The organism is Streptomyces sp. NPDC002309, from assembly GCF_053593375.1.
In genome coordinates, this window is record NZ_JBSFCI010000023.1 from 56,248 (window position 1) to 141,020 (window position 84,773).

The following is an 84,773-nucleotide window of genomic DNA, read 5'->3' on the forward strand; positions in this document are numbered from 1 at the left end:
CCGAACGCGACGTGTACGTCTGCGGCCCGCCCCCCATGACCACGGCAGTGCTCGCCGGCCTGAGAGACCTGAGGGTCCCCGCACATCAGGTACACGCCGAGAAGTTCGGCCTGGCCTGACCGGGAAGAGGGCCCGACCTCGGACCTGCGCATACAGATCCACGCCAGGCCGGGCAGTACCCGTCGCTCACACAGAACGGCCCCGGACGAGGAGTCCGAGGTGGGACCGATGCGCCTTCCTGGGAGAGAAACCACAGGGAGGCGGCGTAACGCGTCGTGCCCCAGCGGGATTCGAACCTGCGACGCCCGATTCAGGAGTCCGATCGACGCCCGTACTTGGGGCCGTCGACGGCCGGTCCCACGGTCACCCAGGGGCGCTGTTGTCCGCCGCCCGCTCTCGTCGATGCCGGCCGTGGGTGTCAGACCGCTCTGGCATCCTGCGCCGGTGAGAATGACATGGGCCGCCTTCTGGGCGCTGGTAGCCACCCTGAACGGCGAGGCCACGCCGGCGAGTTGCCGACGCCTGGCCGAGGAGCTGAGCCGCCGTTCCGTCCCCGACATCATCGGCTTCGCGGAACGGCATGCCGAGGCTCTCCACCGCCTGGACCAGGAGAAGTTCGGGATGCTTCCCGTTGTCGACATGACAGGCGGGAACGGCGAGCCCTTCCCGCAGTCCGGCGACGGGTTCCTGTACGCCCGGTGCGCTGTCGTCGCCGCGGGACAAGCCGTATGGGAAGCCGTCTTCTTCGACGTCGACCGGTTTGCCCCGTACACCTCCACCGAGTGTGACGGCGAATGGCTGCTGTATGTGCCGGATCAGGCATACGAACTCGCTACCGGGAAGGAGTGGGACCGCTCGACCCGGTACTGCTTCGAGAGCTACTCCAACAGGGACGGATGGCCGAACCTGGGGAGCTGAGGCGGACCCCCGCTCGGGGACCGCACAGGTCGGTCCTCCTGGCGCCGGGTCGTTGTCAGTGCTTCTTGCTAGTTTGCCCAGTGGAGTGAGACCGGTCAGAGAACCTTCGAGGTCCGCGGTCAAGGGGGGTGGGCACAAAGGTCCCTGGGAGCCACCTCGGGACTATGTTGCAGGCCGTGGATCCCCACCCCCCTCATCCTCCGCGAGGGAAGTGGCCGGCGCCGCTTGAGATCCCCACACGCTTTCCAATTGTGTTGGCGGGGAGCTGGGCGGTGTGCAGGGGCGTTCACCAGCCTTCATGGGGGATCGTCACCAGGCTGGGATCAGCTTCCGGTCTCGGCTGAACGCCGGTGAACCGGGCTGAATGAGACGGAAACTGAGAGGTTGCGTCCTTGGAAGTGGTGTACCGGTTCCCACCTGATCCGGGTGTTTGTCCCGGCGTCGGAGTGAGGGTCCGGATATGAGAACGGCCACCGGCTGATCTTCGAGGTGTCGAAGCCCGAAGGAGACCAGCACGATGACCGCACCCGACAGTCTGCCCCTGCACGCCCTCGCCGAGGACAACCTCGCCGCGGCGAGTCCCGATCTGCTGCGCGCGATGGTCAAGACCTTCGCCGACGCCCTCATGTCCGCCGAAGCGGACGCCCTCTGCAACGCCGAATACGGCCAGGTCAGCGACGAACGCATCAACCACCGCAACGGCTACCGCCCACGCGAGTGGGACACCCGGGCCGGAACCGTCGAACTCGCCGTCCCCAAGCTGCGCCACGGCAGCTACTTCCCGCACTGGCTCCTCGAGCGACGCCGACGGGCCGAGCAGGCCCTCATCTCGGTGGTCGCCACCGCCTACCTCCTGGGTGTCAGCACCCGCCGGGTCGAGAAGCTCGCCGAGTCCCTCGGCGTCACCCAGCTGTCGAAGTCCCAGGTCAGCGCGATGGCCAAGCACCTGGACGAGCAGGTCACCGCGTTCCGCAACCGGCCCCTGGACGCCGGGCCGTCTGCGTTCGTCTGGGTGGACGCACTCACGCAGAAAGTCCGCGAGGGTGGCCGCATCATCAACGTCCTCGCCCTGGTCGCGGTCGGTGTCAACGCTGACGGACACCGCGAGATCCTCGGCATCGACGTCGCCACCGCCGAGGACGGCGCCGGCTGGCTCGCCTTCCTGCGCTCACTGACCGCCCGCGGCCTGTCCGGCGTCCAACTGGTCGTCTCCGACGCCCACACCGGCCTGGTCAACGCGATCGGAGCCGTCCTGCCGGGCGCATCCTGGCAGCGATGCCGCACTCATTACGCCCGAAATCTGCTGAGCCAGGTTCCGAAGTCGGCTCAGCCGTGGGTGGCCACCTTGCTGCGGACCGTTTTCGAACAGCCCGACACCGACGCCGTCCGGGCCCAGATGCGCCACGTCCTCGACGCGTTGGAGGCCAAGTTCCCCAAGGCGGCAGCCCACTTGGACACTGCCCAGCACGACCTGCTGGCCTTCACCGCGTTCCCACGGGAGATCTGGCGGCAGATCTGGTCGAACAATCCCCAGGAGCGGCTGAACAAGGAGATCCGCCGCCGCACCGACGTGGTCGGCATCTTCCCCGACGGCACCGCCCTGATCCGCCTCGTCGGCGCGGTCCTGGCCGAGCAGAACGACGAATGGACCGAGGCCCGCCGCTACATGGGCCGCGAACTCCTCGCCAGGACCCGCCTCCACCCGATCGAGTCAGAAACCGACGACACCGCCCTGCCCACCGAACTCACCGCATAGCCTCAAAACGAGATCACCGAGTGGCCGTCGATACACCACTCCCGCGGACGTGACCAACTGAGACGGTCCGTCCGGCGGTCGTTGTCAGCGGCCACACCTAGTCTCCGACCATGAGCATGATCGGTGAGTACCTGCGTGTCACGGCTACTGAGCTTGATCGAGCGATCCGAGATCCCGACTGGGCTCTGGACTTCGTCGAAGAGGTCCAGGACGCCGAAGAGGAGACGGAGCCTGCGCCGGCCCAGGCGCGCCACTTCACTACGTACAAGACCTGGGACATGCTCCGCTTCCTACTGGCGCGCGCAGAGTTCCCCGTGAACGTGATCCACGGTGAGGAGCCGTTCGCCGAGGATGAGGATTGGGGCTACGGGCCTCCCAGGTACCTGCGGCCTGAGCGGGTCCGGCTCGCGGCGGAAGCTCTGCGGGCTACCAGCTATGACCAGCTCGTCAGTGGTGTGGATCCTGCCGAACTGACCAGCGCCGAGGTGTACCCCCTCGGATGGAGCGAGCCTGGGGCACTGGAGTGGGGTCGTCACTGGTACGACGGCCTCACTCAGTTCTTGGAGGCTGCTGCCGGAACGGACGATGCGGTGCTCGTCTGGTTGGACTGATAGGCAGATACAGCGGTGAGACCTCAGCTTGGGACGCTGCGACCATTTGGGGCGGGTAAGAGTGCTGAACTGGGAGTTCGCCTGGCATCGGGTCTCATCGCCCTTGGTCGCCTTCACCGTTGTTCCCCGCTGTTCCCCGCTCTATCTGGTGTGCTTGTGGTGCGTCGGTCGTGTCCTGGCCTCGTACCGGCGACTCGCCAGCTTCGCCGTACAGATCGGCGCGGAGACGCTCCTTGGTCGCTCCAAGGCACGGGCCAGGACCAACGTGTCGAGCCTCGACGGGGATCAGACAGCGTGGCGCGGGGCTATCCGAGACGCGAGCCCCGGGTAGTAACAGTGCTGGGGCTCCGTGGTCTTCAGAGGGCGGACTCAGGTCCTCCGCCTTCAATGAGTACGCGGGCGGCTACAAGGACTTCTTCCTTGAGCTGCTCCAGCGGAGGGCTCCAGTTGGCGTTCCAGCCGTCCAGATGCACGGCACATTCGACGATCGGTTGCAGGCGGTTGGGATAGCCGAGCCTTTTGGCTGGTGCCCCGGGCAGGATTCGAACCTGCGACACCCGCTTTAGGAGTGGGATCGCATCCTTGCCAGGTGGTGCCTGGCGCTGCCGCGCGATGCTGTTTGCCCTGGTCAGAAGCGTACGGCGAGCTACTTGATCCGGCTCGTGCCGCCCTGTATCGGGCAGTCCGCTCACGCATCGCTCACGCGCTGCCGACTACTGAGCCGCGGACGGGTCAGATCTGGCCGAGGCCGATCTCCACCCGGTAGCTCCTCCGCGCACTCTGTCCTGGACCCCTGACAACTGCTTCCCTGGAACAGCTGATCTGCACGGACGAGAAACAGATCGAAGTGAACGTCCTGCTGAGCCACCTCGGTCAGAACCGTGCCACCGTCGCGAAGCCGCCGGCACGGTTACAGGGGCTCACACGAAGTCGCCCTTGGCCACCGAGTAGTGCACGACGGCGGCCGGTGTGCCGTCGGCGAGAACACCGGTGATCCGGAAGTACGACGTCTCGCCGAACGGCAAGCGCACGGCGGCGCGGTAGTGACGGTTCGGGGCCACCACGACGGAGGTGACCGGTTCGTACGTCTTGGTGGCCACGTTCCAGCGCTCCACGCGGTACTCGGTGATGCCGGCGCAGGCCGTCTCGTCGGAGCAGGCCCACTCCAAGCGGCCGGTTCCCGGCACGTCGTCGGGGTTGAGGACGGTGAGCGCGCCGGAGTCGTCGCCGCGGGCGTCGTCGGGCCTGTTGTCGAGTTCGGTGGTGGTGACGGTGGGAGCCTGGTCGACGGGGATGTAGTTGCGCCACTCGTCGATCACCAGGACGAGGAAGGTCACCGTCTCGCCGTCCGCCGGTCCGGCGCACAGCATCGCGTTCGGACGGGAGTTGGGATTGCGGGGGTCGACGGCGTCGGAGCACCCGTCGCTGTCGTAGCCGGTGCTGCCGTCCGGCCGCCGGACGACGCGGGTGGCGGCGTAGCGCAGGCCGCTCTCGGCGGGGGCGTCCCAGCTCAGCAGGACGCCGTCGGCGCGGGGCGTGGCGGTCAATCCGGTGAGCGGGGCCGGGGGGACGCTGTCGGGGGTCGCCGAATCCGGTGCGGACATCGGGGAAGCGTTGCCGGCGGCGTCGGTCACCACCGCGGCGTAGGTGTAGGTGGTGCCGTCGAACGCCGGCAGTTCGTCCACGTACCTGTATACCGACGTCTCCATCGACGTTGTGCCGATGAGCTCGGGGTTGTCGCCGATAGTGTCGCCGGTGGAGCGGTAGACGCTGACGGTGCCGCCGTTCCTCATCTCCTCCGCGGTCTTGGCGTCCCAGTTGATCTGCAGAGAGCTGGGGGTGTTCTCCATGTGGGACACGGTGATGACGGGCGCCGTCGGAGCGACGGTGTCGACCGGGGTGACCGTCATGATGGCTGTGTGCTCGGACTCGTTCCCGGCGCGATCGGTGACGTGGATGTAGTAGCGGATGGGCTTGCCGTCGCGGGGCAGGTTGGTGTGGGTCCAGGTGGTCTTGTCGGTCAGGGCCAATGGGACCCAGCCACCCGCCGCGTGCTCCCGGTAGACCCAGTAGTCGCTGAGGTCCATCTCCTTGTTGGGCGCCCAGGAGAAGACGGCGGAGTCGGTGTTTTTGTCGTACACCACCTTCGCGCCGGTGGGCGTGAGCGGGGCAACACGGTCCACGGTGGCGCCAGTTCTCGGGGTATAGCCGAACTTGACGGCGGCGGCACCGGTCCAGTTGACGTAGTCGATCCGGAGGGTGTGGGTGCCGCGCGGGATGGTCAGGTTGACGGTCCGGGAGACGGTGCTGGACCCGTTCTTCCACAGGTCGATCTCGCGTACGCCGTCGAGGTAGACACGGATGCCGTCCTGGCCGGAGGCGGTGAACGCGAAGGGACCGCCGGAGCCGAAGTCGCGGGCCACGGTCCAGCGGACACCGAAGTTGTCCTGGGCGATGCCGGAGACGCCGGGAGAGTTGGTGCCCCAGTTCTCGCTGACCGCGGTGTCGGTGTCCGTGCGCTTCGGCGTGCCCGAGAAGGAGGTGTTCGCGAAGAACTGGCGCAGGAAGACGGGGTTCCCGGTGACCGAGACGTCGGACGTCCCGGCTGACGGGTTGCCGGACTTGTCGACGGCGCGGACCTCGTAGAGGTGGGTGGTTCCCCCGGCGGTGGTGTCGGTGAAGGATGTGCCGGTGACCGTGGCGACGGCGACGCCGAAGGACGTCTGGTCGGGGGTACGGCGGTAGACGCGGTAACCGGCGATGTCCATCTCCTTGTTCGCCGACCAGCGCAGGACGTTCCGTCGGGTGCCGCCGTCACGGGCTATCGACAGCCCGGTGGGCGTGAGCGGGGCAACACGGTCCACGGTGGCGCCAGTTCTCGGGGTGTAGCCGAACTTGACGGCGGCGGCACCGGTCCAGTTGACGTAGTCGATCCGGAGGGTGTGGGTGCCGCGGGGGATGGTCAGGTTGACGGTCCGGGAGACGGTGCTGGACCCGTTCTTCCACAGGTCGATCTCGCGTACGCCGTCGAGGTAGACACGGATGCCGTCCTGGCCGGAGGCGGTGAACGCGAAGGGACCGCCGGAGCCGAAGTCGCGGGCCACGGTCCAGCGGACACCGAAGTTGTCCTGGGCGATGCCCGAGACGTCGGGCGCGTTGGTGCCCCAGTTCTCGCTGACCGCGGTGTCGCAGTCCGTGCGCTTCGGTGGGCCAGAGAGGCCTGTGTTCGCGAAGAACTGCCGGGTGTAGGTGTTTGTCGTGCAGGCCGCCGCCGACGCCGGCGAGGTGGTGACCGCGACAAGACAGCCCGTCATCGCGACCACCACTGCGGTCGCGGCAGCCAGACGGGTTCTTGCGACACTGCTCACAGAGTCCCCTTACGAATGCGTGACCGTCCATCGGACAGCCGTACGAGAAGTGGGATACATGAGAGCGGCCTGTGGTTGTACGGCCAAGCGATTTCCGGTCGCCACCGGTGACGAGTCACCAGGCGGAGGGTATCGATTCGTGCCGGTTCGGGTCGTCCGAGACGCCGCCGGGAGGCCATGGGTCACATGGACCGGCTGCTCAAGAAGCGGCGTCCCGGTCGCCCTGATCGTGAGTGACCGCCCCCGTTGATGTCAGAAGTAGATGTCAAAGGCCCCGGACCATCTTCGGATGCCGTTGGCGAATTGGGGGTCTTGGCTACTTCGCCCCGTCGATCGTTTGGTCGGCGGGGCGAAGTGCTGCGAAGTGGCGGGTGCGGGTGCGGGCTCGGGGCGTGCCGGTGAGGTGGGCGTCGATGCGGGCGAGGTTGATCGCGGCGCCGGTGAGCTGGTGTTGGAGGCTGGTCCTCGCAGACGACGAGCCGTACGTTCTCCGGGAAGTGCAGCTCACCCAGTGTTCACATCACCTCCCAGATCGGCCCCGGCGCGTGATGCCACTTGGAGGAGGTTCCGCAAGGTCAGGCACTCCACCTCTCCGTCCGCTCACGCAAACGGCCCCGGACGAGGAGTCCGAGGCCGATTAGAGCGCCTCCCTGGGGAGGAAACCCCAGGTCAGCGGCGTACTACATGGTGCCCCCGGCAGGATTCGAACCTGCGACACCCGCTTTAGGAGCGAGGGTGGGTGATCCGGCCGCTGACCTGCGCTAGGACCAATCCAACCGACTTGGGGTGCATGCACCGCCGATGTCTGCGGTTCCCCGTGGCTCCCCGCTCGTTCTGGCACGGTTGTGGCACGGCCGTGCGGGGGATCAGGACGCGGGCTTGACGGTGTGGCCAAGGGCGACCAATCCGAGCCCGATCACGAACAGTGTGCCGCTGCCGAAGCCGAGACAGGAGACGAGCACCGCGCCGACTCCCCAGAGTCTGGGCTGTCGGACCCACCTTGCGAGGCGTCGGCCCGGCAGGCGTCCGAGTAGAAGGGCGTGGATGCCGAGAACAGTGCCCGTGAGGCAGAGCCCACCGACGATCACAATCAGTGGCAGCAGCATGGTTGCGGCCGACGACGACATGGCTCCCTCTCTGTACCTCCCGGTTCTGTTGGTCAGCTTAGAACTGGGGGGCCAGCGGGATGAGGCCAACCTGGCCTCATCCTTATCAGGTCGATCACGGGGATGCTGCGGCCCCCCATAACCCGCTTCGAGCCCCTGCTGGCCAGTCGCCGAGGTTCGGCGATGACCGTCGGGGTTCGCGCTTGTTGGTGTCAGCCGCTGATGTCAGGAACTCAAGCCCCCTTGACAGGCGCCCGGTTCATCACAGTCGAAGTGCTGCTTCTGTGATCACGATGGCGCCGAGAACGCCGCACGTGATCCTTACGGTCGTGGGGGTGATGAGACGGCTCACCCCGATGTGATTCGCCGCGTAGCTGTGTATGCGCCACGCAGAGTCGCGAAGGTTGCATGCCACGATCACGCAGACGGCTGCGAAGACCAAGTCCCACGCCACCCGTACCCAAGTCACGAATACCCCTCCCTCTAGCCTCATTGTGCAGGGCGATGGACGTCACGAGCAGGAACAACCAGGTCGGCGGAGTCTTAATGGGTGAGTCAAGCGCCGCTGGGTGCGCTCAGTAGCCGAAGAAGTGCCGGGCCGGGTCTCTGACCTGCGGCCACGTAATCGATCAACGCTGCGACCTGCGACTTAGCTGTCGGTGGTTGTCAGCGTTGGTCGTCGTTGAGCGCCCTGGGACGGCCCAGAGACGGCCCCGCTCAGCTCGAAGACTGCGGTGGCTTCAGCAGGTTCTTGTCAGCGAAAGCGTTCATAAAGTCCACCGCGAACGCTCGTGTCTCCGGCCGGACGGTCTCTTCCGGATCTCCCCCGTACCAGAGGAACGTCTCCAGATTCTTCTCTGCCCCGTCCAACCACCAGGCCAGTCGGTTCAGCTTCCCCTTACTCAGATGGATCGCGACCCGGTGTACTCGATCAGCCTGCTCACCGTCGTAGGTCTCCAGGGTGCGAAGGGCGAGATCAAGCGACTCCGGAGCGAACGTTGCCCGGCACAGTTTGAGGACTTCAGCGGGAAGCGGCATACCCCGAGGATGGACGCTGCGGGCTTCGAACGGCAGAGGTCGGCCGGAATCTCAATGGCTGAGTCAGGCCGGCGGAGTGCGCCCATCGGTCATGGGCGGGGCCCCGCCTGGGACAGATTCGAGCCTCATCCTTATCAGGTCGATCATGGGGGTGCCCCAACGTCGATCTACCGGCCGGAGTCCTCGGCTCGTCGGTCGTTGACGTTCGTTGTTGATCGCAGCTGTCCGCGCCTGTTGGTGTCAGTCGCTGGTGTCAGGCACCAGATGCCCTCTTGACAGAACAGCCCATCGTATCCGCAGCTTCTTACCCGGGTAGACAGTCATGGGCCGTTGCCGTGATCCGGTAGTTCCTGCTCGATCAGACTCGGCCGGGGCAGAGCGCAGAGGGGGAAGCTTGTCAGGTGGTGTGACGATTGCAGTGATCTCCGCTAGTTCTGCGCTGGCAGCGAGTGTGATCACTGGGACAGTGACGTGGCTGGTCATGCGGACGCAGTTGGCGTATCAGGCTCGTGAGCACCGCGCTGCGCGACGTGAACAACTACTGAGGGACATATGTGCTCAGTGCCTTGAAGCGATCAGCGCAGCCCGTCTGGAGCTGGCTGCCCTTGGTAAGGCGGCCGTAGCTCGGTCCAATGAGGAGATGACTGCGGCACAAAAGGACTTGGACCTTGCTGTAAGAGCCCTCTTCAAGCACAGGACGCACCTCACGCTCATCGCAGACACCAAGCTGCAACGGCTTGCAGCAGATATGGCTGATGCGTTTGAGGCCCTCTGGTACGCGCAGGAACGAATTCTCATTGCAGGTACGCCAGCTTCAGTGGAGGACCTTGAGTCGGCGCAATCTCAGGAAGCGGAGAAGCTGGAGGACACCATGGCGCTGTTCGTGGCTAGGGCTAGTGAAGTCTTGCGCTCTATGTAAGTGGCTCCTTGCGGATTGCCGACGAACAACCTCACCCACCACTTCCCCAGCTCCCATCCCGTCCGCCGTCGACCCACACGCATGTGGAGCGGGCGTGGTTCATGGCGTCCAGGTGGAGCGCGCCACTGTACGAACGACCTGGACGCCATGGGCCGCGTCTGCTCGGCTTCGCCTGGGTCGGCGGTGGACGGGATGGGAGCACCCCGCGCACGCCACAACGGACCCGCGGGCGGAAACGGCGTCCCCTCCATCCCGGTGCCGGCCGATCCCCCGCCGGAGGCATCGTCTTGACCGAAGGCCGCTCTATGCGGTGATCGACTCATGCCTACCGGCCTATCCACATGTGGGCGCGCGTCGGCGGCGGCAGCGCCGAGCGGGCCGAAGGCAGGAGCGCGGGCGCAGCCAGAGCCGGGAAGCGCGCCCGGCGGAGCGGAGCGCAGCCGGGGCTTGATGAGGTAGAGAAACCCGTAACTCACGCCTACCGGGGGCAGGTTCGCGCGGCCACTGTCACTTTTACTGACAGCGCCACGGTTCGGGATGGGTACCTTCGAAGTGTCGAAGGGACTCATGATGACGGCAGAGCTGACTACGGGGCAGCGTGTAGCGAGGGCACGGCGTCGCCTGGGCTGGGACCAGGGGCAGCTTGCTGCCTCCATTGATCGCTCCGTGAGCTGGGTTTCTAAGATCGAGACCGGTCGCCTCGCCCTGGACCGAATGAGCGTCCTTGGTCAGCTTGCCGAAGTGCTCGGCGTCGAGGTCATCGAACTGACGGGCCAGCCCTACCGCCACGAAACAGCGGAACTCGACTCCGGTCACTCCGCCATTCCTGGCCTTCGTCTCGCCCTGCAACAGGCCACCATGCCCGGTGGTGCGGCGCTGATTGCTGCGACCAAACTCCCGACGCTTGCTGACCTCACCACCCGTGTTGAGGCGGCTGAGCGGCTTCGCCAGGATGCGAAGTTCACGGCCCTGGGGGACATCCTCCCGCAAATCCTTCGCGACTTGATCGTGCTGTGCGACGTGGCCGGCGGTGATGACGTGCCTCGGGCTGAGGGCCTGATGCTCAGGGCCAGCCACATGGCACGCGTCTCGTCCAACCTTCTCGGGCATCATGACCTCGGCTGGAGCGCTGTTCAGCGGGAGTTGGTTGCGGCTGAGCGGGCTGAGTCACCGGTTCTCCAGGCTGCTGCCCGTTGGGATCTCTGCGGTGTCTGGCTGCATGAGGGCGAACTGGGTGCAGTGCGCGACATGGCTCGCAAGGCTCTCGATGACCTTGAGCCGCATCTGGCGCACTCCGATCAGGTGATCCGTGCCCTGTGGGGTGCGATGCACCTTCGCGCGGCGGTCGCCTGGTCGCGGCTGTGGGACCGGGCAGAGGCTGAGATGCACTTGGATGAGGCCCGGCAGGCTGCGGCTGGACTTCCGGACGACGGCAATGCCTTCCAGACCCAGTTCAACGCGGTGAACGCTGCGATCCATTCGGTTGAGGTAAGCCTGGAGCTGGGGCACCCGCGCGACGTCCTGTCACGGGCTGACTTGGTGGACATCACACGCATCGCGTCGGGGGAGCGGCAATCCCATTTCTGGGTCTGCGCCGCTGTCGGTCAGATGATGAACGGCAAGACAGAACCGGCGGCTGACGCGATCCTGCGCGCCGATGCCATTGCTCCACAGCACGTACGCAACCGGCCCATCGCTCGGAACCTTGTTGACGACCTGAGGTCGACAGACAGGCACTCGCGATCGGCCGACATCAGGCGTCTCGCCACGAACATGAAGCTGGGTTGATCAGTTACTGAGAGGGGGAAGCGGCGGTGAAGGTCGCAGATCGGGCGCGCTTATTAGTGGAGCTTCACGAGATCAGGAGGAAGCTGGCCGAGGCCAGCCAGCGCGTTGACCGACTGTCCTCCGCGGTCAAGAACGCTCGCGAACCTGCGATTCGAGACGATCGAGCCGCGAGTTGATCAGGTCAAGAGCGGCCTTGATCTGTCCGAGTTCGCCGGCCATGGTGCTGACGTCATCCGTCGAATCGGTGGTCACCGGATCGCTGGCGACGAACGTCCCTCGCCCCTGCTGGCTCACGATGAGTCCTTCGCTTCGAAGGATGTCGAGAGCGTGACGAATGGTCATGGCTGCAACGCCGTAGCGTTCGGCCATCTTGGCGTTGCCATCTAGCCTCTGACCAGCTTTGAGTCCTCCGGAAGCAATCTTCCTTCGGAGGTCATCCGCCACCTGCTCGTAGGCGTTGCGAGGGTCATCGGAGTTCACGGCCACGCCCCTAGGTTACCTAAGTGACCTAAAGAAATCTGCCCCCAGGTCTTGCGCATCGGCATGAGGCAACTAATCTAGGTAACATAAGAGAAGTTAGAGAGGTTGATCGCCTCTCAAACCCGGGGGCGGCGCTCCTACCGCCAAGCAGACTCGCCGCCCCCTTGTCCCCTGAGGGAGCTTCCATCATGCCTGCAACCTTGGTTGCCGAGAACGCCACGCCGTTCACGCCTGCCGTGTCGGTGGAGGAGCTGTCGAACGTTGAGCGCGCGGTCGCGCTGTACGCGTCGGACATGCCCACCCGCTACCGGAGCAGTCGGGGAGACCTCGACCTGCTGACCTTCTGGGTTCTCCAGGGCGTCATGCGTCTGGGCCTGGATGAGCTGTACCGCTCGGCCGCGTACGCCTACGGCTACCGGCTGCTGTGGGCGGCTGGCTCGGCCACCCCGGAGCAGGACGCGGCGCACGCTCACCGGTTCCCGTCCACTGCTCGGCTGGACCGAGCCGAGCGCGTCGCCGCCCTGGTCACCTTCCGTTCCGAGATGACCCCGGAAGCCAGGAAGCGCGGCGGTCGCCCACGGGTCGAAGGCGCCTGCCACTGCGCCGGTACCGGCTGGATCCCCTTCGACATGGGGGACGGCACCGAAGCGCATCAGGCGTGCCCCGGTCACAACCCTGAGGGGCGCATGCCGTTGTACGCGGGGGTGTCCGCGTGACGGTGTTCCCCGTCCCTCCGGAGGCCGTGGCCGGTGCTGCGGCCTCCATGGGCACTGACCCGATCACCCTCGCCGACCTGCTCCGGGTCGCCAACACGCCCGGCTTCGAGCGCTGGCAGGAGCAGGTCCGCCGTACCGGCGGCTGCGCTCACCCGATCCGCCTCCAGGGCCAGACCGTCACCCGCGACGCGAAGACCGGTGATGTCCTGTACTCCTACAGCACCGAGCAGGAGCCTGGCGGCACGCTCCGCGTCGCCTGCGGAAACCGGCGGGCCTCGCGCTGCCCGGCCTGCGCCTGGACCTACGCGGGCGACACCTACCACCTGATCCGGGCCGGGATCACCGGCGACGAACGCAAAGACGTGCCCGCGACAGTGCGGGATCACCCTCGCGTGTTCGCCACCCTGACCGCGCCCTCGTTCGGCCCGGTCCACAACCGGCCCACCTCGGGCCGCTGCCGGTGCGGCGCTCAGCACGCCGAGGATGACCCGGCGCTTGGTACGGCCCTCGACCCCGGCCGGTACGACTACGCCGGTGCGGTGCTGTGGAACAACTTCGCCGGAGACTTGTGGCGCCGGTTCACGATCTACCTGCGCAGGGAGATCGCCGCCCGCGCCGGCCTGACCCAGTCGGCCATGACAGAGGTGTGCCGGGTCTCCTTCGGCAAGGTCGCCGAATTCCAGAAACGCGGCTCCGTGCACTTCCACGCCGTGGTGCGCCTCGACGGACCGGACGGGCCGGACACCTCCCCGCCCGCATGGGCCACGGTCGCCCTCCTGGACGATGCGATCAAGGCGGCTGCCGGACGGGTGTCGGTGCCGGTGTCTGAGTCCGGCGACTTCCCCGCGCGCACACTGCGGTGGGGCTCTCAGGTCGACGTGCAGCCGATCGGCGCCCTCGGCCATGAGGAGTTGACCGAACAGGCGGTGGCCTCCTACGTCGCCAAGTACGCCACCAAGGCGGCCGAGACCACCGGCACCGTGGACCGCCGCATCGGGGAGCTGGCCGAACTCGACAAGCTGCCGCTGCCCGCGCACACGCGACGACTGATCGAAGCCTGCTGGGACCTTGACGACGCCTACCCGGAGCGCATGCTGGCCCGCTGGGCTCACATGCTCGGCTTCCGCGGGCACTTCTCGACCAAGTCCCGCCGCTACTCCACCACCCTGGGCGCCCTGCGCCAGGTGCGCGCCGACTACCGCGCACGCCAGGAACGCCGCGAACGGGGACTCTCCGAAGACCTCGACGACTCGGAGGGCTCCACGCTCGTGCTCGCCCACTGGACCTACGCCGGACAAGGCCACACGCCGGGAGAGTCCTGGCTGGCCGCAACGATCGCCAAGGAGATCCGCCTGAACCGAGAGACTGCCCGCGAAGCGCTCGCCGCTCTGCCCGACCCTGAGATCGAGGGGGAGTGGTGACCATGGATCGGCTTCTGACTGTGCAGCAAGTCGCCGAAGCGCTCGGGACAGGCGTCCGCTTCCCCCGGCGCCTGATCGAGGAACGCCGGATCACCTTCGTCAAGGTAGGGCGGCATGTCCGCATCCCCGAGAGCGCGGTGTCTGCCTACGTCGCTGAACACACCGTGCAGCCGGTGACCAGTCAGCGTGGTCTGCTCCGGAGTGTTGCCTGATGGCGAACAGTCAGGGCAAGCGCCGCCGCTTCGGTTCGGTCCGGCAGCTCAAGTCCGGCCGCTGGCAAGCCCGCTACCGTGATCCGAACACGGGGCAGCTTCGGAGCGCTGAGGAGACGTACGCCAGTAAGACCGATGCTGACGTGGCGCTGACTCACATTGAGGCGGACATCACCCGAGGTCAGTGGCATGACCCCGATGCGGGCAAGGTCCAGTTCGGCGAGTACGCGACGGCGTGGCTCAAGGACCGCAAGCTGGCCGCTCGTTCGCGCGAGCGTAATGAGTCGGTGATTCGGCTCCACTTGCTGCCGACCTTCGGTGAACGGCCCCTGTCCTCGATCACGACGGCTCGTGTCCGGGCCTGGCGGACGGAATGCCTGACTCAAACCGGTGAGCCCACGGTGGTGAAGGCATACCAGATCCTGCGGGCGATCCTGAACACGGCCGTTGATGATGAGCTGATCCGGCGCAACCCGTGCCGTGTCAAGGGCGCCGACAGCTACGACGTGCCGGAACGTCCCGTCCTCACGGTGGCCGAAGTCTTCGCCGTGGCCGACTCGATCGCCCCGCGCTACCGGCTGCTCGTCCTCCTGGCAGCCTTCACGGGCCTCCGGTTCGGGGAGCTTGCATCGCTCCGCCGGCGCGACGTCGACACGGACAACGCGGTCCTCATGGTCCGGCGCTCACAGGCGGAAATGCAGACGGGAGCCCTCTTCGACAAGGCGCCGAAGTCCCATGCCGGAGTCCGACCGGTGGCCTTCCCGACTGAGCTCCTGCCGGACGTGAAGCGGCATCTCGACGCCTACGCCGGCCGTGGTCGTGACGGACATGTTTTCCTCGGGCCTCAGGGCGGCCAGCTACGGCGCAGCAACTTCCGGGACGACTGGATCAAGGCCAGGAAGGACGCGGGGGTCACGGTCGACGCACACTTCCACGACCTTCGGCACACGGGCAACACCCTCGCCGCGTCCGGTGCGAGCCTGCGTGAGCTGATGACCAGGATGGGACACAGCACGCCTCGCGCGGCCCTGATCTATCAGCACATGGTCAACGGCCGTGACCGCGAGATCGCCGACCGACTCGGCTCGATGATCCGCGAAGAGCGGGGCGATGTGGATTCGTAGTGGACTTTGTGGCACGTGCGTGGCACGGCCGTAATCATGGCAAAGGGCCAGTTCGAGGGGATCATGCCCCTGAACTGGCCCTTAGTCGCGTGCCCCCGGCAGGATTCGAACCTGCGACACCCGCTTTAGGAGAGCGGTGCTCTATCCCCTGAGCTACGAAGGCGTGGCTGGCCCTGAGGTGAGTCAGGGTGCACGGTCCACAGGGTACCGGATCAGGGGTTGGCCGGGGGTGTGGGGCTCGGGGCCGCCGGCTTTCCCCAGTTCCTCGTCGATCAGTGCCGAGCCCCGGCGCTGCGCCTCGTCCGAGACGCCGGGGCTGGGCGTAGGGCGGGAGGGGCGAGGGTCGGCGGGTTCGCCGTCCTGCGGTCACGCGGGCGATTTCGGTTCTCGTCCTCGTCCGTCCACTCCGTGGCGAACAGCGGTCCCGGCGCGGTGTGTTCGGCGGGCTGTACGGCGTCGACGCGGACGTTCTCCGGTACGGCGATCGTGGCAGGGCTGCCGTGGCGGCGGAGCTCCTTCGCGCCTTCGGTCGGTAGCGGGGCGAGCCCGCTACCGTCGCGTCACCCGGACCGTGTGGTTTCCCTCCACGTCCGCCCCCGCGACCACGATCCGTACGCCCCGCTCCCGGTCCTCGAAGGACTCGCCCGGGGTGAAGGTGGCGTCCGACAGTTCGGCGTGGACGTTGGGGCTGCGTGTGCAGCCGCCGCTCTCACGGCGGGAGTCGTACACCTGTATGGGGCCGTGACCGGTGTCCACCTCGGCGTCGACCTTGTAGATCAGCAGGCCCGGCCGGCACACCGTCTCGTCGTTGCCGCCGCGGGTGCGCAGCTCCACGGCGTATCCCGAGCGACGGTCGATGGGTATGAAGATCAGCTTGGCTCCGCCGCCGGTGAGGGCCAGTGGTGTCAGGGTGTGCTCGGTGGTGCCGGGAGAGGACGCGCAGTGCACCTGGGCCGCGTCCAGCCAGCCCAGCTTCCACTTGTGCCAGCCGAGGAGGTCGTTGTTGGCGCCCCAGTCCTCACTCATGATGTCCCAGTGGCCGACCGTGCCGCCGCCTTCCTGGGTGTACAGGTCCGGGAGGCCGAAGACGTGGCCGTTCTCGTGCGGAAGGACGCGGTAGCCGGTGTCGGTGAAGGTGCCGGAGCCGTCGTCCTGGCGGGAGTAGACGAACGAGGCGTTGGCTACGGGCACCCCGTCCGCCGTGGGTGCCTCGTCGTTGCCCGCGAAGGTCACCGAGAGGACCGTGTCGAGCGCCGAGGGGCCCGCGTTCGGCGTCACCAGCACGTTCAGCAGGTCGTACTCGCCGAAGTCGACCTTGGGGTCGGCCGCGGCCACTATGTCGCGCACCAGCTGCCGGTAGCCGGGGTCGAAGGGGGCGCCGCGTTCTATGCCGTACGCCTGGAATGACTTCGGCATCCGCAGCCAGTCGGCGATCGGGGTCTGCGGGCGGTAGTCCAGGCGGCCGTAGGAGCTGGTGCGGAACCACTCCTGGGTCTGCGGGAAGAACTCGTCGAACCGGTCGAGCGCCTTGCCCTTGCCGGGCGCGTCCGAGAAGTCGACCATCACCGTGAGGGCGCGGACGGTGCCGGTGGAGCGGGAGTAGCCGTCGGGGGTGGGTATGCCCTCCGACATCTGCACGTCGGTCTTGCCGCTGATCATGCACGGCCCGTGGGTGGAGGATCGGGCCAGGGCGGTGGTCGGTCTCGCTCCCGCCGTCGACGAGTCCACCGTGTGGTGACCCGTGCCGGCCGAGGTGCTCACCGCGAGGGTCACCGCGGTCACTGCGCCGAGCGCGGCCGCTCGGCGCGGGCGTATCCGACGGCGGGACGGCTGCATGCTTGGACCTTTCGCTCCAGGCAGCCACCCGTCTCCGGCTGCACCCTTGCGATTCACCCTGTGCCGGGTACGGCGCGGGCGCGCGCTGGAGCAGACCGATCGTGGGTTCGCGGTGAGTAAGCGCAGGTCGACGGGGTGTCGTCGTGGAGTTGAAGGGCTGTGACGCGGGTCACAGGAAATCGTTCGGCGGGCGGGAAATAACCGGGGATCGATTCCCCGTTTAACCACGCGTACGAGCGAAACGGGGGATCACTCCCCGGAACGCACCCCGACCAGCGTCACATCTGAGCCGTTCATCGGGTCAGTCAGCAGTCAGCAGTCAGCAGTCAGCAGTCAGCAGTCAGCAGTCAGCGACCGTCAGCCGTCAGCCGTCAGCCGTCAGCCGTCAGCCGTCAGCCGTCAGTCTCAGCCGTCAGTCAGTCACTCATCCAGGGAGTACGCCGTGCAGACCGCCACCCCCGAAGGCCGCAAGGCGCCCCGGCCGCGCGCCGACGCCCTGCGCAACCGGGAGCGGATCATCGCCGCCGCCCGCGAGATGTTCGTCGAGCACGGTCCGGACGTGCCCCTCGACGAGATCGCCCGCCGGGCCGGCGTCGGCAACGCCACGGTGTACCGCAACTTCCCGGACCGCGACGCCCTGGTCCGCGAGGTCGTCTGCTCGGTCATGGACCGTACGGCCCTGGCCGCCGAGCAGGCCCTCGCCGAGAACGGCGACGCCTTCGCCGCGCTGGAGCGCTTCGTGCACGCCTCCGCCGACGAACGGGTCAGCGCGCTGTGCCCGATGATCGCCAACACCTTCGACGAGCACCACCCCGACCTGGTGGCCGCGCGCAGCCGCGTCGAGCGGCTCGTCGGAGAGGTCATGGCCCGCGCCAAGGCGGCCGGGCAGCTCCGCACCGATGTGGGGGTCGGCGATCTGATGGTCGGCGTTGCGCAGCTCAGCCGGCCTCCGGCCGGTGCCGCGTGTCTCAGTGTCGACCGGTTCGTGCACCGGCATCTGCAGATGTTCCTGGACGGTCTGCGGGCACAGGCCCGCTCGGGCAGCCTGCCGGGCACGACCGTGACCATGGAGGACCTGCGCCAGGGCTGACAGTCGATCCTTTCCCAGCTGATGCCTCCCGGCTGATCCCTCCTAGCCGATCCCCTCCCTGCCGATTCCTTCCCGGCTGGTTCCTTCCCCGCCGATTCCTTCCCTGTCTTTCGCTTCTCCGTCTTCCCTTCCCTTACCGCCGTCATGGGCCCGTGGCCCCCTTCGGCAATGCGGCCCCGCGGCAACGTGGCCCGGTGGCATCCCGACGTCCCTTTTTTCCCTCCCGAAGTCCCGAAGTGGGTAGACCCATGTCTGAAACAGCCGTCAAGGCTCCCGGCGTCCCCGACGCCAACCGCTGGAAAGCGCTGGTCTTCATCGCGCTCGCCCAGCTGATGGTCGTCCTCGACGCCACCATCGTGAACATCGCCCTGCCCTCCGCCCAGCAGGATCTCGGCATCTCCGACGGCAACCGGCAGTGGGTCGTCACCGCCTACGCCCTCGCCTTCGGCGGGCTGCTGCTGTTCGGCGGCCGGATAGCCGACCTGTGGGGCCGCAAGCGCGCCTTCGTCCTCGGCCTGGCCGGCTTCGCCCTCGCCTCCGCGCTGGGCGGTGCCGCCACCAACGAGGCGATGATGTTCGGCGCCCGCGCCCTCCAGGGTGTCTTCGGCGCCCTGCTGGCTCCCGCCGCGCTCTCCCTGCTCGCCGTGATGTTCACCGACGCCAAGGAGCGCGCCAAGGCGTTCGGCATCTACGGCGCCATCGCCGGTGGTGGCGGTGCCGTCGGTCTGATCCTCGGCGGCTTCCTCACCGAGTACCTCGACTGGCGCTGGACGTTCTACGTCAACATCCCGTTCGCGGTGGTCGCCGCGGCCGGTGCCTGGTTCGTCATCCGTGAGCCCGAGGGCGGCCGCAACCGCTCCCCGCTCGACATCCCCGGTGTCTTCCTGTCCACCCTCGGTCTGGTCGCGCTGGTCTACGGCTTCACCCGCGCCGAGTCCGAGGGCTGGAGCGACGCCGTGACCATCACGATGTTCGTCGCGTCGGTCGTGCTGCTCGCCACGTTCGTGTTCGTCGAGGCCAAGGTCAAGGCCCCGCTGCTGCCGCTGCGCGTGCTCACCGAGCGCAACCGCGGTGGCGTCTACCTCTCGCTCGGCCTCGCGATCATCGCGATGTTCGGCCTGTTCCTCTTCCTGACCTACTACCTCCAGGTCGTGAAGGGCTACTCGCCGGTCAGGACGGGCTTCGCGTTCCTGCCGATGATCGCGGGCATGATCACCGGCTCCACCCAGATCGGCACCCGTCTGATGACCCGGGTCGCCCCGCGTCTGCTGATGGGCCCCGGCTTCCTGGTCGCCGCGCTCGGCATGCTGCTGCTGACCCAGCTGGAGATCGGCTCGTCGTACGCCGCCCTGCTGCTGCCGGCCATGCTGCTGCTGGGCCTCGGCATGGGTACGGCCTTCATGCCGGCGATGTCCCTGTCCACGCAGGGCGTCGAGCCGCGGGACGCCGGTGTCGCCTCCGCGATGGTCAACACCTCGCAGCAGGTGGGCGGCGCGATCGGCACGGCCCTGCTGAACACCATCGCCGCCTCGGCGACCACCTCGTACATCGCCGACCACATCGGTTCGGCGACGACCCGCTCGCAGCAGCAGCTCGTCCAGCTTGAGGGCCAGGTCCAGGGCTACACCAGTGCCATCTGGTTCGCCGTCGGCATCCTGGTCGCCGCCGCGGCGATCGCCCTGACGCTCGTGAACGCCGGCCGCCCGGACATGGGCGCGGTCACGGGCGGCGGCAAGGGCGCCGAGGGCGAGGTGCCGGTTCCGGTGGTCGCGCACTGACCCCCTGACGGCCGGCCCCGTCCCGTCGTACCCCTCGGGATGGACTCTTCGGGCGATCCGTACGACCTCAGCGAAGCCAGGGCAGGTCCGCCCCGGCCTCGCTGGGCTGAAGTCCCTCGGCGACGATCCGCATGATCTCGCCGAGGGACTTCTGCTGTTCCGGGGTGAGCCGCTCGAACAGCGACTGCCGCACGGCGGCCACATGGCCCGGTGCCGAGCGCTTCAGCACGTCCATGCCCCCCTCGGTGAGCACCGCGAACTGGCCCCTCTTGTCGGCGGGGCAGTCCTCGCGGCGGACCCAGCCGTTCTTCTCCAGCCGGGCGACGGCGTGCGACAGACGTGAGCGGGTGATCTTCGCGGACATCGCCAGCTCGGTCATCCGCAGCCGGTGCTGCGGGGACTCGGCGAGCTTGACGAGCAGGCCGTAGTAGATGTGCGGCATGCCGGCGTCGCGCTGGAGCTGGCGGTCGAGGTGGTCCTCCAGGAGCGTGGCGGCCTCGATGTACGAGCGCCACACGAACTGCTCCTCGTCGGAGAGCCAGTTCGGCTCGTCTCCGGGCGCGGACGCGGGTGCGGAAGTGGATGCCGTCTTCATGGGGCCCACTGTACGAGACTCTCCTTGAAACTTAAACAAATACTCGGTAGGGTCTGGCTCTGCGGAGAGATTGAGAGTTCAAGTATATTCGTCAAGTCCAGTCGGAGGGAGCCGCCGTCATGACCGCCGCCGCTCAGGAACGCCTGCCCGCCCTGTATCTCAGTCACGGCGCACCCCCGCTCGCGGACGACCCGGTATGGCCGGACGAGCTCGCCGCGTGGTCCGCCGGACTGCCCCGTCCGCGCGCGGTCCTCATCGTCTCCGCCCACTGGGAGGAGGCCCCGCTGGCCCTCGGAGCGACCCGTACCCTCCCCTTGGTCTACGACTTCTGGGGCTTCCCCGAGCACTACTACCAGGTCCGCTACGAGGCGCCGGGCGCCCCCGAACTCGCCGAGTCCGTACGCAAACTGCTGCGCGCGCCCGGCATGCCCGTGCAGGACGTGCCGGACCGGGGCCTGGACCACGGCGCGTACGTCCCGCTGGTCGAGATGTACCCCGAGGCCGACCTCCCCGTTCTCCAGGTCTCCCTGCCGACCCTCGACCCGGTGCGGCTGATGGAGATCGGCCGGCGGCTCGCCCCGCTGCGCGACGAGGGCGTGCTCATCGTCGGCTCCGGCTTCTTCACCCACAACCTTGCCGCGCTGCGCCACACCGGCGGGGGAGTGCCGGGCTGGTCGGCCGAGTTCGACGCGTGGGGCCGGGAGGCGCTGGAGGCCGGTGACGTCGACGCGCTGCTCGACTTCACCCACTCCTCCCCGGCCGGGCGGCTCGCCCACCCGCGCACCGAGCACTTCGCCCCGCTGTTCGTGACGATGGGCGCGGCGGACGCGGTGGGGGAGCTCGGGGAACAGAAGTCCGTGATCGACGGGTTCTGGAGGGGACTGGCGAAACGGTCGGTGCAGTTCGGCTGAGCCGTCGCCGTCGCCGTCGTCACGGCCGTCGTCGCGGCTGTCGCTACAGGGGCTTCTCGTACCAGGCGACGTCCCAGTAGCGGCCGAACTTGCGGCCGACCTCGCGGTAGGTGCCGACGTGCCGGAAGCCGAAGCGCTCGTGCAGTCGTGTGGAAGCCACGTTCGGCTGCGCGATGCCGGCGTAGGCGCGATGCAGGTCCTCGCCGGACAGGGCCTCGAAGAGGGCCCCGTACAGCAGCGTGCCGACGCCGCGGCCGGCGGCGTGCGGGGCGACGTAGACCGTGACCTCCACGGAGGTGCCGTAGGCGGGCTTGGCTCGATAAGGACTGGACGTGGCGTATCCCAGGATTTCCTGTGTGGCCGCGTCCGTGGCAACCATCAGGCGGTGCGGCCCGTCTGCCGGGTGGGAGAGCAACCAGGGTCGGCGCTCCTCCGGAGTGAAGATCGTCGTGTCGAATGTGATGGGCGTCTCACGTACGTAGTGGTTGTAGAGGTCGGTGAGGGCCGCGAGGTCACCCTCGACTCCCGGTCTGACCTGCACCTCTGTGCGCTCCGGTGGCACCGCGCCTCCTCATGTGGCCGGACAGGGTACTGCATGATCAGAAAAATCGAGGGGCGGGTTGGGAATTCTGTCCTGATTCCAGTCGTTGTTTCCATCGGATGCAGGGCACCCGAGGACTGACCGGCAGGGTGTCGAGCATACGAAGGACCACCCGCTGACCTCACCATCTCAAGGGAGCACGCATGGCAACCCGTGCCGTCGCCCGTCGCCCGTCCGCCTCCGGCGAGACCGTCGACGCGGCACGCAGTGTTCGCGCCCATGGCGGCGAGATCGCGGACCGCGATCTGGTCGGTATGTATCTGGACGAGATAGCGCGTACACCACTGCTCGACGCCGCCAAGGAGGTCGAGCTGTCCCAGACCATCGAGGCGGGTGTGTTCGCGCGGCAGGTGCTCGACGGGTGCGAGGAGTCGAAGGCCGACGCCACCCGCGAGGAGCTGGAGGCACTGGTCGCCGCGGGCGAGCGGGCCAAGGACGTCTTCATCCGGTCCAACCTCCGTCTGGTCGTCGCGGTCGCCCGTCGCTACCCGCGCAGCGGTCTGCCCCTGCTGGACCTGGTCCAGGAGGGCAACGCGGGCCTGGTGCGCGCCGTCGAGAAGTTCGACTACCGCAAGGGCTTCAAGTTCTCGACGTACGCCACCTGGTGGATCCGTCAGGCGATCACCCGCTCCATAGCGGACCAGTCGCGCACCATCCGGCTCCCCGTCCACCTGGTGGAGGAGCTGGGCCGGATCCGGCGCATCCAGCGCGAGTTCAACCGCGATCACGGCCGCGAGCCCGAGCCCGCCGAGATCGCCGGGGAGCTCGGATCCACGCCGGAGCGCGTCACGGACGTCCTGGACTGGGCGCGTGACCCCGTCTCGCTGAACATGGCGGTGGACGACGAGGGCGAGACCCAGTTCGGCGACCTGCTGGAGGACACGTCGGCGGTCAGCCCGGAGCAGTCCGTGATGACCCTGCTGCGCAGCGAGGAGCTGGACGACCTGATCGGCCGCCTCGACCAGCGCACGGCGTCCATCATCAAGATGCGGTACGGCATCGAGGACGGCCGGGAGCGGACCCTCACCGAGGTCGGCAAGGAGCATGGGCTGACGCGCGAGCGCATCCGCCAGATCGAGAAGCACGCGCTTCTGGAACTGAAGAAGCTGGCACGTCAGACCGGCTTCGACGCGGCGGCGTGAAGGCCGGGAGACCTGGCCGACGTGCCGCGCGGAGAACGTCGCGGGGGCGTACGCGGGGGCGTGAAGGTCCGCGCGAACATGGCTGTGTAACGCCGCTTCAAAAAACCCCGTCCCGGGAACAAGACTTCAGGGCGCGGGAGTTCGGGCCCGAGGGTGAGACCCCCGGGCGTCGGCGGCCTCCACGGTCCCCCGCACGGCAGCGCCCGTGAACGGCAACTGCCCCACGCCCCACCGAGAACCACGTCCCGACGCACTCCCCCCGGCGCCGGGACCTCCCTGAGCCGGGCTTCGGCGCCTTCCCCCGGGCGTCGGGGCCCGGCTCTCTTCTGTCGTGCGCGGCTACCGGGGGGGGCGGTCTTCGGGCCGGTTGTGGGGGCCTTCGGGCCGGTGGTGGGCGGTCTTCGGTTCGGCCGCGCGGTATCCGGTTCGCAGAGTGCGGTCTTCGGTTCGGCCGCGCGGTATCCGGTTCGCGGAGTACGGTCTCCGGTTCGGCTGTGGGCGGTCTCCGGTTCGGCGGCTGCGGTCTCCGGTTCGCGCGTGCGGCTGTCCGGCCGGTCGGGGGCGTGTCTGAGCGGCGGGGCACCCCGTACCTGAACCACGGGGTGGCCCGCCAGGATGGCAGATTGTGTCACATGGGCATAGCCTGCCGACGTGAGCAGGACCACCCCAGCAGAGCACTCCCGGGCGTCGGCGCCGTCCTCCTCCCTGACCGAACGGCGCAAGGCGGAGACTCGGTTGGAGATCGCCCGGACGGCGGCGGAGCTCTTCGCGCGGCACGGACTGCGGGCCACGCGTGCCGAGGACATCGCCCGGGCGGCGGGGATCGCGCCGCGCACTTTCTACCGCTACTTCGCCTCCAAGGAGGAGTCCGTCGCCCCCCTCTACGCGGCCGGCGCCCAGCGCTGGGTGGAGGCGGTACGCCGGGCCCCCGCCGGGCTGTCCCACCCGGAGGCCCTGAAGCACGCCGTGCGGCACACGCTGACGCCGGGCGCGGGGGTGTCGGCGGCGTCGTGGGACTGGGTGCGCACCCTGATCCGGATGGCCGAGGCGAACCCGGCGTTGCGGAGGGTGTGGGCCGAGGTGTGCCGGGCCTCCGAGGACGCGATGGCGGCGGCGTTGGCGGAGCGGGTGCCCGGAGCCGGCGGGGACGACCCGGCGGAGATCGCCGAGGGTGACGACAACGTTGCCTCACGGGTGTCACCGGAACTGCGCTTCACCGCGGCGGTCGCGAGCGCGGCCGTCCGGGTGGCGATGGAGACCTGGGCGTCCGGGGACGCTTCCCCGACGGGCCCCGAGGGGCCGGCGTCGCTGGCACTGCGAAACCTGGGGGCGCTACGGGATTTTCCGTGGGCGTGAGCGGGCGTGAGTGGGTCGGGGTGGGCGTGAGTGGGCGCCCTGCGGGGCGACTTCGGCGGGCGTGGGGCGGTGTTGCGGGGTTTTCGGCGCGTGTGCACGGGGAGGTGTTGCGGCGTCCTCGGTGACCGCGGGTGAGGGCGACGTCGCCGGGCGCTACGTGGACGTCAGTGGCGTACCGCGGGGCTTCCGGTGGGCGTCAGGGGCGTACCGCTGCGGGGCTGCCGGCGGGTGCGAGGCGGTCGGCGCGGCTCTCCTACCCGGCTGCTGCCCGGCTCAGCCGGCCCCCCAGTTCCCGCACGTGCTCCACGAGCGCGGCGGGCTCACGCACGGTGAACTCGCACCCCACCATCGCCAGGCGCGCCGCCACCCACTCCAGCGGGTCCGCCGTGCCGCCCCGCAGCCGGCACCGGGACTCGTCCAGCGCTTCGGGCGCGCCGAGCCACCCCCGCAACCGGGCCGCGACGACCTCGGCGGGCGCGTCGAACGTGACGGTGACCTCGTACGTCTCCTGGCGCCGTCGGATCGACTGCCGCAGGTACTCCGCCGCACTCCCCGTGGGCAGCTCCCGCGGGGTGAACCGCGCGCCGGTCGCGAAGGGCTCGCTCACCCGGTCGACGCGGAAGGTGCGCCAGTCCTCGCGCCCGAGGTCGTAGGCGACCAGATACCAGCGCAGCCCGGTCGACACGAGCCGGTACGGCTCCGCCAGGCGACGCGACTCGGTGCCGTCCCCGGCCCGGTACGCGAACCGCAGGCGCTCCCGGCCGGCCACCGCGGACGCCATCACGATCAGCGTCTCCGGTGCGATCGAGGGGCCGTCACCGCTGGTCAGGGCCGTGGTGGCGGTCTGCAAGGTCGCCACCCGGTGCCGTAGCCGGGTCGGCAGCACCTGCTCCAGTTTGGCCAGCGCCCGCACGGACGCCTCGTCGACGCCCTCCAGCGCGTGCCCCGCCCCGGCCCGCAGGCCCACGGCGATCGCCACCGCCTCCTCGTCGTCGAGGACGAGAGGTGGCATGGCCTTGCCCGCGACGAGCCGGTAGCCGCCGTCCGCGCCCTTGGACGCCCGCACGGGATAGCCCAGCTCCCGCAGCCGGTCGACGTCCCGCCGCACCGTGCGCCGCGAGACCCCGAGCCGGTCGGCGAGCTCACTGCCGGGCCATTCGCGGGGCGTCTGGAGGAGGGAGAGCAACTGGAGGAGCCGAGCGGGAGTGTCCGTCGTCATGAGTCCGAGGATGGCGCACAACTAGGACACGATCTGACCTAATGCCGACCTGGTGTGAGTCCGTTCACGCTCGGCCGGCCTCCGTGCTGCGTCGTGCTGTGCCGTGCCGTGCCGCGGAACGCGCGCCCGTAAGTCCGTTCATGCCCGATCGAGGCCCGCACGTGTTTACTTTCCCGCTATCCGGGGCGTAGTCTTCGCCTGAAACCACACGTTCGGGCATGGGTTGGAGGCGAACGGGCATGTACGCACCGGAGCGGCAACAGGAGATCCTCCGGATCGCCCGCGACGGCGGCCGGGTGGACGTCGTGTCGCTGGCCGAGGAGTTCCAGGTCACGGCCGAGACCATCCGCCGTGACCTGAAGGCCCTCGACCGCGCCGGCCTCCTGCGCCGGGTGCACGGCGGCGCCATCCCCGTCGGCCGCCTCGACTTCGAGCCGGATCTCGCCGAGCGCGAGTCGACGTCCGCCGACGAGAAGGACCGCATCGCCAGGGCGGCCCTCGCCGAACTGCCCACCGAGGGCACGATGATCCTCGACGCCGGCACGACGACGGCCCGCCTCGCCGCGGCCATTCCGCTGGACGCGTCGCTCACCGTCGTCACCCACAGCCTGCCGATCGCCGCCCGTCTCGCCGACCACCCCGGCATCCAGCTCCACCTCGTCGGCGGACGCGTCCGGCACCGCACCCGTGCCGCCGTGGACGCCTGGGCGCTGCGGGCGTACGGCGAGATCCGGGCCGACGTCTCCTTCGTGGCGGCCAACGGCTTCTCCGCCGAGCACGGCCTGACCACCCCCGACCTCGCCGAGGCCGCCGTCAAGCGCGCGGCCCTCGCCGCCGCCCGCCGCGTGGTGCTGCTCGCCGACTCCTCCAAGCACGGCCAGGAGCACTTCGCCCGCTTCGGCGACCTGGGCGACGTGGACCTGCTGATCACCGACGACGAGCTCAGCCCCGAGGACGCCACCGCCATCGAGCGCGGCGGCACGGAAGTGGTGCGCGCATGATCCTCACCGTCACCCCCAACCCTTCCCTCGACCGCACCTACGAGGTCCCCGCCCTGGAGCGTGGCGAGGTCGTCCGCGCCACCGTCGAGCGCGTGGACCCCGGCGGCAAGGGCGTGAACGTCTCACGGGCCGTCGCCGCCGCGGGCCGGCGCACGGTGGCGGTACTGCCCTTGGGCGGCGCCCCGGGTGCGGTCGTCGCCGAACTCCTCGACGCGCAGGGCATCGAGGTCGCGCCGGTCCCGGTCGCGGGTGCCACGCGTTCGAACATCGCCCTCGCGGAGGCGGACGGCGTCCTCACCAAGATCAACGCTCCCGGACCCGAGCTGTCGGAGCGGGAGCGGGAACTGCTTTTCACAACGGTCCGCGCCCAGGCCCGCGACGCCGACTGGATCGCCTGCTGCGGAAGCCTGCCGCGCGGCCTCGCGCCCTCCTGGTACGCCGAGCTGGTCGCCCGCGCGCACGCCGGGGGCGCCCGGATCGCGCTCGACACCTCGGGACGCGCCCTGCTGGAGGCGCTGCGGGAGCGGCCCGACGTGGTGAAGCCGAACGCCGAGGAGCTCGCGGAGGCCGTCGGACGGCCGCTGGCGACCGTCGGTGACGCGGTGAAGGCGGCCGAGGAGCTGCGCGAGCGGGGCGCGCGCGCCGTGCTGGCGAGCCTCGGCGCCGACGGCCAGTTGCTGGTGGACGACGCCGGCATCTGGTTCGGCAGCGCCCGCGTGGACGTGGTGCGCTCCAACGTGGGCGCGGGCGACGCCTCGCTCGCCGGCTTCCTGATCGCCGGCGGCCGCGGCCCGGAAGCCCTCGCCTCCGCCGTGGCGCACGGCGCGGCGGCCGTGCAGCTGCCCGGCAGCGTGATGCCGGCCCCGGGCGACCTGGACCCGGCGGCGGTGACGGTCACCTCGGACGTGCCGGTCGACCTCGAGCTGAAGGAGCCGGTGTCATGAGCGCGCGTACGGCGTTCGGCCCGGCGCCCGTGGAATCGGCCCGTGCGAGGCGGGGTTCCCCGTTACTCGCCGCGGCCGTCGGCCGGCAGGGCACCCTGAGCCGTCCTGCCGTCGCGCGGAGGCGGAGCTTCCCCGGTCCCGCCTCCGCCACCACCCCCGCACTGTTCCCCCTCCCCGTCCTGACCCCCGCCCACCGCACCTCACGGGCGATACGCGTGCGAAGGAGCCCGCGATGAGCGACATGATCACCGCGGACCTGGTCGATCTCGACCTGTCCGCCGACACCAAGGAAGCGGCGGCCCGTGCCCTCGCCGAGCGCATGGTGGCCCTGGGCCGGGTGACCGACCTGGACGGTTTCCTCGCCGACGTGGCCGCCCGTGAGGCACAGATGCCGACCGGCCTCGACGGCGGCATCGGCATCCCGCACTGCCGCAGCGAGCACGTCACCGAGCCGACGCTCGCCTTCGGGCGCAGCGCCGCCGGGATCGACTTCGGTGCCGCGGACGGTCCCGCCGACCTGGTCTTCCTGATCGCCGCGCCCGCCGGTGCCGACGACGCCCACCTGACGATCCTGTCGGCGCTGGCACGGCAGTTGATGAACGCCGAGTTCACCGACGCGCTGCGGGCGGTCGGGGATCCGTCGGCCGCGGCGGCACTGATCCGGGGGGACGAGACTCCGGCGACCGCTGCCTCCGTGGACTCCATGGACTCCGTGGACTCCGAGAACTCCGTGGCGGCGTCGGGAGCGGCCTCTCGCGACGCCGCCACGGGTGACACCACGGGCACCGGCACCGCCGCCGTCACGGGCTCCGGGGGCACCTCCGTCTCGCACGGGACCTCCCTCCCGCACGGGACCTCCGGTGAGGGTGTCGGCTCCGGCGGTTCGGCCGAGGAGCGCCCCTTCCGCGTCGTCGCCGTCACCTCCTGCCCCACCGGTATCGCCCACACCTACATGGCGGCCGAGTCGCTGGAGATCGCGGGCCGCGCGGGCGGGGTCGAGATCGTCGTCGAGACGCAGGGCTCGGCCGGCTTCACCCGGCTCGACCCGGCGGTCATCGCGGCGGCGGACGGCGTGATCTTCGCCCATGACCTGCCCGTACGCGAGAAGGACCGCTTCGCGGGCAAGCCCACCGTCGACGTCGGGGTCAAGGCGGGTATCAACCGCGCCGCCGAGCTGATCACCGAGGTGCGCGGCAAGGCGGAGCGCGGTGAGGTCAGTGGGGCCGCCCGGCCCGGCGCCACCCCCGTGGAGCGCGCCGGTGAGCCCGGCGAGGGCTACGGAACCAAGCTGCGCAAGTGGCTGATGTCCGGTGTGAGCTACATGGTTCCGTTCGTCGCCGCCGGCGGTCTGCTCATCGCCCTCGGCTTCGCGATCGGCGGCTACCAGATCAACGAGGCCAAGTCGGTCACCGAGCACTTCGACTGGGGCCAGATCGACAGCTGGGGCGCCCTGCTGTTCCAGATCGGCGCCGCGGCCTTCGGCTTCCTCGTCCCGGTCCTCGCCGGCTACATCGCCTACGGCATGGCCGACCGTCCCGGACTCGTGCCCGGCTTCGTCGGCGGTGCGATCTCCCTGACCATCGGCGCGGGCTTCCTCGGCGGTCTGGTCGCCGGTCTCCTCGCCGGTGGGGTGGTCCTGGCCATCCAGCGCGTCAACATCCCGGCGCCGCTGCGAGGGATCATGCCCGTGGTGGTGATCCCGCTGATCTCCTCGGCGGTCGTCGGGTTCCTGATGTTCGTGGTCATCGGCAAGCCCATCGCGGAGGCCCAGAAGGCGCTCACCGACTGGCTGAACGGCCTGTCCGGCGCCAACGCCGTCCTCCTCGGCGTGCTGCTCGGCCTGATGATGTGCTTCGACCTCGGCGGTCCGGTGAACAAGGTGGCCTACACCTTCGCGACCGCGGGCATCTCCGTCGCGGCCCCCAGCGACTCCGCGATGAAGATCATGGCCGCGGTGATGGCCGCGGGCATGGTCCCGCCGCTGGGCCTGGCCCTCGCCACCACCGTCCGCCGGAAGCTGTTCACCGACGCCGAACGCGAGAACGGCAAGGCCGCCTGGGTGCTCGGTGCCTCGTTCATCTCCGAGGGCGCGATCCCGTTCGCGGCGGCCGACCCGCTGCGCGTCATCCCCTCCGCCATGGCGGGCGGCGCGGTCACCGGCGCCCTGGCCATGTCGTTCGGCTCGACCCTGCGCGCCCCGCACGGCGGCATCTGGGTCACGTTCCTGATCGGCAAGCCGCTGCTGTACCTGCTGGCCATCGCTGCCGGCACGGCGGTCACGGCGGGCCTGGTCATCATCCTCAAGGGCCTGCGCAAGCCGGTCGCCGGGGCCCGGGAGAACGAGCCTGTGGCGGTGCCGGCGGAGGCCAAGCAGCCGGTGGCGGCCGCGTAGCCGCCGAGGCGGCCGCGGGACACGCGGAGACAGCACGGCCCGGGACCGCTTCAGGTCCCGGGCCGTGCTGTCTGTCGGTCGATGAGGCCGTCGCGGCCGGTTTCCGGCCGGCGCCCCGCAGGACGGCGGCGTCGCGGCGCCGCGCCACGGGCGTGCTTTCGGGCTGGTGCTCCACGGGCCGGCGTCAGAGCAGCGCTCCATAGGCGTGTCTCCGGCCGGTGCTCCTCGGGCCGGAATCGAGGTGCCGTGCCACAGGCGTGCCTCCCGCTGGCGTTCCACGGGCCGGCGTCAGAGCAGCGCTGCACCGGCCTGCCTCCGGCCGGCGTTCCACGGGCCGGAACCGGGGCGGCGTTCCGCAGGGCGGCCTCAGGGCGCACGGCGTTCCGCGGGGCGTCCTCCCGCCGGCGCGCTCCACAGGCCCACGTGCTCCACAGGCACGCGCGCCCACTGGCCCGCGTCCGGGCGCGCCCCTCAGGACAACTGCGCGGCCCGGCGCTCCATGGCTTCGCGCGCCGCGTCCTCCGTCGTGTAGACCTCGCACATGTGCCGGCCGTCCGGCGTGGCCGTGTGCTCCACCTCCCACACGGAGACCTCCTGCCCGTCGCACAGCAGGAACGCGTGCTCGTAGAGCGCGAAGCCCAGCCCGACGCGTCCCGCCCGGCAGGGCCGCCCGAAGGCCTGCGTGATCTGGTGCGCGCACGCCGTGGCGAGCAGTTCGGCCGCCTCCGCGTCCGGGCGGTCCGGGTTCTCCGCCCGGCGCAGCAGCCGGCGCGCGTGATCCGCCGAGTCGTCCGGCACGTACGCGTGCCGCGGTGCGGGGATCGACGACAGGTCCTCCGGCACCCGCAGCTCGAAGTCCGGTGTCTCCGTGGGCAGCGGGAGCCGGGCACCCGCGGCGCACAACTCGTCATGGTCGACGTACACCTCGTGCTGCGGGACTCCGCCCGGCGTGGTGTTGTGGACGAGCTCCCAGAGAGTGAGCGCCGAGCCGTCGGCGAGCAGCCAGGTGTGCCGGTACGTCTCCTGGTGCAGTCCCGCGCCGTGGTGCGCGGAGTGCAGCGAACTGTCGTGCGCCAAGGCGCTGTCGAGCCGCCCGATCGTCTCGTCGGGCAGCTCGAACGAGTTCAGGGCGCGTCCGAGCAGCCGCTCCAGATGCTCCTCCGGAGACTCGGGTGAATCGGGTGGTTCGTACGCTGCCGTCTCGTACGGAACGCTCAAGGTTTCTCCCGGCGTTGCTGCATGTCACCTTGTGGGTGCATACCGTAGCCCCTCGATCGGACATCATGTCCGGGAACCGAGAAAACGTACGCCCGGAAAACGGCGGGGCCGCGCGAGAGGTTCCCGCACGACCCGACACTCCGTCAAAGACCGCTGATGAACAGGCTGCGTACGGTTGCGGCCCCCGTCGCGCCGCGCGGTGCCGTCGCGGTGGTCAGGCGGAACTCCCGGCGGTCCACTCGCTCCACGCCATGTTCCAGCCGTTGAGGCCGTTGTCCGGCGCCACCGTGGAGTCCGCGGAGTTCTTGACGATCACGACGTCCCCGAGGGCGGAGTTCTCGTAGAACCACTTGGCCGGGGTGTCGCCCTGCCCGCCCTGCACGTCCTGGAGCCCGACGCAGCCGTGGCTGGAGCCGTACCGGCCGAAGGGCGGGTCGGACGGCTTGTACCAGTAGTTGCCGTGGATGAACGTGCCGGACGTGGTCAGCCGCATCGCGTGCGGCACGTCCGGGATGTCGTAGGCGTCGGCGAGGTCGACCGTGCGGCTGTCCATCCGTGTCTCCGCCAGCTTCTCGGAGATCACCATCTGTCCGTTGTACGTGGTGAACTCCGGGCTGCCCGCCGAGATCGGGATCGTCCGGACCGTCCTGCCGTCGCGCACCACCGTCATCGTCTGCGTCTTCGCGTCCACCGTGGAGACCTGCGAGCGCCCGATCGTGAAGGTGACCGTCTTCTTCTGCACGCCGTGGACGCCGTTCGCGCCCTCCACCCCGTCCAGGTCGATCTTCATGGTGACCTTGGAGCCGGCCTTCCAGTACTCCTCCGGCCGGAAGTCGAGGCGCTGCTCCCCGAACCAGTGCCCGACGACCTTCTGCCCGCTGCTCGACGTGACCGTGATGCGCGACTGCACGGCCTTCCTGTCGCTGATCGCCTTGTCGAACCTGAAGGACACGGGCATCCCGACCCCGACCGTCGTCCCGTCGTCCGGCGTGTACGTCCCGATGAAGCTGTTGGCCTTCGTCACCGTCGTGAAGGTGGAGTCCGCGGCGACGGACCTGCCGTCCGAGCCCTTCGCGGTCGCCGCGATCTCGTACTTGGTGCCGCGCTCCAGCTGCTCCTTCGGCTTCCAGCTGCCACCGTCCGCGGAGACCGTCCCCGGCACCGCCCGGCCGGTGTCGGCCACCGTCATCCGCACCTCGGTCAGCTTCCCGCCGCTGACCTCGACGCCGGTCGAGTTGATCGACGCGCCGCTCGAACCGTCCTCGGCCGAGATGACGATCCGCGCCGCCGGGGCCTTCGTCCCGCCGTCGCCGTCCTTGCCGTCGTTGTCGGCCTTGGCGCTGCCCGTGCAGGCGGTGAGGGCGAGCGCGCCGGCCACCAGGGCGGCGGTGGCCGCCGTCGTGCGCCGTATTGCTATGTCCGGCGTAGTCACGGTCTGCTCCAGGTTCGTGTGAAGTGGGTGATCCGCTCCGATGCGTGGAGAAAGAGTGGACCGGGGGCCGGTCGGGTTCCCTCCACCCGGAAGAAGCGTCATCACGTGACAGAACCGGGACAATCGCAGCCCGCGCGGAACACTCAACTCCTGCCGTACAGCTCCGAGTAGGAGGGCCAGCTGCCGCCCTCCGTCGTCACCGGCTCTGCCGCCCGCACCGCCCGCACGATCGCCCGGGTCACCAAGTCCGCGCCCGCCGCCAGGATCTCGTTCAGCGCCAGCGGCTGCGCGAGGTCGAGCGCGCGCGCACCGGTCGCCAGCGCGAAGACCGTGTCGCCGTCGTGCAGCAGATGCACCGGGCGCACCGCGCGCGCGATGCCGTCGTGCGCCGTTCCCGCCAGCTTCTGGGCCTGCGCCTTCGACAGATCCGCGTCCGTGGCCACCACCGCGAGCGTGGTGTTCAGCGGGGGTGGCGCGTTGCGCGCCGCGCTCTCGGCCAGCCGCGCGCGGGCCGCCTCGTGCACCCTCGCCTCCGGGTAGTTCACCCGCCCCTGGAACAACTCCCCGTACAGCACCCCCGTCTCCGGATCCACGACCGACCCCGCCGCGTTGGCCACCACCAGCGCGGCCACCGTGATCCCGGACTCCAGGACGACGCTCGCGGTGCCGACCCCGCCCTTCACCACCCCGGCCACGGCCCCCGTACCCGCGCCCACGGAGCCCTCCCGCACCGCCGCGCCGATCTCGCTCGCCGCGGCGGCCTCCACGGCGGCCCTGCCCAGCGCGGCGTCCGGCCTGGCCCGGAAGTCGCCGCCCCGCCCCAGGTCGAACACGCACGCCGCGGGTACCACCGGCACGACGTGCGCCGGGTCCGGCCCGACACGCACCCCGCGCCCCCTCTCCTCCAGCCAGGCCATCACTCCGGACGCCGAGTCGAGGCCGTAGGCGCTGCCGCCGGTCAGGACGACCGCCTCGGCCTTCTGCACCACGTTGCGCGGGTCGAGCGCGTCGGTCTCCTTGGTGCCGGGGCCGCCGCCGCGCACGTCCACCGCGGCGGTGGCGCCGCCCTCGGGTGCGAGGACGACCGTGGTGCCGGTGAGCCGGCCGTCGCCGGTGCGCGTCGCGTGTCCCACTCGCAGGCCGGTCACGTCCGTCAGAGCATCAACTGTCATGGAGACCAGTCTCCTGCCCCGGCGGCGCCCGTCCCCGGAGCCCGCCGCCGGACCCGGAGCGGGCGCTGCCGCAGTCGGACGGCCGGTCAGGCGGCCGGTGTGCCCGTCCCCGCCTCGCGCTCCCCGGTGGCCCGGCGGGCCGTCAGGATCTCCCCGACCGCCACGGACAGCCCCGCCACGATCCCGGCCGCGAGGACCGCCCAGTGGCCCAGGAACGTGCAGCAGATCACCAGCAGCGCGGCCGTCGGGAGGACGAGCTGCTGGGCGATGCCCACCTTGAAGTGGCCCGCGTGCAGTACCCAGACGGTGAGCAGGAACAGCGCCGTCGGCAGCGTCACCGCGGCCGACGCGGACAGTGTGGAGATGTGCGCCTTGCCGACCGCCTGCTCGACCGCCACCTCCAGGCCCGCGCCGATCGCGGCAGCCGAGGCGAAGATCAGATAGTGGCCGTAACCCCAGACGAACGACTGGCGGTTGGATCGCAGCCGTCCGTGGACCGGAGCCACGAAGTAGATCCACCAGGCGGAGAACACGATCAGCAGTCCGCCCGCCGCGATCGGCAGCAGTTCGCCGAACCTGTCGTTCTCGTCCGCGCCCGTCTTCACGGCGATCGTGGCCGCGGCGATCGTCTCGCCGAGCACGATGATCGTGAACAGCCCGTACCGTTCGGCGATGTGGCGGGGATGCCATGTGGTCGGCTTGGCCTGCTCCGCGTAGAGCGGCACCGCCAGCTCGGCGACCACCATCACCAGAAACAGCCAGGGCAGAGCGGACTTCGGCAGAAGTGCCAGGGCCAGCCAGCCGATCTGGCAGAGGAGCACGCCACCCGCGTAGCGCAGCGCCGCCGTGCGCTCCGCGCCCTGGGCGGATCTCGCCGCCCGCAGCCACTGGGATGCCATGGCCACCCGCATCACCACGTAGCCGACCAGCACGAGTGAGAAGTCGTGGTTCTCGAAGGCCCGCGGGACCCCGGCGGCGAGCAGCAGGACACCGGCGATCTGCAGCAGGGTGACCGCGCGGTACAGGGCGTCGTCGTTGTCGTAGGCCGAGGCGAACCAGGTGAAGTTCATCCAGGCCCACCAGATGGCGAAGAACACCATGGCGTAGTTCAGGATGCCCTCGCCGGCATGCCCCTCGGCGACGGCGTGCACCAGCTGCAGTCCGGCTTGTGCCACCGCCACCACGAAACACAGGTCGAAGAAGAGTTCCAGCGGGGAGGCGACGCGGTGTATCTCGTCGCGACTGCGGGCGATGAGCCGGCGCAGCGGCCTCTCGGAGGCCGGCGTGCCGGAGGAGGCGGGGGGCGGAGTCGAACTGGACGTCATGATTCCAAGCACAGCAGATGCCGGCCTGAAAATCTCCACGGGGCCTGGCGAACCAGGCGCCCCGGCGCCCCTCGGACACCGCCCCGTACCCTGGAGGCATGAGTACCTCCCCCGCCCCCGAGCCGCGGAAGCCCATGGCAGCGCTGATCTTCGGCGACCCGCTGGACGAGCAGTCCTCGGACGACACGGACCGTGGGTGGGGCGACCGGCCGCGTGGCGGAGGCGACGCTGTCGACGACCTGAGGCGCTTCCTCGACGAGAAGCCGCCCCACCACCTCTGAGCCGGTCGCGGGGCCCTCGGCCCGCGAGCCGCCCGCAGTGCCCCCGGAGCGCGGAGTACCGCCTCCGCTACCGCTCGGTGCGGTCCGAGCCGCGCTGCCCGCCCTGGGCCACCAGCGCGTCGCGGATCTCCTTGAGCACTTCGAGCTCGGACACCTCGATGATCTCGTGTGTGCCCTCCCGCGCCTTCCTGCGCGCCTCCTGCCGTGCCAGGTACTTCGCCATCGGCAGCACCATCAGGAAGTAGACCACCGCCGCGGTGATCACGAAGCTCAGCGTCGCACCCAGGACGGAGCCCCACTGGATCACGATCCCGCTGGTGACCGACCCGTCCGGTCCCACCCTGCACGGGTCCTTGAGGCAGGAGCTGTAGCTGTCGAGATTCTTGGTGCCGATCGCTCCGACCAGCGGGTTGATGACGCCCTTCACCACCGAGTTGACGATGTTGGTGAAGGCGGCACCGATGACCACCGCGACCGCCAGATCGACGACGTTCCCGCGCGTCAGGAAGGCCTTGAAGCCCTGCCAGACGCCCGGTTCCTTCTGCTCGCTCACCTCGGGGCCCCTCCTCATCACATGGACAGCTTGTGGAACAAACAGTTCCGCAACCTACGGCAGGGCCGGGCGGCCCTGTCCAGTCCGTCTGCCCCGAGGAGTGACCCGACAACGGTGCGCGCACCCCGCGCGGGACGCCGTTCAGCACAGGGTCACCGCCAGCCGGGCCGTGGCGCTCGCGCCCGCCAGCCGGGCCGCGGTGGCACGCGGCACGGACAGCACGACCAGTGCCCCGCCGATGGCGTCGCCCTCCAGCGGCTCGGGCACCTCCGTCACCAGCGCCCCGCGCGCGACCGCCTCGGCGGCGCGACCTGGCGCCGTCTCCTCGGTGGCGAGCACGTCGACCCGGTCGCCGGGGCGCAGCAGTCCCACCGCCGCCGCGTCGGCGATCCGCACGGGCGCGGACACCCGCTCCACGGTCCCGCGCTCCGGCGCCCGGTCGGCCACGGGGTGCCCACGGGTCCGTTCGTCCTGCCCGGTGCCGGCCGGGGCCCGCGGTCCGGCGGCCACGAGGGCGGCGGCGGTGAGCGCGAGCCCGAAGGCCAGGGCCCGACGCCGATGCCGTAGGAACCGGTGCATCCGGTAGCGCCCGCCGCGTACACGAACGGGCGGGAAGTGCGGCACCTCGCAGGTCGGGGGCGCGTCCGTGGCCGGCGCGCGAGGCGGGAGCGGGCCGCATGCCGGGTCGGAGGGCTGCTCGGAGGGCTGCTCGGGGGGCCGTAGGGACGGGTGTGACGCGGAGTGCGCGGAGGGGTGCGGTCGCACGAAGGGGCGCGCGGTGGGTCGCACGGTCGGGTGCGCGGACGGGTTCGCCATGGGCCGCACGGACGGGTGCGCGGCGCTCGGTTCGGAGGGTGGAGCGAAGGACACGGGGACCACCACCTGGGACGACGGATCGGTTGCCGCCCACGATGAGGCTTCGCGCCGTCGCCCGCCGAGGCCGGTGCACCACCGGCGAGTTGTGGAAAACTCCCTCACCCGAACGGGAGGTTCCGAGCCCTCGCCGCACCCGCACCTACGGCAGGGTGAACCCCGGATCCATCCCGCCCAGCGCGTTGACGCACAGGCAGTCCCGCTGCTCGGCCGAGGGCAGCGCGGCCACCGCGTCGAAGAGCACCCCGCGCAACCGGTCCACGTTCGCCGCGAACACCCGCAGCACCTCGTCGTGCGAGACGCCCTCACCGGTCTCCGCGCCCGCGTCGAGGTCGGTGACCAGGTTGAGCGAGGTGTAGCAGAGCTCCAGTTCGCGGGCGAGCGCCGCCTCGGGGTGCCCCGTCATGCCGACCACGGACCAGCCCTGCGCCTGGTGCCACAGCGATTCGGCGCGGGTGGAGAACCGGGGCCCCTCGATCACCACGAGCGCACCGCCGTCCACCGGCTCCCAGTCGCGTCCGCGCGCGGCCTTCAGGGCGGCCGACCGTCCGGCGGGGCAGTAGGGGTCGGCCAGCGACACGTGCACCACGTTCGGCACGGTGCCGTCGGGCAGCGGCAGTCCGTCGAAGTAGGACGACGCCCGGGACTTCGTGCGATCGACGACCTGGTCCGGGACGAGCAGCGTGCCCGGCCCGTACTCGGGGCGCAGCCCGCCCACCGCGCAGGGGCCGAGCACCTGGCGCACGCCGACCGACCGCAGCGCCCAGAGATTGGCCCGGTAGTTGATCCGGTGCGGCGGGAGATGGTGGCCGCGGCCGTGGCGGGGCAGGAAGGCGACCCGCCGGCCGGCGATCTCACCGAGGAAGAGGGAGTCGCTGGGGGCCCCGTACGGCGTGTCCACCTGGACCTCGGTCACGTCGTCGAGGAACGAGTAGAAGCCTGAGCCGCCGATTACACCGATCTCTGCGTTCGCCATGACCGGCACAGTAGCGGGCGGGGGCGGGGCGGCAGGAAGGGGTGCCGGAAAGACCGAGGACCCCGCCGGCCCGTGAGCGGCGGGGTCCCGTGAGCGTGTGCGCGCCTCAGGCGGCGGTGGTGCTCGACGAGCTTCCGGTGCTCGACGCCTTCGAGTCCGAGGACGTGGAGGACGACGAGGAGGACGTCGTCGAGGAAGAAGACGTCGAGGACGATCCGGTCGACGCCGGCGAGCTGCTCGACGAGGAGCCGCGGCTGTCGTTCCGGTAGAAACCGGAGCCCTTGAAGACAATGCCGACCGCGGAGAACACCTTCTTCAGGCGTCCCTGGCAGTTCGGGCACACGGTCAGGGCGTCGTCAGTGAACTTCTGCACGGCCTCGAGGCCCTGGCCGCACTCGGTGCACTGGTACTGGTAGGTCGGCACTGTCTTCCTCCTGGCACTCTCACTCGATGAGTGCTAACAGTCGTCAATAGTAACCCGTGCCGCAAGCGAATGAAGTAACGTACATCACCTGCCCAGGGGCAGTGGTCAGGGCTTGACCGTCATGAGGGCACTTGCCCGAGTGAGAAGTCGCGTTGGCGACGGAGTCACAGTGACGTATTCCTCGGGGAAATTCATACTCACGTCACATCTCACCGATCGCGGCAGGTTCGCGATGGCCTGCGCCGCGCGTGACCACTCTGGTTACGCGCGGCGGCGCCAGCCGTGAGCGCAGTGCCACCAGGACCGCCAGCGCGAGCACCGTGCCGCCCGTCGGGACCAGGAATCCGGCGCCGCCCCAGAAGCGGTCCTCCAGTTGTCCGGCGACCGTGACGGCGCCCGCCTGACCGAGTGCCACCGCGCCGGTCAGCCAGGTGAAGGCCTCGGTGCGCGCCCCGGCCGGGACCAGGTTCTCCACGAGGGTGTAGCCGGTGATCAGGGTGGGCGCGATGCAGATGCCGACGAGCAGGCCGAGCGCGGCGAGCAGCAGCACCGACTGTGCCGCCCACAGCCCGGCGGCGGCCAGGGCGAGGGCCCCGTAACCGACGAGCAGGCGGCGCCGAGGGGCCACCTTCCAGGCGATGGCGCCGCACACGATGCCGGACAGCATGTTGCCCGCGGCGAAGGTTCCGTACAGGACGCCGTTGAGGCCGGGCTCGCCGATCGACTCGGTGAACGCGGCCAGCGACACCTGCATGCCGCCGAAGACGGTGCCGATGCCGAGGAACGCGACGGCCAGCACCCGCACCCCGGGGACGCGCAGTGCCGAGGCGTGCTCCACGCGCGCGTGCCCGTCGCCGCCGACCTTCGGCTGCGTGCGTTTCTGCGCGGCGAACAGCAGGCCGCCCACCAAAGTGAGCGCGGCCTCGGTCACCAGGCCGGCCGCCGGGTCGACGGTGGTGCACAGGGCCGTGGCCAGCAGCGGGCCGACCACGAAGGTCAGCTCGTCGGTGACGGACTCGAACGCCGCCGCCGTGGGCATCAGGGGGGAGCCCTGGAGCTTCACGCCCCAGCGTGCTCGCACCATGGGCCCGATCTGCGGGACCGAGGCGCCGGTGGGCACGGCCGCCGCGAACAGCGCCCACAGGGGGGCGTCCGCCAGTGCGAGTGCCGTCAGGGTGAGGCCCGCCAAGGTGTGCACCAGCACGCCGGGGAGCAGTACGGCACGCTGCCCGAAGCGGTCGGCGAGGCGTCCGGCCCAGGGCGCGGACAACGCCATGGAGACGCCGGTGACGGCCGCGGCGGCGCCTGCCACGCCGTACGAGCCGGTGGTGTGCTGCACCAGCAGCACGATGGAGATCGTCAGCATCGCGAACGGCTGGCGGGCCGCGAAGCCGGGAAGCAGGAACGTCCAGACGCCGCGCGTGCGCAGCAGTTGCCCGTAGCCGGGGCGGGAGGACTTCGACGAGGTGACCGTGGATGCCACGGCCCTTGCCTTTCTGCCGCCTGGTAGCGCGACCCTGTCGTGGTGGGCCGGGGCGCCGAGAGCTGTCCTCTTGCGCTGACTGCGGTAGATACCGGTGCCCTCGCGTCGAAGCGCGTCTCCGGCCGCCATACGGTCGCGCCAGCTCTGCGTCAGGCAGAGTTGGTTCGATCTGGGTGACGCCTGCATCGTACAGGGGTGAAGTGCTGGTGCGCCTGTGAAAGCGAGCACCACCGGCGTCCTCGACCTGCGATCACGTCGTCCCGTTCGTGCCCAGCCATCCGGCCAGCTTGCCGCCGCGTCCGACCGCGCGCAGTCGCCGTTCGGCAGCGTCGCGGACCGGGTCGGTGGCGACCACGAGCAGTTCGTCGCCCCGGCGCAGCACGGTCGTCGGCAGCGGCACGAACGACGTGCCCTCGCGCACGACCAGGGTGACCGCGGCCCCGGCGGGCAGTCGCAGCTCGTTGATCTCGACGCCGTGCATCTTCGACCCGCGCGGAATGCTGACCGAGAGCAGGTGCCCGCGCAGCTGCTCCAGGGGCGCGGACTCGATGCCCAGGTCGGCGGCGGCCTCGGAGCCGTCGCGCAGATGCAGGGTGCGGGCCAGCCACGGCAGTGTCGGTCCCTGGAGCAGGGTGTAGACGACGACCAGCACGAAGACGATGTTGAAGATGCGGCGGCTGCCGTCCACGCCGTTCACCATGGGGATGGTGGCGAGGATGATGGGCACGGCGCCGCGCAGCCCGGCCCAGGACATGAGCGCCTGCTCCTGCCAGGGCACCCGGAACGGCACCAGGCAGAGCACGACGCTGAGCGGGCGCGCCACCATGGTGAGCACCAGCCCGATGAGCAGCGCGGGCAGGATGTCGTCGCCCAGTTCGTGCGGGGTGACCAGGAGACCGAGCAGGACGAACATCCCGATCTGGGCGATCCAGCCGAGCCCTTCGGCGAACCCCCGCGTGGCCGGCCAGTGCGGCAGGCGCGCGTTGCCCATCACCATCGCGGCGAGGTAGACGGCGAGGAAGCCGCTGCCGTGCGCCAGCGCGCCGGCGGCGTAGGCGGCGACCGCGATCGCCATCACGGCGATCGGGTACAGGCCGGAGGCGGGCAGGGCCACGTGCCGCAGCCCCCAGGAGCCGAGCCAGCCCACCGCGATGCCGATGGCGGCGCCGATGGCGAGTTCCAGCACTATCTTGCCGACCAGCACGTACCAGTGCTCGAACGGTCCGGCCGTGGAGAACGAGACGACCAGGATCACGACGGGGGCGTCGTTGAAGCCGGACTCGGCCTCCAGTGTGCCCGTCACGCGCGAGGGCAGGGGGATCTTCCGCAGCACCGAGAAGACCGCCGCCGCGTCGGTCGAGGAGACCACCGCCCCGATGATGAGTGCCTGCCGCCATTCCAGCCCGACCAGGTGGTGCGCCGCCGTCGCGGTGATCCCGACGCTCGCCGCGACCCCGGCAAGCGCCAGCGCGGTGGCGGCGGGCAGGGCGGGCTTGATCTCCTTCCACTTCGTGCCCAGACCGCCCTCGGCCAGGATCACGACCAGGGCCGCGTACCCGATGACCTGGGTCAGCTCGGCGTTGTTGAAGTGGATGTCGCCGATCCCGTCCTGGCCCATGAGGACGCCGATGCCCAGGTACACGAGCAGGCTGGGGAGCCCGCTGCGCGAGGAGATCCGGACCGCGGCCACGGCGACGAGCAGGACGAGCGAGCAGACGAGCAGGAGTTCGTTGAGGTCGTGGATGTTCAGCGGCCAGGTCCTTCCCCTGAGGCGGTTACTTCGTTACCTTACCTAACTCTTGACGATTCCTTGACGCTCGCCGGGGCATGATCGAACGTCAGTCCGTGCCGGTTCCCCACTCCGCGTCAAGGGCCGCCGGGCCCTGCGCCTATGGTTGCTCCAGCACTCCAGTACCGCCTGCCGCTCGCGTTAGGACAGCAAGGACAGCGATGCCCCCCAACACCACCGCCTCAACGGGTCGACAGCCCGGCAAGTCCGGCAGGAAGAAGGGGCGAAAAGCCCGACTGTTCGTACTTGTCCTGGTGCTGGCCGTCATCGGCGGCGTGGCCTACGGCGCGTACTGGTCGATCAGCACCGTGCGTGCCTCCTTCCCGCAGACCAAGGGCTCGATCACACTGCAGGGCCTGACCGGCCCCGTCGACGTCAAGCGCGACGGCAACGGCATCCCGCAGATCTACGCCTCCTCCGACGACGACCTGTTCATGGCGCAGGGCTACGTCCAGGCGCAGGACCGGTTCTACGAGATGGACGTCCGCCGGCACATGACCTCCGGGCGCCTGTCGGAGATGTTCGGCGGCAGCCAGGTCGAGAACGACGAGTTCCTGCGCACGCTGGGCTGGCAGCGGACCGCGCAGAAGGAGTACGACACCAAGCTGTCCGACGCCACCAAGAAGTACCTCCAGGCGTACGCCAAGGGAGTCAACGCCTATCTGGCGGGCAAGGACGCCGAGGACATCTCCCTGGAGTACGCGGCGCTGGGCTTCAGCAACGAGTACAAGCCCGGGAAGTGGACCCCGGTCGACTCCGTGGCGTGGCTGAAGGCGATGGCCTGGGACCTGCGCGGCAACATGCAGGACGAGATCGACCGCTCCCTGATGACCAGCCGTCTCGGCCCGCAGCAGGTCGAGGACCTGTACCCGCAGTACCCGTACGACCGCAACCGCGTCGTGGTCCAGCAGGGCCGGTACGACGACGTCACCGAGACGTTCGACGGCGGCGCGGGCGGGAGTTCCACGGAGGGCGCGGACGACGGCTCCACGGGCGACGGCTCCACGGGTGACGCGGAGGGCTCCGCGGACTCCTCGGCGGACCCCTCCTCGTCCACGGGCTCCGAGGGGCTCCAGAGCCAGCTCGCGGGCCTCTACGACGAGCTGGAGGACCTGCCCGAGGCCGTCGGCGTGAACGGCAACGGCATCGGCTCCAACTCGTGGGTCGTCGGTGGCGAGCACACCATCACCGGCAAGCCGCTGCTCGCCAACGACCCGCATCTGTCGGCGTCGCTGCCGTCCGTCTGGTACCAGATGGGCCTGCACTGCCGCGCGGTCTCCGACAAGTGCCAGTACGACGTCTCCGGCTACACCTTCGCGGGCATGCCCGGCGTGATAATCGGTCACAACCAGGATATCTCCTGGGGCATGACCAACTCCGGGGTCGACGTCACCGACCTCTACCTGGAGAAGCTCACCGGCGACGGCTACCTCTACGACGGCAAGGTCAAGCCGTTCACCACGTACGAGGAGACCATCGAGGTCGCCGGCGGCACCCCCAAGAGGATCGTGGTCCGCGAGACCAACAGCGGACCCCTGCTGTCCGACCGCGCCGACGAGCTCGTGAAGGTCGGCCGCAAGGCCACCGTCGACACCGCGGCCCCCGACCGGGGCGACGGCTACGGCATCTCGCTGCGCTGGACCGCGCTGGAGCCGGGCAACACCATGGACGCCGTCTTCGCGATGAACAAGGCGGCCGACTGGGACGACTTCCGCGCCGCCTCGGCCCTGTTCGAGGTGCCCTCGCAGAACCTCGTCTACGCCGACACCGAGAACCACATCGGCTACACGCTGCCGGGGAGGATCCCCACGCGCGCCAAGGGCCACGACGGCTGGATCCCGGCGCCGGGCTGGGACTCCAAGTACCGCTGGACCGGCTACGTCGAGCAGGACGAGCTGCCCCACGAGTACGACCCGGACCGCGGTTACGTCGTCACCGCCAACCAGGCCGTCGTCGGCGAGGACTACCCGTACACGCTGACCACGGACTGGGGCTACGGCACCCGGAGCCAGCGGATCACCGATCTGCTCGAGTCGAAGCTCAAGGGTGGCGGCAAGGTCTCCACCGAGGACATGCGGCAGATGCAGATGGACGGCAGCAGCGAGATCGCCAAGCTGCTCGTCCCGCAGCTGCTGAAGATCGACGTCGGCGACAAGGACGTGCGCGACGCCCAGAAGCTCCTCGAAGGCTGGGACTACACCCAGGACGCCGACTCGGCGGCCGCCGCCTACTTCAACTCGGTCTGGCGCAACGTCCTCAAGCTCGCCTTCGGCAACAAGCTGCCCAAGGAACTGCGCGTCCAGGGCCAGTGCCTGTGGGTCGAGCCGGTCGACACCACCGGCCCCGTGGACGACGACCGGCGGGTGCGCGAGTGCGGCCAGCGCGACGCGGACCAGGCCCAGCCGGACGGCGGCGACCGCTGGTTCGAGGTGGTGCGCACCCTCATGGACGACGAGGACAGCGAGTGGTGGACGACCCCCAAGTCGGGCACCCGCCCCGGCGCCGACGACCGTGACGGCCTGTTCAAGCGCGCCATGATCGACGCCCGCTGGGAGCTGACCGCCAAGCTCGGCAAGGACATCGACAGCTGGAGCTGGGGCCGGCTGCACCGGCTGTTCCTGAAGAACCAGACCCTGGGCACCAGCGGCCCCGGCTTCCTCCAGTACGCCCTCAACCGCGGCCCCTGGGAGCTCGGCGGCGGCGAGGCCACGGTCAACGCGACCGGCTGGAACGCCGCCGGCGGCTACGGCGTCGTCTGGGTGCCGTCGATGCGGATGGTGGTCAACCTCGACGACTTCGACAAGTCGAAGTGGATCAACCTCAGCGGCGCCTCCGGGCACGCCTACAACGCCCACTACACCGACCAGACGAACAAGTGGGCCAAGGGCGAGCTGCTCGACTGGTCGTTCACGAGGCAGGCGGTCGACGCGCACACGGACGACACCCTCGTCCTGAAGCCGTGACCGGCTGACGACGAAGCCCGAAGGGCCCTCCACGCGCGCGTGGAGGGCCCTTCGGACGTCCGGGGCCTCAGCTTCCGGGGCGCGGGAAGCGGCGCACTCCCGACGGCGTCACCACCGCGTGCACGGGCCGGTCGTGCGGTTCGGCGGGGACACGGGGCAGGACCTCCGCGTCGTACAGCAGCACCACCAGCGCCGGACGGCCCCCCGCGCGCTCCAGGCGCGCAAGGACGCGGTCGTAGGAGCCACCGCCGCGGCCCAGCCGCATCCCGCGCGCGTCCACCGCGAGCCCCGGAAGCAGCACCGCGTCCGCGCCCGTCACCGCGTCCGGCCCGAGCCGCTCGCCCGCGGGCTCGAAGAGCGCCATCCTGCCGCCGTGTTGCACGCGCGCGAGAGAGCCCTCCCCGGCGTAGACACCCCAGTCGAGGTCGTTGTCGGGCAGCAGCACCGGGAGCAGGACGCGCACGCCCCGCGCGCGCAGCGCGTCGAGGAGCGCGCGGGTTCCCGGCTCAGCGCCCACGGAGACGTACGCCGCCACCGTGCGCGCGTGCGCCAGCTCCGCCAGTTCGAGGGCGTTCGCCGCCAGTGCGGCCCCGGACCCCTGCACGTCACCTGCAGGCAACCTGTTCCTCGCCGCCAGGAGTTCTCGGCGCAATGTGCGCTTGTCAGGCTCGCTCGTGTGTCCGAGGTGACTCATGCGTCGCTTCCGTTCCGCGATCAAAGTGCTCATATGAGTGCGTACTGACCGGAGCCGCTGATTCCCTGCAAAGTCACCGGATATGGTGGCGAGCATGACTCAGGCGCACCCACGGATCAGCAAGGCTGTCATCCCCGCAGCGGGCCTCGGCACCCGGTTCCTGCCGGCCACCAAGGCCACTCCCAAGGAGATGCTGCCGGTGGTCGACAAACCGGCGATCCAGTACGTGGTCGAGGAGGCCGTCGCGGCCGGTCTCGACGATGTCCTCATGATCACCGGCCGCAACAAGCGCCCGCTCGAGGACCACTTCGACCGCAACTACGAGCTCGAGTCGGCTCTGGGCAAGAAGGGCGACGCCGCGCGGCTGGCCAAGGTCCAGGAGTCGAGCGACCTCGCGACCATGCACTACGTGCGCCAGGGCGACCCCAGGGGCCTCGGTCACGCCGTCCTGTGCGCGGCTCCCCACGTCGGCGACGAGCCCTTCGCGGTGCTCCTCGGCGACGACCTCATCGACCCGCGCGACCCCCTCCTGCAGCGCATGATCGAGGTGCAGGAGCGGCACGGCGGCAGTGTGATCGCGCTCATGGAGGTGGCTCCCGAGCAGATCCACCTCTACGGCTGCGCCGCCGTCGAGGCCACCGTCGACGCCGACGTGGTGAAGGTGAGCGACCTGGTCGAGAAGCCGGACGCCGCCGACGCCCCCTCGAACTACGCCATCATCGGCCGCTACGTCCTCGACCCCCGTATCTTCGGCGTCCTGCGCGAGACCGAGCCCGGCCGCGGCGGTGAGATCCAGATCACCGACGCCCTCCAGCAGCTCGCCGCCGACGAGAAGGTGGGCGGCCCGGTGCACGGCGTCGTCTTCAAGGGCCGCCGCTATGACACCGGGGACCGCGGCGACTACCTGCGTGCCATTGTCCGACTCGCGTGCGAACGTGAGGACCTGGGCCCGGACTTCCGGACCTGGCTTCGCCGTTACGTCACCGAGGAGATGTAGCCACGTGAGCACCGCCGCGCCCCGCGCCACCGGCCAGGACCACCTGTGGTCGGTGGACGAGCACCTGGAGGACATCCTCGAGACCGTCCGCCCCCTCGAACCCATCGAGCTGCAACTCCTCGACGCCCAGGGCTGCGTCCTGGTCGAGGACGTCACGGTGCCGGTCTCCCTGCCGCCGTTCGACAACAGCTCCATGGACGGGTACGCGGTACGGGTCGCCGATGTCGCGGGCGCGAGCGCGGAGTTCCCGGCGGTCCTGGAGGTCGTCGGGGACGTCGCCGCGGGCCAGGCGGAGCTCGTGACCGTGGGGCCGGGCCAGGCCGCCCGCATCATGACGGGCGCCCCGCTGCCCCCCGGCGCGGAGACGGTGGTGCCCGTGGAGTGGACCGACGGCGGCCTCGGCGAGGGCCCCGTCACCGGCATGCGGTCCCGCGGCCTCGGCCCCGAGGACGCCTCCGGGCAGGTGCGCGTGCACCGGCCGGCCGAGGCACGCGCGCACGTGCGCGACAAGGGGAGCGACGTGAAGGCCGGCGACCGCGCCCTGGACGCGGGCACCGTCCTCGGCCCGCCGCAGATCGCGCTGCTCGCCGCGATCGGCCGCGGCACCGTACGGGTGCGCCCGCGCCCGCGCGTGGTGGTGCTCTCCACCGGCAGTGAACTCGTCCAGCCCGGCGAGGAACTGGGCAGCGGCCAGATCCATGACTCCAACAGCTTCGCCCTCACCGCTGCCGCCCGCGACGCCGGAGCCATCGCCTACCGGGTGGGCGCCGTCGCCGACGACGTCGAGACCCTGCGCACCACCATCGAGGACCAGCTCGTCCGCGCCGACCTGATGGTCACCACGGGCGGAGTGAGCGTCGGGGCGTACGACGTCGTCAAGGAGGCACTGTCGCACGTCGGCGACGAGGACGAGCCGGGCAGCGGCATCGAGTTCCGCAAGCTCGCGATGCAGCCCGGCAAGCCGCAGGGCTTCGGCTCCATCGGCCCCGACCACATCCCGCTGCTGGCCCTCCCCGGCAACCCGGTCTCGTCGTACGTCTCCTTCGAGCTGTTCGTCCGGCCCGCGATCCGGACCCTCATGGGGCTGCCCGACGTGCAGCGCCCGCGGACCCGGGCGACCCTGACGGCCGACAAGGCCCTCAGCTCGCCGAAGGGTCGCCGGCAGTTCCTGCGCGCCGGCTACGCCGACGGCCGGGTGACCCCGGTCGGCGGGGCCGGCTCCCACTTGGTCGCCGCCCTCGCCCACGCCGATGCGCTGATCGTCGTACCGGAGGACACGGAGTCCGTCGAACCGGGCGCAGAGGTCGAGGTGGTCCTGCTCGGCTGACCGCCCCGGGTTGGCGGTACCGTGTCGCGCACAACAGGTCCGTGCGCCGCACTGCTACGGGCCCGGACCGGGAGCGCCACACCATGACCGTGCCTTCCCGGGGGGCGACCCCCGGACCGCCTGCGCAGGACCACCTGACGCACCTCGACGACGCGGGCGCCGCCCGCATGGTCGACGTCTCGGACAAGGACGTCACCGCGCGCACCGCGCGCGCGAGCGGACGGGTCCTCGTCTCGCCCCGGGTGATCGAGCTGCTGCGCGGAGAAGGGGTCCCCAAGGGCGACGCGCTCGCCACCGCGCGGATCGCGGGGATCATGGGCGCCAAGCGGACGCCGGACCTGATCCCGCTGTGCCACCCCTTGTCGCTGTCGGGTGTGACACTGGACCTGTCGGTCGCGGACGACGCCGTGGAGATCCACGCCACGGTGCGCACGACGGACCGCACGGGTGTCGAGATGGAGGCGCTCACCGCGGTCTCCGTCGCCGCGCTCACCGTGGTCGACATGGTCAAGGCGGTCGACAAGGGAGCGGTCATCACAGACGTACGGGTGGAGGAGAAGACGGGCGGCAAGTCGGGCGACTGGAGCAGGTCGTGACCGCCGGCGCGGGGCTCGGCGACGCGCTCGTCACGCCGTACGCCGCCCTGGTGATCACCGCCTCCAACCGGGCCGCAGCCGGGGTCTACGAGGACAAGGGCGGCCCGCTGGTCGCGGACGGCCTCAAGGGCCTCGGGTTCGCCGTCGACGGCCCGCAGGTGGTCCCGGACGGGCAGCCGGTCGAGGCAGCGCTGCGGGCGGGCGTGGACGCCGGGTACGACGTGATCGTCACCACCGGCGGCACCGGCATCTCGCCCACCGACCGCACCCCGGAGGCCACACGCGCCGTGCTCGACCACGAGGTGCCGGGCATCGCCGAGGCGATCCGGGCGTACGGCCGGGACAAGGTGCCCACCGCCGCGCTCTCCCGGGGCCTGGCCGGCGTGGCGCGCGGGACGCTGATCGTCAACCTGCCCGGTTCGTCGGGCGGGGTGCGCGACGGGCTGGCCGTGCTGGAACCCCTGCTGGTCCACGCCGTCGACCAGCTCCGCGGCGGTGACCACCCCGGACCCTCCGGTGGGGGTGCGAGCTGAACAGCCCTTCCTGGCCCGTCGAACTGGTGGAGGGCGATGTCGTCCTCCGGCCGATAAGGCTGCGCGACCAGCGGGCCTGGCGCGAGGTCAACCGGCGCAACCGCGACTGGCTGCGCCCCTGGGAGGCGACCATCCCGCCGCCCACGCCAAGCGGGCCGATCACGCACCGGCCGACGTACCGCCAGATGGTCCGCCATCTGCGGTCCGAGGCGAACGCCGGCCGCATGCTGCCGTTCGTCATCGAGTACCAGGGGCGGCTCGTCGGGCAGTTGACGGTCGCCGGCATCACCTGGGGCTCCATGTGCTCGGGGCACGTCGGCTACTGGGTGGACCAGTCGGTGGCCGGCCGCGGCGTGATGCCCACGGCCGTCGCTCTCGCCGTGGACCACTGTTTCCGGACCGTCGGCCTCCACCGCATCGAGGTCTGCATTCGCCCGGAGAACGCGCCCAGCCGCCGGGTGGTGGAGAAACTCGGATTCCGCGAGGAGGGCCTCAGACCCCGTTATCTCCACATCGACGGCGCCTGGCGGGACCATCTCGTCTTCGCGCTCACGGCCGAGGAAGTCCCCGAGGGGCTGCTGTCCCGCTGGCGCCGCACCCGGAACACCCCGGGGAACGCGCGGGACCTGCCGCGGAACTCGCACAACGCCCCGGGGAATCCCACCTGACCCCGAAATTGAATACGTGTTCGAAAATGATCGGTTGGTGACCGGTCCGAGAGCATTGAATTCGCGGGCACGCCAGCCCGCTGATCGCATCGGTCACAAAAAAAGCTCGAAATATCAGCCAGATCGTGCGACACACCGGCTCAATTGGCAGATGGCCTCACGCAAACCCCTCTACCGTGTGAGGCGTGAGCAGCAGCGGCCTCATCTACGCAGTCATCGTCGGGGCCTGGGCCGCCTACTTGGTGCCGATGTGGCTCCGTAGGCAGGACGAGCTGAACGAGGCCCGTCCGACGGAACGCTTCAGCACAGCCATCCGGCTGCTGTCCGGACGGGCGGGCATGGAGCGCCGGTACGCCAAGGACCTGCGGGCGCGCTCCACCGACGAGGGGGAGCCCGGCTTCGACGACCCGGACGCGGTCACCGACTCGGTGGACGTCCGGGCCTTCGCCGTGCCCCCGACCCGCTCGGAGACGGGCGTCGTCGCGCAGGCGTCGCCCGGAGCGGCACCGGCGTCCGGGGCCCGGACCGTCGGTACCGCCCCGGCCCGGGCGGACGTCCCCGCCTCCCCGCCCCCGCGCAAGCCGGTCCCCGCGGCCCGCCGCGCACCCGGTGCGGAGGCGGCCGCGGCACGCGCCCGCCGTACCAAGGTGCTGGCGCGCCGCAGGCGCACCACCATCATGCTCTTCCTGGCCTTCACGCTCGGCGCGGTCGTCGCCGCCGTCGGGGGTCTCGCCTTCCTGTGGGCGCCGGGTGTGCCCGCCGTGCTGCTCAGCGGGTACATCGTGTATCTGCGGGCGCAGGAGCGGCGTCGGTTCGCCTACCAGATGGACCGGCGTCAGGCGGAGGCCGCGGCGCAGCGGCTCCGTGAGCGGACGCGGCAGCCGCGTCGGCACGCGGAGGCCGGGACCGAGGCCGACGAGCCCGGGGAGGGGCACGAACCGGAGAGCGACGCCGGGCTGTCGGCGCTGGCCGCGGACCGGCGGGCGCTGGTGGAGCAGACCGACCACGCCGAGTGGGTCGACCAGCAGCGGGAGCGGCAGCGGCGGCCCGGGCACGGGGAGAGCTGGGACCCGGTGCCGGTTCCGTTGCCGACGTACGTGACGGCGCCGGTCGCGCCGCGCGCGACCCCCGAGGTGGATCTCGGGGCCCTGGACGCCTGGAGCTCGGCGCGGTCGAGCCCGGTGGCGCAGGGGCAGGAGGGCGCCGCGGCCTCGCGCGAGCACGGCGCCGGGACGCCGGCCTCCGCCACCGCGCCCTCCGCCACCCCGGACGGGGCGGCCGCGGGCGGGCCGGGGCAGTCGCGGGCGGCGGACGGCGCGGCGGACAAGGCGGACGGCGAGGAGCGCGGGGACGCGCGGCGCCGGGCGGCCTCGGCACGGCGGGCCCGGGAGCGTGGCCACACTCCGCTCTTCGACCAGTACGAGGAGGGCGGGCGGCCACGGGCCGCCAACGAGTAGCCCGCGCGGCTCCGGCCCCGGGTCCAGCGGGAACGGATTTCCAAGCACCCCGATCGGGGTGCTAAAGTTTCACTCGTTGCAAGGGCCTGTGGCGCAGTCTGGTAGCGCACCTCGTTCGCATCGAGGGGGTCTGGGGTTCAAATCCCCACAGGTCCACGCAGCATAGAGCCCCGCCGGGATTCCGGCGGGGCTCTAGCGCGTTCTCCGTCGCCCTTGAGGGCCCGGTGACGGACCCTCAAGTGGCCTGCGTCACAGGGCCTTCGCGAAGCAGCGGCTCGACTCGTGGAAGCGGTAGTAGCCGAACTTGGCGCAGGGCTCGTAGCCGCTGGAGGTGTACAGGGCGATGGCCTCCGGCTGTTCGGTGCCGGTCTCCAGGACCATCCGGACCCGGCCGGCGGCGCGGGCGTCCTCCTCCAGGGCGGTGAGCATCCGCCGGGCGAGGCCGCGGCCGCGCAGGTCCCTGATCACGTACATCCGCTTCAGCTCGGCGTCGCCGTCCTCGTTGCCCTCGGTGTTCTCGTCCTGCCTGCGCCAGCCGCCGGTGGCGACGGGGCGGTCGGACTCGTCGTAGGCGATCAGGTACGCGCCGTTCGGCGGCCGGAAGTCCGACGCGTCGAGAACCGTGGCGTCGCCGCCGTCGCCGTAGCGCTCGTGGTACTCGGCCTGGACCTCGTCGTTGAGCTTCACGGCGTCGGGGTGGTCGAAGGAGACGCGACGTATATCCATGCTAAAAATCGTACACCTATGCAAAGAGCGGGATCTGAGCTCCTTCCAGTGTGCCGGTAAGGTGCCCCGGTGCTCACTGTGACCTCTGTGAATGTGAACGGGCTGCGGGCCGCCGCGAAGAAGGGCTTCGTGGAGTGGCTCGCCGGGACGCGCGCCGATGTGCTCTGCCTGCAGGAGGTGCGCGCCGAGCCGCAGCAGCTCCCCGAGCACGTGCGGGCTCCCGAGGGCTGGCACGTGGTGCACGCGCCCGCGGCGGCCAAGGGGCGCGCGGGCGTCTCCCTCTACACCCGGCGGGAGCCGGACGCCGTGCGGGTCGGATTCGACTCCGCGGAGTTCGACGGCAGCGGGCGGTACGTCGAGGCCGACCTGCCCGGTGTGACGGTCGCCTCCCTCTACCTCCCGTCCGGCGAGGTCGGCACCGAGCGGCAGGACGAGAAGGCCCGCTTCATGGGCGAGTTCCTCGCCCACCTCAGGGACCTGCGGGAGCGGGCCGCCGCCGAGGGGCGTGAAGTCGTGGTCTGCGGCGACTGGAACATCGCCCACCAGCGGGCCGACCTGAAGAACTGGCGCGGCAACACGGGGAACTCCGGCTTCCTGCCGGAGGAACGCGACTGGCTCACCGCGGTGTTCGACCCGCGGGACGGCGGCTACGTCGACGTCGTGCGCGCGCTGCACCCGGACGTCGAGGGGCCGTACACCTGGTGGTCGTACCGGGGGCGGGCGTTCGACAACGACTCGGGATGGCGCATCGACCTGGCCGTCGCGACCCCCGGGCTCGCGGGGCGTGCCGTCAAGGCGTTCGTGGAGCGGGCGGCCACCCACGGTGAGCGCTGGTCGGACCACGCCCCGGTGACGGTGGTCTTCGACCGCTGACCGCTGACCGCTGACCGCTGACCGCTGACCGCTGACCGCTGACCGCTGACCGCTGACCGTGACCGCTGACCACTGACCACTGACCACTGACCGCTGACCTCTGACCGCCGGCCCGCGGGCCTACGTCGTGCGCATGCGGCGGTCCAGGGCCAGGGACAGTTCCGCCTCCACCACGCTGCGGGCCAGGGGGCGCAGGCGCGGCAGCTCCTCCTGGGGGGCGTGGCGCAGGACCAGGGTGGCGAAGAGCTCGGCCAGGGCGTCGGCGTGGGCGCGGACCTCCTTGCCGGCCCGGAGCACCTCCGCGAGCGGGATGCCCTCGCGGACCAGGGCCGAGGAGACGTCGAGCAGCCGGCGGCTGATGTGGACTATCTCGTCGCCGTCGGTGCCGAGATAGCCGAGGTCCATCGCGGCGGCCAGGTTCTCGGGGGTGACCTCTCCCTCGAAGCGGGCGGCGAGTTCCTCGGGGGTGAGGCGGACCGGCTCCTCCTCGGTGGGGGCGCCGGCGCCGACGCCGAGCAGGTCGGCGACGTCGCGGCCGTGGTCGAACGCCTCGGCCAGCTCCGCGATGCCGTTCAGGGTGTGGCCGCGTTCGAGCAGCGCGGCGATCGTGCGCAGCCGGGCCAGGTGGTGCTCGTCGTACCAGGCGATGCGGCCCTCGCGCCTGGGTGGCGGGAGCAGCTTGCGTTCGCGGTAGAAGCGCAGGGTGCGCACCGTGATGCCGGCCAGCCGGGCCAGCTCCTCCATGCGGTACTCAGGCTTCTCGGTCACGTCCGCACCCTACGGTGTACCGCCGGTAACTTTCCTTGTGTCGACCCCTACCCAGCAGTACGCCGCTCCTCTACCCTCCCGATTGTGCCAGTGTTCACTGGCGGGGTCGTGGAGTCGCGTAACGGCATGAAAGGGCGTCGGTATGGCCGAGCACGAACATGTACGGGTGGCGGTGGTCGGGTCGGGGTTCGGCGGGCTCGGGGCCGCCGTGCGGCTGCGCCGCGAGGGGATCACCGACTTCGTCGTCCTGGAACGCGCCGGCAGCGTCGGCGGCACCTGGCGGGACAACAGCTACCCGGGGTGCGCCTGCGACGTGCCGTCCCATCTCTACTCGTTCTCCTTCGCGCCCAACCCCGAGTGGCCGCGCACCTTCTCCGGGCAGGAGCACATCCGCGCCTATCTGGAGCGCGTCACGGACGTGTTCGGGCTGCGCCCGCACCTCCGCTTCGACTCGGAGGTGAAGCGGATGGCCTGGGACGGCGACGAGTTGCGGTGGGTGATCGAGACCGCCTCCGGCACCCTCACCGCCGACCTCGTCGTCTCCGCCACCGGGCCGCTGTCCGACCCGAAGGTCCCCGACATCCCCGGCCTCGACACCTTCCCCGGCACGGTGTTCCACACCGCCCGCTGGGACCACGACGCCGACCTGCGCGGCAAGCGGGTCGCCATGGTCGGCACGGGAGCGTCCGCCATCCAGATCGTGCCCGCCATCCAGCCCGAGGTCGGCCGGCTCACCCTCTTCCAGCGCACCCCGCCCTGGGTGATGCCCCGCATGGACCGCGCGATCAGCTCAGCCGAACGCGGGCTGCACCGCGCCCTGCCGGTGACGGCCCGGCTCCGCCGCGGACTGCTGTGGGGCATCCGGGAGTTGCAGGTCCAGGCCTTCACCAAGCGGCCGGGGGAGCTGGGCCTCGTGGAGCGGCTGGCACGGCAGAACATGGCCCGCGCCATCAAGGACCCGGCTCTGCGCGCCAGGCTCACCCCCGACTACCGCATCGGCTGCAAGCGGATCCTGCTGTCCAGCGAGTACTACCCGGCCCTCGCCCGGCCGAATGTGGACGTCGTCGCGAGCGGGCTGAGCGAGATCCGCGGCTCGACGGTCGTCGCGGCCGACGGCACCGAGGCCGAGGTCGACGCGATCATCTTCGGTACCGGCTTCCACGTCACGGACATGCCGATCGCCGACCGGGTCGTCGGCGCGGACGGGCGCACGCTCGCCGAGGCATGGAAGGGCGGCATGGAGGCCCTGCGCGGCGCCTCGGCCGCCGGGTTCCCGAACTGGATGACGATCATCGGGCCCAACACCGGCCTGGGCAACTCGTCCATGATCCTGATGATCGAGTCCCAGCTGAACTACCTCGCCGACTACGTACGGCAGTTGCAGGTGCTCGGCGGGCGCGTGGCCCTCGACGCCCGCCCCGAGGCCGTCGGCGCCTGGAACCGAGCAGTGCAGGAGCGGATGAAGCGCACGGTGTGGAACACCGGCGGCTGCAGCAGTTGGTACCTGGACGCGGCCGGCCGCAACACGACCATCTGGCCTGGGACGACCGGCGAGTTCCGGCGCGCGACCCGGCGCGTGGACCTGGGGGAGTACGAGGTGCTGCGCCCGCCTGCCGGGGGCTCCGAGGGCAAGGTCACCGACGAGCCCGCGCGGGAGGCCCTCGCATGAGCCGCCTCCCGCACGTCGCCTCCGGCCCCTACGCGCCGCCCGTCCCCGCCCGCGAACTGACCGTGACCTCCGCCGACGGCGCGTTGCTGCACGTCGAGGTGCACGGGCCCGACCGCGCGCCGGCCGTCGTCCTCGTCCACGGCTGGACCTGCTCCACCGCGTTCTGGGCCGCGCAGATCCGCGCCCTCGCCGCCGACCACCGGGTCATCGCCTACGACCAGCGCGGTCACGGCCGCAGCCCGGCGAGCCGTCTGTGCAGCACGGAGGCGCTCGCCGACGACCTGGAAGCCGTACTCGCCGCGACGCTCGCCCCCGGGGAGCGGGCGGTGATCGCCGGGCACTCCATGGGCGGGATGACGGTGCTGGCGGCGGCCGGGCGGGCGGGCTTCAGAGCGCACGCGGCCGCCGTCCTGCTGTGCAGCACGGGCAGTTCGCGGCTGGTCGCCGAATCGACCGTCCTGCCGATGCGCGCGGGACGGCTGCGGACCTGGCTGACCGGGCACGTCCTCGGCTCCCGCGCACCGCTCGGTCCGGTCACGCCCCCGGCGCGCAGGCTCCTCAAGTACGCCACCATGGGCGCGGGTTCGGCCCCGCACATGGTGGAGGCGTGCGCCCGGATCGTGCACGCCTGCCCGCGCGGCGTACGCCACTCCTGGTCGCGGGTGCTCGCCGAGCTCGCTCTCGACCACGGTGCCGGGCAGTTGCGGGTGCCCACCGAGGTCGTCGTCGGGACGGAGGACCGGCTCACGCCGCCGGTGCACTCCCGCGCGCTGGTCGCCGCGCTGCCGCGGTGCGTCGGACTCACCGAGCTGCCCGGGCTCGGCCACATGACACCGGTGGAGGCTCCCGAGCTGGTCACCGGCAGGATTCGCGAACTCGTCACCACGTACGCGCCGGAGGAACCGGTCAGGGAGGGCGCATGAGCAGGGTCGGTCTGGAGGGACAGGTCGCGGTCGTCACCGGGGCCGCGCGGGGTGTGGGGGAGCTGCTCGCCCGCAAGCTGTCGGCGCGTGGCGCCAAGGTGGCGCTGGTCGGCCTGGAGCCGGACGCGCTGAAGCAGGTCTCCGAGCGGCTGCACGGCGAGAGCGGGCACTGGTACGCCGACGTCACCGACCACGAGGCCATGGCGAAGGTCGCCGAGGAGGTCAAGGAGCGGTTCGGCAAGGTCGACATCGTCGTCGCCAACGCGGGCGTCGCGAGCGGCGGGCCCTTCGCCGACTCCGATCCGGGGGCCTGGCGGCGGGTCATCGAGGTCAATCTGATCGGGTCCGCGGTCACCGCCCGCGCCTTCCTGCCGGTGCTCACCGAGAGCCGCGGCTATCTGCTCCAGGTCGCGTCGCTCGCCGCGATCACGCCGGCGCCGATGATGACCGCGTACTGCGCGTCCAAGTCGGGCGTGGAGGCGTACGCGCACTGTCTGCGCGCCGAGGTCGGCCACCAGGGCGTGAAGGTGGGCGTCGCGTATCTGTCCTGGACCGACACCGACATGGTGCGCGGGGCCGATCAGGACGACGTCATGCGGGAGTTGAGGCAGCGGCTTCCGTGGCCGTCGAACAAGACCTATCCGCTGGGGCCGGCCGTGGACCGGATCGTGGCAGGCATCGAGCGGCGCTCCGGCCACGTGTACGGACAGTGGTGGCTGCGCGGGATGCAGGGCGTGCGGGGGTACTTGCCGGTGCTCGTCGGGGCCGTGGGGCAGCGCGAGATGAGGCGGTTCGCGCCGCGGCTGCGAGGGATGCGCACGGGGCTTGTCGGCGCGGGTGGCGCGGCCGACGAACAGGCGCGTGCTACGCAGCGTAGTTGATCGAAATGCGTGGCGTGTCCGGGCGTGCAAATCTGGTCGAGCCTCATCCCTTACCCACAACGGGAGTGAAATCTCATGGGCATGAAGGACCAGTTCCAGGACAAGGCCGAGCGGATGCGTCAGCAGGCCAAGGAGCGCGCCGGGCAGCAGCGGGACGAGACGCGTGAGCGTCCCTCCGAGCCGATGCGTGAGCGCGGCCGCCGCGAGCAGGAGCCCGAGCGGGACCGCGAGCGGCAGGAGGCCGAGGACCGCTTCGCTCAGGACTACGACGCCTAAGTGCGCGTGCGGCTTCACCCACTGACGCAGGGCGCCCTCTCTTCGGGAGGGCGCCCTGTGTCGGTCTCACATCACGGCCGGGGCGGGAGCTTCGGTCTCGCTCTGTCCGGGACGTGGCTGTAGTCGGGCGGGGTCGCCGGCGGCTCCGTCGTCAGCAGGTGCACGGCGAACCGGACCGCGTCGTCGAGCTGGGCGTAGCGGCCCTCCGCCCAGTCGAGAGGGGTGCGCAGGGCCTCCACGTCGGGTGTGACGCCGTGGTTCTCGACGGACCAGCCGTAGGCGTCGAACCAGGCCGCGTTCATCGGCACCGTGATGATCGTGCCGTCGCCCAGCCGGTGCCGGCCGGTCATGCCGACGACGCCGCCCCAGGTGCGCTGGCCCACCACGGGTCCCAGCTCCAGGAGTTTGAAGGCGGCCGTGATCATGTCGCCGTCGGAGGACGTCGCCTCGTCCGCCAGCGCCACCACCGGCCCGCGCGGCGCGTTCGAGGCGTACGACACCGGCTGGGCGTTGCGTGTGAGGTCCCAGCCGAGGATCGTGCGGGTCAGCTTCTCGACGACCAGCTCGCTGATGTGCCCGCCCGCGTTGCCGCGCACGTCCACGATCAGCGCGGGCCGGGACACCTCCATGCGCAGGTCGCGGTTGAACTGGGCCCAGCCGGATCCGCCCATGTCGGGGATGTGTAGATAGCCGCTGCGTCCGCCGCTCAACTCCCGCACGACCGCCCGGCGTTTGGCCACCCAGTGCTGGTAGCGCAGCGGACGCTCGTCGAGAAGCGGCACGACCGCGACCCGCCGGGAGCGGCCCTCGCCCTCGGCGGGCGTGAACGTGAGCTCCACCGTCGTGCCGCCCGCGCCCGCGAGGAGCGGGTACGGGCCGGTCAGCGGGTCGACCGGACGGCCGTCCACGTGGGTGAGGACCGCGCCCTCGCGGATGCCGGAACCGGCCAGCGGGGAGCGGGCCTTGGAGTCGGACGAGTCGCCCGGGAGGATCCGCGCGACGCTCCAGCCGCCGTCGCGCTGGACGAGGTCGGCACCGAGCAGGCCCTGCCGGCGCTGGTAGTGGGGCGGGCCCTCGTTGCGGCGGGCGGCGGTGACGTAGGCGTGGGAGGTGCCCAGCTCGCCGAGGAGTTCGCGCAGCAGGTCGGCGAACTCGTCCGGGGAGGCGACCCGTTCCACCAGCGGCCGGTACTGGTCCAGTACCGCGTCCCAGTCGATCCCGCACATGCCCGGCTCCCAGAAGTAGGCCCGGATCAGCCGGCCCGCCTCCTCGTACGACTGGCGCCACTCGGCGCCCGGGTCGACCTCGTGCAGGATGCGGCGCAGGTCGATCCAGGTCGTGGTGTCGCTGTCGCCGGGCTCGGTGGACGGCACCGCGCGCAGGTCGCCCTCGTCGACGACGACGAGGCGGCTGCCGTCGCCGCTGACGGCGAACCAGTCCAGATGCTCGACGAGTTCGGACTTCTTCGCCTTGACGATGGTGAAGTGCTCCAGGGTGGGGCGCCCGCTGGTGTCGTCCGGGTTGACGAACGTCTCGCCGAGCGCGCCCGAGATCGGCCAGCGCAGCCAGACCAGCCCGCCGCCCGCCACCGGGCACAGCCCCGAGTACTTGGAGGCGGCGACCGGGAAGGGCGTCACCCGGCTCTCCAGGCCCTCGACCTCGACCGTCACCGCCGCGCCCTCCGCGCCCTCGGCGCCGGCCTCGTCCTCGACGGGGTCCATCCCCCCGGCGGCCGGGCGCCCGTCGGGGTTCAGCGCGAAGGGGGAGGGGGTGGCCGAGGTCAGCGGGACGAGGTACGGGCGGCAGCCCAGGGGGAAGGAGAGGTCGCCGGTGTGGACGTCGTACACCGGGTCGAAACCGCGCCAGGAGAGGAAGGCGAGATAGCGGCCGTCCCGGGTGAAGACCGGGTTCTCGTCCTCGAAGCGGCCGTTGGTGAGGTCGACGACGAAACGGTCCTTGATCCGGGCCAGTTTGATCTGGCGCAGCGACCGGCCGATGCCCGGATGCGACCACGTGAGCCACGAGCCGTCCGGCGAGAAGGCGAGGTCCCGCACCGGGCCGTTGACCGACCGGATCAGCTCGGTGACCGCGCCTCCCCCGGACTCCGTCCGGGAGGTGCCCCCAGACTCCTCCGTCGCGTCGAGCAGCAGCAGCCGTCCGTCGTGCGCGGCGAGGGCCAGCCGTTCGCCGTCCGGGTCGGAGACCATCTCCAGCACCCGGCCCAGTTCCCCCTGGGCCAGCCGTCGCGGCGCGCGGTCGCCAGTGGCGCGCGGCAGTTGGGCGATCTCGATCGCGTCCTCGCCCTCCGCGTCCGTGACATAGGCGACCTGGCCGCCCGAACCGAGCATCTCCGGCAAGCGCACCCGTACGCCCGGGGTGTCGGTGAGCGTGCGGGCGGGGCCGTCGCGATGGGTGAGCCAGTACAGGCTGCCGCGCACGACGACGGCGCTCGCGCGCCCGGTCTCGTCGACCGAGATGCCGTCCACGTGGTGCGCGGCGGGCACCTGGTAGGGACGGCGGCCCGCGCGCGGCCCGCTCAGGCGCACATCGAGCCGGCGGGGCACCGAGCCGGCGGCGAGGTCGTCGACGAGCCACAGGTCCCCGGCGCACTGGTACACCACACGCGTGCCGTCGCTCGCGGCGTGCCGGGCGTAGAAGGCGTCGTGGTCGGTGTGCCGGCGCAGGTCGGAGCCGTCGTACGCGCAGGAGTAGAGGTTGCCGACGCCCTCGTGGTCGGAGAGGAAGGCGACCCGGCCGCCGACGAGCAGGGGGGAGTGCAGATGGCCTTCCAGGTCGGCGAGCAGTCGGGTGCCGTGCAGCCAGAGGCGGCCCATGGCGCCGCCGCGGTAGCGCTTCCAGGAGGCCGGTTCGTGGGGCGGGGTGCCGGTGAGCAGAAGGGTGCGGCGCTCGCCGTCGATGTCGGCGACCTGCAGGTCGGTGACCGGGCCCCAGGGCAGTTTGCGGCCCGGGCAGCCGTCGGTGGAGACCTTGTAGGCCCAGGTGAAGTGGGAGAACGGCTCCCCGTGCGAGGCGACGGCGAGGATGTCGCCGTCCGGGGTCCAGCCGCACACCTGGGTGTCCGGGCTGCCCCAGTAGCTGAGCCGCCGGCTGCCCCCGCCCTCGGTCGGCACCAGGTACAGCTCCGGCACGAGGCTGCGCCAGCTCGTGTAGGCGATCAGGCCGCCGTCCGGGGAGAAGCGCGGGTGGCCCGTCTTGGTGCGGTCGACGGTGAGCCGCCAGGCACGGCCCGGTCCGTCGAGCGGGGCGAGCCAGAGGTCGTCCTCCGCTACGAAGCACAGCAGGTCACCGCTGAGGTGGGGCAGACGCAAATAGGTCACCTATCCATGCTTCGCTCCGGGGACTGACCGGGGCAAGTCGTACAAAACGGCAGCTCGGGCGTGCGGTGTGCGCCGCGTGACCCGGGACACGTACGAAACAGTTTCGTTTCTCAAGGGGCTGCGCTACATTCGTCCTGTACGGGACGGTGTCGTACGGACACCGCCGTGGGCAGGAGGGGTGAGTCGCGTGGCCGAGGCCGCAACGGCGCGTCGCAGCCGCATCACACCCGAGCGCGAGGCCGAGCTGTACGGGGCCGTGCTCGACCTGCTCCGGGAAGTCGGCTACGACACGCTCACCATGGACGCCGTGGCCGCCCGTACGAAGTCCAGCAAGGCGACGCTCTACCGCCAGTGGGGCGGCAAGGCCGAGCTGGTGGCCAAGGCGATCCGGCACAGCAAACCTGGCAGCATCGCCGACGTCGACACCGGCAGCCTGCGGGGCGACTTCCACGCCCTGATGGCGCACGAGGACGACTGCACCATGGAGCAGAACGCCGCGCTGATGCGGGGTCTGGCCATGGCCGCGCACACCAACCCGGACCTGCTGAAGGCGTTCAGGGAACTGCTCGTGGAGCCCGAGACGCAGGAGTTCCACGGGATGGTCCGGCGGGCGATCGACCGGGGCGAGGTCCGGGCGGACAACCCGGCGCTCGACTACGTCGTGCACATGATGCTCGGCGCCTTCGCCACCCGTGCGCTGATCGACGACCTGCCGCCGACGAGGGAGTTCCTCACCTCGTACATCGATGCCGTGGTCCTCCCCGCCCTCGGCGTTCCCACCTCCTGAGCACCCCCTCGGTCCTTACCACCACCCCTTTCGGCACCACCACCTGTACCTGACGCGCCCGCTCACGTCGTCGGGACGATCACCCCTGCCTCCCCGCCGGGGAATCACCCTTGCCTCCCCGCCGGGTGATCACCCCTTCCTCCCCGCCGGGTGATCACCCCTGCCCTCATACACCCACGACCTGACCGGGAGTTCGCCCTCGTGGCCACGTTCCTCTACAAACTCGGCCGGCTCGCCTTCCGGCGACGGCATTTCGTCGCCCTGATCTGGGTGGCGCTGCTGACCCTCGCCGGTGTCGGCGCGGCCGGCGCCCCCGCGCCCGGCGCCACGTCCTTCTCGGTCCCCGGCACCGAGGCCCAGAAGGCCTTCGACCTGCTGGAGAAGCGCTTCCCCGGGATGAGCGCCGACGGAGCGACCGCGCGGGTCGTCTTCAAGGCGCCGGCCGGAGAGAAGATGACCGCCGCCGGCAACAAGGCGACCGTCAAGGAGACCGTCCGGGAACTGTCCGACGGCTCCGAGGTCGCCGCCGTCGCCGACCCGTACGCCGCGAAGGCCGTCAGCCGGGACGGCACGGTCGCGTACGCGCAGGTCACCTACAAGGTCTCCGGCATGGAGCTGGCGGACTCGTCCCGCGAGGCGCTCCAGGAGGCCGCGCAGGACGCGCGGGACGCCGGGCTGACCGTGGAGGTCGGTGGTGACGCGCTCCAGACGACCCCCGAGACCGGGTCCACGGAGATCATCGGCATCGCGATCGCGGCGGTCGTCCTCGTCATCACCTTCGGCTCGCTGCTCGCGGCCGGGCTGCCGCTGCTGACGGCGATCATCGGCGTCGGCATCGGCGTCACGACGATCGCCGCGCTGGCGAGCACGCTGGACCTGGGCTCGACGACGTCGACGCTGGCCACCATGATCGGCCTCGCGGTCGGCATCGACTACGCGCTGTTCATCGTCTCCCGCTACCGCGCGGAACTGGCCGAGGGCCGGGAGCGCGAGGAGGCCGCCGGGCGGGCGGTCGGAACGGCGGGATCCGCGGTGGTCTTCGCGGGCCTCACCGTCGTGATCGCGCTGGTCGGCCTCGCCGTGGTCGACATCCCGATGCTGACGAAGATGGGCGTCGCGGCGGCGGGCACGGTGGCCGTCGCCGTACTGATCGCGCTGACGATGATCCCGGCGCTGCTCGGGTACGCGGGCCGCAAGGTGCGTCCGGCGGGCGAGAAGAGCAAGCTGCTGGGCGGCGGACGCGCCTCCGCGGCACGCAAGCAGGGCCGCCCCAACATGGGTACGCGCTGGGCGAGTTTCGTCGTACGGCGCCCGGTCGCCGTCCTGCTGCTGGGTGTGCTCGGCCTCGGTGCCGCGGCCGTGCCCGCGACCTCGCTCGAACTGGGTCTGCCCGACGACGGCTCGCAGCCGACGTCCACGACGCAGCGCCGCGCCTACGACCTGCTCTCGGACGGCTTCGGTCCCGGCTTCAACGGCCCGCTGATGATCGTGGTCGACGCGAAGTCGAGCGACGACGCCCAGGCCGCGTTCGGTGAGGTCGCCGACGAGATCGAGGGCCTGGAGAACGTCGTCACGGTGACCCCGCCGGCGCCCAACGAGGCCGGTGACACGGCGACGATCACCGTGGTCCCCGACTCCAAGCCGTCGTCGGTGACGACCGAGGAACTGGTGCGCTCCATCCGCGACGCGGGCACCGGGATCACGGCGGACACCGGCGCGGAGGTGCTGGTCACCGGCGCGACGGCGATGAACATCGACGTCTCCCAGAAGCTGAACGACGCGCTGGTGCCGTATCTGATCCTGGTGGTCGGCCTGGCGTTCCTGCTCCTGATCGTGGTCTTCCGCTCGATCCTGGTCCCGCTGAAGGCGGCGCTCGGCTTCCTGCTGAGCGTGATGGCGGCGCTCGGTGCCGTGGTGGCGGTCTTCCAGTGGGGCTGGTTCGCCGGACTGATGGGCGTCGAGGAGACCGGTCCGGTCATGTCGATGATGCCGATCTTCATGGTCGGCGTGGTCTTCGGCCTGGCGATGGACTACGAGGTGTTCCTCGTGACGCGGATGCGGGAGGCGTACGTCCACGGGGAGAAGCCCGGCCAGGCGGTCGTGACCGGGTTCCGGCACGGCGCGCGGGTCGTCACCGCGGCGGCGGTGATCATGATGGCGGTCTTCGCGGGCTTCATCGGCTCCAGCGAGGCCATGATCAAGATGATCGGCTTCGGCCTGGCGATCGCGGTCTTCTTCGACGCCTTCGTCGTCCGCATGGCGATCGTCCCGGCGGTCCTGGCACTGCTCGGCAAGAAGGCCTGGTGGCTCCCGAAGTGGCTGGACCGAGCCCTGCCCGACGTCGACGTCGAGGGCGAGGGCCTGCGCACGCGGACGGCCCGCACCGACGAGGACCGCGAACCGGTCCACGCCTGATGCCCACGTGAGAACAGGCCGGTGAGGTCCCCACCCGCAGGGGGGTTGTCCTCACCGGCCTGTTCACGCCTGGTGCGGAGCCCCGGAGCCGTCGTCGGCGAACACCTCGTCGGCGGAGGCGGCGGTGATGGCGCGGTCGAACCAGCGGGTGAGGGTGTCCAGGTCGGTGCACGTCGTGATGCGTTCACGGTCGGCATCGGAGACCGGGATGCCACGGCGGTCAAGGATCCGCAAGGTGTCCTCGGCGCGGCTGTCGGCCCGGCCCTCGGCTTGGCCCTCGGCCCGGATCTCCTGGGAGAGGGGAGAGGTGAAGAACGAGGTGTCGACGGTCACGAGGTCCCTCCAGAGTTCGGCGGCCGGGTTCTTCTCACCCAGACCCTGTGCGGTGAGTTCCGTGTAGATCGCTGCGTTTTCAGGATCGCGGGTTTCCAAGCCCCTCAGGGCTGCCGCCAGTGCCTTCAGTATCGCATCGGTGTCGGCATCGCGGCTGTGCACAATGGCGGACAGCACGGCCATCGGAACGTCCCGGGCGGCTTCCTCCGGGTCGTCGATGACGGGCACCTCTTCGGGCCCCAGGACGAAGGGCTGCAACATGAGGGTGGGCCACTGGGGCGGACCGATGTGCATCGGACGGGAAGCCCATGTCGCGGTCTTCCGGTCGCGGGTGACGACGAGGAGCAAGGGAGGCAACTTGTACTTGGCGTACAGGTGGGCCATGTAGTAGGCCCAGCTGGCGGGCTTGTCCAGGTCCACGCGCTCCTGTGCTTCGACGGCGAGGATGAAGTCGCCGCTCGCCGTCTCCATTCTGAGCAGCGTGTCCACGCGTCGCTCCAAGGGGCGGGTCTCTGTCAGGTCGGTCGGTAAGGGATGAGCAACGGGGGTGTCGCCGAAGCGATAGCCGGATGCCTGCGCGGAGCGGGCGAAGAGTGCCGGCTCCTGCTGGAAGATCCGGTGCATTGCTTCGTGTGGGGAACTGACCATGGGGTGAAGTGCGCCTTTCGTGGCGGGAACGGCCGCGAGCATATGACGGCGAACTAGTCCTAAGTGCGGTCGAGTTGGCGTGATTCACGCCTGTGGGTGACGGATACGTGGGTTGTGGAGTGGCGGGAGAAGATGTGAGGTGACCCGGTCGCGTGCGGGATACGCCGGCCGTGGTCACGGCGGCGCACCCGGGTCAGTAGCACGACGGGAGCGGCGGGAACGCGACAATCCGGGCACTGCGGGAGCACCCTGGAAGCAGCGGCAACGGCAGATCCTGGAGACAGGTGGCCCGGAGGTGATCGTCATGATGCACACCATCGTGGGATGGCATGTCGAGCTGGAGTTCGAGGAGGAGGAAGCCCATACGAGGGCGGCGGCGCTGGTGCGGCTGCCCGACGGGACCGAGATGCGGGCCCATGGGCACGCCGCCCGGCACCACACCGACTCCCCACAGCCGCGGGTGGGCGAGGAGATCGCCGGGGCGAGGGCGTTGAACGAACTGGCCATGCGCCTGCTGACCAAGGCGCACGAAGAGATCGACACGGCGTCGGGACGCACGTCGCACCCGATCCACGTCTGATCCCCGTCCCGCACGACGTCCCGCACGACCCGACCGCCGGGCGCGTGGCGGCATCCGGAGCGGGTTGACTTCCGCGAAGGAGGGCTGTCACGCTCTTGGCGGCGGTTGATGTGTGCCCCGAGCGCCCCCTAGGCGGGCCGGGACTTCCCGTCGGCTGACCCTTCCCTATTCCTTGTGCACCGCCGTGCACCGCCCCCATGCCGTAGACACCGCGCGGCAGGCCCCCCGGCCTGCCGCGCGGTGTCTTTTTCATGCCGTGCGAAGGAGAGATCCGTGACCGTCCCCACCCACCGACCCCAGGAGACGGTGCCCGCCCGCTCCCGGCGGGCACCGTCGCTCGCCGGACTGCCGTCACTGACGGGGCTCCGGTTCTACGCGGCGATGGCCGTGTTCCTGTACCACGTCACCAGCCCTCAGCTCAGCCCGTTCAGCGGGCGGACCGGGCATGACGCCGCCCGGCTGTTCGGGATCGCGGGCGGGCTCGGGGTGTCGTTCTTCTTCCTGCTCAGCGGCTTCATCCTGACCTGGTCCGCCCGCCCCGCCGACACCACCGGCCGGTTCCTGCGTCGCCGCCTGGTCAAGCTCTACCCCAACCACCTCGTCACCTTCGCGGTCTCGCTGCTGGTCTTCGCCGGCGCGACCACCACCGCGTGGCAGCAGTGGCTGCCCAACCTGCTGCTGTTGCAGACCTGGTCCTGGGACCCCGCGGTGTCCTTCAGCGTCAACGCCCCGAGCTGGTCGCTGGGGTGCGAACTGCTCTTCTACCTGTGCTTCCCGCTGCTGCACCGCGCGGTGAAGGCGATCTCCCCGGCCCGGCTGTGGGGCTGGACGGCCGGTCTCGTGGCCGCCGTGTTCGCCGTACCGGCCTTCGCCTACGCCGTGCTGCCCGGCGAGGTCCGGGTCCCCGGCTGGCAGGTCAGCGAGGTGCAGAACTGGTTCGTGTACCAGCTGCCGCCGGTGCGGATGCTGGAGTTCGTGCTCGGCATGCTGCTCGCCCGGCTGGTGCTGACCGACCGCTGGGTGGGCGTGCGGTTGTGGCAGGCGCTGCTGCTGTGTGTCGCCGCCTACGCCGTGGCGCTCGAGGTGCCCTATCTGTACGCCCTTTCCGCGGTGTGGGTGATCCCGCTCGGCCTCCTCATCCCGGCCGCCGCGGTCGCCGACGTGCGCGGACGGCGCTCACCGTTCCGGGGGAGGGTGTCGACGTGGCTCGGTGAGGTGTCGTTCGCGTTCTACCTGCTGCAGGCAGCCGTGCTGATCGGCGGCACCAAGTACTTCGCCGGGCACGCTCCTTACAGCTTTGCCGAGGCGGTCGGGCTGTGCCTGCTGGCCTGGGCGGTCACCACCGTCCTCGCGTATCTGCTGTACGCGCTGGTCGAGCGGCCGGCGATGAGGCACCTCGGCAGGCCGCGCCGGATGCGGGTGGTGCCGGGCCCGCAGGAGCGGACGCCCAGCCTCCGTTGACATCGGACGCGTGCACATGTCACGCTTCCCCGCGGAGCCCCTTTGCCCTGATACGGCATGACACAGGCGATATCCACCGGTGATCTCCGGTCGTGGATGTCGCCTTTTTCGTTTGCCCCTCGTCGGCCGGCCGGTCGGCCGTGCCCGGGCGGCGCCGGGCGGGCGCCGGGGAGGCTCCCACCCCGCACGAGAACCGACCTCTCACCAAGGATGTGTGGACACATGCCCGAGAACATGACCCCCGACCAGATTCCGCACGCCGCCCGGATCATGGACCACTTCCTCGGAGGCTCCGAGAACCTCCCGGTGGACCGCGCCGCGGCCGACGGCATCGTGAAGCTGCTGCCCGGCGGCCCGCTGGGGGCGCGTGCCAACCGGCGCTTCCTGAACCGGGCGGTGCGCACCGCCACCCGGCGCGGCATCGGCCAGTTCCTGGACATCGGCAGCGGCATCCCGGCCGCCGCAGCCACGCACGAGGTCGCGCCCGAGGCCAAGGTCGTCTACGTCGACAACGACCCGGTCGTCGGTGACATCGCCCGCCGCATCCTGGGGCGGACCTCGGACGGCCGGACCGCCTACGTCGACGCGGACTTCCGCGACCCGCAGGCCGTGCTGTCGGCCCCCGCGGTCAAGGAACTGCTCGATCTCTCCCGGCCGGTGGCCGTGCTGTTCGGCGCGCTGCTGCACTTCGTCGTCGACTCCGAGGACCCCTACGGCACCGTCGAGCGCTACAAGGAGGCGCTGGCCCCCGGCAGCCTCGTCGTCCTCACCCACTCCAGCCCCGACTACGTCTCCGCGCCGGTGCGGGCCGCGGTCGACGAGTTGTACACGAACCTGCGCGTCGACCTCGCCTCGCGCTCCCGCTCGGAGATCACGCGGTTCGTGGCCACCGAGGGCTGGACCGTGCTGGAACCCGGAGTGGTGTCCGTCAACGAGTGGGAGACGGACGAGGAGCGGGCCGACGACGCGGACTACCGGACCAACCGTGAGGACACGGCCGGCTTCGCCGCCGTCGCAGTGAAGGACTGACGTGTCCCGGTGGGGCCGGCCCGACCCCCGCGGGCCGGCTCCACCGTGCGGAGCGGGTCGGAAAGTGTGAGGGTTTGGAATCTTTTTGTTTATCTGACACGGGGCTTGCGTTCCCCTGCCGTGCCGAGGCGTATGAAGGACCCATGCAGGAGGTGTGACGGGTTGCTTCGAGGAGCGGTCGGATGGCAGGCAAACAGAAACGCTCCGAGCGGACCGTCGAACGACTGGTGGCCGCCGCCGCCGAGCAGTTCGCGCGGCACGGCTACGTACGGGCCACTCTCGCCGACATCAGCCACCACGCCGGGGTGACCAAGGGCGCGCTGTTCTTCCACTTCTCCACCAAGGACGAGGTCGCCATGGCCGTCCAGGAACGCGGCCGGGAGGTCATGGAGTGCGCGGTGCTCCAACTGGAGGCGACCGGCGGGACATACCTCCAGCGCGTGGTCGATCTGACGTACCGGCTGGGACGGTTGCTGCGCGAGGACGTGTTCGTGCGCGCGTCGGTGCGGATCGCGCGCGAGCGGGAGCCGGGGGACGTCGGCGGTATCGCCGTCGGCCGCGCGCTGCCCGCCGACGACGGCTCCCCGGACTTCTACGGGCAGTGGCTGGGGCGGCTGGGAGGTCTGCTGGACGAGGCCCGTCGAGCCGGCGAACTCGGCCACTCCGTAGCGGAGTCGTCCGCGCGGACGCCGCTGGCCGCGGCCGTGTCCGGACTGGAGACGCTGACCTGGCTGGGCGTACCGGCGGACGAGTGCGAGACGTGGCTCGCGGATCTGTGGGAGCTGACCCTGCCCGCGCTGGCGTCGGAGGACGGACTGCGGGCGGTACGGACCACGGCCCCGTCCGTGCTGTGAGCAGCCGTAGTTGTCACCGCAGTTGTAGCCGCAGCCGTAGCCGCAGTGGCGGTCGTGGGCATGAGCCGGCGGCACGTCTCTCACTCCGTGCCGACCGTGTCCATGGGTGCGTACGCCCCTGATCAGCGCCTACCGGTCAGCCGGTCGGCTTCGGTGCCCGCTCCTGTCCGTGCTCCCGCCCCGCCCGGCGGTCGTCGTCCATCGGCGGCAGCCCCAGTTCGGCGCGGGCCTTGGGAGAGCCGGCGGACCGGAAGCCGGCGAGCCGCTCGGCCGGGACGACGCCCGGCAGCAGGTAGCGGAACATGTCGGTGACCCGATCGTGCAGATCCTCGCGGCCGGTGCGGACGTACGACGTGAGCTGGAGGCCGGTGAACGAGCCGCACACGAACGTCGCCAGGTCGGTCACGTTGATCTCCGGGAAGAGGTCGCCGCGGCCCTGCGCGGGTGCCAGGCAGTCCCGCACGATGTTGATCCACGAGTTGTACGGCGTGGGGTCGGGGTCGACGAACGAGCCGAACTCCACCACGAGCCGGATGCCGGCGCGCAGCCGGACGTCGGAGCGCAGTCCGTGCGCGAGCCGGTGTCCCATGTCGATCACCGTCTGCACGCCCGGCATCAGCTCCCCGGCGATCAGGTCGGTGGAGTGGAACTGCTCGTCCACCAGCGCGCGGGCGAGGGCTTCCTTGGAGGCGAAGTGAAAGTAGAGGGCACCCTTGGTGACGCCCGCCTCCTGTGCGACGTCGCTCAGGCTCGTACCGCCGAAGCCGGTCGCGTCGAAGGCTGTCGCGGCTCCGTCGAGGATCGCCTGCCGGGTGATCTCGGCCCGTTCCTGCCTGACCCTGACCACGTGCCTACCTCCTGTCCGTCGACGGTCCGGTGAAGGGCGCCCACCCCCGCCGGACCCGCCGTGAGTCCCTTGGCAAAAGGGTGCCATGTCTCAAAGAAAAAAAACCAGTCAGCTAGTACGCTTATCGAGCGGCGTTGCCATGCACGACGGCGGCCCATGTAAGCCCTGTCCTGTTCCGTTCGCGGAAGGCCGCGTTCCTTTCGCGCCTCAGGAGGCACACGATGAGCGCACTTGTGCAAGCCGACCGACTGGAATTCTTAACCCTCGAAAACGGGGAGGTCGACCTCTTTGAGCGCACGGTGCCGCGGTGGCTCGTGCACCGCGCCGCGGTCTCGGAGGTCCTCATCACGGGAGTCCGGCCGCACAGACGGGACGTGTACCGCGTCGGTGCCCAATGGGCGCGCGGGCACAGCTACTACGGCCCGGTGGCGGGCCGCTGGCACGACCCCATGGTGCTAGGAGAATCGATACGCCAGGCCGGGCTGCTCCTCGCCCACCAGGCGCTCGGCATCCCGCAGGGGCACCGTTTCCTGACCAAGCACACCTCCTTCGAGATCACCGAGGAGGGGGCACGGCTGGCCGGGGCCCCGGCCAACGTGGTCCTCGAAGTGACGCTCAAGGACATCCGGTGCCGGCGGGAGCACGTCGTGTCGTTCGCCTGCGACGTGCTCGCGCACCGGGACGGCACGCTCGTCGGGCACGGGTACGCCGCGAGCGACTGCGTGGCCCCGGCGGTGTACCGCAGACTGCGCGGCGAGCGGGCGGAGGCACGTCCGGCGTGCACGCTCGTCGAGGCGGTACAGCCGGAACTCGTCGGCCGGAGCAGGGAGTTCGACGTCGTACTGGGCGTGCCGGGCGGGGAGGCCGGCAACGACCAGGGTGCGGTGCACCTGCTGCGCGTCGACCACACCCACCCGGTGCTGTTCGACCACCCGGTGGACCATGTGCCGGGCATGCTCGTCATGGAGGCCGCCCGGCAGGCGGCACTGGCCCGCCTCGGGCTGCCGCAGGGGCTGCTGGTCGGCTGCGACGCCTCGTTCCACCGGTATGTCGAACTGGACACGCCCTGCGTGGTCTCGGCGTCCGTGCCGACGGTGGACGAGCTGGGCCGCCGCAGTCTGACGGTGGAGTTCCACCAGGGCGGCACCGTGGCGGGCGTCTGCACGGTCACCGTCCTGGACGCGTCGGCCCAGCACGCGTAGGGCACGCGGAACGTCGGCGGGGGTTGCCGACGCGCGAACACAGGGGTGCGGGCGGGAGCGGGGGCTCCCGCCCGCACGTCTTTCCGGGATCGGCGTGGGGGTGTCCGAGGCGGTGCGGCAAGGGTGTGCCCGACGACTGGCTTTCCGGGAGGCGGGCGGGAGTCTGCGCTCGCCGGCGTCACGGGGCTTCCCGCGGGGATCGGGCCGGGCGGCCCGGTGCGCGCCGCGACCGTGAGGTTCCGAGGGCGAGGCCAGGGAGGCCGGTCGGGCGCCCGCCGGCCCGGGTCCGCGGTGGCCGGTCGGCTTGCGTGGGGGTGCCGTGGTGTGTCCGCCGGGCGGCGCTGAAGGGCCTGTGCGCCGACCGTTCGCCGGCGCTCGTGGGTGCCGGGTCCGGTCTGTGGTGGCCGGGCCGCGTGCGCGCCCCTTTCGTGACTGCGCGCCGGGCGGCGTGAAGCCCGCAGGCCGTCCGTGTGGGCCCCGGTCGCGGCCCGGCGGGTGCAGGCCCGCGGGCCGCCCGCCGCCCGCCGCCCCGGTCAGGGCATGGCGGGGCTCAGCCTCCCGCCCTCTCCGCCGTCCGGCGGGGCGGGGCCGACGGCTTCGGAGGGACCACCAGGCGGTATCCGATGCCGCGTACCGTCTCGATCCACTCGCGGTTGCCCAGCTTGCCGCGCAGGGAGCCGACGTGGACGTCGAGGGTGCGGGTGGAGCCGAACCAGTTCTCGTCCCAGACCTGGGCCATGATCTCCTGCCGCCGGTGCACCGTGCCCGGCTCCTCCATGAGCATCGCCAGCAGGTCGAACTCCCGGCGGGTGACCGGGATCTCCGCGCCGTCCAGCGCGACCGTGCGGGTGCGCAGGTCCAGTCCCAGCGGGCCGGCGCTCAGCGTGTCCTGGGCGGGCGGCAGGGCCTGAGCGGGCTCCTGCGCGGTCAGCGGTCCCCGGCGGTGGCCCTCGTGCCGGGGACAGGTGCCGGTGCGCCGGAACAGCGCCTGGATGCGGGCGCTCAACTCGTAGGAGCCGACGGGCTTGTACGCGAACGCGTCCGCACCCATGTGGAACGCCATCACCCGGTCCAGTTCCTCGGCCCGGTGGCTCATCGCGAGGATCGGCACGCAGGAGCGCTCCCGGATCCGCCGGCACACCTCGTGCCCGGCCAGGTCCGGCAGGCTGAGTTCGAGCAGGACGAGCGCCACGTCGTCCAGCAGGTCCAGCGCGTCGGCCCCGGTCGCGGCGCGCAGCGACAGGAACCCGTGGACCGTCAGGGCCTGCGCGAGCGATTCGGCCACGCCGTCATCGTCATCGACGATCAGAACGGTCCTCATCGGTGTCTCCCAGCGCCGTGGCCCGCCCGCCGCGGAGCCGTCCGCCGCGGGTCTGAAGGGTGGTCTAAAAAAACTGGTCGAACGGTATCTTCTGCTATGTTTATCAAATGGATCGGCCGGTCTTCAAGCCTCCCCGAGGGGTGCCGGTACCGGTCCGACAGCGGAACCGGTCCCTCCGGGGACGCCGCGGGGCGGAACGCCGGCCTCCGGCTTCTCCGGGCGATGTTTTCAGGCCGTCTCACACTGCCCTGACGGTCCGTTCACACAACTGCAGATGCTTGTCGAAACCCTGAACGGGCCTGCGTTGAAGCGGGTCTGGGCGCCCGCGAGCATGGAGGAAGTCTCAGGAGAACCCGAGATTCGGGGGGATTCGGATGCACGAGGTTCGGCAACTCGCCGACGACCACAGGAGCAGGGAGTGCGTGCCCCTGTGCGGTCGGATCTGCGCCAAGTGCGTGGGCCGGCTGCACCGGGAGCTGCGCGCGCTGCTCGAACTCTACGAAGAGAGCGACCAGGCCCTCACCCGGGCCACACCCCATCTGCGTGAGCGGGTCAGCGGGAGCCGGAGCACCGTGGGCATCGTGCTGGACGACGGCGCGGTGGCCCTGCGGGCCCACGTCGCCGACGTACTCGCCCAGTGGGCGCGGCTGGTGGTGGACGAGTCCCGGGATCGCGCGCCGCGGCCCCGGGAGCCCCGGGCGGACAGCCTGGTGCGGTTTCTGCAGCAGCAGTTGCCGTGGCTGGCGGACCACCCCGCAGTCGTCGACTTCGACGAGGAGGTCGCCGAACTGCTCACCGCCTTCGGCACGTTGTTCGGTCCCGGCCAGGTGCGCAGGTTCCCGCTCGGGTCCTGCCTGGAGCCGGGGTGCGACGGAGCGCTGCACGGGGTGATGTCCGCGGCCGGCGGCCGGGTGCCCAGCCATGTCACCTGCGACGCCGGGCACGCCCTGCCGCCGCACCAGTGGATGCGGGTGGCCGACCGGCTGAAGGGTGAGGCCGCGTGACGGAGGAGGAGCGGCGGAGGCGACGGAGGGTCCCGACGGAACTGGCGGCACTCGCCATGGGGGTGTCCGAAGCCACCATCCGCAAGTGGGCGAGCCGCCGGAAGATCACCCGGTACGGCGGCCCGCAGCGGGCGGAGTACGACCTGGACGAACTGTTCCGGCTGTCCCGTCGCGACGATTCCCAGTGATTTCCCGATCCTCGGCAATGGCGCCGGGGAAGAGTTCCTCAGCGATTATCCGCCCACCGTCGTGACGGCGTCGTCAGGACCTTTCTGAAGAAAAGCGTGGATCCGTGCGGAGATCCCGTCGAGCAGCCTCCGCGGCCGACCTCCAGGCCGTGGGGGCTGCTTCTTTTCCGTTCACCGGCGATTCATCAAGTGGTCTTTACAGAACAAGAGTTGACGGAGCTCGGGCCAAGGTGTCACACTTTTTCCGGCGCCTTCATGCCCTGACTCGAAATCCGTATCCACGTCGGTGTTCCCGACCTGGATGCGGATTTTTTGTTTCCCCGACGTTTCCCCGACTAGAGGAAGTGTGGTCGATGCCTGTTTCTCCCTGGACGCCCGTCGGTCGCTGGACGGGTACGGTCACGCACGACGGCGAGGTGGACGACTACACGGTCACCTTCGTGCCGGACGGTTCGCTCTCGGTCACGACGAAGAAGAGCACCGGCACCGGCTCGTGGACCGTGACCGGCGACTCCGGACTGGAGTTCTCCCTGCGCGAGGACTTCAACCTCGACGTCACCCAGATCAGCCCCAACGGCCACCACGCCGCCTACATACAGATCGACATCAGCGCCCGCCGCGACGGCGAGACGCTCACCGGCGAGGGCAAGGCGGTCGTACACGGTCCGGACGGCGCCGTGATCTACGGGACGGACGCCACCACCGCGGCGCGCCGGGTGTCATGACCCGCCCGCGGACGGCGGATCCGGCCGCCCTGGCCCGCGAGGTCGCCCGGCTCGCCGACCTCGCCGCGCTGCAGGGGCTCGCCGGCCGCTATCTGGCCAGCCTCGACGAGGGCGACTTCGACGAGGCCTGGGCCAAGTCCCTGTTCACCGAGGACATCGAGATGACCTTCCCCGTGGGCAGCCACCGCGGTGTCCTCGGCGTCGGCGGATTCACCACCCAGATCATGGCGCGCTGGGGCCGCACGCATCACCACGGCTCCGACAGCGCGGTCGAGCTCGACGGCGACCGGGCCGAGCTCGGCTGGAGCCTGATCGCCTCCCATGTGCACCACGGGTCGCCCCTGCCGCCGGACCCGTCCGAGTACTTCCAGCTCGGCGGCCGCTTCACCGGCACGGCCCGCCGCCTGCCCGACGGCTGGCGCTTCGACCGGCTGCGGTTGCGCATCTCGTGGACCACGGGAGCCGTGCCGAAGGGCGTGACCCAGGTCGACGTCAAGACCCTCGACACCCGCGGGAACACCACCGCGACCGCGACCGCATCCGCGGCCTCAACGACAGCAGCGACAGCAGCGACACCAGCGACGAAGGAGAACTGACGCATGCCCACCACGCTCACCGCCGAGCAGCAGCGCGAGGTCATCGAGAAGGTCTTCCACGAGGGCCTCGACCTCGGCGACCTCTCGGCCGCCGACCGCTATCTGACCGCGGACTTCCGCAACAACGGCAGCCACGACGACTCCATGCGCGGACCGGAGGCGTTCAAGCACACCATCAAGATCCAGCAGTCCGCGTTCAGCGACATCCGCTACGAGATCCTCGACTTCCTCTCGATGGGCGACAAGGCCGCGATCCGCTGGGTCATGCACGGCAAGCACACCGGCCCGTTCATCGGCGTCCCGGCGACCGGGCTGCGGGTGCAGCACCAGGCGATCATCTGGTTCCGCTTCGAGGGCGACCGGATCGCCGAGCGCTGGGGCATCGTCGACAACTTCACCCTGGAGCGCTTCCTGAAGTCCGGCGGCAGGCCGGTCGGCCCCCTGACGCCGGCCGGTGCGAACGGCGGACCCGGCGCCAAGCCGGCCGCCTGACCCACGCCCCGGTCCGGACGGGCGCCCGCCGTCCACCGACGGAGGGCGCCCGTCCGGCGTTCGGAGGCGACCGACACTCCAGAGGGAGGGAAGATCCGTGCCGATCGACAGGAAAGTGGCCCGTTTCAACCGGAGGTTCGCCAACCGTCTGGTGGGCCCGCTGTTCAGCCGGCTGCCCGGTTTCGGGAAGGTGCACCACCGGGGCCGCAGGTCGGGGCGCGAGTTCGCGACGCCGGTGAAGCTCTTCCGGCGCGGCGAGGACATCATCATCACGCTGCCCTACGGGCCGGGTTCCGACTGGGTCAAGAACGTGCTGGCGGCGGGCGGTTGTGAGATCACCACCCGGGGCCGGCGGGTCCAGGTCGTCCGCCCGGTCGTCTTCACCGACGACGGCACCACCAGGATGCCGGCCCTGACCCGCCGCATCCTGTCCCGGGTCGATGCCAAGGAGTTCCTGGCGCTGACGCCGGTTCCCGCGCCGAGCCCGGCGGCACGGCGATGAGCGGCTCCGGCCCGGTGACGCGCCCGGTGCGGGTCACGCTGCTCGTCGGCTCGGCCCGGGAGGGGCGGCTCGCGCCGGACGTCGCGGGCTGGTTCGCCCGGGTGGCCTCGCGCCGTGACGACCTGGTGCTGGACGTCGTCGACGTGGCCGAGCACCTGCTGCCCGCGAGCCTCGACGCGGACGACCCGCGGGCGGTGGCCCTGCGCCCCCGGCTGACCGGGGCCGAGGCGTACGTCGTGGTCGTACCGGAGTACAACCGCAGCGTGCCCGGCCCGCTGAAGACCCTGATCGACAGCTTCCAGTCCGAATGGCAGGCCAAGCCGGTCGGCTTCGTCGGCTACGGGCTCGGCTCGGCCGGCGGGGTGCGCGCGATCGAGCATCTGCGGCAGATCTTCGCCGAGTTCCACTGCGTGGGGATGAAGGACATCGTCACCTTCCCCAGGATTCTCGAACACTACGACGCCGAAGGCCGTTTCCCCGCCGATCCCGAGGGCGCGGAATCCGCCTCCAAGCTCATGCTCGACCAGCTGCTGTGGTGGGCCCGCGCGCTGCGCGAGGCGAAGGCGGCACGCCCCTACGCGGCCTGACCGGCTCCCGGCACGACCGACACCCGCGCGTTTTCCCGCCTCGAATCCCGCTTCGGAGATGTGTGATGGCCGCTGCTCTCGATCCTCTGCCCGATCTGCTGATCGCCGTGCCGGCGGTGATCCTCGCCTGCAAGGCCGGTGCCCAGCTCGGACGCTGGCTCGGGCAGCCACCGGTGGTCGGCGAGATCGTCGTCGGCATCCTGTTCGGTCCGTCGCTGCTGGGCTGGCTGTGGCCGGACGCGCAGGCCTGGCTCTTCCCGCAGTCCGCCCTGCCCCACATAGGCGTCCTGGGGAACATCGGGCTGCTCGCCTTCATGTTCCTGGTCGGGCTGGAGCTCGACCTGAAGGCGCTGCGCGGCCACAGCCGTACGGCCGTCGCGGTGTCCCAGGCGAGCATCGCCCTGCCGTTGCTGCTGGGCACCCTGCTGGCCTTCGGGATGTACGGGACGTTCGCTCCCGCCGGCACCGACAGACTGGCGTTCGTGCTGTTCATCGCGGTGTCGATGAGTATCACCGCCTTCCCCGTCCTGGCCCGCATCCTCACCGACCGGGGTCTGTACCGCACCCGGGTGGGGGCGCTCGCGATGGCCTGCGCGGCCGTCGACGACGTGACCGCCTGGTGCCTGCTGGCCGCCGTGGTCGCGGTGACCAAGAGCAACTCGCCGATGGAGGCGCTCACCACCGCCGGGTACGCCGTGGCGTTCACGCTCGTCATGCTCTACGCCGTCCGCCCGCTGCTGAACCGGTGGGCCGGGCGTGCCGAGCGCAAGTACGCGGACAGCGTCGTGCTGGTCGTGCTGTTCAGCGGGCTGTGCCTGAGCGCCTACGCCACCGAGGAGATCGGTGTGCACGCGCTGTTCGGCGCGTTCCTGTTCGGCGTGATCACTCCGCGCGGCCGGCGGAAGATCGAGGCCACCGCGGCGCGGGTGCGGGCGTTCACCGTGCCGGTGCTGCTGCCGCTGTTCTTCGTGAGCACCGGTCTGAAGACCGATGTGTCGCTGCTGGGCGGCGACGCCGAGCAGTGGCTGTGGGCGGGTGCCGTGCTCGCGGTCGCCGTGCTCGGCAAGTGGGGCGGCGGCTCGGTCGCGGCCCGGCTCTCGGGCCAGGACTGGCGGGACGCGATGTCCATCGGCGCGCTGATGAACTGCCGGGGCCTGACCGAGCTGGTCGTGCTGAACATCGGCCTCGGTCTCGGGGTCATCGGGCCCGACCTGTTCACGATCCTCGTGCTGATGGCCCTGATCACCACGGCGGCGACCTCGCCGGCGCTCACCCGGATCCGCCGCGGCAAGGGCGATGTGGATGCGGATTCGGCCGGAACGCGGTCCGGAACCGGCCATGAAGAGCCCGTTCTCGAGTCCTCCGCGAGTCGCTGACACCACCTCTGACCTGCTCTTCCCCTCACTGATTGGTCTCTTGATGGTTGGCTGATTGCTAGTTGGATACATTGATGGATAAGTAAGTTGACGATACTCTCGCGGTACGGCAACGCAGCGGTACGGCGACGCAGCAGTGAGGCACTGAGGGAGACAGTGATGAGCCAGCAGTTCAAGAACCTCGACATGACGATGATGTTCGCCATCCACGACGCCCTGCGGCGCGAGCTGGAGCGGATCGCGCGGATCACGGCCCGGGTCGACGAGGACCCGCGCCATGTCCTGAGCACCGCGGTCGGCTGGGAGCTGTTCAAGAAATTCCTGACCATCCACCACACGTCCGAGGACGTCACCGTGTGGCCGGTGATGCAGCAGGCGCTGGCCGGCAGGCCCGACGAGCTGGCGCTGCTGGACGCGATGGAGGCCGAGCACGCCGTCATCGACCCGCTGCTCGCCGACATCGACGCGGCCCTCGCCGACCGCGACTCCGGCCTGGAGCGCCTCGGCGGCCTGACCGACACCCTCTGCACGCAGCTCGGCGGCCACCTCGACCACGAGGAGCGGGACGCGCTCCAGCTGATGGACATCACCATGAGCGCCGAGCAGTGGGCGACGTTCAGCGCCGAGCAGCGCACCCGCGTCGGCGACGACTCGCGGTACTACCTGCCCTGGCTGCTCGACGACATGAGCGCCGCCAAGCTCACCGGAATCCTCGGCAAGATGCCCGAGCCGCTGCGCAACGCCTACGAGACCGAATGGCGCGCCGCCTACGAGGCGCTGGACATCTGGGGCACCCGGGCCGGCACCGCCGCCCGCTGACAGGACCCCCACGTCCGGGGCGCTTCCGCTTCTCCGCACCCCCGGACCTCCGCGACACCACACCCCCCCCGCGAACCCAGAGACATCGGAGAGAGCTCATGTCGCTGCAAGACCGCACCCAGGCCGTCCCCGGGGCCGCGGCACCGCCGCGCAAGGACGGCAAGCTCGGCCTCGCGCTGCTGGTCATCGCCGCAGCACAGCTGATGCTCGTCCTGGACAACACGATCGTCGCGGTGGCCCTGCCGAGCATGCAGAGCGCTCTCGGCCTCAGTGAGGCCGGCCTCGGCTGGGTCGTCACCGCCTACGCCCTCGCCTTCGGCGGACTGCTGCTGGCCGGTGGCCGCGCCGGTGACCTGTTCGGCCGCCGGCTGGTCTTCCGGATCGGCCTGGTCGTCTTCACCGCCGCCTCGCTGCTGGGCGGTCTGGCCACCACCGGCGGGCTGCTGATCACCGCCCGGCTGCTGCAGGGTCTGGGAGCCGCGATCGCCGCGCCCACCGCGCTGTCCCTGCTGGCCACCACCTTCCCGGCGGGCCCGGCGCGCAACAAGGCGCTCGGTGTGTACGGCGCGATGGGCGGCCTCGGCTCGGTCGCCGGCCTGCTGCTCGGCGGCGCGCTGACCGAGTACCTGAACTGGCGCTGGGTCATGTTCGTCAACATCCCGATCGCCCTGGCCGTCCTGGTCGGCACCGGCGTCCTCGTCGAGGGCGGCCGCGAGCGCGGCAAGGTCGACGTGCCGGGTGCCTTCACCGCCACCTTCGGCTTCGGCGCCCTGGTCTACGGCATCACCCGCGCCGGTGAGGAGGGCCTCGACGACACCGTCACGCTGATCTCCCTCGGCGCCGCCCTGGTCCTGCTGATCGCCTTCGTCGCGATCCAGCGCACCTCGCGGGCGCCGATGATCCCCGGCGCCGTACTGGCCGACAAGGGCCGCGTCGGCGCCAACGTGGTGATGTTCCTGGTCGGCGCGGGCATGCTCGCCACCTTCTACTTCCTGACCCTCTACATGCAGCTGGTCAAGGGCTACGACCCGATGATCACCGGCGTCGCCTACCTGCCGTACGCGGTGGGCATGCTCCTCGCCGCCGGTGCCATCGGCCCCCAGCTGCTGGCCCGGCTCTCCGAGCGCACCGTGATCTCCGTCGGTCTGACCGTCGGCATCCTCGGCATGGTCTGGTTCAGCCTGCTGGCCCCGGACCAGAACCCCTGGGTCGCGCTGCTGCCCGCGCAGCTGGTCTCCGGTCTGGGCCTCGGGATGGTCTTCGTCGCGGTCACCATCATCAGCGTCCGCGGGGTGGCGCCGCAGGAGACCGGTGCCGCCTCCGGCCTGGTCAACACCGCGCAGCAGATCGGTGGTGCCATCGGCCTCGCCGCGCTGGCAGCGGCGGCGACCGTGATCACGCAGAACGCGTCCGAGCCCGGCACGTCCGACGCCCTGACCACCGGCTACTCGTACGGCTTCCTGTTCGGTGGCGCCCTCTACCTGCTGGCCCTGCTGACGGCGCTGCTCACCGCGCCGAACTCGGCACCCCAGCCGCAGCAGGACGGGGCCCAGCCTCCCGTCGCGCTGTGACCCACCCCGGCGGCCCCGCCTCTTCCCCCGCGGCGGGGCCGCCGGCCCCCCACCGACCCACGCACCCGAGCCCGGAAAGAGGCGCCGAGATGCCCCACCTCTCGCGGAACAGCCAGGCCGAGCAGCCCACGACGGACAGCGGACCGGAGAACCGTTCCCTCGCCGTGTGGGAGCTCGCCGACCTCGTCACCCCCATGGCCGTGCGCGTGGCCGCCACCTACCGGGTCGCCGACCACATCGCGGCCGGCCGGACCACCGCCGAGGACATCGCCCGTGCCGAGCACCTGCACGCCGGGGCGCTGGACCGGGTCCTGCGGCACCTGGTCACCGTCGGCGTCCTCACCCCGAGCGGCCCGGCGTACGCGCTGACCGGCCTCGGAGAGCAGCTGCGCACCGGTCACCCGGGCGGCCAGCACCGGCTGGTCGACCTCGACGGCGCGCTCGGCCGCGGCGACCTCAGCCTGGTCGAACTCGCCCACGTCGTGCGCACCGGCGAGCCCGCCTACCCCGTCCGCTACGGCGTGCCCTACTGGGACGACCTGGCCGCCGACCGCGCGCTGGCCGAGTCCTTCGACTCGATCATGGCCGACAACCTGGACCGGGACGTGCCCTCGATCGCCGCCGCCTACGACTGGTCCGCGCTGGGCCACGTCTACGACCTCGGCGGCGGCAGCGGCGTCCTGCTCGGCGGGCTGCTCGCGGCCCACCCGGCACTGCGCGGCACGGTCGTCGACCTCAAGGCCACCGCCGCCCGCGCCGCGGACCACTTCCGGGCGCTGGGCCTCGCGGACCGGGCCGACGTCGTCGACGGCAGCTTCTTCGACGAGCTGCCCGCCGGCGGCGGGGGCTACATCCTCTCCTCCGTCCTGCACAACTGGTCCGACGACGACGCCCTGCGCATCCTGGGCCGCTGCGCCGACGCCGTCGCCGGCGGCGGCCGGGTGCTGGTCGTCGAGGAGACCGGCGAGCACCCCGAGACGGCCATGGACCTGAGGATGCTCGCCTACTTCGCGGGTGCGGAGCGCGGCGTGGACGAGCTCGCCGCCCTCGCCGCCCGGGCGGGCCTGCGCCTGACCGGCGTCTTCGAGGCCGGCGGCCAGGCGGCCGGTGTCCGCTCGGTGCTGGAACTGGTCCGTGAGGACGCCACCCCCTGAATCTCCGGACCGCGGCGCACCCGAGGGGACGGCGGGTGTGCCGCACTTATACTCGGGCAGGAGGTGCTGTTGTGCGGCGTGCACGCGACGAGGTCCAGGAACCGGCGAGCCCGGTGAACCCCGCGACCCCCCTCACCAGGACCGAGGAGACCGCCGAGGTCCCCGGGGCTCTCCCGGAGTCGCTGGCGGGTTATGTCAGTTACCTCCTGCGCCGGGTCCATGCCCAGTTCTCCGCCACCCCCGACGGCACCGGAACGGACTCCCGGGACTTCCTCGTTCTCGACGCCCTCACCGGCCAGGACTGGGCCTCCCAGCTCGACCTCGCCGAACGGCTCGGCATCAACCGCACCATCATGGTCCAGGTCATCGACCGCCTGGAGGACCGTGGCGAGGTCCAGCGCACCCGCAACCCCGACAACCGGCGCCAGTACGTGCTCTCGCTGACGGACCGCGGCCGCGCCGCCCTGGGCACCATGCGCCGGGCCGTGGCCGACCGGGACGCGCGGCTGACCGCCGTCCTCACCCGTGCGCAGAGCGTCCGGCTCGACGAACTGCTCGCCCGGCTGCTGCCCGAGTCGGCGCAGCCGCTGGTGCAGGGCACCGAGTACCTGGTGGCGCAGGCGCACTTCCGGCTGCGCCGGCACGGCGACGACAAGCTCACCGGCACCGGTCTGCGCGTCCGCCACTACGGCCCCCTGTCCGCCCTCGTCGCCTCCGGCCCCTGCTCCCAGCAGCGGCTCGCGGGGCTGCTCGCCATCACCGGGCCGGCCGTCTCGAAGTTGGTCGACGAACTCGTCGAGCAGGGGCTCGTCCGCCGTGGCCGCGACGCGCACGACCGGCGCCGGTACGCCCTGGAGGTCACCGACTTCGGCCGGGAGAAGCTCGCCGTCATCACCGCCGCCGTGCACGAACTCGCGCATGATGTCGCCGACATGCTCGGACCCGGCGGCGAGGACGAACTGAGGGCGTTGCTGCTGAAACTGCTGGACGCGCCGGAGAATTCCGCGGAGAAATCCGGAAGCGATTTCTCCGATAACACCAAACCCACCGTCCCGGCCCGGGGTTGACCCTCTGGCCAAAACCTGTCACGCTTAATTCAGCGGTTACCTCACGCCTTTTTCCACGGCTCTTCATTCTCCGAATGAAGGGCCTTTTTTCATGCGGTGTTCCGCCCTGAAGAACCCCGAAGAAGGAGACAGTTCATGGTCACGAAGATGACCGAAGCCGCGACGGGATCGGCACGCATACCGCAGGAGATGACGTTCGACGTCGTCGTTCTGGGGTCGGGCCTGGCCGGCTCCGTGACCGGCGCGATCCTGGCCAAGCACGGCGCGCGGGTCCTGCTGGTCGACGCGACCGCCCACCCGCGCTTCGCCGTCGGCGAGTCCATGACCCCGCAGCTCGTGGAGTGGATCCACATCCTCTCCGAGCGGCACGACATCCCCGAGCTCAAGAGCCTGTCCAGCGTCCAGGCGTCCACCCGTGACATCGGCCCGACCTTCGGTACCAAGGCGCACTTCGGCTTCATCAAGCACGAGGTGGGCGAGGAGCCCGACCCGCGGGCCGCCACCCAGCTGGCACTGCCCAAGATCTTCCACCAGAACAGCCACATGCACCGCCAGGACAGCGACTCGTTCATGTTCCACGTGGCGATCAAGTACGGCTGCACACCGCGGCAGAACTGGCGCGCCACCGAGGTCGACTTCGACGACGACGGCGTGACCGTGACCGGCAGGAGCGCCGCGCCGAACGCCCAGCCCGAGCAGTACCGGGCCAAGTACCTGGTGGACGCCTCCGGGTTCCGCTCACCGCTCGCCGACAAGTTCGACCTGCGCGAGAAGCCCGCCCGCTTCAAGCACCACAGCCGCTCGATGTTCACGCACTACGTCGGAGTCAAGCGCTTCGACGACGTCAGCGGCCACCCCAAGGACCTGCGCCCGCCGGCCGACTGGCACACCGGCACCCTGCACCACATGATCGAGCGCGGCTGGTTCTGGATCATCCCGTTCGACAACCACGAGAAGTCCCGCAACCCGCTGTGCAGCGTCGGCCTGACGGTCGACGAGCGCACCTACCCCAAGCCCACGGACCTCACCCCGGAGCAGGAGTTCCAGCTCTGGCTCGACAAGTACCCTGCGGTCAAGCGCCAGTTCGACGGCGCGACCCGGGTGCGCGAGTGGGTGTCCACCGACCGGCTCCAGTACTCCTCGAAGCAGACCATCGGCGACCGCTGGTGCCTCATGTCGCACGCGGCCGGCTTCATCGACGCGCTGTTCTCCCGGGGCCTGTCCAACACCTTCGAGGTGGTGGACGCGCTGACCTCCCGGCTGCTGGCCGCCCTGAAGGACGGCGACTTCTCCGCCGAGCGCTTCGAGTACGTCGAACGGCTGGAGCAGGGCCTGCTCCAGTACAACGACGAACTGGTCAACAGCTCCTTCATCGCCTTCTCGCACTTCCGCCTCTGGAACGCGGTGTTCCGGGTGTGGGGCTCCTTCATCACCCCCGGCACCATGCGGCTCACCCGGGCCCGGCTGAACCACGCCCGCGACGGCCGCGAGGAGCACTTCGAGCAGCTGGAGCAGGTCCCGTACCCGGGGCTGTGGTGGCCGCAGTCCGACTCCTTCAAGCGCATCCTCGACACCACCGCCGAGGCCTGCGAGAAGTACGAGGCCGGCGCGATCACCGGCGACGAGGCCGCCGACATCGTCTTCGCGACCCTGCGCGACTCGCCCATCGTCAACCCGGTCTTCGGCTGGAAGGACGAGAAGCAGCGCTTCATCCACCCCTCGGTGCCCATGATGGCCCGCTTCCTGTTCTGGGCGTCGACGCAGGCGCCGTCCGAGATGAACGACGTCGGCCGGGAGTTCCTGCTCGGCATCGTCAAGGCAGGCTCCAAGGTCCGCAAGCTCCTCTGATCCGCGCGGCACACCCATGACACTCCCAGGAAAGGGATGAGCATGTCCGCAGCAGCGCGGTCGCTGACCCGCACCCCTGAGCGACAGCCCATCGAGCCGCTGACCCTGCGCCGCGTGTGCGGCCTGTTCACGACCGGCGTCACGGTGGTCTCCACCGGGCCGAGCGGCCGGGCCGAGGGCACCACCGTGAACTCCTTCACCTCGGTCTCGCTGGACCCCCCGCTCGTGCTGTTCTGCCTGCACAAACGGTCCCGGCTGCACGACCTGCTCCAGGAGAGCGGCGGCTTCACCGTCAACTTCCTGTCCGGTCGGCAGCAGCCGCTGGCCCGCTGGTTCGCGGAGAAGCGGCCCGACGCGTTCGCGGGCGTCCCGCACCACTTCACCGGGGACGGGCTGCCCGCGCTCAGCGAGGCGCTGGCCTACCTCGGCTGCACCACCGTCGACGTGCACGCGGCCGGCGACCACGACATCGTCATCGGGGAGGTCGTGGAACTGGGCGTCCCCGAGCAGGGCCAGGAACCGTTGATCTTCTTCGACGGGTCGCTGGGCCCGCTGGAGAGGGGAGCCGGCCGGTTCGGCCGGGCCGGCGAGCCGCCGGCACCGGTGCGGGTGTCCTGACATGCGCCGGGTGCTCATCGCCAACCGTGGCGAAATCGCTGTCCGCGTGGCCCGGGCCTGTCGGGACGCCGGTATCGCGAGCGTCGCCGTCTACGCCGAACCGGACCGGGACGCGTCGCATGTCCGCGTCGCGGATGAGGCGTTCGCCCTGGGTGGTGACACCCCCGCGACCAGCTACCTCGACTTCGGCAAGGTCCTCGGGGCGGCCCGTG

General features: G+C 70.7%; 78 protein-coding genes and 3 tRNA genes (1 of these 81 running past the window's edge). 54 read left to right on the forward strand and 27 right to left on the reverse strand.

What is annotated here, in order from left to right; translation table 11 throughout:
* From ACWCPM_RS20310 to ACWCPM_RS20325, 4 genes are all read left to right on the forward strand, one after another.
* Positions 1–119: the 3' portion of a ferredoxin reductase family protein gene (locus tag ACWCPM_RS20310; RefSeq protein ID WP_450977598.1), read on the forward strand. The gene continues 1,222 nt to the left of window position 1, outside the view; 119 of the gene's 1,341 nt are visible here — the last part of the coding sequence; its start codon lies beyond the left edge, outside the window; its stop codon occupies positions 117–119.
* Positions 120–450: 331 nt separating this feature from the next.
* Entirely contained in the window at positions 451–918 is a 468-nt protein-coding gene (locus ACWCPM_RS20315; protein ID WP_450977674.1) for a DUF4240 domain-containing protein, read from the forward strand.
* A 517-nt stretch (positions 919–1,435) separates the two neighbouring features.
* Entirely contained in the window at positions 1,436–2,674 is a 1,239-nt protein-coding gene (locus ACWCPM_RS20320) for an IS256 family transposase (protein WP_450977599.1), read from the forward strand.
* A gap of 110 nt (positions 2,675–2,784) precedes the next feature.
* On the forward strand, positions 2,785–3,285 hold the full coding sequence (locus tag ACWCPM_RS20325) for a YfbM family protein (RefSeq protein ID WP_450977600.1): 501 nt from the start codon (positions 2,785–2,787) through the stop codon (positions 3,283–3,285).
* Positions 3,286–3,641: 356 nt separating this feature from the next.
* Here the strand turns inward: ACWCPM_RS20325 and ACWCPM_RS20330 are convergent, their stop codons facing one another.
* The 4 genes from ACWCPM_RS20330 to ACWCPM_RS20345 form a co-directional block, all read right to left on the reverse strand.
* Complete coding sequence (locus ACWCPM_RS20330; protein ID WP_450977601.1) at positions 3,642–3,977, reverse strand: hypothetical protein; 336 nt, start codon at positions 3,975–3,977, stop codon at positions 3,642–3,644.
* A gap of 228 nt (positions 3,978–4,205) precedes the next feature.
* Positions 4,206–6,653: a PA14 domain-containing protein gene (locus ACWCPM_RS20335; protein WP_450977602.1), complete on the reverse strand. Its 2,448-nt coding sequence runs from the start codon at positions 6,651–6,653 to the stop codon at positions 4,206–4,208.
* Positions 6,654–7,338: 685 nt separating this feature from the next.
* A tRNA-Arg gene (locus ACWCPM_RS20340) sits at positions 7,339–7,411 on the reverse strand.
* Positions 7,412–8,476: 1,065 nt separating this feature from the next.
* On the reverse strand, positions 8,477–8,797 hold the full coding sequence (locus tag ACWCPM_RS20345) for a hypothetical protein (RefSeq protein ID WP_450977603.1): 321 nt from the start codon (positions 8,795–8,797) through the stop codon (positions 8,477–8,479).
* A 406-nt stretch (positions 8,798–9,203) separates the two neighbouring features.
* Here ACWCPM_RS20345 and ACWCPM_RS20350 point away from each other — a divergent pair, with 406 nt between their 5' ends.
* Positions 9,204–9,716 carry a hypothetical protein gene (locus ACWCPM_RS20350; protein WP_450977604.1) on the forward strand — a complete coding sequence of 171 codons (513 nt, stop codon included), beginning with the start codon at positions 9,204–9,206 and terminating at the stop codon, positions 9,714–9,716.
* Positions 9,717–10,253: 537 nt separating this feature from the next.
* Positions 10,254–11,504, forward strand: a complete 1,251-nt coding sequence (locus ACWCPM_RS20355; RefSeq protein ID WP_450977605.1) for a helix-turn-helix domain-containing protein — start codon at positions 10,254–10,256, stop codon at positions 11,502–11,504.
* Between the two features lie 126 nt (positions 11,505–11,630).
* On the opposite strand, the gene ACWCPM_RS20360 is transcribed toward ACWCPM_RS20355, so the two are convergent.
* Positions 11,631–11,990, reverse strand: a complete 360-nt coding sequence (locus tag ACWCPM_RS20360) for a GntR family transcriptional regulator (protein ID WP_450977606.1) — start codon at positions 11,988–11,990, stop codon at positions 11,631–11,633.
* 182 nt (positions 11,991–12,172) lie between these two features.
* Here ACWCPM_RS20360 and ACWCPM_RS20365 point away from each other — a divergent pair, with 182 nt between their 5' ends.
* From ACWCPM_RS20365 to ACWCPM_RS20380, 4 genes are read left to right on the forward strand one after another with little or no spacing between them, the layout of a single operon-like run.
* Complete coding sequence (locus tag ACWCPM_RS20365; RefSeq protein WP_450977607.1) at positions 12,173–12,700, forward strand: hypothetical protein; 528 nt, start codon at positions 12,173–12,175, stop codon at positions 12,698–12,700.
* A gap of 47 nt (positions 12,701–12,747) precedes the next feature.
* Positions 12,748–14,121 (forward strand): replication initiator protein RepSA, encoded by a 1,374-nt coding sequence (repSA, locus tag ACWCPM_RS20370; RefSeq protein WP_450977608.1) that lies wholly within the window; start codon positions 12,748–12,750, stop codon positions 14,119–14,121.
* Positions 14,122–14,123: 2 nt separating this feature from the next.
* Positions 14,124–14,333 carry a helix-turn-helix domain-containing protein gene (locus ACWCPM_RS20375; RefSeq protein WP_450977609.1) on the forward strand — a complete coding sequence of 70 codons (210 nt, stop codon included), beginning with the start codon at positions 14,124–14,126 and terminating at the stop codon, positions 14,331–14,333.
* A complete protein-coding gene (locus tag ACWCPM_RS20380) occupies positions 14,333–15,457 on the forward strand; it encodes a tyrosine-type recombinase/integrase (protein ID WP_450977610.1) in 1,125 nt (374 codons plus the stop codon). Before ACWCPM_RS20375 ends, ACWCPM_RS20380 begins: the two co-directional genes overlap by 1 nt.
* 90 nt (positions 15,458–15,547) lie before the next feature.
* On the opposite strand, the gene ACWCPM_RS20385 is transcribed toward ACWCPM_RS20380, so the two are convergent.
* Positions 15,548–15,620: transfer RNA gene (locus ACWCPM_RS20385), tRNA-Arg, on the reverse strand.
* Between the two features lie 386 nt (positions 15,621–16,006).
* Positions 16,007–17,293 (reverse strand): M6 family metalloprotease domain-containing protein, encoded by a 1,287-nt coding sequence (locus ACWCPM_RS20390; protein WP_450977611.1) that lies wholly within the window; start codon positions 17,291–17,293, stop codon positions 16,007–16,009.
* A gap of 442 nt (positions 17,294–17,735) precedes the next feature.
* Here ACWCPM_RS20390 and ACWCPM_RS20395 point away from each other — a divergent pair, with 442 nt between their 5' ends.
* Both ACWCPM_RS20395 and ACWCPM_RS20400 read left to right on the forward strand, forming a co-directional pair.
* Positions 17,736–18,383 (forward strand): TetR/AcrR family transcriptional regulator, encoded by a 648-nt coding sequence (locus ACWCPM_RS20395; RefSeq protein WP_450977612.1) that lies wholly within the window; start codon positions 17,736–17,738, stop codon positions 18,381–18,383.
* Between the two features lie 248 nt (positions 18,384–18,631).
* Positions 18,632–20,161: an MFS transporter gene (locus ACWCPM_RS20400; RefSeq protein WP_450977613.1), complete on the forward strand. Its 1,530-nt coding sequence runs from the start codon at positions 18,632–18,634 to the stop codon at positions 20,159–20,161.
* A 67-nt stretch (positions 20,162–20,228) separates the two neighbouring features.
* Here the strand turns inward: ACWCPM_RS20400 and ACWCPM_RS20405 are convergent, their stop codons facing one another.
* On the reverse strand, positions 20,229–20,756 hold the full coding sequence (locus tag ACWCPM_RS20405) for a MarR family winged helix-turn-helix transcriptional regulator (RefSeq protein ID WP_450977614.1): 528 nt from the start codon (positions 20,754–20,756) through the stop codon (positions 20,229–20,231).
* A 119-nt stretch (positions 20,757–20,875) separates the two neighbouring features.
* On the opposite strand from ACWCPM_RS20405, the gene ACWCPM_RS20410 reads away from it, so the two are divergent.
* On the forward strand, positions 20,876–21,667 hold the full coding sequence (locus tag ACWCPM_RS20410) for a dioxygenase family protein (protein WP_450977615.1): 792 nt from the start codon (positions 20,876–20,878) through the stop codon (positions 21,665–21,667).
* Positions 21,668–21,710: 43 nt separating this feature from the next.
* On the opposite strand, the gene ACWCPM_RS20415 is transcribed toward ACWCPM_RS20410, so the two are convergent.
* A complete protein-coding gene (locus tag ACWCPM_RS20415; RefSeq protein WP_450977616.1) occupies positions 21,711–22,229 on the reverse strand; it encodes an N-acetyltransferase family protein in 519 nt (172 codons plus the stop codon).
* A 182-nt stretch (positions 22,230–22,411) separates the two neighbouring features.
* Between ACWCPM_RS20415 and ACWCPM_RS20420 the strand changes: the two genes are divergently transcribed.
* Together ACWCPM_RS20420 and ACWCPM_RS20425 are read left to right on the forward strand one after the other, a co-directional pair.
* Positions 22,412–23,410, forward strand: a complete 999-nt coding sequence (locus tag ACWCPM_RS20420) for a sigma-70 family RNA polymerase sigma factor (RefSeq protein ID WP_450977617.1) — start codon at positions 22,412–22,414, stop codon at positions 23,408–23,410.
* A gap of 651 nt (positions 23,411–24,061) precedes the next feature.
* Complete coding sequence (locus ACWCPM_RS20425) at positions 24,062–24,766, forward strand: TetR/AcrR family transcriptional regulator (protein WP_450977618.1); 705 nt, start codon at positions 24,062–24,064, stop codon at positions 24,764–24,766.
* Between the two features lie 253 nt (positions 24,767–25,019).
* Here the strand turns inward: ACWCPM_RS20425 and ACWCPM_RS20430 are convergent, their stop codons facing one another.
* Positions 25,020–25,985: a helix-turn-helix transcriptional regulator gene (locus ACWCPM_RS20430; protein WP_450977619.1), complete on the reverse strand. Its 966-nt coding sequence runs from the start codon at positions 25,983–25,985 to the stop codon at positions 25,020–25,022.
* A 239-nt stretch (positions 25,986–26,224) separates the two neighbouring features.
* On the opposite strand from ACWCPM_RS20430, the gene ACWCPM_RS20435 reads away from it, so the two are divergent.
* The 3 genes from ACWCPM_RS20435 to ACWCPM_RS20445 all read left to right on the forward strand — a co-directional run bounded on the left by ACWCPM_RS20435 (position 26,225) and on the right by ACWCPM_RS20445 (position 30,322).
* Positions 26,225–26,986, forward strand: a complete 762-nt coding sequence (locus ACWCPM_RS20435; RefSeq protein ID WP_450977620.1) for a DeoR/GlpR family DNA-binding transcription regulator — start codon at positions 26,225–26,227, stop codon at positions 26,984–26,986.
* The gene (gene pfkB, locus ACWCPM_RS20440) at positions 26,983–27,930 is read left to right on the forward strand and encodes a 1-phosphofructokinase (protein ID WP_450977621.1); all 948 of its coding nucleotides are present in this window, start codon (positions 26,983–26,985) and stop codon (positions 27,928–27,930) included. Before ACWCPM_RS20435 ends, pfkB begins: the two co-directional genes overlap by 4 nt.
* A 232-nt stretch (positions 27,931–28,162) precedes the next feature.
* A complete protein-coding gene (locus ACWCPM_RS20445; RefSeq protein WP_450977622.1) occupies positions 28,163–30,322 on the forward strand; it encodes a PTS fructose transporter subunit IIABC in 2,160 nt (719 codons plus the stop codon).
* A 471-nt stretch (positions 30,323–30,793) separates the two neighbouring features.
* Here ACWCPM_RS20445 and ACWCPM_RS20450 read toward each other — a convergent pair whose 3' ends face one another.
* The 4 genes from ACWCPM_RS20450 to ACWCPM_RS20465 form a co-directional block, all read right to left on the reverse strand.
* Positions 30,794–31,540, reverse strand: a complete 747-nt coding sequence (locus ACWCPM_RS20450) for a DUF6227 family protein (RefSeq protein WP_450977623.1) — start codon at positions 31,538–31,540, stop codon at positions 30,794–30,796.
* Between the two features lie 214 nt (positions 31,541–31,754).
* Positions 31,755–32,972: a L,D-transpeptidase gene (locus ACWCPM_RS20455; protein ID WP_450977624.1), complete on the reverse strand. Its 1,218-nt coding sequence runs from the start codon at positions 32,970–32,972 to the stop codon at positions 31,755–31,757.
* 143 nt (positions 32,973–33,115) lie between these two features.
* The gene (locus tag ACWCPM_RS20460; protein WP_450977625.1) at positions 33,116–34,144 is read right to left on the reverse strand and encodes a P1 family peptidase; all 1,029 of its coding nucleotides are present in this window, start codon (positions 34,142–34,144) and stop codon (positions 33,116–33,118) included.
* Between the two features lie 86 nt (positions 34,145–34,230).
* Positions 34,231–35,469 carry a low temperature requirement protein A gene (locus ACWCPM_RS20465; protein WP_450977626.1) on the reverse strand — a complete coding sequence of 413 codons (1,239 nt, stop codon included), beginning with the start codon at positions 35,467–35,469 and terminating at the stop codon, positions 34,231–34,233.
* A gap of 98 nt (positions 35,470–35,567) precedes the next feature.
* On the opposite strand from ACWCPM_RS20465, the gene ACWCPM_RS20470 reads away from it, so the two are divergent.
* Entirely contained in the window at positions 35,568–35,750 is a 183-nt protein-coding gene (locus ACWCPM_RS20470) for a hypothetical protein (protein WP_450977627.1), read from the forward strand.
* Between the two features lie 67 nt (positions 35,751–35,817).
* Here the strand turns inward: ACWCPM_RS20470 and mscL are convergent, their stop codons facing one another.
* The 6 genes from mscL to ACWCPM_RS20500 all read right to left on the reverse strand — a co-directional run bounded on the left by mscL (position 35,818) and on the right by ACWCPM_RS20500 (position 41,809).
* On the reverse strand, positions 35,818–36,303 hold the full coding sequence (gene mscL / locus ACWCPM_RS20475; RefSeq protein ID WP_450977628.1) for a large conductance mechanosensitive channel protein MscL: 486 nt from the start codon (positions 36,301–36,303) through the stop codon (positions 35,818–35,820).
* 141 nt (positions 36,304–36,444) lie between these two features.
* Positions 36,445–36,882, reverse strand: coding sequence for a hypothetical protein (locus ACWCPM_RS20480; RefSeq protein ID WP_450977629.1), 438 nt, complete (start codon positions 36,880–36,882; stop codon positions 36,445–36,447).
* 436 nt (positions 36,883–37,318) lie between these two features.
* Positions 37,319–38,152, reverse strand: coding sequence for an S-methyl-5'-thioadenosine phosphorylase (locus tag ACWCPM_RS20485; protein ID WP_450977630.1), 834 nt, complete (start codon positions 38,150–38,152; stop codon positions 37,319–37,321).
* 106 nt (positions 38,153–38,258) lie between these two features.
* Positions 38,259–38,576: an FmdB family zinc ribbon protein gene (locus tag ACWCPM_RS20490; RefSeq protein ID WP_450977631.1), complete on the reverse strand. Its 318-nt coding sequence runs from the start codon at positions 38,574–38,576 to the stop codon at positions 38,259–38,261.
* A gap of 202 nt (positions 38,577–38,778) precedes the next feature.
* Positions 38,779–40,059: an MFS transporter gene (locus tag ACWCPM_RS20495; protein WP_450977632.1), complete on the reverse strand. Its 1,281-nt coding sequence runs from the start codon at positions 40,057–40,059 to the stop codon at positions 38,779–38,781.
* Between the two features lie 250 nt (positions 40,060–40,309).
* A complete protein-coding gene (locus tag ACWCPM_RS20500; protein WP_450977675.1) occupies positions 40,310–41,809 on the reverse strand; it encodes a potassium/proton antiporter in 1,500 nt (499 codons plus the stop codon).
* 200 nt (positions 41,810–42,009) lie between these two features.
* Here ACWCPM_RS20500 and ACWCPM_RS20505 point away from each other — a divergent pair, with 200 nt between their 5' ends.
* Positions 42,010–44,811: a penicillin acylase family protein gene (locus tag ACWCPM_RS20505; RefSeq protein WP_450977633.1), complete on the forward strand. Its 2,802-nt coding sequence runs from the start codon at positions 42,010–42,012 to the stop codon at positions 44,809–44,811.
* A gap of 67 nt (positions 44,812–44,878) precedes the next feature.
* Here ACWCPM_RS20505 and ACWCPM_RS20510 read toward each other — a convergent pair whose 3' ends face one another.
* Positions 44,879–45,505 (reverse strand): 5-formyltetrahydrofolate cyclo-ligase, encoded by a 627-nt coding sequence (locus ACWCPM_RS20510; protein WP_450977634.1) that lies wholly within the window; start codon positions 45,503–45,505, stop codon positions 44,879–44,881.
* 94 nt (positions 45,506–45,599) lie between these two features.
* Between ACWCPM_RS20510 and galU the strand changes: the two genes are divergently transcribed.
* From galU to ACWCPM_RS20545, 7 genes are all read left to right on the forward strand, one after another.
* Entirely contained in the window at positions 45,600–46,502 is a 903-nt protein-coding gene (galU, locus tag ACWCPM_RS20515) for a UTP--glucose-1-phosphate uridylyltransferase GalU (RefSeq protein WP_450977635.1), read from the forward strand.
* 4 nt (positions 46,503–46,506) lie between these two features.
* A complete protein-coding gene (gene glp / locus ACWCPM_RS20520; RefSeq protein WP_450977636.1) occupies positions 46,507–47,829 on the forward strand; it encodes a molybdotransferase-like divisome protein Glp in 1,323 nt (440 codons plus the stop codon).
* 83 nt (positions 47,830–47,912) lie between these two features.
* The gene (moaC, locus tag ACWCPM_RS20525; protein ID WP_450977637.1) at positions 47,913–48,425 is read left to right on the forward strand and encodes a cyclic pyranopterin monophosphate synthase MoaC; all 513 of its coding nucleotides are present in this window, start codon (positions 47,913–47,915) and stop codon (positions 48,423–48,425) included.
* Positions 48,422–48,958 (forward strand): MogA/MoaB family molybdenum cofactor biosynthesis protein, encoded by a 537-nt coding sequence (locus ACWCPM_RS20530; RefSeq protein WP_450977638.1) that lies wholly within the window; start codon positions 48,422–48,424, stop codon positions 48,956–48,958. Before moaC ends, ACWCPM_RS20530 begins: the two co-directional genes overlap by 4 nt.
* Positions 48,955–49,626, forward strand: coding sequence for a GNAT family N-acetyltransferase (locus ACWCPM_RS20535; RefSeq protein WP_450977676.1), 672 nt, complete (start codon positions 48,955–48,957; stop codon positions 49,624–49,626). Before ACWCPM_RS20530 ends, ACWCPM_RS20535 begins: the two co-directional genes overlap by 4 nt.
* 185 nt (positions 49,627–49,811) lie before the next feature.
* Positions 49,812–51,083 (forward strand): divisome protein SepX/GlpR, encoded by a 1,272-nt coding sequence (sepX, locus tag ACWCPM_RS20540; RefSeq protein ID WP_450977639.1) that lies wholly within the window; start codon positions 49,812–49,814, stop codon positions 51,081–51,083.
* Positions 51,084–51,165: 82 nt separating this feature from the next.
* A tRNA-Ala gene (locus ACWCPM_RS20545) sits at positions 51,166–51,239 on the forward strand.
* 93 nt (positions 51,240–51,332) lie between these two features.
* Here the strand turns inward: ACWCPM_RS20545 and ACWCPM_RS20550 are convergent.
* On the reverse strand, positions 51,333–51,809 hold the full coding sequence (locus tag ACWCPM_RS20550) for a GNAT family N-acetyltransferase (RefSeq protein ID WP_450977640.1): 477 nt from the start codon (positions 51,807–51,809) through the stop codon (positions 51,333–51,335).
* Positions 51,810–51,878: 69 nt separating this feature from the next.
* Between ACWCPM_RS20550 and ACWCPM_RS20555 the strand changes: the two genes are divergently transcribed.
* Positions 51,879–52,682: an exodeoxyribonuclease III gene (locus ACWCPM_RS20555; protein ID WP_450977641.1), complete on the forward strand. Its 804-nt coding sequence runs from the start codon at positions 51,879–51,881 to the stop codon at positions 52,680–52,682.
* 120 nt (positions 52,683–52,802) lie between these two features.
* Here the strand turns inward: ACWCPM_RS20555 and ACWCPM_RS20560 are convergent, their stop codons facing one another.
* Entirely contained in the window at positions 52,803–53,450 is a 648-nt protein-coding gene (locus ACWCPM_RS20560) for a MerR family transcriptional regulator (RefSeq protein ID WP_450977642.1), read from the reverse strand.
* Positions 53,451–53,592: 142 nt separating this feature from the next.
* On the opposite strand from ACWCPM_RS20560, the gene ACWCPM_RS20565 reads away from it, so the two are divergent.
* The 4 genes from ACWCPM_RS20565 to ACWCPM_RS20580 all read left to right on the forward strand — a co-directional run bounded on the left by ACWCPM_RS20565 (position 53,593) and on the right by ACWCPM_RS20580 (position 57,199).
* On the forward strand, positions 53,593–55,119 hold the full coding sequence (locus tag ACWCPM_RS20565; protein ID WP_450977643.1) for a flavin-containing monooxygenase: 1,527 nt from the start codon (positions 53,593–53,595) through the stop codon (positions 55,117–55,119).
* Positions 55,116–56,042 carry an alpha/beta fold hydrolase gene (locus tag ACWCPM_RS20570; protein ID WP_450977644.1) on the forward strand — a complete coding sequence of 309 codons (927 nt, stop codon included), beginning with the start codon at positions 55,116–55,118 and terminating at the stop codon, positions 56,040–56,042. The genes ACWCPM_RS20565 and ACWCPM_RS20570 overlap by 4 nt, the downstream gene beginning before the upstream one ends.
* Positions 56,039–56,923, forward strand: a complete 885-nt coding sequence (locus ACWCPM_RS20575; RefSeq protein ID WP_450977645.1) for an SDR family oxidoreductase — start codon at positions 56,039–56,041, stop codon at positions 56,921–56,923. The genes ACWCPM_RS20570 and ACWCPM_RS20575 overlap by 4 nt, the downstream gene beginning before the upstream one ends.
* 75 nt (positions 56,924–56,998) lie before the next feature.
* A complete protein-coding gene (locus tag ACWCPM_RS20580; RefSeq protein WP_450977646.1) occupies positions 56,999–57,199 on the forward strand; it encodes a hypothetical protein in 201 nt (66 codons plus the stop codon).
* 71 nt (positions 57,200–57,270) lie between these two features.
* On the opposite strand, the gene ACWCPM_RS20585 is transcribed toward ACWCPM_RS20580, so the two are convergent.
* Positions 57,271–60,537 carry a S41 family peptidase gene (locus tag ACWCPM_RS20585; RefSeq protein ID WP_450977647.1) on the reverse strand — a complete coding sequence of 1,089 codons (3,267 nt, stop codon included), beginning with the start codon at positions 60,535–60,537 and terminating at the stop codon, positions 57,271–57,273.
* Between the two features lie 187 nt (positions 60,538–60,724).
* Here ACWCPM_RS20585 and ACWCPM_RS20590 point away from each other — a divergent pair, with 187 nt between their 5' ends.
* Together ACWCPM_RS20590 and ACWCPM_RS20595 are read left to right on the forward strand one after the other, a co-directional pair.
* On the forward strand, positions 60,725–61,324 hold the full coding sequence (locus ACWCPM_RS20590) for a TetR/AcrR family transcriptional regulator (protein WP_450977648.1): 600 nt from the start codon (positions 60,725–60,727) through the stop codon (positions 61,322–61,324).
* Positions 61,325–61,525: 201 nt separating this feature from the next.
* The gene (locus ACWCPM_RS20595; RefSeq protein ID WP_450977649.1) at positions 61,526–63,739 is read left to right on the forward strand and encodes an MMPL family transporter; all 2,214 of its coding nucleotides are present in this window, start codon (positions 61,526–61,528) and stop codon (positions 63,737–63,739) included.
* Positions 63,740–63,802: 63 nt separating this feature from the next.
* Here the strand turns inward: ACWCPM_RS20595 and ACWCPM_RS20600 are convergent, their stop codons facing one another.
* Entirely contained in the window at positions 63,803–64,720 is a 918-nt protein-coding gene (locus ACWCPM_RS20600; RefSeq protein WP_450977650.1) for a hypothetical protein, read from the reverse strand.
* 304 nt (positions 64,721–65,024) lie between these two features.
* Between ACWCPM_RS20600 and ACWCPM_RS20605 the strand changes: the two genes are divergently transcribed.
* The 4 genes from ACWCPM_RS20605 (at position 65,025) to ACWCPM_RS20620 (ending at position 68,644) form a co-directional block, all read left to right on the forward strand.
* Positions 65,025–65,300, forward strand: coding sequence for a DUF1876 domain-containing protein (locus tag ACWCPM_RS20605; protein ID WP_450977651.1), 276 nt, complete (start codon positions 65,025–65,027; stop codon positions 65,298–65,300).
* 273 nt (positions 65,301–65,573) lie between these two features.
* Positions 65,574–66,761, forward strand: a complete 1,188-nt coding sequence (locus ACWCPM_RS20610) for an acyltransferase family protein (protein ID WP_450977652.1) — start codon at positions 65,574–65,576, stop codon at positions 66,759–66,761.
* 222 nt (positions 66,762–66,983) lie between these two features.
* Positions 66,984–67,790 (forward strand): SAM-dependent methyltransferase, encoded by an 807-nt coding sequence (locus ACWCPM_RS20615; protein WP_450977653.1) that lies wholly within the window; start codon positions 66,984–66,986, stop codon positions 67,788–67,790.
* A 182-nt stretch (positions 67,791–67,972) separates the two neighbouring features.
* A complete protein-coding gene (locus ACWCPM_RS20620; protein WP_450977654.1) occupies positions 67,973–68,644 on the forward strand; it encodes a ScbR family autoregulator-binding transcription factor in 672 nt (223 codons plus the stop codon).
* A 136-nt stretch (positions 68,645–68,780) separates the two neighbouring features.
* Here ACWCPM_RS20620 and ACWCPM_RS20625 read toward each other — a convergent pair whose 3' ends face one another.
* A complete protein-coding gene (locus tag ACWCPM_RS20625) occupies positions 68,781–69,491 on the reverse strand; it encodes a ScbR family autoregulator-binding transcription factor (RefSeq protein ID WP_450977655.1) in 711 nt (236 codons plus the stop codon).
* 221 nt (positions 69,492–69,712) lie between these two features.
* On the opposite strand from ACWCPM_RS20625, the gene ACWCPM_RS20630 reads away from it, so the two are divergent.
* Complete coding sequence (locus tag ACWCPM_RS20630) at positions 69,713–70,693, forward strand: ScbA/BarX family gamma-butyrolactone biosynthesis protein (protein ID WP_450977656.1); 981 nt, start codon at positions 69,713–69,715, stop codon at positions 70,691–70,693.
* A gap of 550 nt (positions 70,694–71,243) precedes the next feature.
* Here the strand turns inward: ACWCPM_RS20630 and ACWCPM_RS20635 are convergent.
* On the reverse strand, positions 71,244–72,014 hold the full coding sequence (locus tag ACWCPM_RS20635; protein WP_450977657.1) for a response regulator transcription factor: 771 nt from the start codon (positions 72,012–72,014) through the stop codon (positions 71,244–71,246).
* Positions 72,015–72,388: 374 nt separating this feature from the next.
* Between ACWCPM_RS20635 and ACWCPM_RS20640 the strand changes: the two genes are divergently transcribed.
* The 15 genes from ACWCPM_RS20640 to ACWCPM_RS20710 all read left to right on the forward strand — a co-directional run.
* Positions 72,389–73,018 carry a hypothetical protein gene (locus tag ACWCPM_RS20640; RefSeq protein WP_450977658.1) on the forward strand — a complete coding sequence of 210 codons (630 nt, stop codon included), beginning with the start codon at positions 72,389–72,391 and terminating at the stop codon, positions 73,016–73,018.
* Positions 73,015–73,206, forward strand: a complete 192-nt coding sequence (locus ACWCPM_RS20645) for a hypothetical protein (RefSeq protein WP_450977659.1) — start codon at positions 73,015–73,017, stop codon at positions 73,204–73,206. The genes ACWCPM_RS20640 and ACWCPM_RS20645 overlap by 4 nt, the downstream gene beginning before the upstream one ends.
* Positions 73,207–73,559: 353 nt before the next feature.
* Entirely contained in the window at positions 73,560–73,931 is a 372-nt protein-coding gene (locus ACWCPM_RS20650) for a dehydrogenase (RefSeq protein WP_450977660.1), read from the forward strand.
* Positions 73,928–74,527, forward strand: coding sequence for a nuclear transport factor 2 family protein (locus tag ACWCPM_RS20655; RefSeq protein WP_450977661.1), 600 nt, complete (start codon positions 73,928–73,930; stop codon positions 74,525–74,527). The genes ACWCPM_RS20650 and ACWCPM_RS20655 overlap by 4 nt, the downstream gene beginning before the upstream one ends.
* A gap of 3 nt (positions 74,528–74,530) precedes the next feature.
* On the forward strand, positions 74,531–75,019 hold the full coding sequence (locus tag ACWCPM_RS20660; protein ID WP_450977662.1) for an ester cyclase: 489 nt from the start codon (positions 74,531–74,533) through the stop codon (positions 75,017–75,019).
* 97 nt (positions 75,020–75,116) lie between these two features.
* The gene (locus ACWCPM_RS20665; protein WP_450977663.1) at positions 75,117–75,521 is read left to right on the forward strand and encodes a nitroreductase family deazaflavin-dependent oxidoreductase; all 405 of its coding nucleotides are present in this window, start codon (positions 75,117–75,119) and stop codon (positions 75,519–75,521) included.
* Positions 75,518–76,108 (forward strand): NADPH-dependent FMN reductase, encoded by a 591-nt coding sequence (locus ACWCPM_RS20670; RefSeq protein WP_450977664.1) that lies wholly within the window; start codon positions 75,518–75,520, stop codon positions 76,106–76,108. The genes ACWCPM_RS20665 and ACWCPM_RS20670 overlap by 4 nt, the downstream gene beginning before the upstream one ends.
* 65 nt (positions 76,109–76,173) lie before the next feature.
* A complete protein-coding gene (locus ACWCPM_RS20675; RefSeq protein ID WP_450977665.1) occupies positions 76,174–77,484 on the forward strand; it encodes a cation:proton antiporter in 1,311 nt (436 codons plus the stop codon).
* A 159-nt stretch (positions 77,485–77,643) separates the two neighbouring features.
* Entirely contained in the window at positions 77,644–78,303 is a 660-nt protein-coding gene (locus ACWCPM_RS20680; RefSeq protein ID WP_450977666.1) for a hemerythrin domain-containing protein, read from the forward strand.
* A 98-nt stretch (positions 78,304–78,401) separates the two neighbouring features.
* Entirely contained in the window at positions 78,402–79,874 is a 1,473-nt protein-coding gene (locus ACWCPM_RS20685) for an MFS transporter (protein ID WP_450977667.1), read from the forward strand.
* 89 nt (positions 79,875–79,963) lie between these two features.
* On the forward strand, positions 79,964–81,028 hold the full coding sequence (locus ACWCPM_RS20690; RefSeq protein WP_450977668.1) for a methyltransferase: 1,065 nt from the start codon (positions 79,964–79,966) through the stop codon (positions 81,026–81,028).
* A 71-nt stretch (positions 81,029–81,099) separates the two neighbouring features.
* The gene (locus tag ACWCPM_RS20695) at positions 81,100–82,095 is read left to right on the forward strand and encodes a MarR family winged helix-turn-helix transcriptional regulator (RefSeq protein WP_450977669.1); all 996 of its coding nucleotides are present in this window, start codon (positions 81,100–81,102) and stop codon (positions 82,093–82,095) included.
* A gap of 147 nt (positions 82,096–82,242) precedes the next feature.
* Complete coding sequence (locus tag ACWCPM_RS20700) at positions 82,243–83,943, forward strand: NAD(P)/FAD-dependent oxidoreductase (RefSeq protein WP_450977677.1); 1,701 nt, start codon at positions 82,243–82,245, stop codon at positions 83,941–83,943.
* Between the two features lie 42 nt (positions 83,944–83,985).
* Positions 83,986–84,561 carry a flavin reductase family protein gene (locus ACWCPM_RS20705; protein WP_450977670.1) on the forward strand — a complete coding sequence of 192 codons (576 nt, stop codon included), beginning with the start codon at positions 83,986–83,988 and terminating at the stop codon, positions 84,559–84,561.
* A gap of 1 nt (position 84,562) precedes the next feature.
* Positions 84,563–84,773: biotin carboxylase N-terminal domain-containing protein (locus ACWCPM_RS20710; RefSeq protein WP_450977671.1), on the forward strand; the 211-nt coding region annotated here is incomplete at its 3' end.

Coding starts and splice junctions, on each gene's coding strand:
- ACWCPM_RS20315 (WP_450977674.1), top strand. CDS start 451: ATGACATGGGCCGCCTTCTGGGCGCTGGTAGCCACCCTGAACGGCGAG.
- ACWCPM_RS20320 (WP_450977599.1), top strand. CDS start 1,436: ATGACCGCACCCGACAGTCTGCCCCTGCACGCCCTCGCCGAGGACAAC.
- ACWCPM_RS20325 (WP_450977600.1), top strand. CDS start 2,785: ATGAGCATGATCGGTGAGTACCTGCGTGTCACGGCTACTGAGCTTGAT.
- ACWCPM_RS20345 (WP_450977603.1), bottom strand. CDS start 8,797: ATGCCGCTTCCCGCTGAAGTCCTCAAACTGTGCCGGGCAACGTTCGCT.
- ACWCPM_RS20355 (WP_450977605.1), top strand. CDS start 10,254: ATGGGTACCTTCGAAGTGTCGAAGGGACTCATGATGACGGCAGAGCTG.
- ACWCPM_RS20365 (WP_450977607.1), top strand. CDS start 12,173: ATGCCTGCAACCTTGGTTGCCGAGAACGCCACGCCGTTCACGCCTGCC.
- repSA (WP_450977608.1), top strand. CDS start 12,748: ATGGGCACTGACCCGATCACCCTCGCCGACCTGCTCCGGGTCGCCAAC.
- ACWCPM_RS20375 (WP_450977609.1), top strand. CDS start 14,124: ATGGATCGGCTTCTGACTGTGCAGCAAGTCGCCGAAGCGCTCGGGACA.
- ACWCPM_RS20380 (WP_450977610.1), top strand. CDS start 14,333: ATGGCGAACAGTCAGGGCAAGCGCCGCCGCTTCGGTTCGGTCCGGCAG.
- ACWCPM_RS20390 (WP_450977611.1), bottom strand. CDS start 17,293: ATGCAGCCGTCCCGCCGTCGGATACGCCCGCGCCGAGCGGCCGCGCTC.
- ACWCPM_RS20400 (WP_450977613.1), top strand. CDS start 18,632: ATGTCTGAAACAGCCGTCAAGGCTCCCGGCGTCCCCGACGCCAACCGC.
- ACWCPM_RS20405 (WP_450977614.1), bottom strand. CDS start 20,756: ATGAAGACGGCATCCACTTCCGCACCCGCGTCCGCGCCCGGAGACGAG.
- ACWCPM_RS20410 (WP_450977615.1), top strand. CDS start 20,876: ATGACCGCCGCCGCTCAGGAACGCCTGCCCGCCCTGTATCTCAGTCAC.
- ACWCPM_RS20420 (WP_450977617.1), top strand. CDS start 22,412: ATGGCAACCCGTGCCGTCGCCCGTCGCCCGTCCGCCTCCGGCGAGACC.
- ACWCPM_RS20430 (WP_450977619.1), bottom strand. CDS start 25,985: ATGACGACGGACACTCCCGCTCGGCTCCTCCAGTTGCTCTCCCTCCTC.
- ACWCPM_RS20435 (WP_450977620.1), top strand. CDS start 26,225: ATGTACGCACCGGAGCGGCAACAGGAGATCCTCCGGATCGCCCGCGAC.
- pfkB (WP_450977621.1), top strand. CDS start 26,983: ATGATCCTCACCGTCACCCCCAACCCTTCCCTCGACCGCACCTACGAG.
- ACWCPM_RS20445 (WP_450977622.1), top strand. CDS start 28,163: ATGAGCGACATGATCACCGCGGACCTGGTCGATCTCGACCTGTCCGCC.
- ACWCPM_RS20460 (WP_450977625.1), bottom strand. CDS start 34,144: ATGACAGTTGATGCTCTGACGGACGTGACCGGCCTGCGAGTGGGACAC.
- ACWCPM_RS20465 (WP_450977626.1), bottom strand. CDS start 35,469: ATGACGTCCAGTTCGACTCCGCCCCCCGCCTCCTCCGGCACGCCGGCC.
- ACWCPM_RS20470 (WP_450977627.1), top strand. CDS start 35,568: ATGAGTACCTCCCCCGCCCCCGAGCCGCGGAAGCCCATGGCAGCGCTG.
- ACWCPM_RS20480 (WP_450977629.1), bottom strand. CDS start 36,882: ATGCACCGGTTCCTACGGCATCGGCGTCGGGCCCTGGCCTTCGGGCTC.
- ACWCPM_RS20485 (WP_450977630.1), bottom strand. CDS start 38,152: ATGGCGAACGCAGAGATCGGTGTAATCGGCGGCTCAGGCTTCTACTCG.
- ACWCPM_RS20505 (WP_450977633.1), top strand. CDS start 42,010: ATGCCCCCCAACACCACCGCCTCAACGGGTCGACAGCCCGGCAAGTCC.
- ACWCPM_RS20510 (WP_450977634.1), bottom strand. CDS start 45,505: ATGAGTCACCTCGGACACACGAGCGAGCCTGACAAGCGCACATTGCGC.
- galU (WP_450977635.1), top strand. CDS start 45,600: ATGACTCAGGCGCACCCACGGATCAGCAAGGCTGTCATCCCCGCAGCG.
- moaC (WP_450977637.1), top strand. CDS start 47,913: ATGACCGTGCCTTCCCGGGGGGCGACCCCCGGACCGCCTGCGCAGGAC.
- ACWCPM_RS20550 (WP_450977640.1), bottom strand. CDS start 51,809: ATGGATATACGTCGCGTCTCCTTCGACCACCCCGACGCCGTGAAGCTC.
- ACWCPM_RS20565 (WP_450977643.1), top strand. CDS start 53,593: ATGGCCGAGCACGAACATGTACGGGTGGCGGTGGTCGGGTCGGGGTTC.
- ACWCPM_RS20570 (WP_450977644.1), top strand. CDS start 55,116: ATGAGCCGCCTCCCGCACGTCGCCTCCGGCCCCTACGCGCCGCCCGTC.
- ACWCPM_RS20575 (WP_450977645.1), top strand. CDS start 56,039: ATGAGCAGGGTCGGTCTGGAGGGACAGGTCGCGGTCGTCACCGGGGCC.
- ACWCPM_RS20580 (WP_450977646.1), top strand. CDS start 56,999: ATGGGCATGAAGGACCAGTTCCAGGACAAGGCCGAGCGGATGCGTCAG.
- ACWCPM_RS20600 (WP_450977650.1), bottom strand. CDS start 64,720: ATGGTCAGTTCCCCACACGAAGCAATGCACCGGATCTTCCAGCAGGAG.
- ACWCPM_RS20605 (WP_450977651.1), top strand. CDS start 65,025: ATGATGCACACCATCGTGGGATGGCATGTCGAGCTGGAGTTCGAGGAG.
- ACWCPM_RS20615 (WP_450977653.1), top strand. CDS start 66,984: ATGCCCGAGAACATGACCCCCGACCAGATTCCGCACGCCGCCCGGATC.
- ACWCPM_RS20620 (WP_450977654.1), top strand. CDS start 67,973: ATGGCAGGCAAACAGAAACGCTCCGAGCGGACCGTCGAACGACTGGTG.
- ACWCPM_RS20630 (WP_450977656.1), top strand. CDS start 69,713: ATGAGCGCACTTGTGCAAGCCGACCGACTGGAATTCTTAACCCTCGAA.
- ACWCPM_RS20635 (WP_450977657.1), bottom strand. CDS start 72,014: ATGAGGACCGTTCTGATCGTCGATGACGATGACGGCGTGGCCGAATCG.
- ACWCPM_RS20640 (WP_450977658.1), top strand. CDS start 72,389: ATGCACGAGGTTCGGCAACTCGCCGACGACCACAGGAGCAGGGAGTGC.
- ACWCPM_RS20650 (WP_450977660.1), top strand. CDS start 73,560: ATGCCTGTTTCTCCCTGGACGCCCGTCGGTCGCTGGACGGGTACGGTC.
- ACWCPM_RS20655 (WP_450977661.1), top strand. CDS start 73,928: ATGACCCGCCCGCGGACGGCGGATCCGGCCGCCCTGGCCCGCGAGGTC.
- ACWCPM_RS20660 (WP_450977662.1), top strand. CDS start 74,531: ATGCCCACCACGCTCACCGCCGAGCAGCAGCGCGAGGTCATCGAGAAG.
- ACWCPM_RS20670 (WP_450977664.1), top strand. CDS start 75,518: ATGAGCGGCTCCGGCCCGGTGACGCGCCCGGTGCGGGTCACGCTGCTC.
- ACWCPM_RS20675 (WP_450977665.1), top strand. CDS start 76,174: ATGGCCGCTGCTCTCGATCCTCTGCCCGATCTGCTGATCGCCGTGCCG.
- ACWCPM_RS20680 (WP_450977666.1), top strand. CDS start 77,644: ATGAGCCAGCAGTTCAAGAACCTCGACATGACGATGATGTTCGCCATC.
- ACWCPM_RS20685 (WP_450977667.1), top strand. CDS start 78,402: ATGTCGCTGCAAGACCGCACCCAGGCCGTCCCCGGGGCCGCGGCACCG.
- ACWCPM_RS20690 (WP_450977668.1), top strand. CDS start 79,964: ATGCCCCACCTCTCGCGGAACAGCCAGGCCGAGCAGCCCACGACGGAC.
- ACWCPM_RS20700 (WP_450977677.1), top strand. CDS start 82,243: ATGACCGAAGCCGCGACGGGATCGGCACGCATACCGCAGGAGATGACG.
- ACWCPM_RS20705 (WP_450977670.1), top strand. CDS start 83,986: ATGTCCGCAGCAGCGCGGTCGCTGACCCGCACCCCTGAGCGACAGCCC.